Raw genomic sequence first — 115,343 nt, 5'->3', positions numbered from 1 at the left:
GGCTATGCCTGATGCACAGCGTCGGGATTGTGGTGGGACCCCAGGTGACTGTCGGCCGCAACCTCCGGATGTACCACGGCGTGACCCTGGGAGACGGTGCGCGCCCGGGCCAGCCGCAGATCGGGAACGACGTGGTCATCGGCGCGGGTGCCGCGGTCTTGGGCGGCGTGCATATCGGTGATCGGGTCATCATCGGTGCTGGTGCCGTTGTCACGCATGATGTGCCGGCAGACAGCGTCGCCACTGGATCTCCGGCCGTCAGCCGCCCACGATCAGAGCGACACGCTACATACATTCGGCAATCTGATTGAGCCGTGGGAGCGCGGAGCGACCCGCGCGACAGTTGAAAAGCCTGATCCAGGCTCTACCTGAAGCATGATTCGTTTGCTTCAGTCAACGATAGGTATCTCGGCGGGGACACCGCAGGTGCATCAGACGAACTACTGTCAGATGGTCGATGACTCTTCGTAGTCGCCCAAATACTCTGAGTTATAGGAGTCGACGTCCGACTCCACGTCTCAGAGAGAAGTGTCGCCATGGGCGTTCCGCGTATCACAGGCAGTCCCAATCTCGAGACCGATTTCCCACCGCATCGAGCACAAGTTAATCTGAACAACAACGGCCATTCTCGAAACCGTCGACCGAGTTTTCTGGTGTACGTCGGAAAAGTTGCAATACGACGATACTTTGTCTTCCTGATTACTTCGGCACTCCTTGTCGGTCTGTCCATCGTTGCAGAAAGTCCCATCGCTGCAGGAGCGGTCGTGCCTACTTCCGTTGACGACAAGGTGACCTCCGGGACGAATTACTTCTCCTACACGGGGTCGTCGTGGACTAATTGCGGTGGTTGCAACGCAACCGCCTATCAGAACAGCTTCCACTACGGATATACCACCGGAGACAAGGTCGTCTTCACCTTCTACGGATCTCAGGCCAGAATCCACGGCTACAAAGAACGACCCGGCGGAATAGCCGCGTTCTCGATCGACGGTCGAGTCGCAGCCGACGTCGATTATTACGCAAACACTCAGGCCCTCACCAGCGTCTTCGCCACCCCCGTACTACCCGTCGGCCGTCACACCGTCACCATTACCGTCACGGGACGGAAAACAGCCGGATCCTCAACCACGATCAACGTCGACCGTGCTGAGGTTTACACCACTTCCCCTACAGTCACCAGCAATTCCAGCGCGACGAATACCGCATCGCCCACGATCACGACACCGCCAACCACCACCTCGGCCACGCCCAGCATCGTGGTACCAACTGCAGTCGACGACAAGGTGACATCGGGAACCAACTCATTCTCGTACACGGGGTTATCGTGGACCAATTGCGGTGGCTGCAACGCAACCGCTTACCAGAACAGCTTCCACTACGGATACACCACCGGAGACAAAGCCGTTTTCACGTTCTACGGATCTCAGGCCAGAATCCACGGCTACAAAGAACTGGCGGGCGGTATAGCAGCCGTCTCCGTTGACGGTCGCGCGACGACCGACATCGACTATTACGCAGGTACCCAGACGCCCGCCACCATCTTCACGTCCCCTGTACTCCCTGTCGGCCGACACTCCATCTCCATCACCGTGACCGGACGCAAGTCAGCCGGCTTGTCACCAACGATCAACATCGACCGGGCCGAGGTCTACACCGCCCCGGTCGCCGCGACTACCGGCAACCCCACCACCACCCCGCCACCGATCACCACGACGCCATCTACGCCGCAGGGAACCTGGCTTTCGGGAGCAGGTGGGCAAGGGGACCTGATTGCCAACGGGTCTTTCGGGCAGTGGCGAGGTGATCCCCTTGACATAGTTACCACTTGGTCGGAAAACACAGCGGACAACGCAAGGAACATGTGGCAGTTCACTGCATCCAACGGTGAGCTTCGCACTTGGAACGGTGACGTTGACCTGGCAATAGGCGCCATCTGGGCCGGCAACTCCTGGGCGCAAGCCGCCTCAGGCGGTATGGACTCGACCTGGTCCGCCGTCTTGAATACCGGTAAGCGAGTCATGACCGGCAATCGGGCTGACAACACGATGTATATCCGATTCGCCCATGAAATGAACGGAAATTGGTACAGTCATTCGGTCGCGGCCGGTGACGTCGCCAACTTCAGGCTGGCATGGATCAGATTCTACAATTTGAAACAGGCCATCTTTCCGCAGGCGAAGTTGGTATTCGGGACCAATGGTGACACGTCCGGGCAGTCCTACGATTGGCGGACCCTGTGGCCCGGAGACAAGTATGTGGATGTCTACTCCACGGACTGGTACTCGAATCATTGGAAGAGGTCCGGCAACTCGACGGGCATCAAAGCCGATGGGTACGGAGCACCGGTGGGTTTGGAGTCTCACCGAAAGTTCGCTCAGGACCATGGCGTACCGATGGGCATATCGGAATGGGGAATCAACTGGAACGAGACGGGTGACGCGCCGGCCTACATACAGCAGATGCACGACTTCTTTGTCGCGCACGCAGGGTCCGGTCCCGGGAACATTCGATATGAGAACGTTTTCAACAACATCCAAGGCAACCATCAGTTCGATCTATTTCCTGTCAGTGGATCAAAGAGTCCGAAGTCTGCTGAGAAGTACTCCCAGCTGTGGTGAGGAGATCTCCTGATTCGCCAACATCCGCCCGGCTGTCGATGCAACCCGTCGGGTATACCCCGGTTTCAGGCTCATACAGGGGCAAGTGAGAGCGCAATACCGTCGAGGATGTCGTGCTCGGACACGGTGATCTCGGTGAGACCGGTGCGCTCGGCCACCAACCGGACCAGGGTGGACAGGATGAGTGCGCCGCCACCGATCACGTCCACCCGCCCGGGGTGCATGTAGCCGAGCGCCGCCCGGTGCGACCGGTTGGCGCCGAGCAGGAAATCCGCCACCTTGTGCACCTGCTCCGCCGGTATGCGGGAGAGGTGGATGCGAGCTGGATCGTAGGACGGCAGTTTCAGGGCCGCGGCCGCAACGGTGGTTGCGGTTCCCGAGACCGGCACCAGGCAGCGCACCGTGCGGACCGGCAGTTGATCGAGACCATCGGACAACGCTGTCCGCGCCCAACGGGCAGCCTCGGCGCGCTGCTGCGGGGTGGGCGGGTCCGACCCCAGGACGCGCTCGGTGATCCGCACACAGCCGATGTCCAGGCTCACCGACCCGGTGATCCGGCTGCCCGAGGCTGACCGGGTGCCCACGATCATCTCCGTGGAGCCGCCACCGATGTCGACCACCAGGAAGGATCCGCTGCGGGTATCCAGCTCCCCGACCGCGCCGGCGAATGAGAACTCAGCTTCTTCGCCGCCGCTGATCACCTCGGGCGGCTGGCCCAGCGTGGAGGTCACCATGTCGGTGAAGTCGGCCCGGTTCGCCGCGTCACGCGTCGCGGAGGTGGCCACCATCCGGGTCCGGACAACACCCGAGGCACGGATCACCGCCGCGTAGTCGGCCAGCGCCCGCCAGGTCCGGTCGATGGCATGGGTGGACAGCAGGCCCGTGGCGTCGACCCCCTCGCCAAGCCTGACCACCCGCATCTCGCGGTGCACGTCGACCAGTTGCGGGGTGCCGTCCACGTCGCGGACAACGTCGGCGACGAGCAGCCTGATCGAATTGGTGCCGCAGTCGATGGCCGCGACGCGCATGGGCTCGGCTGTCACGAACTGGACCGTACCCCAGCGCCTTCCGCGCAACCGGCACTGCCGGCGTCGGTGCCGGAGTCGCGGCTCAGCCGACCCAGCTCATTCCATAGAAGGTGCGGCTGAACTGCGGGTAATCGGTGTTCGTGTAAGGGGCGTAGAACCGCGTGCTCACGGTGTTCGAGGCGGTGTCGATGTCGAGGATCCGGGTGGGGTTGGTCTTGGTGGTGCTGAAGTTGCCGAGGAGCGCAACGACGGAATTACCTTGTTGCGCGGTGTCCACCCTGGCGGCGGCGTCGCCGACATGGCCGGACAGAACCAGCCTGACATTGGGGTAGGGATGCACCAACTGCTCGTAGATGTACTGCGGTGAATTGGCTCCGTACCCTCCGTTCCGCTGGAAGATCGTAGCGTTCGGTTGCAGGTACGAGTGGGTCGCAATGATGACATTGTCAGTCGGATGCGAGCGAATGACGCTCTTCGCCCATTGCACGGCCGACGCCCTGGGCCACAGTTCGACACTCAATACCAACCAGTCACGACCTCCTGCGGAAAAAGTGAGAAACGAGTTGTCGATCTTTCGTGGCTCGAACTGACCTCGCATCGCCGAGAATCTGGTCGGCGGGAAGAAGCGATTGATCGTTGATGTGTCGCGGACGGCGATCCACGGCTTCTTCCCGGGACAGGCGGAGCCACTGCCGCAGACGACGCCTGTGTCATGATTGCCGACCGCTATGGCGTACGGCATTCTGACGTCGTCCAACATCTTCATACCGGCACTGGCCCGGTGAAATTGCTCGTGGCCCGCTGAGTCCCAGTTGACCAAGTCCCCTGTTTGGATCACGAATCGCGTATCGAGGGTGCGTCTGTTCTTGACCGTCCACCGCGTCCGGTCGAGAAATCGGGGGTCGTCGTGTCTCGTCACCTCTCCTTGCGTGTCGGGGTAGACGACGATGCTGAACCTTGTATCACCGGCCGGCTCGGGCGACGGAGGCGCGGCATAAAAGGCAACTCCTTCCTGGCGCCAACCGGCGGCCGCAGCGGCTGCGCGGCTCACGTCGCCGATCGCAAACCGATGAAAGCCGGCCTTCCGGTATCGGTAGACCGGAGCCAGACAGGTGCGGGGCTTGCTGGAGACGTAGAAATTGACGCCCTGGTCCCGGTAGCCCTGTTTCTTGGCGCGGGCGATCTCGGTGGGGCTGGTCATCCAGACGAAGTTGCCGACCCGCGGAAGGTGCATTCGATGGGCGGCCACCAGGCCGGCAGCCGGCCGGGCAGCGGCCTTGAACGGCAAACCTCGATTGTCGGTGAACCCGCGGCGGGCCACACCTACGCTCTCGTTGCGCGAGCGGGTCAGCAGGGTGGCCGACGTCGAAGGATTGATCCGCTGGAAGACCGGCACTGTCATGGCGGCGCACGGCGAGCTGGCGCGCGCGACCGCGGCCACAGCTGTCTCGGAGGTGCGGAGCACTGTGAGCAGGGTGAGCACCATCACGACGGCCATCGCTGCGCTGATACGGTGCCGGACCTGCTGTCGCCATGGCTGGGTCATTGGACGGCCCTTCTGATCAGCGAACGGAACTGGTTCAGCATGATGAAATGACGGTCCGAACGACATCACGACCATGCGCGCAAGTCGATCAGCCATATGGAGGTCCATAAGGGTGAACTCGAGTCCTTGCGCCTTCGTTTCGCCTCGCGGTCGTGCGGAAGGATGACGGCACGTCGGCCTCGTCGACTGATCCATAGGTCCCGCATGAGCGTCGCCCTCTACGGCGCAGACCAGGTGCCACCTCTGGTCGGAATCGACGTCAGCGCCGCGGACCCGGCCCTCCGGGCTGGCCTGGCGGCGGCGGGCGCACCGCTGACGCCGGAACTCCGTGCCCTCGTGGTGGATGCGGGTTCGGCCGAGCTTGCTGACGCGGAACGGCTCGCGAATGCCTGTGACTTGGGTCCTGCACAGCTACGACCGCGCTGGAAACCGGGTCGACGAGGTCGAATCCCCCGCCTGGCATCTGCTGATGTCCAGGGCTGTGCGGGCAGGGCTCCAAGCGGCTGCCTAGGCACCCGACGCCGCATCGGATGCCCACCTGCTGCGCGCGGCCGGCTTCTACCTGTGGACGCACACCGTGTCCGGCCACCTGTCTGTGCCCGATCTCGCCGTCGAATCGTGGGCAGCGACGCTGACGGCGATGCGGCTCGCGTCGTTGGTCGGCGGAACCCGGCCGGACGACGCCGCACTCCTTCGCCTGGCGCTCCCGATGTCGAAGTTCTGGATCTGCAAGCGGGCGGTGCCGATGATCGCCGAAGCCCTGGAGTGTCTGGGCGGCAACGGCTATGTCGAGACCTACCCGATGGCGCGACTGCTCAGGGAGTCCCCGCTGAACAGTATCCGGGAGGGGTCCGGAACAGTGACCGCGCTGGACTGCGAAACCAGACTGAAAGGCAACGGCGATCGGGGGTTCGGCGAGTTTGCCTCGGGTGCAACAGGTCCCGCGGCACTCAGGGCCGTTGGTCGCGGACGTCACGCCCCATTCGGAGCGGACGGGATGACCGGCGACAGCCGCGCGCAGGGCGGGCCCCCGCGGAAGTAGCCCGGCAAAGCATCGACCGCACGATCACCCAGCGGATTGACTCCGCGGCCCATGGCCAGCGAGTGGGCCACCAGCACATGCAGGCACTTCACCCTGTCGGGCATGCCGCCGGCGGTGACCGGGATGCCCAGGTCGTCCAGTGCGTTCCGCATCTGCAGGTAGTGCTCGTGCGCCGACCAGTAGCGGTCGGCCAGGTCCGGATCCGCCTGCAGGTCGGCCGTCATCTCACGCATGACGCCGACCGATTCCATCCGGCTCACGGCAGCATTGAGCTCGGAACAGCAGAGGTAGAACAACGTCGGGAACGGTGTGCCGTCCGGGAGCCGGGGCGCCGTCTGGACGACCGCCGGTACGCCGTGATCGCAGCGATACGCGACGGCCAGCAGGCCGCGCGGTGGCCGACCGAGCTCTCTTGTCAGCACTTCGCGGTCGGTGCTGCTGACGGCTTCCCACTCGTCCTGCACGTCAGTGCTGCTCCTGCGCGCTTATTGCGAGCTACCTTCGGCCAGCGTCGACCAGAGGCTTCCGTACCAGGGCTCCTCGGCACCGCGTCCCGCAACGGCGGCATCGGAAGCAGCAGCGACTGCCGGTGCGTGCACCACGAAGACCGTGTCGCCGGGCGTGACGTACTGGAGCCTCCGGCGGGCCTCCGCGGCAACGTAATCCGGATCGTTGAGCGCGGTCTTGCGGGATTGCAGCTCGTCGCGCTGCTGCTCGAGGTCCTGTTGTGCTGACACGGCCTGAGCGAGCGCCGTCCGCTGCTCCAGGTAGCTGCGCAGCGGGAAAGCGACTGACAGCGCGATGGCACACAGCACCACACCCAGCACGGCCACCTGGCGGGCCAGCGTCGACTGCGGCAGCAGAGCTCGTCCCGGGAGGGACCCCATCGTGACCGTCCGGCCCGACCGCCGGGCCGCTCCTGTCGCCGATGCGGCCGGCGCGGTGGCCGGCCGGCTCGCGACCGGCCGGGATGACGCCGCCCGCGAACGCCGGCCGGCGCCGGACTGTGCAGTACGTTCCCCGGCGGCGCCGGTCCGGGAGGCGCGTGAGCCTCGCGGACCAGCCCCGGGGCGGCGCTGGGGCGGCGGTTTCATGACAGTGTCAGGACCCCACGGTGTACCGCGGGAACGCGAGCTCGCCGAGGTAGCGGGCCGCGTCACCGAGGTTCTCCTCGATGCGGAGCAGTTGGTTGTACTTCGCCACCCGCTCCGATCGGGCCGGGGCGCCGGTCTTGATCTGGCCACATCCCGTTGCGACGGCGAGATCGGCGATGGTGGTGTCCTCGGTCTCGCCCGATCGGTGGCTCATCATGCAGCGGTAGCCGGCGTTGTGAGCCAGGCTCACCGCGTCCAGCGTCTCGGAAAGGGTGCCGATCTGGTTCACCTTCACCAGCAGGGCGTTGGCGGCGCCGCGGGCGATGCCATCCTCCAGCCGTTCCGGGTTGGTGACGAACAGGTCGTCACCGACGATCTGGATCTTGTTGCCGAGCTGGGTGGTCATCGAGATCCAGCCCTCCCAGTCGTCCTCGGACAGCGGATCCTCGATCGAGACGATCGGGTAGTTGGCGATGAGATCGGTGTAGATGGCGATCATCTCGTCCGAGGTCCGGGGGCTGCCCTCGTAGCTGTAGGCGCCGTTGTTGTGGAACTCGGTGGCGGCGACATCCATCGCGAGGACCACGTCGCTGCCGAATCCGAAGCCTGCCTTGGTGATCGCATCCGAGATCAGATCCAGGGCGGCCTTGCTGGACGACGCGGCGGGTGCGAAGCCACCCTCGTCACCGAGCGCCGTCGAGAAGCCGGCCTTCTTGAGCACCGACTTGAGGGAGTGGTAGACCTCGGCTCCCCAGCGCAGCGCCTCGCGAAAGGTGGGCGCGCCGATCGGGGCGATCATGAATTCCTGGACGTCCACGCCGCTGTCCGCGTGCGCGCCGCCGTTGACGATGTTCATCATCGGGACCGGCAGGATGTGCGCGTTCGGGCCGCCGATGTAGCGGAAGAGCTCGAGTTCGGCGGACTCCGCCGCAGCCTTGGCGACCGCGAGTGAAACACCGAGGATGGCGTTCGCGCCGATACGGCCCTTGTCCGGCGTCCCGTCGAGGTCGATCAGCTTCTGATCGATGACGCGCTGTTCGATCGCGTCATATCCGATCAGTGCCGGCCCGATCTCCTCGAGCACGAACTCGACCGCCTTCAGGACGCCCTTGCCCAGGTAGCGGTCGGCGTCACCATCTCGCAGCTCGACGGCCTCGTGCTCGCCGGTGGAGGCGCCGGAGGGCACTGCGGCGCGAGCAAGTGAACCGTCGTCGAGCGCCACCTCTACCTCGACCGTGGGGTTTCCTCGGGAGTCGAGGATCTCGCGTGCACCGATCAGTTCGATGGCCGCCACAGGGCACATCCCTTCGCTTGCGGGTGGTTGGGGCTGACAGCGTGTTGCCGGCCACCGGCTCAGTCGCACGGACGAGCCGATGACGGACCAAGCCTAGAGGCGAACCCCCTGCGGCTCTCGCCGGACTCGCCAGCGCGTCGGGCCCTTCGGCCGCCGAGCGCTCACGGCAGGGCGAGAGCGCGGATCCTCGGCAGCACCTGCTCGCCGTAGAGCTCCAGGAAACGGGGCTGGTCGGTACCGGGGGCGTGGAAGACGAGATGCCGAAACCCGAGGTCGAGATATCGCTTGATCTTCTCCACGTGCTCGTCCGCGTCGTCGGAGACGATCCATCGGGAGGCGGCCTGCTCGACGGGGAGCTCATCCGCGAGCCGCTGCATCTCGATGGGGTCCTCGACGCCGCTCTTCTGTTCCGGTGTCAGGGCAAGGGCTGCCCAGTTCCTGGTGTCGTCCAGGGCGCGGGCCTTGTCCGGGTCGAAGGACACCTTCATCTCGATCAGCAGGTCGAGGTCGTCGAGTCTGCGGCCGGCCTTGCCGGCGCCCTCGGCCAGCGCGGGCAGCAGCGTCTCGGAGTACAGCGAGTCCGCCTTGCCGGAGGTGGTGATGAAGCCGTCGGCGACCCGGCCGGCAAGCCGCGTTGCCGCAGGCCCCGACGCACCGATGTAGATCGGCACGGGTACCTCTGGTCGGTCGTAGATCGTGGCCTTGTCGGTCCGGTAGTAGGTGCCGTCGAAGGTGACCCGCTCGCCCGACCACAGCTCACGGATCAGCGTGACAGCCTCCTTCAGTCGGGCGAAGCGCTCCTTGCCCTCCGGCCATTCGAGCCCCAGCGGCACCTCGTTGAGCGACTCGCCCGACCCGACGCCCAGGATCACCCGACCCGGATACATCACGCCGAGCGTGGCGAAGGCCTGCGCGATGACGGCCGGGTGGTAGCGGAAGGTGGGGGTGAGCACGGAGGTTCCCAGGAGCACCCGCTCGGTTCTGGCGCCCACCGCTCCCAGCCAGGGCAGCGCCGCGGGGGCATGGCCGCCGTCATGCCGCCAGGGTTGCAGATGGTCGGAGATGAAGACCGAATCGAAACCCGCCTGCTCCGCCTGGACGGCGAAGTCGGAAAGCTGAACAGGGCCGAACTGCTCAGCAGATGCCTTGTAGCCCAGTCGCAACGGCATGAGGTGACTCCTTCTGGTTCGCAGATCGGCGGCGCAGCCGGTGCCGGCCAGCCTAATGACCGACAGGCGGCCCCATCACCCGGTAGTCGGGGCGGTGGCCATTGCGTCCCTGACGACCGCGGCGATCGCTTCGGCCTCGATCAGGAAGCCGTCGTGCCCGTAATCGGAATGCAGGGTGATCAGCGGACGGGCTGTCGGAGCGGTCGCCAGCAGCTCGCCCTGAGCAGGCGGGAACAGGCGGTCTGAATCGACGACGGCGACCGTGAGCTCAGCTGTCATTCGGCGCAGGGCGGCATCCACACCGCCTCTGCCACGACCGATGTCGTGGGAGTTCATCGACTCGGTCAGCACCAGGTAGGAGTTCGGGTCGAACCGCCGACCGAGCTTTCGCCCGTGGTGTTCGAGGTAGGACTGAACCGCGAACCGGCCACCTGTCATCGGATCTTCGTCGCCCTGCGGGCCACGACCGAACCGGGTATCCAACTCGAGGGCCGACCGGTAGGTGGTGTGTGCGATCTGCCGGGCGAGGGCCATCCCGGCGAGAGGTGGCTCACCGTCGTAGTAGTCGCCGCCGCGGAAGTTCACGTCGGCCCGGATCGCACCGAGTTGCGGCACGCTCCAGGCGATCTGATCGCCGGTGAAGTATGGGCAGGTCGCGATGGCGATGCAACGGGCCACCCTGTCCGGATCGTGGATTGCCCATTCGAGCGCGCGCATGCCACCCATCGACCCACCCAGCACGGCGGCGAACCTGGTGATGCCGAGCAGGTCGGCGAGTGCGGCCTCGGCTACCACCTGGTCGCGCACGGTGATCTGCGGGAAACGGGATCCGTACGGCCGACCATCCGGCGCACCGGACGAGGGCCCTGTCGAGCCGCGACAGCCACCCAGCACGTTGGCTGCGATCGCGAAATGGCTGTCGGTGTCGATCGGCGCGCCCGGCCCGATCAGCCCATCCCACCAGCCGGGGGTGGGCTGATCCGGACCTTGCGGGCCGACCACATGCGCATCACCGGTGAGCGCATGCAGAACGAGCACGGCGTTGTCCCGCGCTGGATTGAGCGTCCCCCACGTCTGGAACGCCATGGTCACGTCGTCCAACCGCCGCCCGGACTCGGTGGTCAGCGGTCCGATGGACGCATACTTCCGTGCGCCCAACGGCCCGCCCCGGGCCGACCCCGAACTGTCCGGAGTCGTCGTGACCAGGGACGTGGCGGTTGAAGACGTGGCGGTTGAAGACGTGGTGGTTGGGGGCGTGGTGATCGGGGACGTGGTGACGGTCGATCTGTCTGCTGCGGCGGTCACTCTGCCTTGGCGGCCCTGAAGCCTGCCTCCAGATCGGCCAGGATGTCGTCGATGTGCTCGATCCCGATCGCCAGCCGGATCAGCCCCGGGGTCACCCCGGTGGTGAGTTGCTCCGCCGGCGACAGCTGCGCGTGGGTGGTGGACGCGGGATGGATGACCAGCGAACGGACGTCACCGATGTTGGCCAGGTTGGTGAACAACTCCAGCGCATCGGTGAACGTCTGGCCGGCCTCGACCCCGCCCTTGATCTCGAACGCGACGATCGGGCCGCCTCCGAGCGGGGCGTACTTCAGTTGATTCGCATGCCACGGGCTCGATTCCAGGCCGGGGTAGGACACCGACGCGACCTCGTCCCGTCCACTGAGCCACTGCGCGACCCTGGTCGCGTTGGCGATGTGCCGGTCGATCCGGAGCGACAGCGTCTCCACGCCTTGCGAGATCAGGAACGCGTTGAACGGCGAGATGGCCGGCCCGATGTCGCGGAGGCCCTGCAACCGGGCCTTGAAGATGAACGCCACGTTGGCCTTGAACAGACCTTCCGGGCCGAGATCGACGCCCCAGGTGAGGTTGTTGTAGCTGGGGTCGGGGGTGTTGAAGTTCGGGAACCGCTCCGCGTTGGCGACCCAGTCGAAGTTACCGGAGTCGACGATGACACCGCCGATCGCGGTGCCGTGCCCGCCGAGGTATTTGGTCGCGGAGTGGACGACGATATCGGCGCCGTGCTCGAACGGCCGGATGAGATATGGCGTGGGCACGGTGTTGTCAACGATCAGCGGCACACCTGCCTCGTGTGCGACGGCGGCGACAGCGGCGAAGTCGAGGACGTCGAGCTGCGGATTCGAGATGGACTCGCCGTAGAACGCCTTGGTGTTCGGCTGGACGGCAGCGCGCCAGGATTCGGGGCTGTCGGGATCGTCGACAAAGCTCACCGTGATCCCGAGCTTGGGCAGCGTGTAGTGGAACAGGTTGTAGGTGCCGCCGTACAGCCGCGGAGACGACACGATGTGATCGCCGGCCTCGGCGATGGTCAGGATGGCGAGCGTCTCGGCAGACTGGCCCGACGCCACCAGGAGGGCACCGACACCGCCCTCGAGCGAGTTGATCCGGTCCTCGACCACCGCCTGGGTCGGGTTCATGATCCGGGTGTAGATGTTGCCGAGCTCCTCGAGCGCGAACAGCTTGCGCCCGTGCTCGGAGGAGTCGAATGCGTAAGAGGTCGTCTGGTAGATCGGCAGGGCCCGCGCCTTTGTGGTCGGGTCGGGCGTCTGGCCGGCATGGATCTGGCGGGTCTCGAAGGACCAGTTCGGGCTCATTGATGTGCTCCTCTGAGCCGTGGACGGAGGTCCACGGATACAGGGTCCGGTGTCCGCGGACCCGCGCTTGCGGATCACCGGGTTCGGTGATCCGCCTGGTCATCACCCGGGGCACCCCACCGCGTGTGGAGGGTTGCCGTCCAGCGAGCCGGGGCTTGGTGCTGGAACTCATGACCTCGCGCGAGTGTAGCCATCAACCTCGAGCGGCGCGACGGCTCCGAAAGTCCGGTGGCGAGCCAATGACGGCCGTTGGCCGGCAGGTCAACCGGCAAGAGCCTCGGCGGGCAGGACCTGGGGAATCATCGGGAGCATCACGCCACGGTCGATCGGCGCGACATGGGTTGTGAGATCAGCCGTTTCCGCCCGGTGCAGCAGATCCGTCAAGGTGTAGGGCTCCGCGGCCTCGAGGTCGACCTGGTACCCGAGGTCTGCGAGGCTGCCGACCGTCAGCCGGCTCAAGGGGTTCCCGGCCGATCCGATGAAGCCGCTCATCAACTCCTGCCGGAAGATCGCCTCCCGCCAGTGGGACCCGCGGGTGCCGACTCCCCCGGTGTTCTCGACCGGGACAAGCCTGGGCGCCGGTACCCCCAACAGTTCGGCGTATGCCGCCATCGCGGCCGGGCCGGAGAACAGCGGGTTGTTGGTGGAAGCGCCCTCGAGCATACCCTTCTGCCGCCAGATCGAACCGACCCCCAGGACGTGGCCCATCTCGTGGGCGATCACATCGACCAGCGTTCCGGCGGCTTCCATCTGGGCGAGATCCGCGGTGTCGAACGACATCAGACCTTTGGCCGGTAGCAGCGCCGCGCTTCCCGCGGTCGCCGGTCGCAGTGCGGTCGGCCCGGCCTGGCCGAGGAGGCTGCCGGCGCCGTCGATGTCCTCGCCCTGCGCGAGAATCAGCAGGTCGTCGATGGTCTCACCGTCGACGACCACCGATGGCAGGTCGCCGACGATCATCCGGGTCCACCGATCCGCCGCGGAACTGAATGCTTGTTGCTGCTGCTCGGTCAGGCCCCCGAGGAACCGGACCTCGATCGTGAACGGTGATGCGGTATCGGCCAGTCGGCCTGCCTTGCCTGCGTCGGCGACGGCGTAGTAGCTCGTGAAGTTCGACATGGTGTCCTCCGATGCCCTTATTCCCTTTGCGCAGCAGGGGATCTGCGGGCGGGGCTGTCCGTGACCCCTATCGGGGACACATCACGATGGTGGCAGGCACGACCGACAGCCGGTCGGCGGCCCACCGCCGCAGCGGCCGGGGTCAGAAGTCGATGACCACGCCGACGATGAGCAACGCATTCAGGCTGACAATCGCCGCGGTGATCAACCAGCCGACCGCCCGCACTCCCGGACCGTTCGTCGCATCACCCATCAGGGAGCGATCGGACGTCAGCCGCAGGAGTGGGACCAACACGAAGGGCAGGCCGAAGGACAGCACTACCTGGGAGATAACCAGCACCGTCGTCGGGTCCGCCCCGATCGCCAGCACGATCAGTGCGGGGATCAGCGTGATCACCCGGCGCACCAGGAGGTGGACGCGAATGCGGATGAGTCCCTCCATGATCACGCTGCCCGCGTAACACCCCACGGACGTCGACGCGAGACCCGAGGCGAGCAGGCCGACCGCAAAAAGGGTGCCCACCGCAGGGCCGAGCGAGTCCGTCACCGCAGCATGCGCGCCCTCGATCGTGTCAACGCCCTGCTGACCCCGCAGCGCAGACGCGGCCAGGAGCAGCATGGCGATGTTCACGGTGCCGGCCAGGATCATGGCGAAGAAGACGTCGGTTCGGGTGGCACTGAGCAGGCGACGCCGAGTCGGTCCGGGTGCGACCTTCCCGAACCTGTCACGGCTCAACGCGGAATGCAGATACACCACGTGTGGCATCACGGTGGCGCCCAGCATCGCGGTCGCCAGCAGCACCGAGTCGAGCCCGTCGAATCGGGGGATCAATCCCGCTGCGACCTCCGCCGGCGAGGGCGGCGCGACGAAGAGACCGGCCAGGAAGCCGATCGCGATGATGAGCAGGAACCCGGTGATGACGCGCTCGAACGGTCGCTGACCGCGCCGGTTCTGCACCGACAGCATGGCCAGCGACACGACACCCGCGATGAAGCCGCCCAGCACCAACGGCACGTCGAACAGCAGGGCGAGAGCTATCGCGCCACCGATGACCTCCGCCAGGTCAGTGGCCATCGCGACGCCTTCGGCCTGCAGCCAATAGCTGATCCGCGCCGGCCGTCCGAGACGCTGACCGACCAGCTCGGGGAGGGAGGCGCCGGTCGCCACCCCGAGTTTCGCCGAGAGGAACTGAACGACCCCCGCCGACGCGGTCGCGACCACCAGCACCCACACCAGCAGATAGCCGTACCGCGCGCCGGCCTGCAAATTGGTGGCCACATTGCCCGGATCCACATAGGCGACCGCAGCGACGAACGCCGGGCCCAGCAGGCCCATTCGCACCACGATCCGCCGCCACCGGCTCGGTTCGAAGGCATCCGCCGGCACTGCATCGGGTTGCGCGGCGCCGGCACGGTCGGCAGGCTTCACGCCGTCCATCGTGATCCATCGAGCACCGGGTGCGCCCACCGGACCCCCTGAGATACGCGCCACCCGTCACCGGCCGCCATCCCCCGATGAGCCGGTGTCCGAAACCGGCGTCAACCGACCGGTCACCTTGACTACGCAACGCAGTTCACGGATACGTTCAGTTACAACCATGCAGAGCTGATCAGGGCGGCAAATCGCCCGGACTCCGAGAAACCCAGTCAAAGAGGGACGACGGGGCCGTAATGCAACTCAGTGTGACCACAGTCCCCTAAAGGTGCATACCAATGGGTTCTGGCGTCAATACGTCATATCGACCACAATCGTCGTAGGCCAAACGGTGGAACAACCGATCGAATGTCCTGAGTGACCTACCGGCTCTCCACAGGAGCAGGTACGGCGCAAACCCGCTCCACAGGCTGACTGAACGGCGGAAGGTGGTCAACGTGAGCGGTCCCGTCACCGCGACCTATGTGGGTCAGGTCGAACGAGATTCCACCGGCCTGCTGTGGGCCGTTCTGTATTGCGGCGAGCACGTGGTCAGCCGGGAGCAGGTCCGGTCCCTCCGCAAGGGTAAGAAGCGGGTTGCCGACCTGGTGCTGAGTGCTTCCGATGCGTTCGTCGAACTCCAGCGGTCGTCTCCGGTGCACCTCAACAGGTTCGTCGAGCAGCGGCCGCTGGTCCGGCGAAACCGCGGAGCGATGGGCGCAGCCCGCGAGCACCTGACTGCAGCGAGCGCCGAATCCGGCCGCCGGGAGCGCCTGGTCAGCCCCTGAGCATCGCCGAACGTGGCAGCATGCGTCACGTGAATGGGTTCCCCACCGCCTTACCGCTCTCCCGCACGCCCGACCCGATGGAGGCACCGCCCCTCCGTTGGGGCGTTCTTGCTCCCGGGCGGATTGCCGGCGCGTTCGCGGATGCCATGTTCCGCAACACGCGCCAGCGACTCGTCGCGGTCGGATCCCGCTCGCTGGAGCGGGCTCAACTGTTCGCCGCACGGCACGGTGCCGAACGCGCCTACTCGTCATACGAACAACTGGTCGGTGATCCCGAGGTGGACGCCGTGTACGTGGCCTCGCCGCACAGCGAGCACCGAGCGCAGGCCCTCCTGGCGATCGGGGCGGGGAAACCGGTCCTGGTGGAGAAGGCCTTCACGCGCAATGCGGGCGAAGCGTCGCAGGTCATCGCGGCCGCCCGAGCGGCGAATGTCCTGGTCATGGAGGCCATGTGGACGCGGTTCCTCCCGCAGACCGACGTCGTCAGGCAATTGTTGGCGGACGGTGCGCTCGGCACGGTCACAACGGTGCTGGCCGATCACGGCCAGTACTTCGACGTCGACCCGAAAAGCCGACTCTTCGATCCTGGATTGGCCGGCGGGGCGATGTTGGATCTCGGTGTGTACCCGGTGTCGTTCGCCTCTTTCGTTCTCGGCCGGCCCGACCACATTGACGCGACCGGCTCCCTGACGGAGACCAGTGTTGACGCACAGGTCTCCATGGTCTTGACGTCCGGAGACGCCCAGGCCTGTCTGAACACGACATTGTCCTCGAAAACGCCGACCACCGCATCGATCTCAGGCACCGCCGGCTGTATCGAGATCTCGGGCCCGTTCTACGGGCCCGCCGTTCTGACGCTCACCGCCAACGACGGTCGGCGCCTGGTGCGGCCGGAGGATCCCATCACCGGACACCACGGGCTGTGCTTCGAGGCAGCCCACCTTGCGCAGTTGGTGGCCGACGGCGCGACGGAATCGCCCCTGCTTCCACCGGCCGAGACGATCTCCGTCCTGCAGACGGTGGACGAGGTCCGGCGGCAGGTCGGCGTGCGATTCCCCGGCGAATGAACGCCGAGACTCCCGCCCATCCGAGGGAGCGAGCGTGACCGGCGATTCCTTCGATCTCCAACGGTTCGTCCGAGCCCAGGACTCCGCCGGCACGTACGCAACCGCGCTCGGGGAATTGCGTCGCGGCCGTAAGACCTCGCACTGGATGTGGTTCGTCTTCCCGCAGATTGCCGGCTTGGGGCAGAGTCCGATAGCGCGCCAGTATGCGATCTCCTCCCTGGCGGAGGCGAAGGCCTACCTGGAGCACCCCGTACTCGGCCCGCGACTCCTGGGGTCTGCGGCCGCCGTCGTTCAACACCACGACAGAACGGCGGAACAGATCCTGGGGTCCATCGACGCAATGAAGCTCAGGTCCTCGATGACGTTGTTCCTGCGCGCCGCACCGGATCAACTGGTGTTCCAACTGGTCCTCGACTGGTTCTTCAGCGGCACCGCCGACCCGGCGACCGATCGGTTGCTCGCCCGTTGATCTGACCTTCGATCGCGCTGCATCGAGGCTCCGAATTCCGGCGTTGCCTGAAAGCGGAGAAATCTGTGGCGCGACCACTGAACAAGCGTTTAGTATCTTGAGCATGTGTTCAGCACCTCGACAGATCGCGGATCTGACGACCCGGGCAAAGATTCGGGACGCCGCGATCGCCTACTTCGGGTCCCACGGCTTCCGAAGGACCACGGTGCGGGCGGTCGCAGAGAAAGCAGGTGTCTCGGCGGGCCTCGTCATCCACCACTTCGGATCGAAGGACGGACTGCGGGAGGCATGCGACGCGCATGTCACCGCGCTCATCGATGAGCAAACGGTCCAGGCTGCATCGCAATTGGCTCCGGCGGACATGCTGGCAATGCTCGCCAGACGACCCGAGTTCACCTTCATCGCTCCCTACCTGACCACCGCGCTGATCGAGGGTGGCGAGTTCGCGGACCGGCTGATGGAAAGGCTGGTCGCCGACATGGAGACATACCTCGGCGCCGCGGTCGCTGCCGGCATTGCCAGGCCGACCGGCGATGAGCGGGCGCGCGCCGAGATGGTCACGCTGTTCAAACTCGGCATTTTGACGTTTGCCGGTCACATCGCGCCGCCGGGCACCGCCGCGGACGAGGTCCTGCAGACGGTCGGTGATCGGCTGACCGTTCCGGCCTTGGAGTTGTTCACCTACGGGCTCTATACATCCCCCGACTACCTGGATGCGTACAGGGCCGCCACCACCCCCGCCGGCAATGCGCCGTCATCTGTCTCGGAGCGGAAAGGCCAGTCAGCATGAGTACGTCTGAAAGTGCAGTCACCATCAACGCAATCACCATCAACGGTGTCGTCAAGACTTTCGGTCCGGTCACCGCCCTCGACCACCTGGACCTGACCGTGCGGACCGGCGAGGTGCACGGTTTCCTCGGTCCGAACGGATCCGGGAAGTCGACCGCGATCAGAATCCTGCTCGGCCAACTGCACGCGGACGCCGGTTCGGCTCAGGTTCTCGGTGGCGATCCGTGGCGCGACGCCGTGCAATTGCACCGCCGCCTTGCGTACGTGCCAGGAGATGTCAGTCTCTGGCCGAACCTCTCCGGCGGGGAGGTGATCGATCTGATGGCCCGGTTGCGCGGCGGTATCGACACCCGGCGCCGGGACGAACTGCTCGAACGCTTCGAGTTGGACCCGCGCAAGAAGGGCCGCGCCTACTCAAAGGGCAACCGGCAGAAGGTGGCGCTCGTCGCGGCGCTCGCGTCCGACGTCGAGCTGCTCATCCTGGACGAGCCGACGACGGGCTTGGATCCGTTGATGGAAGCCGTTTTCCAGGACTGCATCAACACCGAGAAGCAGCGCGGCAGAACAGTATTGCTATCCAGTCATATCTTGTCGGAAGTCGAGGCGCTGTGCGACCGGGTCAGCATCATCCGATCCGGAGCGGTCGTCGAGACCGGCACCCTGTCGGAACTGCGGCACCTGACCAGGACCGCCATCAGCGCGGAACTGGACGTCATACCTGCTGCACTGCAGGGCGGCCAGGGTGTGCACGATCTGGTGGTCGAGGGCAACAGGGCACGCTTCGACGTTGATTCCGCCGAGTTGGACCGCGTCCTCCGGACGCTGGTGGACGGCGGGGTGCGCAGTCTCACCGCCACCCCGCCGACCTTGGAGGAGCTCTTCCTGCGGCACTACGGGGACCGGGTCGAAGCGGACCCGAACAGCAACGGATCAACCCGCCAACATGGCGCCCGGCGGCTCCGGCGGCACGAGAAAGCAGTCGTCCGATGACCGCCGTCGCAGAGCGCCAGGCCCCCGCAACCGGCCGCGCGACCCGGAATCGTTTCACCGGCACGACCAGCCTGATCCGATTGAACCTCCGTCGGGAGCGGCTTCCGCTGATCGTCTGGATCCTCGGAATCGGAGCGGTCGCGGCGTCGACCTTCTCGGCGATCGGCGCGCTCTATCCGGAGCAGGCAGAACGCACGGCTCTCGCCCTGTCCATCTCCGGCAACCCGTCCTTTCTCGCCATCACCGGGCCCATCGCCGACACCTCGGTCGGCGGGATCGGTGCATGGCGGATCGGCGCCGTCGGGACGACTCTGGTCGGCCTGATGGCGATCTTCACCGTCATCAGGCGGACCCGCGCCGACGAGGAAGCGGGGCGAACCGAATTGCTGGCCTCCGCCGTCGTGGGCCGGGCAGCCCCGCTGGTGGCCGCGGTGGCGGTCGCCATCGGTGCCAGCCTGGCGATCGGCGTCATCGTCGCGGCGGCCGGCATCGGCAGTGGGGAGTCCACAGCTGGATCGCTGCTGTTCGGGGCTGCGATGGCCGGCTGCGGACTGGTGTTCGCCGGCGTCGCCGCGGTTGCCGCCCAGCTGGCCGAGAGTGCCCGCACCGCATTGGGTATCGCGTGTTCCGTGGTGGCCGTAACGTTCGCGCTCCGGGCGGTGGGTGACGTCGAGAGCCGGCTGAGCTGGCTGACCTGGCTCAGCCCGCAGGGCTGGGCGGGTCACGTCCGCCCGTTCGGCGAGAACAACGTGGCCGTCCTCGGCCTCTTCGTGCTGGCGACAGTGGCAGCACTGGCCGTCGCCGGGTGGCTGCTGGAGCGGCGCGACCTGGGTCTTGGCATGTTTGCGGCCCGACTCGGACCGTCCACGAATTCCCGCCTTGCCGGGCCTTTCGCACTGGCCACGAGGTTGCAGCGCGGCTCGTTGATCGGCTGGACCGCCGGCTTCGTCCTGCTGGGAGCGGTGACCGGTGGGGTCGCATCGACCAGCGGTGACCTGCTGACGGACAACCCGCAGTTGACGCAACTGCTGGAGAAGATCGGCGGCGCCGGTGCGCTCACGGACATCCTGCTGTCCACGATGGGGGCGATCGCGGGTCTGATCGCGGCCGGTTACAGCATCTCGGCGGCGCTGCGGATGAGCACCGAGGAGTCGTCCGATCGGGTGGGGCCGGTCCTGGCGACGTCGGTCGGCCGGCCGCGGTGGATGGTCAGCCATCTGGTCTTCGTGATCCTCGGGCCGGTGGTCCTGCTGGCCGTCGCGGGGGCTGTGGCGGGTGTGGTGAACGGCCTGCAGACCGGCGACATGTCCGGCGGTTTCACCGCCGCGTTGGGCGCGATGGTCGTCCAGATGCCAGCCGTACTGGTCCTCGGCGCGTTCGCCGTCGCCCTCTTCGGTGTGTTTCCGCGCCTGACCGGACTCGCCTGGGCCGCGCTGGTGGCTGCGCTGCTGCTCGGCCAGCTCGGTCCGTTGCTGCAACTGCCGCAGTGGCTGATGAACCTCTCGCCGTTCACCCACATCCCCACCGTGCCGACGCAGGAAGTTCGCTGGGGACCGCTGATCTGGCTTCTAGCGCTCGCTGTCGCACTCGTCGCGGCCGGCGTCGTCGGGTTCCATCGGCGGGACGTCAACTGAGTTCGGCCGCCACCTCGGGTTGCGCGGCGTCGCGCTCAGGGGCTGTCGAGCTCAGGGGGTCGCGCTCAGCGGCCTCAAGCTCAGCGGTGTCGCGCTCAGCAGCTGTCAGCGCGGCGGCGTGGGCCACGGCGACCGCCCGCAGTGCCGATTCGGGGTCCTCGCCCCTGGCGCCGGCGGCGTAGGCAATCCGGAAAATCGCCTCAGCGGGGCTCTCGCCGTGCGGCGGGTCGACCGACAGGCCGAACTTGGCCGCCCGTGACCCGAGCTTGGCGGCCAGCGCCGTCGACGGCTGGCCGAACGCGACGCCGTCCAGCGCTCCCGAGCGGCCGCGTTCCGTCTTCTTCAGTTCGTCCCAACGGCGTTCCTGGTCGGAGGAGGTGTGGACCGGGTCGGAACCGGGATCGAATACATGCGGATGACGCCGGACCAATTTGTCCACGAGGTCACCGGCAACGTCGTCGATGTCGAATCCGTCTGCTGACGGTGGGTCCTCTGCCGCGATTCTGGCGTGGAAGAGGACCTGCAGCAGCACGTCGCCGAGCTCCTCGCGGATGGCCGCCCGGTCGCCCTGCTCGACGGCCTCGACCAACTCGTAGCACTCCTCGATCAGGTAGCGCAGCAACGAGGCGTGGGTCTGTTCCGCATCCCACGGGCAGCCGCCCGGCGACCGCAACGTGTTCATCACCGAGACCGCGTCGACCAACCGGTGACCCGGCTGCTGCGGTTCCGGGGCCGTCACAACCCGCTGCCGCCCGGCACAACCTGCATGCTCAGCGGATCCCACACGCCCAGGCGCGGGTTGACCGTGACGCCCGCCTGCTCGGCGTACGGGGCGAGTAGGAGTGCGCCGAGGTCAAACTTTCCGACGAGCTCCTGGGCGCTGAGGTCAGCAGCCGTCAGCACACCCGGCTCGACCGTCCGCTCCAGCACCCGGATCACGTAGAAGCCGTCCTGGCTCGGGTACACGATCACATCGCCGGATTCCGCATTGAAGACTCCCGTCGGCGCCACCGTCGGGTTCTGGACGAGGTTGACCGTCTGTGGCTGCACCGGCGACGTGGATGCGGCGATGATGCCGTCGATTCCGGCGGGGTCGGCGAGGAACTGGCTCCTGGTCGCCACTGCCTCGTCACGCGTCGGCACCGAGACACCGTCGATCCGCACGGTCACATCGGTGATCGGCGACCCTTCGGGGGCCTGGGTCGAGACCAGGCCCTCAAGGCGGAGCAGATCCCGCACAGTCTCCGACACCATGGATTCGGGCGCACCGAGCTGGCTGGCCGCTGCTGACCCGTTGCCGCCGGCCATCGCGGTGTTGACCTGCTCATCGGTAACCACGACATCGCGGTCCTCGGCGGCGACCGCCAGCAGCTGGCTGCGGATGGCGGCGGTGGCCTGTGCCCTGTTGAAGACGGCGATCGTCGTGGGTTCCAACGTGACCGCCCCGGCTGCCTGCGCCTGGTCGACCACCGCCGTGGTCCGGTCGAAGATGGCGGCCTCGGAAATTGCGGTGTCTCCGACCTGCGCGGCCGACGTGGCCTGGGTGGCGCACGCGGTGGCCGTCATCGCCACCACACCGGCAAAGGCCAACGCGGCCACAACTCGACGAGCAGACAACACCCGTGCCACCTTTCGGGGTTTCGAAGCCGCCGATATCGCGGTTCTCACCCGACACCTTCCCATAGACCGGTCGCGCACCCCGCAACAGCAGGCAGGCTCAGGGTCAGTACGCCCCGGCGGAAGAGACGACGGCCTTCCAGGTCTTCCAGATGATCACCATGTCACCGGTGATGGACCAGTTCTCCACGTAGTAGACGTCCAGCCGCACCGTGTCGTCCCAAGTGAGATCCGACCTGCCGGACACCTGCCACAGCCCGGTCATACCCGGCTTGACGAGCAGTCGCCGACGCGCTTCGTCCTCATAGAGGTCGACCTCTGCCTTGAGCGGCGGCCGCGGACCGACGAGGCTCATTCCACCCGTGAAGACATTGAAGAGCTGCGGCAGTTCGTCGATGCTGAAGCGGCGGATGAATTTGCCGACCCCGGTGATCCGCGGGTCGTTTTTCATCTTGAACAGAATCACATTCCCGGCGTCCTCCGGCCCGCGCTCCTGCTGGAGAAGGTCGAGTCGCGACTCCGCATCGACGACCATCGAACGGAACTTGATCATGCGGAAGATCTCGCCGTTGATCCCGACCCGCTCCTGACGGAAGAACACCGGCCCCTTGCTGGAGACCTTGATCGCAATGGCGGTCCCGATCAGCACCGGCGAGAACAACAGGATCAGCAACAGACTCCCGACGACATCGAAGGACTTCTTCAAGATCTTGTTCGCGCCGCGGTACGTCGGTCGATCGACATGGATCAGCGGTAGGCCCGCCACCGGCTGGGTGTGCACCCGCGGACCGGCGATGTTGGTGAGCGCCGGAGCCAGAATGAGTTCCGCGTCGGTGTCCTCGAGTTCCCAGCTGAGCTTGCGGACCCGGCTCGGACCGAACGACGCGGTCGACGTGACGGCCACGGTGTCGGCACCCGAGGTGCGGACCAGGTCGGCGACGTGGTCGAGCCCCCCGAGCACCGGTACCCCGTCGATCTCGGTCAGCGGCCCGCCGTCGGCGTCCACCGCGGTCGCGCTCTGGCTCAGGCAGACGCCGATCACCTTGTAGCCGGCCTGGGGAGCGCGCCGGAGGTCCCGCATCAGTTCTGTCACCGTGTGGACGTTGCCGACCGCGACAACCCGCGACAGGAATTTGCCTTCGGTGCGCTGGTGATGCAGCCACCGCCGCCAGGTGAATCTGGTGACCAGTATTGCCGCGAGGCCCACCGGCAGCATCACCAACAGGTAGCTGCGCGAAATTTCGAGCTTGAAAACGTACGAAACAATTGCCATGACACCGAAGACGGCGAAAGTGGCGTGCAGAACCCGCTTGTACTCGAGAGCGCCATAGCCGATCGATTTCGCGTCCCGACTACCGGACCAGGTCAGGGCCAGCACCCAGATCAGCAACAGGCAACCGGTCAACGCGAGATAGGTCGGCGAGAATTGGTCGATCGCCGCCTCGGGCGTGACCGAGGGAAGACGGATGATCAGGACGAGAGCTGCGGCTAACAGCAGAGCCAGGAAATCGGTCACGAGCAGTCGGGCCGCGTAGCGGCGCCCCCAGCTGCGGTACTGCGAACGAGGCGCGACCCGAACGACGGTGTTGTCGGTGCCGGCGCCATCGGAGCTGGGAAGCGTGACTGTGGCGCCTTGCCACACCTTCAAGCGGCGCAGACTCCGTCTCCGGGTAACGACCGGTTCGGTCGTGAGCGCCATGCTGATCCCCCATGCTGCTGAAAACGCGCGAATGAAACACGATGCGAGGTCGCCGGGTCATGCCGTCGAACGACGGGCGAGTGCGTACGCCGCATCGACGATCATCCCGGGTTGCCTTGCGTCATTTGGGGGCCCCCGCACCCTCTTGATCACTTGCTATTTAACTCTATGCAACCCTGGGACGGAAGAGCTCCCGACAGAACCGCCCATTCGGGTGACGACTTGATGCTTCACGGCACTGTGCGCTACCAGCCGGCGATCAGCTTAGCCCGTCGCTTCCGTGGCCTCTCGGCGACCCTCGATCGTGGCGAGCACGCCACGCAGCATGCTGCTGGACGTGTGCATTGTGTAAGGAAAATAAACAATTTCCACGCCGACGGCAGCGAAGTCGCGCTCCAACTTCAGCCCCTTGGGGGTGCCGCGCCAGTCGTCCCCCTTGAACAGGACGTCGAAGCGGACGGTTCTCCAGGTCTCGAGTTTCTCGGGCACGGTCTCAGCGAAGACCTCGTCCACGTAGGAGATGTGCGAGACAATCTCGAGCCGTTCTGCCAGCGGGATCACGGGCCGGTGACCTTTCGCCTCCAAGCACATCTCGTCCGAGACCACGCCGGCGATCAAGTGATCGCAGTTGCTTTTGGCATGACGGAGGATGTTGAGGTGCCCGACATGGAAGAGGTCGTAAGCCCCCGGGGCGTATCCGATACGCACGTGTACCTCTTTCAACTGTGTGAAGCCCGGATTGGTCGACACCGTCGGCGATCCAGAAGTGGCGGGGCCCCCGCCCCACAGCCAGAGTCAACGGTAACCGAAATGGGCGCAATCGGCGTAACATTTACGCCGTACGGGTGACAGCAGCCCACGAACGATACTACGACTGGTAATTGAATGGGCCATCCCGATGAAGTTTCACCCCATCAAGGTGTAACACTCGCCCAACCAACCCCGGGTCAGCCGATCTCGAACCTGTCCACCGGAGTCCCTAGACCCGCGGAAATATATGCCGGCCAAGCCCGCGGGCTCACTGGTCAGTTGCTGGTGGGCGGCCGCATTCCCGTGCGATCGCGGCTTGCCCGGCCGGCGAGTCTGGAGGTCGTCACAGCCGCGGAAACGGCCGGGTTCGCCGTTTCCGGTGCCTGCCCGTTCGGCAAATCGACCATCGGAGCTGACCCGTTCGGGGACGGCGCTGCGTCAACCACGAGCAGCGGCTTCTTCAAGTCAGGATCGTCTTCGTAGTAGCCGTAACCGTCGTAACGCAGACCGGCGTCCGACCCCTTCTTCGGTGCCATGTTCAGCACCACCCCGAGAACCCGCGCATCGACGGCGGTCAAAGACTGGGTGGCCGAGGCAAGTTGGTTCTTCGTCGTCTTGCCGTAACGCACGACCAGCACCACACCGTCGGCCTGGACGCCCGCAACAGCGGCGTCGGTCACAGGTAGCAGCGGAGGCGCATCGATGAGGATGAGGTCGTAGGAGCGCCGCAGGGCCTTGAGCAGCGCCGCCATATTGGGACTCCCCAACAGTTCGGACGGATTGGGGGGAAGAGACCCACTGGCCAGCACGCTGAGGCCATCCCGACCCCAGTGCTGAATCACATCCTGAACGGATGCCTGGCCGACCAGGACGTTGCTCAACCCGACAGAACCTTCCAGGCCCATGTAGTCGGAGACCCTCGGCCGCCGGAGGTCGGCATCGATGAGCAAGACGCGCTTGCCGGCCTCCGCGAAGACGATCGCGAGATTCGTTGCAGTGCTGGATTTCCCCTCGCCGGCAACAGAGGACGTCACCACCATGACCTTGGCAGGCTGGGCGACATCGACGAACTGGAGGTTGGTCCGCAGGCTGCGGAACACCTCGGTACGGCCCGATCGCCCACCGCGCTCGGTGATCAGTGGGTCCTTGCGTGCCGCCTTGTCGAACGGCACCGTCGCCAGCCGTGAGACACCTGCGGGAAAATCCTTCGGTCCTCGAACCCTGGTGTCCAAGCGGTCGCGGGCCAGGGCCAGAAGCAGCCCGGCGAACAGGCCGCCCAACAATCCGGCCGCCATGTTGCGCCTCGTATTGGGGCTCGTCGGCGTAAAGGGCGCTGTCGCCTGCGCCACGATGGAGACATCCACGGACGGCTGGCCGTTCGCACTCTTCGGGGACAGATCCCGCACGACCACGGCCAACTGGTCGGCGACGGCGTTGGCGACCGCAGCCGCCTCGTCCGGTGAGGAATCGGATGCCCGGATCTCGATCAGCACCGTGTCGTTCGAGGCGACCGCATCGACGCTGCCGGCGAGACCCGCCGCCGTGACCGGGAGATTGAGCTTCTCGACGACGGGCTCCAGCACGACGGGGAGGGTGGCCAGCGTTGCATACGAGGACAACTGCTTCTGCGTGTAGTTGCTGCCCTGGAAGAGGTCGCTCGCGGACTCCCCGTAGGGAAGGGAGAAATAGACGCTGGCCGTGGCCTGGTAGATCGGTGTGGCCGCGTAGGAAACGGCTGCGGCGGCGCCGAACCCGAGCAGGGTAGGCAGGAGCACGTACAGCCAGCGCTTCTTCAGCACCAGCATGAACTCCATCGCGTGCATTCCCGGGACCTCCCCGCAGCATGTCGGACGCGACAAGACCCGCGACATCCGCCGCGGAACGTGTCCGACCCCAGTACTTCGTCACCGAACGATGACAACCCCCCGTTCAGCCTAGTTCACGGGCGGCAAGATCACTCCCACCGAGAACAGTCCTTCGCTTCGGGAGTCGTCTTGGTGGGACCTGCTTCGTCACACATCAGTGTGACGTGAGCCGGCAACTTCTGGGATGGGGCCTTCCGAGTGCCGTTCCGGAACCTTGGGAACTCCGTTCACTTGGCTGAAAACGGCCAGCCCGGCCATGAACCAGAACCACATCGAGTACTGCGTGATCAGCGCAACGGTAGCCAGTGCGGGGATCTGCGCCACCACCCCAACGGTCGCCGGAGTGGCGCGACCACGCAGGACCACGAGCAGCCCTCCAGCCAGCAGGGCCACGCCTGCCGCCAGCGCAAACCAGCCGTAGGTCAGCCCCGTGAACAGCACCTGGCTGTCGATCGACTGAAACCTGCCGAAGAACAGTTCACCTGTCGGCGACCGATAGGCCGCCGACGAGATACCGAGCAGGTCGATGTCCGGGACCAGCTGCAGCAGATCGCCGCGGTAGTTGGCGCTGTTCGTCGCTTCTTCACCAGCGGTCTGGAAGATGGCGATGAAAGATGGCGCCAGCACGGCGGCGGCGACGGCCAGCAGCGCCAGAATGCTCGCCTTGAGTTGGCGGGGCACACCAGCCACAAAGGCGATGGTCAGCAGGGCGGCCAGCACCGCACAGATCATCGAGATCCGGCTGATCGTGACCGCCACCCCGCCGAGCATGACAACCACCATCAGCACTCTCGTCCGAACGCCGAACGATGCGGCCATCACCATCGGAAGGGCGAGGGCGAGACTGCAGCCGAGCGCGATCGAGTGCCCGAAGGCTCCCTCGGCGCGCAGCAGAGTCCCCCGTCCCTGCAGATTGCCCCATCTGATGTGAAGATCGTTGGCCGGACCCAGCGTCACGAAAGGGTTCCATGCGAGGAAGAACTCCAGCACAGCCAAGCCGGCCACCACGGTGAAGATGACAACAGCGCACGTGTAGATCCACTGCGCGTCGACCTTGCCGGGTAGCAGGCGGCCGAGCAGGAACGCCACCAGCCATTGGGAGAGCGCCCCGAACACCGTGCTCTGTGTCCCCCCACCCACCAGCACCGGGGCAAGACAGGCGACGAAGAAGAACCCGACGATGAGGTCGACAGCCCCGAGTCGGGGCAAACCAGGACGCATTGCTACAAGCAGCAAGATGCCCAGCAGCGACGTCGGCACGAAATAGACGACGAACGATGCGCCCATCCAGAACGGCACGAACGCGACCGTCAACAGCCACAGCAGCACACCGGCTTTGGGTCGGAAGTGCACAAGTACGGCAAGGCCGACCACCAGTGCCAGGCTGAGCGGGATGAGGGCGAGTTCCCCCGCCGACAGACCGAACATCTTCGACCGCCCGCCTGATCACCGAGAACGGGCTCGACCGCACCCGCCATGCATCCTAACCAACGTCTGGTGGCACCGACGCGTCCGAAGAACATTCGATGACATCGCCGATCGTGCCGCTCCGCCTACTGACGCGTCGCAGGCAGGAATTTCTTGGAGAAAGGATCCGGTGCCTGGAACAGGTACTTCACCGGACCGCGGGCGGCGAGATAGGAGAACGACAGGCCGCCCAGCAGGGCGACTGCGAAGTCCAACGGCACGAGCGCCCACAGCGGTCCGCCGAACAGGACCGTCGATACATAGATCACGGCAATGATGATGGGGAAATGCGTGGTGTAAAAAATGATGGAATTCCGGCCGATGTATTGAACCGGAGCCGTCCACGACCGGTGCTGCAACACCAGCGACAACCTTGCCAGTCCCAGAATCCCGCACACGCTGAAAATGGCGAAGGTGCCCTGATACCGGAATGGTCCGTACACCGCACTGATGACAGCGAATCCGACGGCGAAGGGAATCAGGGCCAGAGTCCACCGACTCAGCACGAGACGCTCGAATTTGTCTCCCTGCAACTTGCAGAAGTGCCCTAGGAAGAAGAACCCCGCGAGGAAGAAGAATCTCTTGTTGACGGGTGTGTCCAGCGGCACTGAGATGATCCACGCGGCAAGGACAATGACCAGCGGTGGCACTTTTCGGAGTAGCGGTGCGATCAGGTAGAAGCACCCGATGTAGAACAGGAACCACAGGTATCCTGTCGCGATCCACGCCTTTGGATTGTACAACGGCCACGGAAACCCGAATGTGTAAGAATGAATAACGGTCCAGATGATGTAGGGGTATGCTACGTACTTTGCTTTCCCCCAATAGTATTGGACCAGCGGCTTACGCAACGAACTGGACAGCAACATTCCCGACAGGAACATGAGCGTCGGCATGCGGAATGGAAGAAAGAATTCGTTGAAGATGACGAGCGACCTCGGCAGGTCACGTCCGTAGAGGCTGGCGATAGCCGAGGCGTGGTACAGGATCAACATGAACATCGCAGCCCCGCGCAGGAGATCCATCCACGCAAATCGGGCGCCTTTGGTCCGCACTTCCATCAGCCGCGTCGCCATCATGCTCGGGTCCAATTCGCGTAGGACGCGAAGTCGACCGGAATCATGTCGCCACCTTCTGCCGTCGCCGACGGGTCCGGGAGAACGTTCCTCTTGCCGCTCTCACCGAATCACCGGGCGAAGAGACGGCCAGCCTCAGCAATCGAAATCCGCTATATCGTGGTACGGCTCGACCGGCAAGCCGCCGTCCGGCAAGGCGCCCCAGCAACGTTCGACGCCGCTTGACCTGAAGCGGCTGGACGGCGGCCACGGCGTCGAGGTCGACGGGCTCGAGACCGAGCACGCCGGCGTCCCGGGCGCTCATCAGGAGGCGATGCCCTCGTGCGGTCCTCGCGATCGCGACCGAGAGCCCGTCCGCGTCGTCGAACAACGGGAAACCGGAGGCATCGGCATGCCAGTAGTCACCGACGGCGATGTCGGCGTGTCCCCCGGTACCGTCCGGGCAGATCTTGCATCGCTCCTGCAGTCGCCGACCGAGGTGGTTACCCCAAGAGTCCTCGTAGGACGTCGACCGGGTGGCACCGCCCGCGTCCCTGACGACAAACGAGCCGGGCCAGCCATTGCCCCGATACCGCACCGACGCGACGTTTCCCCGGTCAGCCGCAATCGCTGCAACGAGGTCATCGGTCGCGAACTGCGAGGGAACCCCGGCGCAGAAAAAGGACAGCAGCACCGGCGAGGCGCCTGAGGTCTCCTCGCACAGCTTCCGCGCCGCGTACACCTCGCAGGGTTTGCCGACGAAGGCCCGATCAGCTCGCGCGGGGTCGAACAGCGACGCGTTGGCGACCGGCGCATACCTCGAACCGGAGGCTGACAGCACGTCCGCCTTGGTCCGCAGCTCCAGGGGAACAGTCCTTCGGGGCGAGTCGGCCGACATAGCCGCGCCGACGACTGATGTCGCTTCGCCGGTCCTCATCAAGAAGGACGATAGGGCCGACAGCACGCCGGCACTACTCCCGGCGAACCGGTACTCCGGGTCGACGGCCCAGGCGGTCCATGCGGAGACGGCAGGGCCGAGCGTTTCGTGGTCGGGGATCGCCGCGGTCGCCGGGGACGTGACGGCGACGCCTGGACAGATCTGGGCGAACGTTCGGGACGCCGTCGGGTCGTCGGGACGGTCGTCGAGCGGGAAGATCGGTCGGATGAACCCTTCGGCATCCAGTTCCATTGAGATCGATGTGGACAGTCTCGCGCACGCGCCGCATCCGGAGCAGTTGTCCGAGCGGACGACCCGCTCGACGCTGCCGCGGAGATCAGCGCCTGGAGCCACGGTCGCGCCCGCCCCGGCCTTCGTCGTCACCGTTTGATCGCTTTCCGGCCGATCAGCAGCACTTCGCGCAGATCGGACCTGATAAATGGCAGGACAGCGGCTGCCAGCAGGTACACCGCGGCGACAGTGAGTGCGCCAGCAGCGATCTCCAGCAGCAGCGGCAGCGACGCGAGAGACGTGACGACAAGCAGGCAGGCCAGCCCGGCCACCACGGCGCAGCCGGTGATGCGGATCGCGCCGTAGGTCAGCGCCCGAACTGGAATCGGCGTCAGCCGGGAAAGCCACCACAGCGAGATCGGCCATGCAATGGCCGGCGCGATGGCATATCCGGCCGCCACGCCGACGATGCCCCAATTGCTGCCGACGACGACGCAAACGACCTTGATCGACAGGCTGACAAGCGAGTACCAGAACAGCTGACCGGTCAGGGCCCTGGCCAGATACACCCAATTCCCCACGTAAGACAGCGTCTGGAACGCGCCGGCGATCGCCAGCAGGGCGAACACGGGTGCAACCGCGCTCCAGTCGCTGCCGAGGAAGAGGTTCACCAGTGGTACGGCAGCACCGGCAGCGAACGCCAGCATCCCCACCAGTGGGTATCCCAGGGCCAGTTGGCCGCTCACGATGTACCGACTTGCCCGTGGCAAATCGTTGTTCAGCCTGGAGAGCACCGGCAGCGCGACCGTCGTGCTGGGCGCGCGCAGCTGGTTGAGCGGGCGCATGAGGAGCTGGAACCCACGGTTATAGATGCCCAACTGATCGGGACCAAGGGTGAGCGCGATGGTGTAGGTATCCACGCTGTTGTTCAGGTATCCCACCAGTTGGGATGCCATCATGCCGTGCCCGAAGTGGACGATCGACTTCACGTCCACCCCGCGCCGCGGCCGCCTGGGCAGCCAACGCGCGTAGAGCATCAGGATGACCAGGGTCGAGATGGCTACCCCCAGTTGCTGTGCAACGAGCGCCCAGTACGCCGTCCCCGCCAGCGCGAGCACGATCGCGATGACCACCCCGATCACTTGTGATGCGACATCGGTGACCACCAGGGACTTGAACCGCATACGCCGATTGAGATCCGCCCGGTACTGCGCGGTGACTCCGCTGATCAGGAAGGTGATCGACAGCACCTGGGTGATGCCGGTGAGCTGCGGTTGACCGAAGATCGCCGCGACCACCGGCGCCAGCAGGACCCCGCAGAGCGCCAGGCCCGCTCCGATGGCGGTGTTCAGCCAGACGAGTTTGTCCCGCTGGTGCCGGTCGAGGTGGGCCGCCTGAATGGCGCCCGCGGACAGACCAAAATCCCGAAGGATTTCGCCGACACCGACAACGGCCAGCACGATGGCGATGAGTCCGTAGTCAACGGGGTCGAGCAACCGGGCCAGAACTGCGACCGACCCGATCTGGATGACAATCCTGGCGATCTGCCCGACCATCACGACCGATGCGCCGCGCGCAGCCCGATGACCGGAGACCGCGGGGTCGTTGGACGTCGCCGACACCGTGGTGTCGCCGACGCTGACCGGTTCCTCGGGCACTGTCCGTTGTCCTATCGCACTGCCGCGGACAAGCACGATCGGGCGCCGTCGAGGAGGTGCTCGGCCCTGCTCTGCACTTCACTGACCCGCGAGCGAAGGTCCGGATCGTCGATAGCTTTCAGGATGTTGGTGACGTGATCGCCGGCCGCACGCAGATCGACGGTGTTCTCCCAGCCGATGTTGCGCAGTAGCGGATCGAATTTGCGCGAGTAGGCAAGTGGGATCGCAGGTCGGCCGACCGACAGAGCGTTGAGGCAGGCGTGCATCCGGGATCCGATCACCACTTCGGCGGAGGACAGGAAAGACCTGGCCTGCTTCAGATCTCCGGGTATCAGTACCTCGACCTCATCGCCGAATTCCGCGGCGAGCAGCTCGACCACCGGCACGTCGTTGTCCGAGAGGGGTGAATCCAGGACGTGGGCGAGCAGGCTCAGTTTGCGGCCCTGCTCGAGAAGAGAGCGGCACAGTTCGCGGAGCAGAAGTCGGTAGGCCGCAGCATCCACGTGCGGATTGCCGTCGTTCCAGAGCAAACCGGAGGGATTGATGAGGACGTCGCGCCTACCCGAGGCAGGAGCCGCCTCCAGCGCGAAAACGACGTCGGTCGTCAGAACATCGACAGGCCTGCCGATCCGCGATGCCTGTTCGGCACTCTGCGGGTCCCTGGCCATGGCGACTCGTACGGACCGTAGCGATCGCCTGGCCAAGAAGCGGCCTCGGCGGGTGCCGAAAGGGCCGATGGTTTGCGGCCCCAGGACCAGGGGGACCCCCGCGCGGGCGACGATCTCACTCATCAGCGACATCACCACCAGTCGGCGGACACCGTAGATGTCAGCGAAACTGTCGCCGGCCCTCGTATCGACGACGATGTCAAAGGTGCGAACCCAATCGACCAACTCGCTGTGCCGAGCTGCCAGCCTGCGCAGCTGAGGGGAAGGCTGTCCGATCCGGACGGGCGCGTCGCCCTGACCGAAGCCTTGGAAGGCCACCTCGACGTCACCGAACGTCGTCTCGAGAAGGCGCTGAGTGCCTTCGGCAAGCGCGCGGACCCCCAGATTCGACGATGCCGGCTCTGCCCAGAGGATCAACCCCTTCAACGCGCGTCCCCCTGTCCGTGCAGCGGATCAAGACATGATGTTCTCACTGCGATGGCCACCTGGTGGTCGGCTGCCCGACGGAAGACCGAAAGGAACATGCCTCGATGTCGAAGCGACATCGTCGTCCTCGCACGGCACCCCTGGGTGTGGTTTCCCCGCCCCGAACACACCCGAATACCGTACTGATCTTATCACCGCAGTCGTCTCTCCGGGGTCCCAGCCGCCTCACGGGCGTCCCGTCAAGAGTGAAACGGAGGACGTCAACGGTGCAGTTCCTGACGCCGGAATCGTCGGCGGCGTCGGGCCCGCAACTGTTGTGCTGCTCGATAGACCTCGATATGGCGCCGGCCTGCATCGCGCCAGCTTCGCCGGGTCAGATCCGGCGCGACGGCCGCGGATCGCCGACGCCGGTCGGTGATCGCGGCGAGGATGTCCGCCGCTGTCAGATCGCCCGCGAACCGATACACCCACCCGGGTCCCACCTCTTGCGCCAGGGAGCGGGTGGCCGCGTTGTCCGGGGTGAGGACGGGCCGGCGCATGGACAGCGCCATCAACGCCGCACCGGAATTGTGCATTTCGGCATAGGGCAGCACCATCAGTTCGCACCGGCCCACGATGTCGGCGAGTTCTTCGTCGCTGACGTACTCGAAGGTGAACGACACCCGGTCGTCGTCTTTCGCTGCCAACTCCAGCGAGTGAGCGAGTTCCGCGGTGGATGGGCTCCCCGCAATCCGCAACCGGAAGGTGGGATCGTCGATCCCCGCGAATGCCGCGATCAACGTCGGGATGTTCTTGTAGTCGCGGATCAGACCCGCGAAGAGCACCCGTCCCGGTTGCGCCGGCGGCTGTCGATACTTTGCAAACCAGTCGATGTAGTCACCGTGCAGGATCGTGAAAGTTCGTGCGACGTCAGGTGTCTCAGTCAGGGGGTTCAGCCTGACCCATGCCGTCGTCAGCCGATCCAAACGGCGGAGCAACACTTTCTCCACCCTGCGGCCACCGTGATGCGGTCGCACGTTGTGCAGGGTTCGGACAACCGGAGTACGCGTGGCCCACAGCCGGACGAGGACCAGGGAGAACAGCAGCTGACGTGCCGCGACCTTGATACCGGGCGGTCCGGCCACGAACAACTCGGGCCAATGCGCATGGAACACGTCATAGTGGCCGACCAGCGCGTATTTCCAGCTGAAGAACCGCAGGTGGAGATCCGGTTGAGCAGCCAGTTCGCGAGCGAGCGTGACGATGTACGGATTGGTCGTTGCCCGCAGCGCCGGAAAGGAGGCGAGGACCGTGAGGGATGCCGCGGCGTCGGGGTTTTTCACCGTGACCTCCTGAACTGACCCGTGACGGCCCGACGATACCCAGAAGGGCGTCACCCGGCGGCCTCGCCGGGTGACGCCCTTCCATCAGTGTGTGACTCGATCCAACGGTGCGGTGTCCGCCGTGAACACATCAGATCACGGTGCTGTGACCTTCAGGTTGTCGATCGAGACGGTGACCGGTGCGCTGGTCGAGGTGCTTGTCAGGTAAGAGACCACGCCGATCGATCCCGCGGTCTGCAGGGTCGGCTCGGAGTCTGTCGCCGACACCAGCCAAGCGCTCGGCTCTGCGTCGGATCCCTTCCACACCTTGGCCTTCAATGCTGTCGATCCGGCACCAACCGCCTGGAAGCGCAGTTTCAGGACCTGGTTCGGCGTGTACGTGAGTCCTGAGATTGTCGCCGACGAAAGCAGAGTCTCGGTTGTTCCCACCAGCTTGGCCGCGGACACCGTGACCGACCCGGTGGCTGCGTACCGGAGTTTCAGGTGGTAATCACCACCGGTGGTGCGCCGGACCAGATAGCTGAACTGGGTGCCGCTTCCGTCCGCAACCTTGTCGAGAGCAACGTCCAGGGTTGCGTCCACGTCTCTGGCCGATACTCCGGACAGCACGTTCGTTCGCGTTTGACCCTTTGCTGTCAACGCCAACTTGCCCGAATTACCGGTGACGCTGAAGCCCGCCGAGGTGCCCCAGTTCCCGCCGGTTTCCGCGGTACCCCACCCGGTTGCCACGGTCCTGGCGAAGGCGTCGGCTGCGATGTCGCCGCCGGGTGCGAGCACCGTGACCGACTTGGTGGTCGATGCTGTCCCCCCGGCGGTGTCTGTCACCGTCAGCTTGACGCTGTAGGTGCCGGCGTCCGCATACGAATGGCTCGCCGTGGCGCCGGAACCGTTGGCCGTGCCGTCACCCCACGTCCAGGCGTATCCCGAGATCGTCTCGCCCTGGGGTGCTGTCGACGCGCTCCCGTTCACCGCCACGTCGAGCAATGTGGCATTGGCGGTGAAGGAGGCGACCGGGTTGGCCTTGGAGACAGTCACCGCCTGGGTGGCAGCCGCACTGGTTGCTCCCTGGCTGTCAGTCACCGTGAGCGTGACGTTGTACGTTCCGGCCGCCGTAAACGTGTGCGACGGATTGGGCAGGGTTGAGGTCCCGCCGTCACCGAAGGTCCAGCTCTGAGACGCGATGGTCGCCCCGTCCGACGCCGTGGAACCGGACGAATCGAACTGAACTGCCAGCGCGTTGGGCGCGGCACCGATCACCGCAACGGGCTTGGCGTGTGCCGCCTTGACTGTCACCGACTTCGTGACCGAGTCGGTGATCCCCTGGCTGTCTGTCACCTGGAGCGTGACGGTGTACGTCCCGGCGGCGTCATAGGTGTGTGAGGCCGTCTTGGTGGTCCCGCGAGCCGAGCCGTCCCCGAAGTTCCAATCCCACCCGGAAATCGACTGACCGGAACTGGCCGTCGACGTTCCGGCGTCAAAGGCGACCGTCAGGTCGTTCGGTGTCGCCGTGAACGCCGCGGTCGGCGCGGCGCTGGCGCCGCCCGAGGCCAGCGACTTGAAGTTGGCGACCTGCGCTCCGGACAGCTGGACCGGGAACACGGACACGTCATCGATGCTGCCGGCGAAGTAGTCGCTGGTGGGCCGGGACGGCCACGAGCCCAGGTTGTCGCCACCGATGCGCCAGTAGCCGTTGTAAACCTGAGCCGTCTTGGTCGCGCTGTCGACGGCCACCTGCTGCCCATCGACGTACAGCACCAGACCGTTGTCGCCCATGGTTCCGACGACCTGGTGCCAGCTGTTGTCCTTGTAGCTCGCGGTGCTGACGACCGTCCTGGCTGCGCCGTTGTACACGCCGAACCTGATCTTGCCGTCGCTCTGCATGTAGATCTGCCGGTCATACGAACCAGAGGAGCCGGAGGCGCTCGAGCCGAACCCGATGATCTTCCCGCCTGCACTGGTCGTGGGTGCCTTGAACCAAGCCTGCAACGAGAAGACGTTGGGGCCGGGCACGGCGGTGGTGGTCGCCACGATTCCGGTGGTTGACCCGCTGAAAGTCGACGCCTTGTCGGCATCGCCCGAGACGGCACCGGTGGCACCACGCGTCACGGTGCTGCCGACCATGCCGTCATTGGCGTTGGCCCAGTCGAACGCTGCGGTTCCGGACGCCTCACCGAGCCGCCAGAACAACGACGGGGCGGCGTTGATGACGGACTGCGCGTAAGGGCTCATCGACTGTGATGTGACCGTCACGCTGGTCACGGCGCCCTTCGCCTCATTGCCGTCGGGATCGGTTGCGACGAGCTGGTATGTGTGCGTGCTGCCGGGTTGGAGATTGGTGTCGGTGAAGACCGACCCGGGAAGGTTCCAGAAGGTCGACGACTGCGTCTTGGTGAAGGCTGGCGTCGTCGCGTTGCCGTCGCGGAGGATCTTGTAACTGAGCGACAAATCGTCGCGATCCCAGTTTGCGGGCATCGAGATCCGCACGCTTCCAGGCGCAATCGAGGTGAGGCTCGGAACCCAGTTGGCACCGGCGAGTCGCGGGCCCTGCTTCTTCGGGGCGACGTTCGGCCGCGCAAACCGGACCAGGCCTTGCTGACGTGTGCCGTTGACATAAGGGAACTCGCCGCCGAAGACGACATAGTCCCCGCTTCCGGTGATCGTCCAGGCCGCCTGGCCCTGCCCTGAAGCGGTGCCGGTCACCCAGTCCGGGAACCAGTTGATCATCGCGGGCGCGGGCTGGCCGCTCCAGTCCTTGTAGATGGAGCCGGTAGAAGGACTCCGCGACAGGGTTCCCCTTGCGGCCGCAGTGAAGGCGATGGCATGGCGCATGTTGCCCGGGGCGGGATTCGCCTGCGGGAATCCACCGCTGGTAACACAATCGTGCGGGTGACCCACCGCATAGACGTTCGTCTTGTCGGAGTAGGCGCTGTACGCGTCGCCGTGGCAATCCTCCAGCCACTGAATGTTGCCGGATTCGGGCTCCGCCGAGAACGCGCCCTCGAGGTTCCCGGTGGTCACGTTCGCATACACCCAGCCGGTGCCGAAGATCGATGTGCCGTCGGTGCTCAGTGCGTAGATGCCGGCCTTGCCTGCTGTCGTCCCGGTCCCCATCCCGTTCTGAATGGTCTGCGGAGCCGCCCATGCAGTGAGGGCACCTGAGGTGGGGTCGAGCGCGGCCATGCCGCGTTGAGACACGTTGTTGACGGTGGAGAACCGACCTCCGATGATCACCTTCGAGTTGGAGGGGGTCATGACCATCGTGTCGACCTGCAGGTCCGTCACCGGAGCCCAGTCCTTCAGCTTCCCGGTCGCGGCGTCGAAAGCCATCAGGTTCTTCCGCGCCACCCCGGCGCCCGCCGCCAGCAGGCCACCGACATAGACGGTCGTGTTCGTGGCCGCGATCGCGTTCACGTACGAACCGCCGGCGGCGGGCTTGAAGGTGGTGATCAGCGCCCCGGTCGTGGTGTCGTAGGCCGCGATGTTGAAGCGGGTCTGACCGTTCGCCTGATTGAAGGATCCTCCGACGTAGAGCCGGCTGCCGTCCGGCGACGCGGCCACCACCTTGACCTGGCCGTTCAGCGACGGAGCAAAGGTGGTGTCCAGATTGCCGGTTGTCAGGTTGTAGGCGAGAAGATTTCCCCTCGGCGTGAGGCTGGTGCCGGGTGCGGCCCCGGCAGCACGGGCGTTCGAGAAACTACCACCGGCGTAGACCTTCCCCTTGATGATCACCTGCGACCACACGATGCCACTGTCGATCTGGACGGTGGGGAGGACGTCCGCGGTGACCGTCGATGCCGAGCGCTGCTCGACGGGGGCCGGTGTGGGAAGAACAGCGGCGGAGGCGACGGTTGCCGGCAGGACCACGAGGCCCAGGGTGGCGACCGCGACTGCTGTCGCCATGCTCGTCAGACGCTTGGAAAGAGGACTGGTGTGCATGAGGTTTCTCCTGGTCATCGAGCATCTCCCACAAAGCTGACGACCTTGGCGGCCATCGTGTTGCTGACGAGAATGGTGACGGGCTTGCGGGCGGATTCCGGCACACCGAAGACATAGACACCCTGCGCTGTTGCGCCCGGGGCAAGTTCACCGGTGAGCGGTGCTGCGGGACTGCTGGTGGACGGCTGACCGGGAGCGCCGGTCGAGTCGTTCAGGTTCACGAAGACCGAATCGAGAGAGACGGCCTCCGCCGAGTCGTTGGTGATCTTCACAGTCACAGCAACCGCGGGACCGGTGATCTGGCCCGGTCCAACACCGGTGGCCGTCACCGCGGAAACAGTCGTGATGGCAGCGGAGACGTCCCCGAAGTCGGCCGTCGATGCCATCGGGATCGGCTTTTCGGTGCTCAGCGTGACCTCAGGGACAACGCTGCCGACACCGCTGCCGCCGGGCGGTGCGACCGGCGTGGTGATCACGGCCGGCGGCTGGGCCGTCTCCGCGGCCGTCGGATCGACGGACTCTGATGCGGTAGAAGGATCCTGCGCTGGTTCGGCTGAGCTCGAAACACTCGGTGTCCCAGCGGATTGCTCGCCCGCTGCAGCAGATGCGCCAGCCGACGCGTCCGCCGGCCGCTGCGATGTCGTTGAGGCCTGCTCCGTCGACGCGGTGCAGGCAGCGAGAAGCAACACCAGGGCAACTGACGTTGCAAGGACTCCCGACCGGCGCTTCCGCGCAGGGCTCACTGCGAATGCTGACAAGACACGGCTCCGATCACGAAACCGAGGTAACGGTTCATCACTTGCTTCCCCCCACGAACTCTGCTGACAGATCCACGTTCGATCACCCCCGGCCGACGTCACCGTGACGCGCTGCAAGATCCAAACCCCCGAATGGATCGCGGCATTCACGGCGACCATTAGCCGTCCGAGCAAGACTAACATTCCGTAGTGCTGTAGCACAGCGGCTACGCCCGTTAGGTGTCTACTCACTCGGTAGGGTGATCCTGCGTCGCTTTCACGCCGAGCAGCGAAGGAAGTCCTGTCCGTGCTGCGCACTTATGGGCTAGAGTTGGCACGGTTGCCGGGATCCTCGATGCCCGGACAACGGGATAGCCGACAATTGAGGGTTCTACACCGGAGCAACCTGCCGTAGCGCCGGCCGTCCACGTCTTGGATGCAAGGAGCTGGCAACTATGCCGGGTAGCCAGTCCAGAACTCCGAGTAACACGTCACAACGGCTGATAACCTCGGTATTCCGCTCGACGGCTGCGCGGTACGACAACCTCGGACTACGTCGCCGGATCACCGTTGACCCATTGATGAGCCGATGGACCGACGAGGCGTCATTGAGCGAAGGTGAGTGTAGTGAATGAACCTTTGACCATCGCGCTGGTCGGTACCCGCGGTGTTCCGGCTCGCTACGGCGGGTTTGAAACGTGTATCGAGGAGGTTGGCGCCAGACTGGCCGACAGGGGCCACGACATCGTTGTCTATTGTCGAACGCGCGGCAGGGATGCCGAGCTCGAGCGATACAAGGGAATGCGACTGGTGCACTTCGGTGCTCTGCGCAAGCGAAGCCTGGAAACGCTGAGCCACACCGGTTTGTCGGTCGCGCACCTCATGCGGCATCGAACAGACGCCGCGATCGTGTTCAACGCGGCCAATGCGCCCTGGATGCCGTTACTGCGGGCCGCTCGTATCCCGTTCGCCACCCACGTCGACGGTCTTGAGTGGAAGCGGAAGAAGTGGGGCGCCACCGGTCGTCGCTACTACCAGATGGCGGAGCGGCTGTCCGTCAGGTGGTCCGACGCACTGATTGCCGATGCCGTCGGAATCGCCGACTACTATCGGGATCGATACGACGCATCGACGGACCTGATTGCGTACGGGGCTCCGACCATCAAGAGCGACGGCGGTCGACGGGTTGCCGAGCTGAGCCTGCGGCCCGGTGGCTACCACCTCGCGGTTGCCCGGTTCGAGCCGGAGAACCATGTCGAGATGATTGTCCGGGGCTTCAGCGCGAGCGCCGCCACGAAGCCGCTGATCGTTGTCGGCTCCGCGCCCTATGCGGACGAATACACCCGAATGGTGCACGCCGCGGCGGACGATCGGGTGCGATTCGTCGGAGCCGTCTGGGATCAAGAATTGCTCGACCAGCTCTACGCGAACGCGCACACCTACGTTCACGGTCATTCCGTCGGTGGCACCAATCCTTCACTGCTGCGCGCGATGGGCGCCGGGACTGCCGTGACGGCCTTCGATGTGGTCTTCAACCGTGAGGTGCTCGGCAAAGCCGGGCACTATTTCCGGTCGGCGGAGGAGGCTGCCCGGCGCATCGAGGAGTCCGAGGCAGATGCGGCCATGACCGGGTTGGTGGGCGCGCTGGCCGCTCAGCGAGCAGCACGCTACGACTGGGACGACGTCGCTGACCGCTATGAGATTCTCTGTCGGCGACTGGCAACGGGCGATGCCACACTGACCCTCCCCGACCAGTTCGCCGAGGCACCGCAGGCCACACCGTCGGCACGGCTCACCGAACCCATCGCCGACCCGCTACCTGCGAGGCAATATGACCGACGTCGATCAGCGTGACAGCACGGGCTCCTACCGCGAAGCCCTCGAACGGTTGCGCTCCGCGCAAAAGAACACCAAAGGTGCGCCGGCGTATTCGCGTTTCGTGAACCGCAGGGCCGGGAGGTATCTCGCTGCAGGTGCCCATCTTCTCGGAATGACCCCGAACGCCGTCACAGCGATCAGCGCGGCCTTCTCGTTCGCCGCGATCGCGGTTCTGGCGGTCTTCGGCCCGTCCCTCCTCGTCGGGATGGCCGTCACGCTGGGACTGGTCATCGGCTATGCCCTGGATTCGGCGGATGGGCAGTTGGCCCGGCTGCGTGGCGGCGGCTCGACTTCGGGCGAATGGCTCGACCACATGGTTGACGCGACGAAGATCTCGAGCCTCCATCTGGCGGTCCTCATCTCCACCTACCGGTTCTTCGACCTCCCGTCCGATGCCTGGCTGCTGGTCCCGGTCGGATTCACCGTCGTCGGTGCGGTGTCATTCTTCGGAATGACACTCAACGATCAATTGCGCCGGAACAAGTCGTCCGAAAAGGTCATCACACGGGCCGACACCTCGTCGCCGTTGCGGGCCCTTCTGGTGCTGCCGACGGACTACGGGTTGCTGTGCTTTGTCTTCCTGCTGCTGGGCTGGCCCTCGGTGTTCTTCGTGGTTTACGGCACCCTGTTCTTCTGCTGCGCGCTGTTCCTCGTCCTCGCCGCGGTCAAGTGGTACCGCGACATGCGGGCGATCGATCTGGCTCCCTCGGTCCAGGCACGGTGACCGGCAGTCCATGACAGCGGCACAACCGTCGGTCGTCATTGCACATCCGAGTTCCGATCTCTACGGTTCCGACCGAGTCATGCTGGAAACCGTTGCGGCCATGGTCGATTCGGATTGGTCGGTGCACGTCGTACTGCCCGGGCCGGGTCCCTTGGTCGAGGAGGTTCGAGCTCGCGGCGGAGAGGTCACCTTCGCGCCGTCGCCGGTGTTACGCAAAGCAGCCTTGCGCCCCCGTGGATTTGCACACCTCGTGGCCGCCGGCGCGACCGGCGTTGTGCCCGGTCTTCGCCTCCTTCGCAGCACCGATGCGCGGGTGGTCTATGTGTCGACCCTGACGATCCCGCTGTGGATCTACTTGGCCCGACTGCTCGGCCGCCCGGTGATTTGCCATGTTCACGAATCGGAGCGCTCCGTGCCGATCGGGGTTCGAAGAGTGCTCGCGTTTCCGCTGCTCTCTGTGGACGCGCTCATCGTCAACAGCGCATTCTCGCGAAATGTGCTGATCGATTCCTTTAGTGCACTCGGCCCGAAGTCGGAAGTGATTTACAACGCCGTCCCCGGCCCACCGTCCGTGTCGCCGCCGAGGGACAGGTTGGACGGCTCCGTCCGGTTGCTGTTCGTCGGCCGACTGGCGCCGCGAAAGGGTCCGCAGGTCGCCATCAGACTTGCAGCTCAACTACGCGCGAACGGTCTCGCTGTCACCCTTGATCTGGTCGGCTCGGCCTTCGAGGGCTACGAGTGGTTCGAGCTCGACCTACGGAACCTGGTCGCCGATCTCGGCATGTCGGACGCCGTCAGCTTCCACGGCTTCCATGACGACGTATGGCCGTTCCTGAGCGATTGCGATCTCGTGCTGGTGCCCTCGCAGGGAGATGAGCCATTCGGGAACACGGCTGTCGAGGCGGTGCTCGCGGCCCGGCCGGTGATCGTCAGCGCCAGTAGCGGCCTCGACGAGGCCGTCCTCGGCTACGAATGCGCGCAGAAAGTTCCAGCCAACGCACTGGAAGACTGGTCCGCAGCAGCGCTCGCAGTCCACGCCAATTGGGCCGGGTTCCGGGAACGCGCCATCCGCGATGCACGGGTTGCCGCCGATCGGCACCGTCCGGCTCGCTACCGCCAAGCTGTTTCCGAACGCCTTTCCGGATTGGCCGGCCGGGGAAACGCGGTAGCCGGGCGAACGAGCAGTGCCGGCCCTGTCACGGTCGCCATGCTCACGTTTCGTCGGCCCGATGATCTGCTTGAAGCCATCCCCGCTGTGTTGCAACAGCTCTCGGAAACCCACGACGCCACCGCCGGATTGCTGATCATCGACAACGACCCGGCCGGCAGCGCCGCGGACATCGTCAACGCGATCCACGACCAGCGGGTGCGCTACGTCCACGAACCGCGACCCGGCATCGCCGCCGCCCGGAACCGCGCCCTGATCGAGGTGCCCGACGACGGCCTGCTGATCTTCATCGATGACGATGAGCGCCCCGCCGAGGGTTGGCTCCGATCGCTGCTGGACACGCACCGGCGATTCGCCTGCGCGGCTGTGGTGGGCGCCGTGGTCTCCGAGTTCGACGAGGATCCGGACGCGTGGGTTCGAGCCGGACGGTTCTTCGATCGTCGCAGACTCCCCACCGGGACAAAGGTGTCCGTCGCAGCCACGAACAACCTCTTGCTGGACATGTCCAGAGTGAGACCGCTCGGTCTGTTCTTCGACGACAGGTTCGGCCAGAGCGGTGGCTCGGACACGCTGTTCAGCCGGCAGCTGGCCGCCTCCGGCGAGGACCTCATCTGGTGCGATGAGGCCGTCGTTGTCGACCGGGTGCCGGCGGCGAGAGTGACCCGCCGGTGGGTGCTGCAGCGGGCGTTTCGTTCCGGCAACTCCTGGACCAGGACCTCGCTCGCGCTCACCGGTGCACCGCGTGACCGGCTCGCGGTACGCCTGAAGTCCGTGGAGATCGGCACCGTCCGGCTGATCGGCGGGCTGGCGCGAGTGGTTGCGGGCAGCGTTTCGAACTCGATGGCGATGCGGGCCCGAGGCGTTCGGACGATGGCACGTGGGGCCGGGATGGTCGCCGGAGTGACCGGTTACGTCTTCAGCGAGTACGGGCCGCGGCGGACGCCCCCTGCAGCTGCCCCTGCTCACCAGGTTCCATGACCGGGCCGGCGCACCAGGAAGCAGACGGCTCGATCGGTGTGGTGGTGGTCAACTACGGTGCTCACCGGCTGCTGGCGGCCAACCTGACCGCACTCGAGGGCGACCCGTGTATTCGGATCGTCGTGGTCGACAACTTCCACTCCCCGGCGGAGCGTGAATCCGTGACGGACCTCTCCGCCGAACGGGGCTGGGAGTTGGTGGCTCCCGCTGACAATCTCGGTTTCGGTGACGGCAACAACCTCGGTGCGGACAGGGCGATCGCACTCGGGTGTGACGTCGTGGTCCTGCTCAATCCGGACGCCTGGATAGACGCCTCCGCCTGCCGGGAATTGGCCGGCATCGTGCGGACCGACCCACGCAGCCTGGTCAATCCGGTGATCACCAGGCCCGACGGGTCGGTGTGGTCGGCGGGATCACAGATCAACCAGAGGTCGGGACGGGTGGGTAAGGTCAACGGGCCGTTCGTCTCGGCTCCCGACAAGTGGCTGACCGGCGCGGTGCTGGTCACGAGTCGCGAGATGTGGGAGGAACTCGACGGCTTTGCGCCCGACTATTTCCTGTACTGGGAGGACGTCGACATCTCGCGCCGCTGCGTCGAGCTCGGTGGGCGGTTGATCGTCGCGCAAGACGTAAAGGCAGTGCACGACCCGGGTGGAACCCAGTTGGACCAGCTCCGTGGTTCCGGCAAGTCGCCCACCTACTACTACTACAACTGTCGCAACCGCCTGCTGTTCGCAAGCCGGCACCTCTCGACGCGCTCCATCCTCAGCTGGGTGTGGCACACACCGGCCGAGAGCGCGACGATCCTGTCCAGGGGTGGCCGACGCGAGGTCGTGAAGTCCCCGCGCGCGATCGCCTCAGCCGTCGGGGGGTCTCTGGTCGGCTACGGCATCGTCATGAGGGAGTTGTTCCGCCGCCTGACGTCGAGGTCGGCGGCGACGCCCCGTGCTCCCGGAGATGCGGCCGGGTCGGATCGCTGACCTGACCCGCCGCAGCCAGGCTGTACTCCCCGGTCGGCGCCGCCATCGATGTCTCCAGCGGAATGGCCTCTCCGGCGAGGTAACGCGCGAGCTCCACGAAGCTGGAGTAATGCGGACCCAGGAGATAGCTCGAGCTCGCCAGAAGGTAGAGGTCGGCGACGGCGGACCGGACGCCCTGTACAGAGTTGTACGCACCTTTGTCCGACAGAGAATGGCAGCCGCCGATCTCCCGGCCGACCCGGTTCTGCACCTCGGCGACGTCGCTGGAGACGAAGAACTGGACGTCCGGGTCGCCGGCGCGGATCTCCCGCATCCGGTCCAGGTACCACTCCACCGGTGAGTGCTCGATCGTCTTGGTGTGCGAGGCGGCGTGTGCACGGATCATCACCCCGACGTACGGCCGCTGGGCCAGACCGCCGTCATACGAGTCCTTGATCCGGTCGACCACCTGGCCGACCGGTCTCATCGACCGGAGTTCCTCGTGCCACGACCTGGTACCGGCCGGGAGATGAAGGGCGTGGCTCGTGCGGATCTGCCATATCCGGTCCGCGCGCCGCCGATCGTCCAACCAATCCAGGGTGTGGTCGAGATACGGGTACTTGAACGAAAGCGCCTTGGACACCGCGCGGGGCAAGGTGCGGTCCGTGATTTCCCACAGTTGGGAGAACCTGGGACCGAAGGTGCGCCCCGTCGGCCAGACGTAGTAGAAGGCGCGGCTCTCCGCCTGGGCCAGCATCTTGCTGCCCAGCACGACCCGTATCCGGTTGCCCAGGCCCGAGAAACGCCCGTTGTACGAGACCAGGGAGTTGTCACGCAGTAGATCCAGCATGCCGTCAGATCTCCCCCTGTCCGTGCTTCCCTCGGCGAGCCTCCCACCGCTGGAGCAACTGCGAGCGGGAACGGTCGAGCTTCTTCGCCACCCGCACCGGTGATTCGCGGACCTTCCTGATCAGCTCGGCACGCCTGAAAGCCGTCGTGAAGTCTGCGACGAAGCGACTGCCGGCATCGACCGAGTCGAAGAGCCCGCGCTCCGTCCAGAAGTCGACGAGCAAACGGACGCTCTGCGCGTCCAGCCGGCCGAGTGCCTTGCGATGGATGCTGAACAGCGGAAGCTCCCGGTCGGCAGCCTTTGCAATCGCGCCGCGCACGACGTCAGGGCCGACGTTCTTGACCCAGATATTCGGACAGAGCACCTGATGGAAGTCGAAGACCTGATCGAGAGACCGACCACTGCGCAGCAGCCATCCCGAGTAGAGAAAGAATTCGAGGAGGTTGTTGTCGACGAACTCTGTCGCGAAGTCATTGCCGCTGCGTTCCTCGATGTCCTGCATCATCGCCCTCACCAGAGCGGTGTCCAAGACGAACGGCGTCACGGTCGCAGGAAACTTCTCGATTGCCGGTGCGGGATCAAGACCCAGGTAGCCGAGCACATTCTCCAGGGCCGGCCGGAGGGGGTGGGTGCGGAAGCTGTACTCGTTGACCCTGGCCCGTCCGTCGGGCGACTGGAAGAAATGCGGCCGCGCCTCGGCGACGAAGTGGTTCTTGGCGTCGAGAACCACGTACCGTTCGCCGGAGATTCGCTCGGCAATGACAAGTTTGTAGACTTGCTGACTCCGCCAGCCGGTGGTGGCCGGGACCGTACAGATGTCCTTCGGCCGGACGAAACTCACCCGAGCCTTGAGGTCACCGTAGGACGTCGTCAGGCGGTGCTTGAATTCCTTTGACATACCACGTCGAGAATTGTCGATGACAATGATCTCGCCCACCATCGACGCAGGTAGATACACGGACATCGACCGCGCCTGTAGGTCAAGGAGCAGGTACTCCGATTCGAACACCACGGTGACGAAAGAGAGCGTGGCGGGCATCGCGCGGCTCCTTCCGTCGGCGTGGGCGTGCATGGACTCTTCGGTCCGGCAGAGGTCCGGTGCGGTTGACCGTCGGCGGTCACCCTCGGCGAGGTGAGGGTTCAAACTACACCGCGGGGCGTCCGCACTCCGGAGATCTCGCTGGCCGGCCGCCAACTGCCGCGCCTCGAGCCCCGACGGTGCGGTGCGGCGCCGATGAGACAACGTTGACAGGAGAACGATGTCGCCCGTTTGATGTGGACGTGCGTCCGGATAAGAAGGCAGGACGAGGGAGTTGTACTCCACCATCGGGTGTACCGGATGCCTCGATCAGGCTACGACCGGGGCCTGCGAAGCACTACATGCAGTCAAAGGGAGCCGTCTGCTTCTAAATGGGTGAGATTGCTGTCACCCATCGGATTTGTTCGGCACGCAACTATTCGCTCCGTAGTCTCGAGCGCGGATACGTGGGGCTCGGACCCCGATTGCTCCACAGGCCCCTCGAATTTGTCCGTTTTTCATCACGTTGCGATAACGGCATACGTAAGGCCACTAAACTCAACATACTCAAGATGTTTAAGTCTGCTGTAACCTCTCTTTACATGTCTGAATCGAATCTTCCTGCATCAATGGTTATCGGAGACGGCGCCGCCTTCGAATCTTCTACCCCTAGGAATGTCAATTGAGGCGCGCTCGATCCGCCACGTTCGTGGCCATCTTGGCAATGGGACTCACCGTATGGCCTACCACATGGGCAAATGCGGACGTAACGCAATTCACTGTTTACATGGCGGGTGAACGCACGGCCACCGGGACACCCGTGCCCGCCTCCGGAGCCGAGGTCGTCCTCCCCAAAACCGGTTCGTCGGCCACCACAGCTGTCAGCGGCTCGGGCCGCATCGTGATCGGTGCGACCGGGAACAACTGCGACGGTTGGCCGGTGCTCGCAGTGACGGCCGACGGCAAGTCGCAGGGCACCGTCCAGGTCGGCAGCGCCACGAACTACGGCGCCTACCTGACGTCGGCTGCGCTGGCAGGCGGCAGCCACCAGGTCAAAGTGACCTTCACCAACGATCTCTACGCTGCGGGTCGTTGCGATCGCAACGCCTACCTGGCCAGCGTGCGGATGGAATCTCCCTCAACGACCCTCACGGCGGCGGCCGTCACCACCGGCAAGCCCACTTCGACCAACACCGGCGTACCCGACGGAACCGCCCTCAAGGCGCATACCGGCGATCTCAACGTCACCCAGGACGGGGCCGTCATCGACAGCCTTGACGTCAAGGGCGCCATCTACATCAAGGCGAACAACGTCACGATCAAACGAACACTGGTCCGCGGCGGACCCGCGAGCTCGAAGAACATGGCGCTGATCGCATCATGGTGGGGCTACACCAATACCAAGATCGAAGATTCCACCCTCCGAGCGGATTACCCGAGCTACTGGGTTGACGGCATCTCCGGCAAGAACATCTCCGCCAACCGGCTCGACATCTCACGGGTAGTCGATTCGGTGAAGGTGATCGGCGGCAATGTGTCCGTCACGAATTCTTGGCTGCACGCGAACGCCCACTTCGAGCCGGACCCGAATCAGAGCGACGGCAAGACACACGACGACGGCATCCAGGTGACCGGTGGCAAGAACGTCACGGTCACGGGCAACAACATCGAGGATGGCCACAACTCGGCGATCATGATCGGCCAGGGGACAACCACCGGCAACATCAAGGTCGCCGGCAACTGGCTCAGTGACGGTGGTTGTGCCATCAACGTCACGCAGGCCGGCACCGGTACGCCGATTCTCGGCATGAGCATCACGAGCAACCGGTTCGGCCCGGGGCGCTATTCGACATCCTGCCCGATGCGGTTGCCGTCGGCCTCACCGATCACCCTGTCCGGCAACGTGTGGGACGCGACCGGGAAGACCGCAGTTCCACAGCGCTTCTGACAGGAACAGCGCTTCTGACACCGAACAACACAGCTCAAACGGCAGGGCCCCGCGGATGTCTCCACGGGGCCCTGCCGGCTCTGTTCACTTCATTTTTCGCTTCCTGCCACTCCCATCAAGCAGGAGATCAGAACCAGTTCGGCACCGCCGCGGTGTTGGTGGCGGCCCAGGTGTTTCCGCTGACCGTGATAGGCGATGTCTTCGGCAGCCGCATCGGGCAAGTCGTCCCATAGACGCCTGGGCCGAACTTGTTGTCCTGCACGGACGTTCCCAGGATCGGTCCGCCGGTGCCATTCTGGGTGACGTTGACGGCGCAACCGCCGTCGCTCAACCAGTTGCCGGTGATCTTCAGATCCGCCACGACCGTTCCCTGGCCGACCATGACGGATGCGTTGTGGGCTCCCTGGATGGTGTTGCCGCTGATGACGATGTTCTTTCCACCGGTGACCTGGATGCCGTCGTCGTGGGTCTTGTTGTCACTGTGGTTCGGGTCGGGCGAGAAGTGGGCGTTCTCGTGCAACCAGGAGTTGGTGATCGAGGCGTTTCCGCCGATGACCTTGACGGTGTCGACAACCCTCGAGACGTCCAGGCGGGTGGCGGTGAAGTTGCCACCGGACAGACCGTCGATCCAGTAGCTGGGGAAGTCGGCCCGCAGCGTCGAGTCCTGAACGATCAGGTTGGTGTTGCCCCACCAGGAGGCGATGAGCGCCTTGTTCGACGAGCTGACCGGACCACCGCGGATGAGCGAGCGCTTGATCGTCACGTTGTTGGCCTTGACGTAGATGGACCCGTGAACGTCGAGCCTGTCGATGACGGTCCCGGCCTGGGTGACGGTGATGTTGCCCTGATGCACGGTGAGCGCTGTCCCGTCCGGCACGCCGGTGGTCGTTGCGTCTGCCCGCTGCCGGACGGTGGTCGGAGCGAACTCCATCCGCACCGTGGCCAGGCTGATGTTGCGATCACAGGTCCCCGCGACGTAGCGGTCGTTGATGAAGACCACCTTCACGGCATGACTGCCGGCGGCGAGCGCCTTCGGGGTGAGGTAGGCACCGTAGTTGGTCTTGCTGCTGAAGGTCAGATTGCCCTGGGCGACCCCATCGACGTAGACGGCAGCGCTGGGCCATCCCTCGCAGTCCTTACCGGTCGCGCCGACGACGACCCGGCCGGAACCGCTGACGGTGGTCGAGCCGGACGAACCGGTGTTGGTGAGCGAGACTTCCATCCCGGACGGCGGGACCGGGACACCGGTGGCGGGACGTTCGACTCCGCGGTTCACGACGAACTGGGTGACGCCGGCACTGGCCGTGCCGGCGGCGACGACCGTCAGGCAAAGGGATGCGGCAAGGGCCATCACAAGGCACAGAACCCTCTTCACGAAGGACCCGGTCGTATTCGTCACGACGCTGGAATCAATGCCTGGGCGTACTCTACGGAAATTGATCATGTCGTTCGTCGTCCTTTGTTGATGAAGGAACAGAGCGGATCAGAAACCGATTCGGGAAGGGCCCCCAAACACCGGAACGGCTTGTTACTGAAAGCAACGTTACCGTTACAGAGCGTTTTTAGAAGCGCATACCAGACCGTGTAGTTCAGCTCCGCAACGCACTGCGTCACTTCGAGATCTCCTCGAGACAGGGCGTGCTTCACCCCTTTTGGCCGGACCCACCGGGGACGCCGGTTGTTCGTGACAGCGCGCTGTCCACGGCGGCACTGTGTTGTTCTGAAGGGTTGGATCGCGCACAGAAGGGGTGCATTTCAAAAACTGCTGAGGAACTGTCGGTCACCAACCATCAATGGCTCAGACTCGGCAGTGTCATGTGGTTGTGTTGCATTAGGTGCCCAGGTGCATTACCCAGGCGGCATAGTGCAGATGACCTATGACCATTGATTCATGTGCAGCAATTGGCGCGCCTAATGCGCGGCCCGGACGTTCGTCGGGTAATCCGCAGGACAACGCGGGCTCTCCTGCACCGACAGCCGTCGTCACCGGGAAGGCATGTCACATTGCCGTCACGGTGATGCGCCACTATCGACACATGACGAACACGGGGAACCTGAAGGCTGCGATGCCCGGCGGACCATTGACGGAGCGGGCGGAAGGGCACATGCGCACCGATGCGCCCGCGAACCACGCGCCGGCCAACGACCGCGACGCCGAGCTGCGCGCCGACGTCAGGAGGGTCGGAGCGCTGCTGGGGAGGACCTTGGTCCGGCAGCACGGCGAGGACCTGCTCGATCTGGTCGAGCAGGTCAGGAAGCTGACCAAGCAGTCCAGGGAAGCCGCGGAGAAGCAGGAGCGGGATCGAGCCACCGCCGAGGTCAGGGCCATCCTGGCGGGATTACCGATCTCGGCCGCGACCGACCTGGTGCGCGCCTTCGCCACCTACTTCCAGCTCGCCAACGGCGCCGAGCAGGTACACCGGGTGCGCGCCCTCCGCAGCCGCCCCGCGACCGAAGGGCACCTGGCAGCAGTTGTCGCCGAGATCGCCGAGAGGCTGGGCCGCGAAGAGCTCGAGGCGGCTATCCGGACGCTGGCCGTCCAGCCGGTCTTCACCGCGCATCCCACCGAAGCCAGCCGCCGCTCCGTGCTCCTCAAGCTGCGGGCCGTGGCCGACATCCTGGCCGAACGCACCGAGCCCGACAGCAGGGCCCGGGAACGCCAGGACCGCAAGCTCGCCGAGATCGTGGATCTGCTGTGGCAGACCGACGAGCTCCGCCAGTCGCGGCCGACACCGATCGATGAGGCGCGCAACGCGCTGTTCTACCTCGAGGCGATCGTGGCGGACACCATCCCCGAGCTGACGGACGATCTGGCTGCGGCAGTGGCCGAACACGGGGTCGAACTGTCACCCGAAGCCACACCGCTGCTGCTGGGCAGTTGGATCGGCGGCGACCGTGACGGCAACCCGAACGTCACTGCGGACATCACCCACGATGTGCTGCAACTCCAGCACCTGAGCGCCTACAAGATCGCGATCGGCAAGGTCGACGACTTGATCATGGCGCTGTCCAGCTCGACCGTGGTCACCGGTATCTCCGACGAGCTCGCGCTGTCCATCGAGCGGGATCTCGAGAAACTGCCCAAGCTCGATCCCAGGGTCAAGGAACTGAACAGCGCGGAACCGATGCGATTGAAGCTGACGTGCATCAAGGCCAAGCTCATCAACACCCGGTCGAGAGTCATCGCCGCCAGTGCCCACGAACCGGGTCGTGACTACGCCAACAAGAGGGAGTTGCTCGACGACCTGGCCATCGTGAGCCGGTCGCTGGTCGAGAACGGCGGCTCTCTGGCCGCGCAGGGTGTCCTGGCGACGGTTCAGCGGACGCTGGCCGTCAGCGGTCTGACCACCGCGTACATGGACATTCGCGAGCACTCGGAGGCGCACCATCAGGTCCTGGGTCAGCTGATCGACCGGGTCGGCGAGCACGACCGGCCCTACCGGACCCTCAGCAGGAGCGAGCGCCGAGACCTGCTGGCCGAGGAATTGACCTCGCACCGCCCACTGACCTCCCTGCCGGCGCCGCTCGACGCAGCCGGCGCCAAGACCTTCTCGGTCTTCACCGAGATCAAGAGCGCGCAGAGCACATTCGGACCCGAGGTCATCGTCACCTACATCACCTCGATGACCATGGGGTCGGACGACATCCTCGCCGCCGCGGTCCTCGCGAGGGAGGCCGGTCTGCTCGATGTCTACGGCACCCCTGGCGACCCGGAGCGCGGGCCGTACGCACACATCGGCTTCGCCCCGCTGCTGGAGACGGTCGACGAGCTCCGCAAATCCGCCGAGGTGATCGACGAACTGCTGAGCGACCCCACGTACCGGCAGATCGTCCGGCTCCGCGGCGACGTCCAGGAGGTCATGCTCGGCTACTCGGATTCGAACAAGCAATCCGGGATCACCACCAGTCAGTGGGAGATCCACAAGACCCAGCGCGTGCTGCGCGATGTGGCTGCGAAGCACGCGGTCGCGCTCACGCTCTTCCACGGCCGGGGGGGCACCGTCGGCCGTGGCGGCGGGCCGACCTACGACTCGATCCTCGCCCAGCCGCACGGTGTACTGGCCGGCGCGATCAAGTTCACCGAACAGGGCGAGGTGATCAGCGACAAGTACGGGTTGCCGGACCTGGCCAAGGAAAACCTCGAGCTGACCGTCGCTGCCACGTTGCGGGCGAGCGCGCTGCATCAACAGGCGAGGCAGACACCGGTTCAGCTCCGCCAGTGGGATGCATTGATGGACACGGTGAGCGACGCGGCCTTCGCCGCGTACTGCGGACTGATCGACGACCCGGACCTGCCTGCGTACTTTCTCGCCTCCACCCCCGTCGAACAGCTGGCGTCGCTCAACATCGGGTCCCGACCCTCGCGCCGACCCGATTCCGGCGGCGGCATCGGCGGTCTGCGCGCCATCCCTTGGGTCTTCGGCTGGACCCAGTCCCGGCAGATCGTGCCGGGTTGGTTCGGAGTGGGATCCGGCCTGCGAGCCGCCCGGGAGGCCGGGGCCGCCGACGGCCTGCGGGAGATGTACCTCGAGTGGCACTTCTTCCGCACCTTCATCTCGAATGTCGAGATGACGCTGGCGAAGACGGACATGGAGATCGCGGCGCTGTATGTCAGGTCCCTGGTCCCCGACCGGCTCCAGCACATGTTCGACCGGATCAGGGCTGAACATCACCGAACCGTTGAAGAGGTGCTCCGCATCGCAGGCGGCGACGACCTGCTCGACGAGCAGCCGGATCTCAAGCGCACCCTGGCGGTGCGCGAGCCGTACCTCGCTCCTATCTCTTACCTGCAGGTGGACCTGCTGGACAGGATCAGGGCGGTCGAGGGGTCGGGAGCCGTCGACAAGGACCTGCAGCGGGCGATGTCGCTGACGATCAACGGTGTGGCGGCCGGAATGCGCAACACGGGATAACGGACAGTGCGGGACATGGCACGATCAGCCCCATGATGTCGGTGGTCGCGCAGACCGGAGTGTCGGGGGTAGCAACTCAATGACGAAGATGACCGTGATCGGGTGCGGCTACCTCGGCGCCGTCCACGCGGCCTGTATGGCGCAGCTCGGCCATGACGTCGTGGGCATCGATGTCGACGACGCCAAGGTCGAACTGCTCTCCTCTGGGCAGACACCGTTCTTCGAGCCAGGCTTCGCCGAGGTGCTGCAGGACGCCATGTCGACCGGGCGGCTGTCCTTCACCTCCGACATCTCCGCCGCGCACGGCAGGTCGGTGCATTTCGTCTGCGTCGGCACACCGCAGAAGCGCAACGAGTACGCGGCCGACATGGCCTACGTGGACGCTGCCGTGACGGCACTGGTCCCGCACCTGTCGGCAGGCGACCTGGTGGTCGGTAAGTCGACCGTGCCGGTCGGGACCGCCCGGCGGCTCGCCGACCTCGTCGCCGCGTCGGAGCCCGGTGCGCTGCTGGCCTGGAACCCGGAATTTCTCCGTGAGGGCTTCGCGGTCGAGGACACCCTGCATCCGGACCGCCTGGTGTACGGACTGCCGGCCGGGGCTGACGGAGTGACGGCCAAGTCGATGCTGGACGAGGTGTACGCCACCCCGCTGGCATCCGGTGTGCCATTGGTGGTCACCGACTACTCGACGGCCGAGCTCGTCAAGGCCGCAGCCAACTCCTTCCTGGCCACCAAGATCTCGTTCATCAACGCCATGGCCGAGGTCTGCGAGGCCAGCGGCGCCGATGTCGTACAACTCGCGGACGCGATCGGTTATGACGCCCGCATCGGGCGTCGCTTCCTCAATGCCGGCCTGGGATTCGGGGGCGGTTGCCTGCCGAAGGACATCCGCGCGTTCATGGCGCGGGCCGGCGAGCTCGGTGCCGATCAGGCTCTGGCGTTCCTGCGGGAGATCGACTCCATCAACATGCGGCGCCGGGTACGGATGGTCGACCTCGCCCGTGAAGTCTGCGGTGGATCGATCGCCGGGCGCCGGATCGCGGTGCTCGGTCTGGCGTTCAAGCCGAACAGTGACGACATCAGGGACTCCCCCGCGCTCAACGTCGCCGCCCAGGTCCAGCTCCAGGGTGCGTCGGTGGTGGTCACCGACCCGGAAGCGGTCGAGAACGCGCGCCGCAAGTGGCCGGACCTGCACTACGCGGCGACGGCAGAAGAAGCCGCCAAGGGTGCCGACCTGGTCCTGCTGCTGACCGAGTGGGACCAGTACAAGCACCTCGACCCGGTCGCCTTCGGCGAGGTGGTGGGGCAACGACGGATCCTCGACGGGCGCAATGCGCTCGATCCCGCTGCCTGGCGTGCCGCCGGCTGGACCTACCGGGCGCTCGGGCGACCTTGATCCTTCGTTTGCCGGCGAGCTCGCGGGCATTCGGGTGCTGAGGCGGTCGTCTCCGGGCGGCCGGCCGTTGCCGGTGGCTCACCTGAGGTGGTGTAGAGCCATCCCGATCGGGTGATTTCCCCACGATCGCCGAGAAAAGCAGCAGTGAGTAGCGGCTATTGGGTTAGAGTCACGCCATCAGAGTGATCGTCACTGCATCGGTGGTCGATCTCATCACTCTACGAGAATGGGTCGCCCACATGTTCCGTCGAATCGCCACCACGCTCACGCTCGTTGTCATGGGACTGCTGACCGTACCGGCGCTCGCCTCGGCCGGGACGCCGCCGTACCAGGCGCCCCCGGTCGATCCGACCTCCACCGTGTGGGCCCCGGTGTCCGACACGACCGCTTCCACCACCAGCCTCGCGAGCACCGGCGCCGGCTTCAGTGTCGGAACCGCCGTCGCCATCGGTGTCGCGGTATTGCTGGTCGGGCTCGTGCTGGCTTTCGCCGGAAATCGGCTGCGCAAGTCGAACGTCTGAAATTAGCGAACTAAAGGAGCCGCACGCCGAATATGTTCGGTGTGTGGCTCCTTTGTACTTGGTCATCATGATCTTGGATGTGGCCGCCCGCGTAGCCCCATCTGAGCCCGATTCGTCGTTTAATACACGCAACACACCGGAACCAGTCGGTTGTGGTGTTCGCCAACGATCTCAGAGATTCGTGTCGTGACCCGTGAACTGACGCAAGCTTGGTTTCCGCCCAAAGACCATGGCTCTGGGGCTGTTTCAGTCGTTCCACTAATCGATGGGCCGCGCCCATTTGCCGTCCTCAATGGTCACGATCCCCCTAGATCGCAGTCGTTGCGAGGACGGCCCTACGCGGAGGCACCCTGATCGGTCCTTCTTTATGGTAGGCCGGACCCCGTGGCGATATAGTTTCCGAAGTCTCGTAGTGTTAGGCCTTGCTCTCCGCAGGAACTGCGGAGCCGGACAACGCCATTAGCCACGGGCACATTGGGGTGGGAACCGTGCAAACACATGCCGCAAAAGCTCAAAGCGACATTTCGTCTCTGTCAAAGTTGATGGAAGGCCATACTCGGTTGAGAGACCCGCTGGCGGTCATCTGCCTGCTCACAACTAGGACACTCTGTTCAGGGTTCACGACCGTCGGGGTCAGGCGGGCCGAGTCTGATTATGGCCTCTCGTTCGCAGGTGTGCTGCAACCGCATGTCTCGAGCGAGCGGTTACCCATCAGAGCCGATCACAGTCCGTCGTGGGCGCCCGTCTGGGTCGCAATGACAGCTCCAGCAAGACTGTCATCAGCAGTGAGAGTGGCGATCGGTCATCGGCCACCGCCGCGACGAGAGGCGGCACCTGCGCCCAGCTGCCACGCCGGCTCATTTGCCATCAGGCGCCATCTATGGACAGTCGGACGAACCTGAACGGCATGTGCTGGGACCAACTTCCTGGCAAGTCTCACCGAGGCATCGAAAGGAAATCAGATGGTTCCAACTGAGAAGCCCCCCGGTATTGCCGTCTTCGGACTCGGCTATGTCGGGTGCGTCTCGGCAGCCTGTTTCGCGGAGCGCGGGCACGAAGTCGTGGGCGTTGACGTGAGCGCTGACAAAGTCGCCATGGTCTCGGCCGGACGAACGCCTATCGTTGAAGAGCGAATAGGAGAACTTATTTCTGAAGTCGTGGCGTCAGGGCGCCTCCGGGCCACGATCAGTGCGGCCGAGGCAGTCGCTTCAACCGACATTGCACTCGTCTGTGTAGGCACTCCGTCCGACTCGAATGGCGGGATATCCACGATATTTGTTGAGAGGGTGGCCGAGGAGATCGGCGCAGCAATGGCGTCACTAGAGGGACGTCGCTACACCGTGATCATCCGCTCCACGATGCTTCCGGGCACTTGTGAGGAGCGAGTGATTCCCATCCTGGAGAAGGCGTCAGGGCTACAGGCCGGCTGGGATTTCGGTATTGCCGTCAACCCTGAATTCCTGCGGGAGGGATCTTCCGTACTCGACTTTCATAACCCACCCAAAACGGTCGTTGGTGCGCTGGATGATGTCAGCGGCGATACCGTCGCGTCGATCTACGAAGGAATGCCGGGGCCAGTATATCGTGTACCGATTCGCGTGGCCGAGATGACCAAGTATGTGGACAATGGATTCCATGCACTGAAAGTGGGCTTCGCGAACGAGATTGGGGCAGTCTGTCGCGCACTCGGTATCGACAGTCACTCGGTGATGGACATCTTTCGTGCAGACACTAAGCTGAACATTTCGCCCGCGTACCTACAGCCCGGGTATGCTTTTGGCGGATCCTGCCTGCCCAAGGATCTCCGAGCGCTTTTGCATGCCGCGCGGCACAACGACGTTGACGTACCAATTCTGTCCAACGTGCTGCCGTCCAACGAGCGAACGGTGGATCGTGCTTTTCGCCTCATTGAGGCCGCAAGCAATCGCCGAGTCGGACTCTTCGGCCTATCTTTTAAGCCAGGTACGGATGACTTGAGGGAGAGTCCGTTGGTCGAGCTTGCTGAACGCCTAGTCGGCAGAGGTTACGAGGTGCTGATCTACGACGCTCATGTTGCACTATCACGGCTTCAAGGAGCGAACCGCGCCTTCATAGCAGAGCGTATCCCGCACCTCGAGCATTTATTGGCGTCCTCTGCGGACGCCGTGGTGGCCCACGGCGATACGGTCGTCGTCGGTAACGCAAACCCTGAGGTGCTTGCGGCGCTCGATCGCGCACAGCCCCGCACGATCATTGACCTGGTGCGTTTCGCGGGATCGGACCGCTTCGAGTCACTTGAGTCCTACTTCGGCATTGCGTGGTGATCGAACTTAATGGTGCCTGTACTGATCATTGTTGAGAACCTTTCCGTTCCGTTCGACAGAAGGGTATGGCAAGAAAGTCGTGCCCTTTCGGAAGCGGGTTATGAAGTCACGGTCATCTGCCCGCAAGGCACCACCCGGGACACAGATTCGCATTCGGTGATCGAGGGTATACACATCTACCGCTATCCGCTCCGGGCAGCGACCGGGGGGCCCGCCGGTTACCTGAGGGAATATGGCAGTGCATTGTGGCATTCATTCAGCCTGGCATGGAAGCTGTCTCGACAGGGCCGATTCGACATTATTCAAGCCTGCAATCCTCCGGATTTGCTCTTCCTTGTAGCGCTCCCTTTCAAGTTACAGGGCACCATGTTCATCTTTGACCATCACGACTTGGTACCGGAATTATTTGAATCACGTTTTGGCCGGCGTGGTCTGCTTCGAACCCTCGTGGTCCTTCTCGAACGCATCACGTTCGCACTGGCTGACACCGTCATCTCCACGAACGAGAGCTATCGCGGGGTAGCGATGCGGCGTGGAAAGGTACGGCCGGAACGCGTACACGTGGTACGCAGCGCGCCAGATCTGGCCCGTTTCACCCGGGTGCCGGCCGATACCAGCCTGCGGCGAGGCAAGCGATTCCTCACCTGCTATCTCGGAGTCATGGGGCCGCAAGACGGCGTCGATTATGCTTTGCGCGCAGTCGCTCACCTTCGTCACACTCTGAACCGTACTGACTTTCATGCTGTTTTTATTGGTTCCGGCGACTCCTTCGATGATCTGGTTGCTCTCTCGTATGAGCTTGGCATTCAGGATATTGTTGAGTTCACGGGTCGCGTTCCGGACGCCGTCGTGCATTTGTATCTTTCGACGGCCGACGTCTGCCTTGCACCAGACCCGAAGAATCCACTCAACGACGTCTCCACCATGAATAAGATCGTCGAGTACATGGCAATGGGGCGCCCCGTGGTCTCGTTCGATCTCACCGAAGCCCGGGTTTCAGCAGGTGACGCGGCAGTGTATGCCACTCCAAATGACGAGCGGGAATTTGCCTGCTTGGTGGGCGAATTGCTGGATGACCCTGATAGGCGCCGTGCGATGGGCCGCATCGGACGAAAACGAGTTGAAGACACACTCTCGTGGGAAATCTCCCGGAACAAGCTCTTGGCCGCCTATCAGCAAACAATGCAACGATCAACGCAGATGTCACGTATGGCGCGTTTCAGGGGCGACGAAGCATGCTGAGTCGAGGACTTCCCAAAAGCAGTTCGCTTCAGAGGCCCGCGCCGTGTTTCTGGTGTCGATCCCGGTGAGTTCTGACCCCAAGTGTTCCACTCCTGGCCGCGCGTCATATGCAGTGACGACCGACGCAAAACGCCCTCGAAATCGCCGAGCCGTGCGGGGCTCATTCACCACGGCCGGGCGCTCGTTCAATTACCCGGGACGGCATAGTCAACCACGGTCAACCCATCCTTCACCGGGGCCGCCCGCAACTGAACGCCGCGACTGAAGCGTACGTTTCGGCGTCCAAATCCCATTGAAGATTGCGGTCGCCGGCGAAGTTGATGCCCTGATGGATGACCTGGTGGCAGCCATGCAATTCGGGTCGCTCCCGTTGCTCGGTGCCCAGTCAGCCAGCGATTTGTTCCGGCGCCACTGCACCTTGAGTTTTGTCTTGCACCAGTTGCTTGAGCGGCTCGTCACGGGCGAACACACCGATTCTGGTTTGCCACGCCTGCTCCCGAGATCAGGCGTGCGCCACACCCGCGTGGTCAACACCGCGGCGAGCGGGAGCATGGTCCGTCGCAACTCACGGGTGATCGTTGAGGGCCACCGATCCAGCCGCCGAAGGATCCCCCGCACGCCCCCGTGCTCCCGCCGCAGCACTGCGATCCGTCTGTCGACCATGTTCCAGAACGAGGCTCTATCGCCGTTTGATAGCGAGGCCACCACGACCCACTGGATGGGATCTCGGCGGGGACGACTGGGCGTTGATGAGCGGCCTGTCGCGGATGGGGTGCCGCGTCGGCAGATCGCGCGGCAGTCGGGATCGGTCGGCGACGGGCGATCGGGCGTCGGCGTCGGATCGGCCACCGAGGTATGGGTCGAGCGTCACGGGGTTGCTGCCCGTTCCTGTCTGCGTCGCACAAGGATGGAGCGCACGCCCGATACAATCGGTCCGGCGGGGTAGGCAGCGGGCGCCGCGGAACCGCCGGACAGTTCACCCGCCGGGGGCCCGGTCGCTGGTTGCCCCGCCACCGGGAAGTGCGCCGAGAATTACCCAACCGACAGTGGAACCGACCGGCAAGGACGTAGCCGAGTCCGAGGACTCACATCCGCCCGACCCCACTTGCGTTCGCTAGCCTGCAGGGAACGCATGGGCCGAGTCTGCTGACGTACATCGCGGTCCGGTTTGCCGCAACTCTGTTACCGTGCGTATCAATCGGACATGTATTACAAATTAGGTGGAACGTCGTGGCTCCTCCAGGTATCCCACCGAGTATCGGCTACCGGATACGGCGTTCAAATCCCCTGGCGGCCGCGATGCGGGCGGATCTCGCCCGGATGAATCACGCGAACACCGATCGCCTCCGCGCATACCAGGACCGGCGGTTGCGGGCTCTCGTGCGCTTCGCCGCGGTCCGGTCGCCGTTCTACAGGCGCTGGTTCCGCGAGTCCGGAATCGACCCGGCGTCGATCCGGACGGTGGACGACCTGCCGCAGTTGCCACTGCTCGACCGTGCGCAGCTGGCCGGCGACCCGGGATCGTTCCTGACGTATCCGCGTAAGGCAGTCTGGCCGGCGCGGTCCACCGGGACGTCTGGCACGGTCGTCACGGTGTACCGCAGCCTCGGCTCGTCGATCTACGAGATGTGCGCGCTGGAACGCCAGTGGGGCTGGTTCGGGCTGAGCCGCGACCCACGCCGGATCACGTTGCGCGGTAGCGACACCGCCGACCGGGGTGGCGCACTCGCGGTTGCGCGGCCGGGCACGGGCCAGTTGCTCGTCTCAAGCTTCCACCTCGAGGCGGACCGGCTCCCGGATATCCTCGCGGCGATGCGGGCGCACCGACCGGTCGCAGTGGAGGGCTGGCCGTCGAGCCTGGTCCGACTGGCGTCGTTGATGGTGGAGGCCGGAGAGCACTTCCCGGTCCGGGGGGTTATCACCTCGTCAGAGATGGTGGGAGCGCACGAGCGGGCATTGTTCGCCGACGTGTTCGGCGGCCCGCTGATCGACCACTACGGACAAACAGAGCGGGTCGCGATGGCGGGCACCTGCGAGCACGGCTCGACGCACTGGTTCGATGACTACGGCATCGTCGAGCTAATTCCGGTGCCAGGGGCAGGAGGGCGCCACGAGATTGTCGGCACAGCGTTGCACAACTGGGCGTTCCCGCTACTGCGCTACCGCACAGGTGACGAAGTGACAGCCGCGCCGCCGTCGGTGTGCCCGTGTGGACGGCCGTTCCGGCGCCTCGGGACGCTGGACGGTCGGGTCGAGGACGCGTTCACCGCAGCCGACGGCCGCTTCGTGCCCTTGCCGCACAGCCTGGTCAAGGACCTCGTCGGCCTGCGGGAGGTCCAGGTGGCGCAGCGGGTGCCCGGTGAGTTCGAGTTCCGAATGGTGCCAGGGCCCGACGTAGACCGCGCCGCCGTTCGGGCACGGGCCGTGGCCAACGTGGAGCGGTTCGTCGGACCGGGGCAGGTCGTGACGTTCCGCGAGATGGACCGGGTCCCCCGCTCCGCGACCGGGAAGGTCAGGCCGGCAGTACGAGAGCCCATGACCGGTGAGGACGTCACGGTCGATTGAGTCCGGCCGAGTAGCGACCGTGGCCAGTGTGTGCCCGCGCCGCCTTCTCGGAGGTCACCGCGCCGGAACTCGGCCGCAGGCCTGGGTCCTTGAGCGCGCCCATCAGCTCCGATCAAAGCTGTCTTTTTCGAGGCAGTCTGCTTACTTGGTCGAAGTACTTACTTGCGGCAAGTCGCTGATGGCCGGTGTCGCCCGCCAGCGTGATGGGACCAGCTGAGCCGGTTTTCTGCCACGGTTATGGGACCCGCTGTTGCCAGCCATGGGACCACCGGCGTGTCGTGACGCCGGGTTGGTCGGGGCGCTTGTTCGATCTGCACGTTCTGTTGCCAGACGTGGAGGTCCAGTTGCGTTCCGGGAGGTCGACGTGGTGGAGGTACGTGAGGTCCTACGAGGGTGGCTGGACGGGGGTGGGTTACGCACGATCGCCGAACGCGCCGGCGTGGATCGCAAGACCGCGCGCCGCTACGTCCAGGCGGCGCAGGCCGCCGGGCTGGTCCGGGACGCCGGCCAGTCGGCGTTGCGCGACGAGCTGATCGGCGCGGTCGTCGAGCGGGTCCGGCCGGCCCGACCGAACGGGCACGGCGCGGCGTGGGAGGCGTTGACGGCCCGCCGTGCGGAGGTCACCGGGTGGGTCAAGGGTGGTAAGACGCTGGTGAAGATCGAGGAGTTGTTGGCCCGGTCCGGCACGGTGACGCCGTACCGCACGCTGCACCGGTTCGCGACGGCGGAGTGCGGCTTCCGGCCTACCCGCACCACGGTCCGGGTCCTGGACGGCGAGCCCGGTGTGGAATGCCAGATCGATTTCGCACAAATGGGTTTCATCACCGACGCGGAGACCGGGCGGCGGCGGAAGGTGCACGCGCTGATCCTGACCGCGGTGTTCTCCCGGCACATGTTCGTGCACCTGACCTTCGGGCAGACCCTGGCCGATGTGATCGCCGGTTGCGAGGCGGCCTGGTCCTACTTCGGCGGGGTCTACCGGGTCCTCATCCCGGACAATCTGAAGCCGGTGGTGCTCGACGCCGACCCGGTCAATCCGCGGTTCTCGGTAGGGTGGCTGGACTACTCCCAACACGCCGGGTTCGTCACCGACCCGGCCAGAGTCCGCTCCCCACAGGACAAGCCGCGGGTCGAGCGGACCGTGCAGTACGTCCGCGGGAACTTCTTCGACGGGGAAGACTTCGCCTCGCTGCAGGACGCTCAGCAGGCGGCCCGGCGGTGGTGCACCGACACGGCCGGGATGCGGATGCACGGCACGACCGCGGCCCGCCCGCTCGAGGTCTTCACCGAGCGCGAAGCGGCAGCGTTGCTGCCGTCCCACCGGTCTACGACGTGCCGTTGTTCCGGTCGGTCAAGGTCCACCGGGACCACCACTGCGAAATCGGCAAGGCGCTCTACAGCGTGCCGTCGGCCTACATCGGGGCACCTTCGCGCCGTTGCGGGCCTTGGAGATCAACTCTTGCTGGTAAGCCGAAAGTGAATTCCGCAACAGAATCCCAGCGTCGCCGACGCGTACACCCCGCCGAACACCTGGCTCATCCCACCAGCCCGGATCACCTCAAGATCATCGATGCTGTCCGCCGGCCAGCATGCCGACGATGATCGACGACGGCTCGGGGTCGGATTCGCCGCACCGGGCCTGAGCCGCTTATCGGCAACAGCACATGCTCATCCAGCAGTTCGGATAGCCCCGCTCGCTCGGCCAACTCCAACACCGGCAGCGGGCCCCGCGCATGACACCAGATTCTCGTCATCGAACGCGGCGGTGCTGCGCCGCCAACCATGCAACAATTTCACCGAAAGTGTCCTTTCGATTCACACCAATAAGGTCTTCAACAACTTATTGTCGCATGTCAAAGGGCACATTTCTCAAATTCGCGCCGGTCAACAACCCTCCGGTCCACGGATCGAGGCTTAGCGGATGCGGCCCACGACCCGGAGAACTCTAGTGGTCTGTGATTGAAGTTGTTTTTCGGTTGGCTTTGGTCAGGTTCTGCTCCGCGGTTTTGGTCCAGACGAACGGGTGGGATCGGTCGTTCCAGCCGTTGATGAAGCGGCGGATCTTGCCGATGAGTTCGCTGACGGAGGTGAAGGTGCCGCGGTGGATGGCCTGTCGTTCGATGATGCCGAACCACACCTCGACGAGGTTCATCCAGGACGCCGAGGTCGGGGTGAAGTGAACCTGGATCCTCGGGTTCTCCGCCAGCCAGGTCTTGATCTCGACGCGTTTGTGGGCGGCGTAGTTGTCCATCACCAGGTGCAGCTCCTGGTTCGGGTAGGTCTTCGCGACCTGCTTGAGGAACCGCAGGAACTCCTGGTGCCGGTGCCGCGGCTGACACAGGCCGGTGACCTGACCGGTCGCGATGTCCAGCGCCGCGAACAGGGTGGTGGTGCCGTGCCGGACGTAGTCGTGGGTCCGTTTTTCCGGCACGAACGGTTGCATCGGCAGCATCGGCGCGGTCCGGTCCAATGCCTGGATTTGCGACTTCTCGTCCACGCACAGCACTATCGCGTTCTCCGGGGGTGCCAGGTACAGGCCGACGATGTCGGTGACCTTTGCGATCAACTCGGGGTCGGTGGAGTACTTGAACGTCTCCGACCGCCACGGCTGGACACCTGCTTCCCGCCATGCCTTCGCCACGGTGCTGTTGCTCGTGTTCAGATGGTCGGCCAGCAACCTCGACGACCAGTGGGTGATCCCGAGCCTCTTCGGTGGCGGTGCCAGTATGACCGCGATGATCTTCGACCGGTTCACCTCCCGTGGCCGGCCCGATCGTGGTTCGTCGATCAACCCGTCGATCCCGTTGGCGTCATACCGTGCCCGCCACGCCGTCACCGTCGGCCGCGACACCCCGACCAGATCGGCGATCGCGGTATTGCTGACTCCGTCGGCGGCCAACAAGATGATCCTCGCCCGCTGCGCCAGACCAGCCCGGATCGACGACGACCGCGTCCACTCCGTCAACCGCTGCCGATCCCCGGACCGCAACGCCAAGGCCGCTACTCGCATGCGCAATTGTCCCAAAAAACACCGTCAAACTACTTACGACACGCCGCACTAGCTTCCGCCCGTTCCCGGAACTGTCAGCGGTGATGGTAGCGCTATACTTAGCTTAGGGAAACCGTACTCGGCATCAGCGCCATCTATCTGACGACCTTTGACGGCAACCCAGTCGCATGGAAATTACCCCACGGGGTCACACTGCCACCGTAACTCGACTGCGCCGACAGGAACGAGAACACACCAGCATTGTTGTACGAGTTGCGCGTGGTGGCGTCGTTGGCTTGCACGTACATGAACGGCTTCCCCTGGCTGACGGAACCAGCGGCCGTGCCCCACTGTCCCTTGGCGTAGGCGGACCAATACGACAACTCGGACGCGGCGTGATGCTCGATGTAACCGCCGTCTGCGAGGGACAACCCGTGGGCGCTGGCGTTCGGATACCCGCCGCCGGTAGATGCGAGCGACCCTGCCGTCCATGTTCCGTTGACCATCACCACGAGACCGTGCATGGCTGCCACGTTGTGGAAGGTTTGCGCCACCGCGATTGCACCGGCCCGGTACGCCTGCTGGTTGGTTGCCCCCCACGTATTCCAGTTGAAGCCACCGAACCAGGAGCGGGAGCCGAGGTCGTCAGCAAAGAACCCACCCATATGGGGGTTCTCAGCCACCATCAACTCGAGCACACACTTGAGCTTGGACTGCACCACGCTGCCGACGCGGAAGTCCTGGAGGTAGCCCCACGAGTTCGCCTGGGGCGACCCGGGCCAGCGCGCCGTTGCCGGACCGCAGAGTGACGAGTTGACGAGCAACCCGTGGTACCGCCCGTACGGGTTGTTGATGATCGCGTCGAGGTAGATGAGCACGGTGGCGCCAGCGGCGGATGCGTCCTTCATCTGCTGCGCGTTGTAGTTGTCGCGGCCTGCGATGATGAGCGCACCGCGCTTCGCGTACGGGGTGACCACAGCGGCCGACCCGTATGCGGTGATTGCTGGCTGCCCCGGCAGGTTCACTATCGGGGCAGTGGGCGGCGTGCTGGTCGTCGGGGTCGGAGTTGTCAACGGGCTCAAAGCGATTATGTCAAACTTTTCCCATTTCCCAACCAGCGTCCGATTGGCGATCAGCGGAGCGCCACCCGCGTTTTCGGCCGTGACAAGTTTATTGTTCGCCCGCGCCCGCAGGCTCGCCGTGCCGTCACTGTTCTTGATGAGTTGGAACGTCTCCCAAAGTCCGGCAACATCGCGGTTGCTAATAAGAGCAGAAGCGCCGGCGGCCTCGGCGCAAACGAACCTTCCGTTGGCGTGGGCTCGTAGATACACGTCGGTGGAATTGACATGGATCAGATCGAACGTCTCCCAGGGCCCGATAACGGTCCGGTTGGCGATGAGCGGGGCTTTCCCGACGTTATCGGCCGCCACATAACGATCGTTCGCCTTGGCGCGCAACGCAACAACCTCCGTGGCGGCAGCGGCGACGCCGATCGAGTCCGCCATCTGCGCATCGTGGCCCCGTGGAGCGGCGGACAAGGCGAGGATTAACGTTGCCGCCAGCAGGGCGACCAGCGCCGCATGAACCGGGGTTCTTGGGTCCCATCGAAGGCGAATCTTCGTCACAACCACATCGCCGGCAGCCAGCATTACTACCTCCAGAAGGGTTCCCTCGATCGGGAGTCGTGCTGACACAGGGACGTCAACTACGTGCTGTGATTGAGAGATTACTCATCGTAGTCAAAACGGAGGATGGTCGGCAACCGGCGATCAGGGCGATCCCGCACAACGAGGTTGCGTCATGGAACCCCGGTCACAGCAGTAAACAATTGGCATCACCTCGCTGATGAAGGGTGACCCAGGTCGGATGGTGGCCGGACGATATAGGGGCCGCATATCAACGGTACGTGTGCAAAATTGGCCGTTTGACCCCGATCGCTTGTACATTCGGGGGCGTGCATGAGCAGGCGAAGGACAAACACATTTTTCCGTGGCGATGGGGACTCGCCATTCGTTCTAATTTCGCTGTGATGATGAGCACTGGGCTTCGTTCGAGGCCCGCGGATTCGGGGCGGTGACGATCGAAGACGACGCCGGGGTTTTCGAGCGGGTCCGGGATTTGCTGGGTCGTCCGGCCTGGGACCTCACAGCAGGACGTGGACCGGGTGGTCGGCGGGCTCGCTGCAGATGGGCTGGCAACGTCCACCAGAAGGGTATGTGCAGGCGTTTAGGAGTTTCATCGGTTCTTGCAGTCCCGCAGGGCGGTCGAGATCGACACCGTGTTCGGGGTCAGGCTGGTCTGCCCGGTGGAGATATTCGACGCGTCCTCGCATGTCGGCGACGAATCGCCCGCGGTGTTGGCGCGGCCGGCCCCTGGAGCGGGTAACCGATCTTTAGAGCTTCTGACAGGGCGGATTGCGACCGCCCGTAAGTACGGCCGACGGCTCGGGATTACGCGTTCCGGCGCTGTATCACGCTGGCCTGCGCGCCGAGGAGTCATCGCTGCTGGAACCTGCTGATGGTCAATTCACCCGTGGCCGGTTCGGCAAGTTACATGTGCCCTTCGGCAAGGAACCGCAGACATCTGGGGCGCGACCACGGTAGTGCTGACGCTCGATGGATTGGATCTGGTGCTCCGATGGTTCGAGCAGGATGTTCGTGCCGGTTCCCGGACTCACCGCTGACGACTCCTTGGTCCACGCAACGACACCACCGGTGAGCGGCTCGTCATGAAGGGTGGGCGTCGTTGTCGCCCGCCAGCGTGATGGGACCAGCTGAGCCGGTCTTCTGCCACGGTTATGGGCCTCATCGCAATCGACGGTGTAGTTCGGGCCTGAAGCCGCCGGTTCCAGGAGTGATCTGGCGATGTAGTTGGCCAGGTTTCGGAACCCGAGTGCTGAGCCTCGTAGGTGCTCCAGGCGGCCGTTGATGGCTTCGGTGGGTCCGTTGCTGGTGCCGGGCCGGTCGAAGTAGGCCAGGATGTCGCCGGCTCGTTTGTTCAGTGTTCGGCCCAGCGTGCGGACCTCGGTCAGGGCGGCGGGGACACCGCTGCGCAGGGTGGTGATCAAATGCTGCATCTTGGCCTTGCCGTTGCCGCGGTCAGGGGAGCGGTAGGCCGCGATCATGGCCTGGTAAACGCCCCAGGTCGCTTCGACTTCACTATGGGCGTCATCGGCGAACAGAGCGGTGATGCGTTGCCGTTGCTTGTCGGTGAGCAGGTCAGCGCCGGTGCTCAGGGTGCGGCGGGCGGAGTAGAGCGGGTCTCCGGCCCGGCCCCGATGACCCACAGTGTCGAGCTGGACCCGTCGCCGGCACTGTTCCAGGCTCTGCCCGCAGAGCCGGACGGTGTGAAACGGATCCATCACCACGGCGACGTCGTCCTTCAGTTCCTCTACCGCCGCGGTCTTGAATCCGGTGAACCCGTCCATCGCCACGACATCGCCATGTTGCGCCACGTTTCGTCCCGTCCGGCCAGCCATGACTTGAAGACCTGCATCGCCCCGGGTTTAGTGGAGACTCCCGGTTGTGGCGAGCTCGACTGAGCTGCCAGGATGCCGTCGCGGAAGCATTCAACTCGCTGTTCAAGTCAGAACTGATCCGCAACAAGGGCCCGTGGATCGGCATCACAGACGTCGAGATCGCCACGGCCGAATACCTCGACTGGTTCAACCACAGGCGGCTGCACGGCGAGATCGGGCACATCCCACCCGCCGAACTCGAGCACAATCACTACGCTGGAAACCGTCGTAGCTGTCGCCCTTGGATCCGACAGAGGCGACCACGCCAGCATCGGCGAGTCGATCGGTGTACCGAATGGCGCGGTATTGCACGCCCCTGTCGCTGTGGTGAATCAATGCGGACAGGTCAGCGCCCTCGCGGCGTCGGGCCCACAACGCCATGTCAAGCGCGTCGAGCGCCAACCCGTGTGCAGTGAGGTGGAGACCTGCCAGCCGACGACCCGCCGGGAGAACGTGTCCAACACGAACGCGGCATACACCCACCCGGAATGCGTTTTAATGTAGACATCCCACGCGAGTCAGGTGTCAAGCAGCGATCGGGGCGGCCTCGGTTTTGGGCTTGGGCCAGGCGGCTGCGTCGTCCCAGGGCTCTTGGTGTTGAAGGCACCACCAGAGTCGGCCGAGGAGCTTGTTGGCCAGGTTGCGCAGGGCGGCGTTGTGGCTGTCGCCGGCGGCTCTTCTTTTGTCGTAGTGCGCTCGGGCGCCGACGGACCTGGTGAGCATCGCGAACGCCCACCAGTGACAGGCATCGCCGAGGCGTCGGTTGCGGACCTTGCGTGCTTTGACGAAGTGGGAGCGGCCGGAGGCGCGGGTGACCGGTGCGGTGCCGGCGAAGGCGCGCAGCCCGTTCGCGGTGGCGAATCGGGCTGGATCGTCGCCGATCTCGGCCAGCACCCGGGCGGCCAAGAGCGGCCCGAGACCGGGAGCGGACCTCAGCACCGGGGCGAGCGGGTGGTTGTCGAACTCAGCCGACAGCGCCTGTTCCAGGTCGTCGACGCCGTCGAGCATCACGGTGATGATGCGTATCAGCGACGCGACGGTTCGGCCGAGCGCGGCCTCGACCTGCGGGGGCTGCCGTAACGCCGGCGTCTTCAGACCGGAGATGATCGCCTCGACCAGGGCGGGATCGTTGCGTCGCCCGCAGCGATGCAGCAGGACAACGACCCGACGGGGCGTGAGTTTCAGTCCTTGGGCCGGAGTGGGGGCAGCGGTCAGAACGGCCATCGCCGCGCGGTGCTTCAGGTTTGGAAACACCTGCAGCGCTTGAGGGTAGAACTCCAACAGCACCGATCGGAGGCGGTTGATGGTCTGATGCAGCGCCCAGATCCCCTCCTGGTGCTGACGGGCCAACGCCTTCACCGCCAGAGCGTTGTCGGTGATCGCTGGCATCGGCCGATGCTGATGCCGATCGGTGCGCAGGACGTCGGCCAGGATCGCCGCGTCACCCGGATCGGACTTCTTCCCCGACTGTCCATACCGTTCCCGATACCGCGCCACCGCCCGCGGGTTGATCGGATAGACGACGAAGCCGGCGGCCCGCAGCGCGGAAACGATCAGGTTCTTGTCTGTTTCGATGGCCACCGGGACGGCCGGCGGGTTGTCGGTGTGCTCGGCGAGCAACGTCATCAGCTCACCGAAGCCGGCCACGCCGGTGGTGATCCTTCGTCTGCCGATTACCCGGCCCGATTCGTCGACAACAGCGACGTCGTGGTGCTTCTCCGCCCAATCGATCCCGCAGGTGATTCCCAATTCGCTCTCCCGTTCGCTCGTCGATCCCTTCGCGGTTGAGCCCGAGGGTGCGTGCGGCGACCTAATGGAAGCGCTCGACGGCGCGGCATCTCACCAGCCGATCACGTACCCGGCGACTGGCGGGGCCACCGTCTACGTTCAGACCTCGACGGCCGGTTCAGACAAGGGAGTGGACACCCTCCAGCGGCTCACCACCACCATGCCCCCCGGCCTGGGCCGGTGATATCTCAGGGGCCCCCGCCAGTTCACCACGGGCACCAGGTCAGGGGACCCGGCCCTCCCATTAGGTGATGTCGGCCAGCCAAAGCCGGTTCGGCGCGGCCGCGGTGAAGGACCGGTTGACCTTGTCCTGCGGCAACCCGTCGCGGGTGGGGACCGTGGTCCGTGGTGTCTTGACCTTGCAGATGCCGCGCAACCCGTTGACCCGCATCAGCCGTTCCACGGTGCACCGGGCGACGTCGACGTGACCGTCACGGATGAGTTGATGCCAGACCTTCCGCGCCCCGTACACCCCGTAGTTGTCGCGGTGGATCTTGGCGATCAACGGGATCAGTCGGGCGTCAGACAAGGCCCGCCGGGACGCCGGCCGTTGCTTTGCCGCGTAGTAGGTGGACGGCGCGATCCCCACCGGCGTTCCCGCCAGCGTGTTCAGGATCGGCTCGACGCCGTGCTCACCTTTGTGGGCGTCGACGAAATCGACACTCACTTGAACGGGCGGTCGAGCTCCGCCTGGGCGAAATACGCGCTCGCCTGCCGCAGGATCGTGTTCGCCCGGCGCAGCTCCCGGTTTTCCCGCTCCAGCTCGTTGATGCGCTCCGCGTCGGTGCTGGTCGTGCCGCCCCGTTGCCCCTGGTCGATCTCGGCCTGCCGCGCCCAGTTCCGCAGCGCCTCCGGGTGCACACCCAACGGGACTGGCCCCGGTTCGGTTGACTCCTTGCCTGTGAGGATTCGTCCTCGCTGGAAGGATGCTCCTCATGCCCAAAGCGTTCCCACCAGAGTTCCGTCGTGATGTCGTCGCGGTCGCCCGGAAGGGCGAGGCGCCGGTCGCGCAGGTCGCGAAGGATTTCGGGATCTCCGAGTCGTGTCTGCACCGCTGGCTCGGCCTGGCCGACATCGAGGACGGTGTCCGGCCGGGCGTCACGTCGTCGGAGTCCGCGGAGCTGCGGGAGGCGAAGAGACGGATCCGGCTGCTGGAGCAGGAGGCCGAAGTCATGCGCCGCGCGGTCGCGTATTTGTCTCGGGACGTCAACCCAAAATGATGTACCCGCTGGTCCTTGATCTGGCCGCTGACAAGATCCCTGTCACGGTGACCTGCCGGGTGCTCGGTTTCTCCACACAGGCGTTCTACGCGTGGCGCAAAGCGCCTGTCACACAACGCGACTGGGACGACGCGCATCTCATCGATGCCGCCGTGAACATCCATCACGACGACCAGCGTTCGGGTATCGGTTCATCGCCGACGAGCTCCCCGCCCGTGGCATCACCGCGGGCGAGAACCGGGTCACCCGGCTCTGCTCGGTGCAGGGGATCTTCTCGGCCTTGGCCAGGAAACCCGGGCTGAGCAAGCGGGCCGGCCCACCGGTCCACGACGACCTGGTCAAACGGGTATTCACGGCGACCGCGCCGAACACCACCTGGCTCACCGACATCACCGAACACCGCACCGACGAGGGAAAGCTTTACCTCTGCGCGGTGAAGGACCTGCACTCGAACCGGATCGTCGGGTACTCCATCGACTCGCGGATGGAGGCCTCATTGGCCGTCTCAGCGCTGCGGAACGCCGTCTCGCTACGCGGCCGGCCGACCGGGACCGTGGTCCATTCGGACCGAGGCAGTCAATTTCGCCCCAAAGCCTTCATCGGCTGCCTACGCAAGAACAACCTGGTCGGATCGTTGGGCAGGGTCGGCGCGGCGGGTGACAACGCCGCCATGGAATCGTTTTTCGCGCTGCTGCAACGCAACGTGCTGGACCGGCAACGGTGGTCTACCAGGCACGAGCTGCGGCTGGCGATCATCACCTGGATCGAACGCACCTACCACCGCCGCCGCCGACAACGCCGCCTTGGCAAGCTCACCCCGGTCGAATTTGAGACGCTCTACCAGTCACTCGCAACCGCGGCGTGACAGTCCAAACCCACGAGTCAACTGAATTGGGGGCAGACCCCAGCTGTTCGGCTTGCGCTGGTGTGAAGTCGTCGATCGGTTCGTGGGTGCGTTCGGTGTTGAAACAGTGGACCCAGTCCATCACGGCGGCCTCGAGGTGGTCACGGTCGCGCCATGGGCCGTGTGGGTAGATCAATTCTGATTTGAAGATGCCGATCTGCGATTCCGCGAGTGCGTTATCGTAGGCGTCGCCTACCGAGCCAACTTAAGGATCGATACCGGTTTCGACGAGTCGGTCGGTGAAGGCAATAGAAGTATATTGGGCGGATTCAACTGGTCGTCGCAACACCTCGAGTCGGAGGTGGGTATGGGCAGGCCAGCGGGTTGGATGACGGCGTTGACGGGTCGTTCGCCGATGAAGTCGCCGGGGCGCCGGCGCATCGGCGGGAGGTGCAGCGGCAGTTTTGGATGGAGATCGCCAAGGGTTTGTGGGCGGAGGACGCCGCGGAGGTGGTCGGCGTGTCGCGGGCGGTCGGTGCGCGGTGGTTCCGACACGCTGGCGGCATGTCACCGTTTGAACGCCCTGGATTGTCCGGTCGGTATTTGTCGTTTCGGGAACGGGAAGAGATCGCGTTACTGAGAGCTCAGAGCGCCGGGGTGCGGGAAATCGCAAAACGGGTAGGCCGTGATCCTTCGACGATTTCCCGTGAATTGCGCCGGAATGCCGCCACCCGGGGCGGGAAGCTGGAATATCGGGCGTCTGTTGCGCAGTGGAAATCCGACTTGGTCGCGCAGCGGCCGAAGACAGCGAAACTGGTGCTGAATGATCGATTGCGTGAGTATGTGCAGCAGCGCCTGTCGGGCCAAGTCTGTCAGCCGGACGGATCCGTCGTCGCTGGGCCGGTGACGGAGCCGTGGAACGGTCGGGGCAAGCCGCACCGCGGGGACCGGCGGTGGGTGACGGGCTGGAGCCCGGAACAGATCGCGAACCGACTCAAGCTGGACTTTCCCGATGATGAGTCCATGCGCATCAGTCACGAGGCGATCTACCAGGCTCTTTACATCCAAAGCAGGGGTGCTTTGAAGCGAGAGCTGGTCGCGTGTCTCCGGACTGGACGAGCGCTGCGCGCTCCACGGGCCCGGGCGTCCCGTAAGGCCTGGGCCCATGTCACCCCGGAAGTGATGATCAGCGAGCGGCCCGCTGAAGTCGAGGACCGGGCCGTACCCGGCCATTGGGAATCTCAATGCTGTTTGTCAAGCCGCTGCGGGTAGTGCGGGGGCTGGCTCTTGGTAGGTGGTGCGGTCACGGATCATGGCCCAGATCGTGTTGAGCCGGCGTCGGGCGAGCGCGATGATCGCCTGCTTGTGGGACTTGCCCTCGGCGCGTTTGCGGTCGTAGTAGGCCTTCGAGGCGGGGCTGGCCTTCAGGCTGGATAACGCGGCCAGGTAGCAGGTTCGCAGTAGTCGTCGGTTGAATCGGTGCGGTCGGTGATGATTGCCGCTGATCCGGCCGGAATCTCGCGGCGACGGGGCCAGGCCGGCGACGCTGGCCAGTCGGTCGACGGTGTCGAAGGTGGTCACGTTGCCGGCGGTGTTGGCCAGGAACGTCGCGGCCAGGACGACCCCGAAGCCGGGCATGCTGAGCAGGATCTTCGCGTCACGGTGCCGGTCGAGCGTCTCTGCGATCTGCTCGTCGAGGGCGGCGATGTCGCTGTCCAACGCCATGATCTGCCCGGCCAGCTGGGTGACGATCTGCGCGGCCACCGCCTGGCTGGCCAACACCGTGCGTTGACCGGCGGCGGCCTCAACAGCCTTGGCGGCGACGGTGTCGGCGCCGCGGGCGCCGCGGCTCCTGAGCCAGGCGGCGAGCCGGGCAACGCCCATGCGGCGGATCCCGTCCGGTGTCTGATAACCGGCGACCAGGATCAGCGGTGCCTTCTTCGAGAAGTCGAAAGCTGCTTCTAGAGCGGGGAAGTACTCCAACATCGTGGCCCGCAGCCGGTTGATATGACGGACCCGGTCGAAGATCATGTCGGTCCGACGCGAGGTCAACAGCCGCAGATCAACGCTGACCTGGCCGGCGGCCCGGACCGGTTGCAGATCGCTCCGCATCCGCGCCTGATCGGCGATGATCCGCGCATCTTTGGCGTCAGTCTTGCCGTCACCGCGGTAGGTCGCCGCGGCGTGGTGAACGATCCGACCGGGTAGGTAGAGCACCCGCTGCGACCGGTCGGCCAACAACGCCAGAAGCAGCGCTGCACCACCGGCGTTGAGATCGGTGGCCCACACAGCCTCATCACCGTCGGCCAAAGACAGCACGGCACTGATCAGGCCGGTCAGCGCGGCCTCATCGTTGGCCACCCGCCGGGACAGCAGCACCCGGCCGCCGGCGTCGATGACCACGCAGTGGTGCGCCCACTTCCCCGAATCCATTCCTACCCAGACCGCCGTCATCAGCCATCCTCACGTCGCCGTCACCAAAGGGGGTTCTCCTCGAGTGGCAGCCACGCCGGCACGTCCTTACCCAACGATCGTCGCGCGAGTCTCAATGAGCGGTCGAGCTACCACCAGGACAGGCGGGCGGCCATTCCCAGTGAGCCGTCACCAACCAACGATCAGCCCGGCAGGGAGATCTGCAGCCATACCCACCTGTCCCAAGGAGAGCGATCAAGACCTTACGACCAGGGCCTGATCCACCCCTCCACGAACGTAAGGAAGGGGATTTAGTGCGCCACGAGGCGCTGCATTACCGGGCGGGGGTGAGACACCTTCGCCGTCGTGTTGTCGCAGCAGCATGACGAAGCTGGGGGCAGCCTGATCCGGGAGACGCCGGTGAGGGCGGAAAGCAGCCCCGACAACGCCGGGACGGACCAGCACTACCGGATGGTCCGGGCCCGGCAAGCAAGGCAGGACGGCGTTGATGGCGCTCGTTGGATCTCCCCAGGGTTGCTCGCCTGAATTCCCCACCTGGTGGCGTGGTCAGGGTAGCCCGGTGCGGTTGGCTTTGCGGATGTTGTCGGTGCGGGCGTGATGGTCGCGGAGCCGGTAGGAGTCCCCGCTGATGTCCATGACGACGGATCTGTGGAGTAGGCGGTCGAGAAGTGCGGCGGCGACCATGCTGTCGCCCAGGACCTCGCCCCAGGAGGTCACGCCACGGTTCGTGGTCATGATGATCGAGGTCTTCAGGTAACGCTGGGCGACGACCTGGAACAGCGCGGAAGCGGCCTCGGCGGGCAGCGGGAGGTAGCCGAGTTCATCGATCACGAGCAGTGTCGGGCCGGCGTAGAACCGCATGGTGGTGGCCCACCGGCCCTCGATGGTGGCGCGGTGGCAGCGGGCGGTGAGGTCGGCGGCGGTGGTGAAGTAGGTGCGGTAGCCGGCTTCGGCGGCTTTGCGGGCCAGGCCGACGGCGAGCATCGTTTTGCCGACACCGGGTGGTCCGATCATCAGCACGTTGGTCGCGTTCTGCAGGTAGCGGCAGGAGGCGAGGTCGTTGATGAGCTGCGGGTCGACGCCGGGTTGGGCGTCGTAGTCGAAATCCTCGAGGGTGGCCGGTGTCGGTAGGCAGGCGAAGCGGAGCCGGCCGGCCAACCGGCGGGCCTCGGTTGTGGTGACCTCGATCCGCAGCAGCCGTTCCAGAGCGGCTGTGACGGTGAGGTTCTCGGCCCTGGCTGCGTCCAGGACGGCGGGCAGTGCCTCCGCGGCGTCGGTCAGTTTCAGGGTGCTCAGGTGGCATCGGAGTTGCTGGTAGCGGCTGGCCTCGGCCGCCGTCATCGGTTCGCCCGGCGGTCATGTCAGGGTGCTCCTTCGCGCCGCCGCGGCGGCATAAATCGACAGGTCCACGACGACCGCACCGGCCTCAGGGGCGGTGCCGCGGAGGTGGTCGGCGGCGGCCAGTGCTGCCGGTCCGGGTGGGATCCGCTGTTTGCGGCGGTGCGGCCGGTCGGTGCGCAGCGCACCGAGCACCGCGGCGGTGAGTGCGGTGACATGGGTGTCGGTGCGCAGTGTCGCGCCGGTGCCGTCGGCGACCCGGTGGTGCACCGCGACCACAACGCCGCTGCTGGTCATGATCGAGAGCACCGGGGAGCCCAGGCGGTGCTGAACGGTGACGACCGTGCGGGCCAGTTGCGGTGGCACCGAGTACCGGTTTCCGCGGAAGGACACCAGGGCCTGCGCGGTCACCGGCCGCGGGACCGCCACCACCGTCGGGAACGCCGCTGCCGGCACTGGCCGTATGGGTTCGGTTTCGGCAAGCAGCAACACTGCAACGGGTCCCGGCATCATCGACGACCCGCAACCTGGTGTCGGTCTTCGCCGCGCAGAACACGTCCAACGCCGCCTGGGCCTGCCCGGCGGTCACGTCGTCGGGCAGGGTCCGCCACCAGCGTTGCGCGGCGGTGTGGTTCGCCTTCTCCACCACGCCTTTGCGGTTCCCACGCCGCGGTGGGCAGGGTTTGACCTGCACCCCGTAGTACTTGCCGACGGCCGCGTAGGACGAGGTGACCCAGCCCGTGCCGGGGTGGACCACGGTGAACATCCGGTCGAACCGCCACACCCTGCTGACCCCGCCCAACCCGGTGGCGACCCGGTGCTGGGCGTCGACCAGGTGCGGTTGGTCGGTGCTCTCGGCGAGCACACCGCGCCATTTCCCGGAATGCGACAACGCCCCGACCAGCAGATACGCGGTGCGCCCGTACCCGTCCCACCCCGCCGGCGGGTTCGGCAGATCCACCCACTCCCATTGCGTTTCCTCACCGGCCGGGTGGTCGATCACCGCCACCGGCCGGCCCGCCGTCGGGTGGCACGGCTCGCACGCCGGACGCAACCCACGGACCCGCAAGTTGTGCGTGAACCGCGGATAGGACCGGTCATAACCCAATGCCGTGACCTCGTCGAACAACGCCGTCGCCCACAGATGCGGGTCCTCTGTCAGTCGTTCGCGGCACCGGGCGAAGGGCTCGAAGACGTCCTCACCGGCCGGCGCCCGAACACCGGCGGTCCGTTCCCCGGACAGGTACGCCCGGATCGTCTTGCGGTCCCTGCCCAGGTGCCGGGCGATCGCCGAGATCGACCAACCCCTCCTCCTCAGTGCGTGTGCGTCGATGTCGTCCTCCTGATGCTCCTATAAACGTCAAGCAGCAACAGGAAGCCGGGTGGGCTCAACGCGAAGTGGTCGCAGAAGCGCCCAGACCTCGCGAGCCAGGAGTCGCTTCAGGCAGCGGATGATCTCGGTCTTGGTCTTGCCTTCTGCGGTGCGCCGAGCGACGTAGGCCTTGGTCGGCTCGTGATATTGCATGCGGACGACGACGACCCGGTAGAGCGCGGCATTGGCCTGCCGGTGGCCGCCGCGGTGCAGTCGGTGCCGGGTGGTCTTCCCGGATGACGCCGGGATGGGCGCGACACCGCAGAGTCTGGCCCAGGCCGCTTCTGAGCGGATCCGTTCGGGATTGTCGCCAGCCGCGATCAGCAGATCCGACGCGGTGTCCGGTCCCAAACCGACCGCGGCGACGAGGTGCGGAGCGATCCGGGCGGTCAGCTCGGCGAGGATCATTGCGTGGTCTTTGATCTCCGCGTCCAACGCCAACCAGCGACGGGAGATCGCCCGCAGGGCGTGCTTGCTTGCCGCGGCGACCGATGTGACGTCACCCGGACGCAGCGCGGCGCAACGATGAATCAACGCCATCTTCGTCAACGGTTGCAGAGCCTCCCGCAGCTCGGCCGGGGCGTTGATCAGGACGCTCTTCAAGGTCACCATCGCCGCGGTTCGTGCTTTCACCGCAACATCTTTCGCGACTTTGATCTGCCGGATCATTTCCACCGTGCCGTCGGCTGCCTTCGGCACCGACGTCGCCCTGCCGGCCAGCACGGCGCGGGCCGCGTTCTCTGCGTCCAGGGTGTCGGACTTCCCGCGCAGGCGTCGATCCCGACGATCGGTCCGTGACACCTCCACGACCTCCAGACCGTGCCTTCGGATCGCGACGCTCACGCCGGCCCCGTAGGAACCGGTGCCCTCCACCGCGAACACCACCTCCTGGCCCAGCTTGGCGGCCCAGCCGATCAACTCCTCGTACCCGGCGGAATCCGCGGTCACCGATCGCGACTCGAGGACTGCGCCATCGGCATCCAACGCGACCGCGACGTGGATGAACTTGTGGGTGTCCAGGCCGACGATCACTCGACGTCGACGGTGCTGCTGCGCCATGCTCGTCACTGCTACCTCCTGGCTCGACCGGGTACGGATAGCGACGCTGGCTGGTCGGGTGGACAGGACTGTGACGGGACCTGAGCTGCGATCAGGCTCCTATGAGGTCACTGCCCGGCCGGCCAGCACCACCGAGGTGGTGCACCGCCCGGACAGGCGACGGATCAAGAGAAAGACACCCAAACCACGAGGTCAGTGTGAGCAGGAGTCAGCCCGCCGGGCGGCTCAGGCAAGTCTCACAGTGTGAGCATGAGGCGGGGCTCCCTCGAGCAGCTGGTGTGTGGTCAGAGACCGCCAGCATCGAGGGAGCCCCGCCATCGTTGGCGGAGCCACACAGGTGGGGTGCCTCGGTGTTTGTCAAGCCCCCCTCGACCGCGAGTTTGGTTTCCTCCCCCCTCAGCGCCGCAATTGTCTTCCGCCGCTCGTCGACGTCAATGTCGTTCGTCCCCCCGGCTGGCCGCGGGTTTGAAACCCGCTCCGGGCGCTCCACATTGACCTCTCCTCGTCTGCGGAAAGTACCGGCAGCTACGGAGGGGGGAAGGAAGTAATTTCCACGTTAGTTGTGTGCCCCAGGTCTGCGATGACCGAGCTCCTGAAGCGGCCGGGAGGGGGTAAGAATTAGGCGGCGTCGGAAGCGGAAGCCGGACCGGAAACCTCTGCCCGCTGGCGCTTTTCGTCGCTGATCATGGTCCGCCAGACATGGTCCGCCAGGCGCCGTTTCAGACACCGCCTGGCCTCCCTCGGGGTCTTACCCTCCGCGATCTTGGTCCGGTAGTAGATGTTGCCCAGGCTGCCGGCCGTCCGAATCTGGGTTACCGCGACGATGTGCAACGCGGAATTGAGCTGACGATCCCCGGACCGGGACAGCCGATGACGGGCATGCTCCGCACTGGCCACCTCGACCGGCGCGACACCCGAATACGCTGCGAACGCGGCCGAGCTTGGGAACCGGCTCGCCCGGCCGGACCGGCCAATCAACCGCGCGGCCGTGACCGGTCCGATGCCCACGGTCCCGGTTAGGGTGCTGCCCGAGGCCTTCACCAGCCCCGCCATCACCTCGGCGTTGGCCTTCAACCGGGAATCCAGGGAATGGATCTCGGCAACCAGATCACCGGCGATGTGTTTGCGGACCCGTTCGGCGTCACCCGCCGGCCGCACCGTGCGCAACAACGCCGCAGCGGCCAGGGCGGACAAACCCCTGGGTGCGCCGCCGGCCAGCAACGCCCGGAGCAGGGCATGCAGCTGGTTCACCGCCCGGACCCGGGCCTGCGACAGGTTCGCCCGCCGCTCGTCCAGCAGTCCCAACACATCCGCGGTGTCCTCGGCCTCCAACGGACGCGCATCACCCTGCAATGCCGCCACGCACGCTGCCGCGGCGGCGTCGATCCGGTCGTTCTTCCGACCTCCACCACGGGAGAGCTGCCGCACCCGGGCGGTCGCGGTCGTGGGCACGTCGACGACCTCTTCCCCGCGGGCGAGCAGCCAGGACGCCAGATGCCGGCCCAGGCCCTCGGCGTCCTCGATCGCCCAACGGCGCTCCGGCCACCGACCAGCCCAGGTAAGCAGGCGGCGGTATTCCCGCAAGGTGGCGTCGATACGGATCGAGGCCACCTCACGATTCGATTCGGGTTCCACGGCCGTCGCCGTGGACGTGGACTTGTGCGGATCAACGCCGATCAGCATCATCGTCATTGGGTCCCTTCACTTCCCGTGGACTGGATGGGGGGATCCGCGGTCGACACTCCGACTTCGAGAGCACTTGCCGGTGCCTTCGTGGTCACGCCTCTGTTGAGTCAGACCGCGAACGGCCACCGGGCGGGTTCGACACACCCCACCAGAGCCAACCCTCGCAGGCGGCAGGAATTCTACGAGTCAGCCCGCCCGGTGTCCTACGGCAACGCTACGGGCGATCAACCCAGGTCGCGATACCGCTGAACCCCATACAAGTCGGAACTTCAACGAGCAGGTCCGGGGAGATTCACCCGAGCGCCATCAGCGTACGAGAGGAACCAGTGTCAACGCTTCTTAAGTCTCCCGCCAGCTCTAACCCGGTAAATTCGGGCTGGTACGCGATGCGCACCAACACCTTCCGGTGTTGGGAACTTCGGTGCGGGTTAAGATCGCTCGCCCCGGAGGCCACGGTGAAGGTCTGCGGCGTAACCGTGGCGATATCGCAGGGGCATAGCTGGGCGCCTTCCCTGCCGACCGGTGTGCAGTGAACGTGGGAACCACCGTGAGGTTCCCGACCACCCGTGCCTCCCTGGTGCGGTGGGTCGGGTTGGTGCGTCGTCGACCGATGACCACACGGTGGGGCGGAGGGGCCGTAGTAGTCCGAGCGGGGGAAAGCCTCGCACATGGCGAAGGGCCCTAGCGGATTGACGCAGCAGCAAGTCGTGATCGGAGTCGCTAATGAATGTCGGTGAGCCGTCGTGGCCGGACCCTCTCGGGGCGGCCAGGCGGGTACGACACATGCAATGCAAGCTGCACCTCTGGGCGGTCAGTGACTCTGGTCGCCGGTTTGATGATGTGTTCAACCTCGTTCATCACCCGGACTTTCTTACGGTTGCGTGGAACCGGGTGCGGGGTAACAAGGGCGGCAGAACCGCCGGGGTGGACCGGGTCAGCCCGGTCTCCATCGCCTGAGGTTCCCCCGGAATGGTCGACGGGGGTTACGCGGCCTGGTTGACCACGGTTGACGCTACCTCGTAGTGGACCGGGCTGATCTGGCCGATCGCTGAGTGTCTACGGGTCGTGTTGTAGCGGTGGACCCCAGGCATCAACGGCTGCGATCAGCTCCGTCTTGGTGGTGAAGGTGTGCCGGTAGTAGTACTCGTGTTTGAAGCTTGACCAGAGTGATTCGGCGCCGGCGTTGTCCCAGCAGATCCCGGTCGCGCCCATCGACCGTTGTAGCCCGTGACCTGCGGCGATGTCCTTGACGTGGCCGCTGGTGTATTGAGATCCCTTGTCGGAGTGCAGGATCGTACCGGCACAGTGTCCACCACGTGTCGCGACGGCGGTGGTGATGCAATCACCGACGAGTTCGGCGCGCATGTGGTCGGCGACCTTCCACCCGAGAATTCGTTTCGAGTGCTCGTCCTTGATCGCGCAGAAATACAGGTCGCCTTCACCGCAAGTGAGGTAGGTGATGTCCGATGTCCATACGGCGTCGATCCGGCCCTGGTCGAAATCACGCTCAACCCGGTCGGCACCGGATGAACCGAGACCAGGTTCCGGGCGCCGAGGTACCCATACAGACCGGACAGCGTCGCCAGCCGCCGCCGGATGGTCCGCGCGGACAGGCCCTTCTCCCCGTCGACGAGCCGGACCACGTTGCCGCCGCGGGTCGGTGACCGTTTGGTCATTGATGAAGTCCAGGACGTCGGTCATCGTGACCTCGACCGGCTCCTTGCGCACAGCGGTGAAGAAGACCTTCAGGTCGTACCCGGCGGCCAACACCGAGTTGGGCCGGCACCGTGCCGCGACGAAACGAAGGTAGTCATCGAGCAGTTCGTGACCGAGCCTGACCTCGACTCCGGATTCGCCCATTGGTCGTTTGGACAGCTGCGGAGTGAACTGCGACATGAAGGGGTTCCTCTCGGATCCCCGGTCCGCCTCCCGCCGAGGGCAGGTTCATCGGGACCAACGAGATCACCTGCATATCCTTGCGTATTTCGCGGCGAATCAATCAAAGTGACCTGCTTTGAATTGATGGACGCGGAATACGCGAACACCCCGGTGGCTGTCATGGCCCGGAACCTGCCCGTCTCCAAATCCGGGTACCACGCCTGGCGGACGCGGCGCCGTGGCGTGAAAACACCCAGCGCTGCCGCGCAGCTGCGCAGTGACCGGCAGGTGAAGGTGCTTTCACTGCACAAGGACTCCCTGGGCACCTACGGTTCCCCGAGGATCACCGCTGACCTGCAGGAACTGGGTGAGAGGGTCTCGAAGAACACCGTCGCGGTGATCATGGCCGGGCTCGGTATCGCCGGTATCAGCCCGCGCACCTTCAAGGTCCGCACCACCATCATCGATCCGTCCGCGTCGTTTCCGCCCGATCTCGTTGACCGCCACGGAGTCCAGGATTCGGGGCAGCGTTCGGGGAGTGCGGATCAGCGGTGTCGACCGCACCCGATGACGGTGATCCGACGGTTTCCTCCCCGGCTGCGGGAAGCAGGCATGTCACTGGAAGCGGTGCAGGCTCAGGCCGGGCACCGCAACATCGAATCGACCCGGATTTACCTGCATCTGTCCGACACCTGGCTGTCCGGGCAGTATCACCTCGCGATCACCGCCCTGGACAACGCTCTGGCCGCCGCCGCGGACCGGTCATGAACACCGCCGCGGCCGACACGGTCACCGGACCGGTGACCGCGCCGCGTTCGGTGACCGAGGCGATAGCGATCGAGCGGTTCAACGACGCCACTGAATCCGCCGCCGGGCGGCAAGCACGACGATCAACCGTTGCCCGCTACCGTCTGGTGTTCGCTGATCTGACAGGTTGGGGCACAGCGTCTCTGTGTCGGCGGCTCGGCGTGCACGTGGACATCCGGACCCTCGTCGCGTTCCTGCTCACCGCCCTCGGTATCCCGGTCGATGCACGGTATGTCCGGGCCAGCGGCAGCTGGTGGGGGCACCACGCGGCCGATGCAAACCCGCAGTTCGCCGTCACCTTTCACAGCGCCGCGACCACTATCGGGTTCAGCGACGTCCAAGCCGGATGCCAGTGGCGCACGTTGGCGAAGATCTCCGTCACCACCGGCATTGAGCCACAGTTATTGCCCGGCAGGCAGTTCCAGCTGGCGGTCGATGCCTTGACCGCCGCCCACACCGGCCCGACCGGCAAGATCCTCACATCCTGGTCAACTCCATTGCACGGCCTGAAGGCGACCCTGAGCAGCCTCGGGGCACTGGATCACCCCGGATCGACCCGGCTGTCGCCGTCGACCCGCATCGGCCATTGGCAGGCTCTTGCCGTCATTGCGCCGTTGCTGGTCGAAACCCTGCGCCGATACCTGGCCCAAATCACCGTCAGCATGCGCCCGGGCAGCGTCGAACTGATCGACACCACGCTCCGGCACTTCGCCGTGTATCTCACCGAGCACCACCCGGACGTCCTCGGCATCGCCGATGTCCGGCGCACCCACATCGAAGGCTTCAAAACGTTTCTCACCAGCAAAGCCGGCTACCGCGGCAAACGTGAACCCGCGAAAACGACAACCGGGATGCGCCTGGGCCACCTGCGCGGCATGTTCGACCGCATCATCGAATGTGACTACCCCGACGCTCCACCGCGGAACCCCATCTTCGCCGGTGACATGCCGATCCGGGACCGACCGCTGCCCCGATTCCTCGACGACGCCAAAGCAGCAGCTCTACTCACCGCCGCGCGGAACCTGCCCACCCTGTTCGAACGGGTCGCCGTGGAAGTTCTTGCTCGCACCGGGCTCCGCAAAGGTGAATTCATCGGACTCACCCGCGACGCGATGACCCAGATCGGCGACGGCCGCTGGCTGCGGACCCCCGTCGGGAAACTCCACACCGACCGCTACATCCCACTGCACCCCAGAGTCGAAGAACTTTTACAGCAATGGCTCTCGGCAAACCCACAGTTGCCGAACAGCACCCTGATGTTCACCGATCACGGACGACCCATCCCCGGTCGGCGGGTCGACAACGCGGTCTACGCCGCCGCCGGGGCAGCAGGCATCGGCCACGTCACCCCGCACCAACTTCGTCACACCATGGCCACCCAGGCCATCAACAATGGCATGAGCCTCGAAGCGATCGCAGCCCTCCTGGGCCACGCCTCGATGTCGATGACGATGACCTACGCCCGGATCTCCGATCGCACCGTCGCAGCCGAGTACTTCGCCGTCACCGGCCAGGTCGAGGCCCTCTACAGCCAATCAGAGGCGACCCCCGCCGACAATGTCGAAGGCCCGAACATGCGCAGACTGCGCGCGGAAACCACCCGACTGCTCGGCAACGGGCACTGCACCCGGCCCGCCGTCCTGGACTGCCGATACGAAACGATCTGCGAATCCTGCACCCACTTCGCCACGAGCGAAGACCACCGCCAGACCCTGACCAACCAACTCGGCAACGCCACCGACCGCGGCGAACCCCATCGTCAGAAGGTCTACCTCGAGCTCATCACCAGACTCGGCAGCTCTCCCGCTTGACAACTATCACCCGCATAAGCCGATGCTTTTTTTAGGAACGCGATGTCCTTCTCCTGCTCGGTGACCTGCCGACGAAGACGCTGCAACTCGGCCCGTTCGGTACCAGTCAGAGGTGCGGTGCCGTTGACGGTGGCGGTCTCGGTGCGGACCCGTTCGTCGCGGACCCACCGACCGAGCAGTTGCTCGCCCATCCCGAGCTCACGGGCGACCTCGGCGACGGTGCGACCGGTGTCGATGACCCGATGCGCAGCCTCGACCTTGTACTCGGTCGTGAAAGACCGACGTGATTTGGACACAGGAACATCCTCCCAGCAGGCCAAACAGGCCCGCTAGATCGATGTCCACCACGCCGGGGGAACCTCAGCCGAAGATGACGAGGTCGTGAAGTTTCTGGGGCAGGTTCGGGAGCAGTTGAAGTCCCGCACCTTCACCCCGCTGCCGGTGCGGGAACGGTTGATCCCCAAACCGAACAGCAGCAAACTCCGCCGGCTCGGCATCCCCACCGCGATGGACCGGGTGGTTCAGGCGTCCTTGCTGTTGGTGTTCGACCGGCTCCGCGACATCGAGGACGCCACCAGCGCCTGCCTGCACTGGTACAACAAACGACCGGCTCATGCACCGGCTCGGCCGCCGGCCACCGATCGAACTGAAGCGGACTACGCTCATATTCGTGAGGACCGGTCGGTCGCTCACACGTACGAAGGGTGCATTAGATCCAGGGCAATTGAGCACGTCGTCCTTGCGTTCACCCTTGACGAAGTCCACCCACGGGATGCCCTCGGACTCGGCGAACCGGTGCACCGCTCGGGTGAACGGATCACTGATCTTGGCCGACGGCGCGGTCGACGCGGTCAGTAACTCGAGCCGACCGTGAAAGAAGCCGACCAGTCCCGCGGCGTACTGGAGTTTGGCTGGTACACGTTCAAGTACATCCGGTCGATGCACGGCAGCGTGAAGGTGAGGTGATCGGTCAGCATATCAGCCACGGATCGGGCTACCGTCATATCGGGCTACCGTCATATCCGGCTCCGGGTCCGGAATCAGGCGGCCGCCAGGGCAACCACTGCCGCAAGGGCAGTCATATACCCGCGCCGGACCACACCGGTACCAGATGATCATGCCTGACCGGAGCCCACCCAACGACAAAGTGACCATCGCACGCCTTTCTGGGCCGGGGCGAAGCCCCGTTAGGACTTCACGGCGTTGCGGGTCGTCTCGGTTCTGATTTGTCCTCTTTCCGCGTCCGCCGTAATCGCCAACCGCGGCGCACCAACGCCAGGCTCATGCGGAGCAGCTCACGTACCGTCGAGGGCATCACCAGAGCCAGACAAGCGAGGTAGACGAGACAGAACACCACCACATCTATAGTAAGGAACAGAATTGCGAGGCCGATCGCCTGTGCGTCCGAGTGCAGCACCAGGTGTTCCAGCGCGGCGCACGCCGCGGTGGCGACGGCTGCACATGGCAACTGCGGGAGCACCGCGGCGCTGACCTCGCGAATCGAGAAGCGGACAACCGGACGTGCAAGACCGACACAGGTAACTCCAACGACGATTGATGTGATTGAAACCGATAATCCGGCGCCAAGCAGACCCAACGGTCCGATTAGGACAAGCAACAAGCCCACCCCTAGAATCACTTCCGTGGCGGAGTACCAATTCAGTAGGGCTGTCCGACCGCCTCCCTTGATCGCCTCCTCGCTCACCGAGATGAGCGCCTTGCCGATGCCTAGGCCAGCCATCGCCATCACGACGACCCCGGCCCCACGCCATGGCTCACCCAGCACGACAACCGCGGCAGGAACGCCGAGCGCGACCATCAGACCGCTAAGTGCTGCTGCACCGATAGTTGCCCAGTGGATCGCGCGTAGGTAAGCGGGCTTCAGTCGGACCAGATCTTTGGATATCCGAGAGAACGCCGGGAACAGCGCAACCGCACCGATCTCAATGATGGCTTTTTGCGGGATCATCGCGATGCGCTGACCGTAACGGTAGTTCCCGAGAGCGGCCTCACTCAGTCCACGGCCGACCACGACCGACTCGAGCAGGGCGTATACACGAGCAGCTAGCATCCCGATGACGAGGGGGAGGCCATAACGTGCCAACTCTCGCCACAATCGCAGCGAAGCGCGTCCTCTACCTGGCCGCCAGTCAGCTATCAACCACAATGTCGCGACCCACACGATTTGCGATACGTACAGCCCGACCACCATGCTCCACACGCCCCAGCCCAGAGCGGCCAGCGAGACTGAAACGGTGGCATAGGCTACCGCGACCGACGGGCCGACGATCAGCCGACGACGGACACTGAACTTGCGCTGCAACAACGCCTCGGGAACGTTGGTCAAGGCGTAGACGAGCAACACTCCCGACGAGGCCGCGGCAACATAACCCACCTCGCTGTTGTTGAAGACCAAACCAATCACCGGAGCTGCGGCGAGTGCCGCGACGGTCATTAGCAAACCAGAGACGATTGTCACCCAGAAGACCGTCTCAGCCGCGTCGGGAAGTTTGTCGTTTCGGTGGACGAGTCCTGAGCGTAGCCCGCCTTCAACAAAGTTGCCCAGGAACGACGTCAAGACGGTTCCTGCCACAAAGACACCGACCTCAGCCGGGCTGAGCAGCCGAGCGAGAGCGACTGTCTGCCCTAACGTGACCACCTCACCGAACACTAGCGCCACCGCTGATGCAGCCGCTACATAGCCGATGTTGCGGCGCAACGAATGACTGGTGCCTGCCGGCTCGGTGTTGGCCGATGTGCTCTCTGGTTCACCGGTCATCTGGCAAAGACCCTCTCCTCCAGCTCGATCGGGTGTCGTTACTGCGTCGCTACCGTCAACCTAGCTAACGCGCAGTTGACTAACCCTTTTCGACCAGCCGGAACACCCGATCGAATCCTTCCTTGCTCGCCACGATCTGGTCGCGAGCGCTCGCGCGCAGCGGCTCCCGCACTCCCGGCGCCTCCCGCCATGCTGACCGAATTGCGCCGGCGAGCGAATCCTCGAGGTCGGCGGCTCGCAAATCAATCATTTGCAAGCCGGTGCCGAACATGTCCGCTAGGCCCAGAAACTTGTCGTCATAGTATGCAGACGAAGTTAAAGCAACCACCGGCGTCCCTTGTGAAAGCGCGAAGACAGCCAAATGGTACGCCCCAGTTACTATGACCCGGCATTGCGCGACCCGGACCGCCACCTCGCGAGGCGACGTGTAGCGGCCCGGTGGTCGACGGAGTTTCGGGTAGCCTCGCACGAGGGGTAAGGTCGATCGGCGGTCCTGCGCTTTGTACTCAGCGATGATGAGCGGGGCGAGTGGCGCATCCAACTGCGTGGCTATATCCCGCACCACACTACCGATTGAATATCGAGCTTGGTCGGAAACCGGTGAATACTCCGCGACGCGCAGACAGAAACCAATGTCGGTGCCCATCTGCGCGGGCCGATGCCTGTACGCGAGTTCGATAGCATCGTCGCCAGTCACTAGCACCCTCTCGGGTGCGACGCCTATCTCGTCGAGCAGCGCCGGCCCTCGCCGCCGCTCGCGGACAGCAATGAATTGGGCATGCGGTAGCACCTCCACCGCACGGGCGCGCAGATCGGGATTGTCAATCGGCCCGACCCCCTGACCCACCATCGCGACCGGGATGCCGTGCCGGTACGCCTGTTCACACAAGTTGAAAACTCGGGTGGTCTGCGCGGGATCTGCGTCGGTGAGATACCCGCCGCCGAGTGAAAGCAGGAGAGAGGCGCCTTCGACCGCGGCGAACGATCCACGCGTGACGGGAGCAGGGTCAGGAGTGGGCAGAGCCGGGATCGGGTCGCCGGCGAGCGCACGCCATGCGCCGCGCAGCCGCCGTTTTGCCCCCCGAGTTTTCTGGGGCAACGAAACGCTCAGGCGCAGCCATGTCAATGCGACGGGGCCGACGACCCGCGGCCCGACTCGTGCCGCCAGGCGCTCCTTCCACCTTGGCTTCGCCCACGGATCGGAGTCGAAAACTGTGATCGCCTCGCACTTAGGAAAATAGGCGCGCAGTAGACTCGGCGAGTCCGTCAAAACGGCGATCCGTGCGTGCGGCCAGCGTTCACGCACCCTTTCGATGGTCACGTCCAGCATCGCGAGATCGCCGTTGTTGCGCAGCCAATATTCGCTGTTCTCAATCAGCACCCGCACCCTGGGTTCGATGTCCAGCAACCGTCTCTCCAGAGGGGCAAGCAGCCGTCGGATCCTACTCACCTACCGTAGCCGAGAACGGTGTCAGCGGCCAGTTCGTCGCGATAAGCCGGACGGCGGCGCGATCTCGGACACGTCAATGCGGTGGCGACCGTTCCGAGCACCACCCTGACTGCGACCGGTGGACCGGCGGCGACTTCGGAGGTGACCGCGCGTAGGTCTTCGACTGATGCGACGCCAGAGACAGCGGTGACTCGTCGCGCAACGGCAACACCGGTGTGCAGGAAAGCAGTAATCGTAAGCAGTGCGTGCATACAATCGTTTGGACGGGAAGCCGCACCGTTACCAGGCTGAGGACGATGGCGCCATCGCCGGCTGACGGCGCGGGTAATTCGGAGGTGTTGCTACGCTGGGGTTGCCGCGGGTCGTGTGAAAAGCCATGGTGAGGACGTCCTGAGGTGAAGCGACGGTCTTGGCGGACGCGGAATGGCTGTCTGTGAGTAGGAGAGTGCTGCCGCCACATCCGGAACAGTTCGCTCTGCGGTTCTTGACCGTGTGTTGGGGCTTGGCGTCGCCGACTCGGCGAACGATCAACGAGCAGTGACCTTGTCGGTTTGCGGCGGTAAAGGCGGTGTAAGCGAACTCGGCGAACTCGGCGTCGGACACCAGCCGCTGGAGTTCGTCGTTGAATACCGCTGTCGGGTGGGCGATCGCGGTCCAGGTGTCGTCAAGAATGGAGGTAATAGCGGCGGTGAAGGCGCGGTCCTTGCGGGCGGTGATCGAGAACCTCCAGCCGCTCCGGCGGGCTGCGGCCATCACGTCCCGGCCGCAGAACGGCTATCCGCGAGGAGCGCCACCAGCCCGGTCCCCGCAGGACCAAGTGGTGACGCGTCGGCGACCAGCCGGGCGGCGCCTCACGGGGGCGTTTCGGCCCGTGCCCGCGACCAGAGCAGATACCTTCGAGCCACCTGCGTGACCCGGGTCGCCGGGCACCGTGAAGTGCCGGTTCGCCGAGTCGATCAGGCCTGCTCGGGCCGCCAACCCCATCTCCGGGACCAGCCCGGGAGGTCACACTAAATTCGGCTCGTCGAACACCTCCGACCGCACCGGAACAGAATCACACAATCGCATCCACATGATATTTTCTTAACAATGCCGAGCAGACCCGTAGCGACGTTCTATGTTCCTGGCCGACAGGCGACTCCCACGCGACGACCCGCCGATCACCCCATCACTACTGGTGATTCCAGATTACAGCACAACCAACCACCGTATGTAACGGATCATATGTGCGTACCTCAGTCAGCTGCGCTCACCGAAAAATCGACAAGGCGACGGGGTGCCGCAAACTCGCGCAGGGCAGGGGCGACCGCTCGACCGCGCAAGAAGCCGTCTGTTGTTCGTTGTTGCAGCGCCTGCCCGTATTTGTTCAGGGCCGCCGTCACTGCGGCGACGGTTGTCGCTATATCTTCGTCGGTGTGAGCAGCGGATATGACGAATGACTGTCCTAAGACTCCCCGATCGAGGAGCTCCTGGAGGAACAGGGTCCGGAACGGCTGGGAAGGTTCTCGTAGGTGGTCCTTTGTCGTGAAGATCAGGCAAGACGGGCGCCCGATCACCGAGACGTGGTCGATGAGCCCGGCCGCCGTCGACACTGCGTTGATTGCGTCGGCCAGTGCGGTGCCCTGCCGTTCCATGATCCCGATGATGTCGCGCTCGCGGTAAGCCTGTGCGACAGCAAGGTAGGCGGCCAAGGCGGTGGTCTCGGGACCGTGAGTCGTCGATAGCAAGAACGGTCGAGAGGCATCGGTCGCCAAACCGCCGATTTCCATGAGGTCGCGCCTGCCCGCCAAAGCGGACAGCGGAAAGCCGTTGCCGAGTGCCTTACCCCAGCACGAAAGGTCAGGGGTCACGCCGTAGACCGCTTGGGCGCCACCTACGGCCCAGCGCATTCCGGTGATCATCTCGTCGAAGATGAGCACCGCGCCATGCCGTTCGGTCAATAGCCGTAGGCCTTCTAGAAAGCCAGGTGCGGGTTCGGCCAGTGCCGTTGCGGCCTCGAGAATCAGGCAGGAAATCTGTCCGGCATGGCGCTCGAACAGCGCAGTCACTGAATCAAGATCATTGTAGGCGAAGCTCACCGTCAGCTGGCGGTGCTCGTGTGGTATGCCTGCATTCATCCCGGTTGTGCCGATAAACCAGTCGTCGGTGGAGAAGAAGGGCTGGCTGCCGCAGATTGCGACCAGCGGTCGTCCGGTCGCAGCCCGGGCGACCTTGACGGCGGCAGTTGTTGCGTCCGAGCCATTCTTGGCGAACTTGACCATGTCGGCGCCAGGCACCTGCTCCAGAAACTGCTCGGCGGCACGCAGTTCCCAAATTGTTGGACGGGAGAAGTTCACACCGTCCCGTGCCGCCGCCGCGACGGCTTCGACCACCGGTTCGTAGGCATGTCCGAGGGTGACCGATCGAAGACCCATCCCGTACTCGACGAACCAATTGCCGTCCAGATCCTCTACCCGGGCGCCGCAGCCGCGTACAAGAACCGGCGCCATATCCTCGGGATACTGGTCCGACCCGCGGGCGTAGGTATGGGCCCCACCCGGGACGAGCCGGTGCAACGTGCGTTGGGCGTCGATAGATCTTGTGAACGACCGCCGAACTGGCGATAAATTGGCCAATTCCGTCACTGAGCACCTCCTGCAAGATTCAGCACTGCCTTTCCGACCGTGAACGCCTCGGCGTATCGGTGGCGGCATTCCACCCCGCGCATGCGCATCAAGCCAAGAAACAGCTCGCGGTCCCACCAGTCGCGACCGCGTTGAGAGCCGAAATGCTGGTCCAGCAGTTCAATCTTGCGTTCAGCATGATCAGCATCCACCGGCAGGTAGTGATTGGGCCGCGCCGAGTCCGCATCCCATTTCGGAATCTCGTAGTGCAGGACCAGGGCGTCACGCCAAACCGTCGTCACGAGTTGACCGATCAGCCGGTGGTCCTGATGCGCGTCATCAGGACGCGGCGCGAAGACGATGTCCGGTGCCCGGTCGCCGGCCGTCGACTCAAGGGAGTCCTTGACGGCGTCCCACTGCGACGGTAGGCGACCATCACGGAAACCCAGAACGTCGACCTGGCAGCCGGGAAAGAACTCATCCATGGCCTCCCGGGTCTCGTCGGCGCGCCGCTCCTCCCCGGTCATTATCATCGCCGTCACGGTCGTCTGCGGTCGCGTCGAAAGCGTCAGCAAGGCTGCGCCGCAGCCGATTTCGATGTCATCGGGATGAGCGCCAAGACAGAGGACCCGAAGCTCCCTACTGGCAGGTAGGAGCGATATCATGACCCTGACACGTCAGGCAGTTCCAGCGCCGGTACCGACCCTTTCGACGCAGGCAACCTTTTGTCCCACAATGCCCATGGACTGACCCGACGCCGATGCAGGTCCTCTAACTGCGCTCGTTCCTTGAGCGTGTCCATCGGTGCCCAGAAACCGTCATAGCGCACCGCTCGCATCTTCCCTTCGGCCGCCGCGCGCACGCAGGCGTTCATCACAAGGTCTTCACCCTCTTCGAGATAGTCGAAGATGCCCTGGCGCAAGACGAAGTAACCACCGTTGATCCGCATGTCCATGTCCGCGACCGGTTGAAACTCGGTGATCATGTGCTCGCCATTGATGCGCACGACATGAAAGGAATCCTGCGGGCTGACGGCCAACAGGCTTCCGACCGCGTCCGAAGCCGCGAATTCTTGGATGATCCTATCCATCGGAGCATCGGTGAGCACGTCCCCATAATTTGCCAGGAAAACGTCGTCCCCTTCCAAGTATGGCCGCACTCTGCGGAGCCGTTCGCCAATCGCCGTGTCGATTCCAGTATCGACGAAGGTGATACTCCAGTCACTGATATCGCTGGACAGCAATTCAATCCGATCGCCACCCTTGTGCATGACGAAATCATTCGAGTGCGTCTCACGATAATCCAGGAAATAGTCCTTGACCGCATTGGCGCCGTACCCCAGACACAAGATGAAATCTGTGTGGCCGAAGTAAGCGTAATAACGCATCACATGCCACAGGACGGGACGGTTACCGATAGGCATCATGGGTTTGGGTACCGATTCCGGTCCCGAACGCATCCGCATACCGAGGCCACCGCAGAACAGCACAACCTTCATGACTGACTCCTCGAGGAAGCTGAGGCATTGACAGGCTCGATCTCCACCGGCTGAGGATCCAGGACGGTCCATCGCCCCCCGCTCGCCTCCACACCGGGAAGCGCTCGGCGGACCTCGCTCAGCAAGTCCGGAACGAACAGCAGGACTCGGTCCGGTCGCAAATCGACCAGTTCCTGGGGAGCGATCACAGGGATCCGCACGGTGGGAAGGTAGCGCCCCTGCTTGGTAGGCGATGCGTCGGCAATCCCGACCAGATCAGCCGGGCTGACACTTGCCATGGCCAGAAGAGCCACCGATCGCGAGGCCGCGCCGTAGCCGGCTACCGTCAATCCGGCCGCCGACGCGGTGTCGAGGTAACCGCGAATTGCCGACACAGTGGTCAACACCGATTCCTGCAATCGAGCCACCATCGCCGGTTCCAGGACGCCCTCGGCCGTTTCGCGTTCGATCAGCCGGTTGACATTCACGCTGCGCACGCCTCCGCGGGTGAATGCGATCATGACGGTTCCACCGTAGAGGTCGAATTCCCAGGCGCCGACGGCCTGAAGACCGGCATCCTCGGCCATGGCGACCACGACCGGGACTGAATAGTAAGCAAAATGCCCGTGGCGAAGCGCGTTCCACATGCCCTGTCGCAGGATCGCGGCCAGCGTATGAAACTGCAGCAACAAAACTCCACCGGGGGTGAGCTCAGCCGCCCGCAAGCGCAGCGCATCCTGCTGGTCGGCGTCATGCATCATCCCGAACGCATCGATAACCACGTCCGCCGGCCCAGTTTCCACCTGACGCAGGCCGCGGGCCGTCACGCCCGGCAACCAGGATCCACCATGCGGGCTCGGGTGTTCCAGGACCGTGCCCATGTCGGGCAGCCAGCCGGCTGACGCCACGTCGGCGATGGCCTCTCGAGCTTGAATCACTAACGCGAGTGGCTCGACACCACGCGGCTCGTCAGGGCCGGTTGGATCAGATTCCAGCTGAACCAGCCTGCAGCGCGTGCACTGGATCATCGCCAGAGGATGAATCGGATCTGGGCGCGGGTCGCCATCACGTGGAAAAAAGTCCGCTGCCGACTGGCTCCCGAGATCGAGTACCACCGCGCCCTCGACAGACCGGCACCAACGACAAGCCCACGCCGTATCGGGCGCCCTGATTGGCAGCGTGGTCTGCGACATGATGACGAGTCCTAGAAGATTTCAAGGTGAGGAAGCGGCACCACCAGCTTCGCACCCCAGCCACGGGTGTACTCCAGCTGAGCGGAGATCTCCTTCTTCAAGTTCCAGGGAAGGATGACAATAAAGTCCGGCTTGGCCTCAGCCAGATGTTCGACCGGATGCACGGGGATATGGGTCCCGGGAAGAAATCGCCCGTGTTTGTACGGGTTGCGATCGACCGTGAAAGACAATAGGTCGGACCTGATACCGCAGTGATTGAGCAAAGTGTTTCCCTTGCCCGGCGCGCCGTAGCCAGCGACCGTGGCTCCCTCGCGGGAGCGATCGACCAGGAACTGAACGAGGTCGTTGCGCACGGTGGCAACCTGGACGGCGAAACCGTCATGTCCCTGTTGGGTGTGCAGTCCGGCCGCTTCTTCCAAGCCCAGGACTCGGCCGACCTGCGCCGTAGGCTCGGGCGCGAACGCAGTCGGGGCCGACCATGTGCGCAGCGATCCGCCGTGGCTCGGCAGCTCGTCGACATCGACCACCGTCAGTCCGGCCTCGGCCAGTACCCGCCGGGTCGTGAGCAGGGAAAGGTAGGAAAAATGCTCGTGATAGATCGTGTCGTACTCGTTGCCTTCAATTAAGCGCAGCAAATGAGGAATCTCGATGCTGACCCGACCGTGGTCGCCCACCAAAGCACGTAGTCCGTGGGCGAAATCGACGATGTCCGGCACGTGAGCAAAGACATTGTTCGCCACGACGAGATCCGCTGGACCATGCCGACCCGCGATATCAAGCCCGGTCACCTGGCCGAGAAACGTGACTTCGGTCGGAATGCCCTTGTCGATCGCGGCCTGGGCAACATTGCCAGCGGGTTCAACGCCGAGCGCGCGGATGCCGCGCGCCATCACGTGCTGAAGGAGGTAGCCGTCATTACTGGCAACCTCGACGACGAAGCTCTTTCGGCCAAGGGCAAGTCGGTCTGATGCCAAATCGACGAATTGCTTTGCATGAGCCACCCAGGAGTCGGAGAACGACGAGAAGTAGGCGTAGTCGACGAAGATGTCCTCAGGCGGGATGTAAGCAGGCAGCTGAACCAGCAGGCACTGGTCGCAGATCCGCACATGCAACGGATAAAAGGTTTCTCCGCCATCGAGGTCGTCGGCGGTCAAAATCCGCTCACACGGGGGCGACATGCCGAGGTCGACAAAGGTGTGGGTCAGCGAGGCCCCGCACAGTCGACATTGTGGGACGCTCATCGGGCCGCGGCCAGGCGAAGCTCCCTGGGTTCCAGGTAGCCGGAGTCAAGTAGTTCACGGATCTTGGCCAACCGGACGTACCGTGCACCCTCGAAGTCTGCAGTATCAAGGCCGATTCGGCCCATGTCGTCGGCCAGTTCATCGATACCGCGGGCGATCGTCCACTCGGGGACAAAGGTCGGCAGGACGGTGCTGATCTTGCTGAAATCCACCCGGTAGTCTCGTTTGTCCGGCGCCGCTCCGGCTGCATAAGTCACCGGGGCACCCAGCCGTACCGACACCTGTTCGGCGATGTCGCGGATTTGAACCACATCCTCGTCACGGCCGACGTTGAACGCCTGGTCGTGAATGATCTCGCGCGGCGACTGCAGCACAGCGATGAAAGCGGCGCCAATGTCGCGCGCATGCACGAGCGGACGCCACGGGCTTCCATCGCTCTGCAGACGCACCTCACCACGCGTGAATGCGGTACCCGTCAGGTTGTTGACCACGATGTCCGCTCGCAGCCGCGGCGACGAGCCATAAGCGGTGGCATTGCGCAGGTAAGTCGGGCTGAAACTGTCGTCCGCGAGCTCACTGATCCCGCGCTCCGCAATGACCTTCGATTCGCCGTAAGGCGTCACCGGGTTGAAGTCGCTGGTCTCAGTGACCGGAGCATCGCCCGCGGCGCCGTACAGCGAGCACGATGACGAGAAGAGGAACCGCGCAACACCTGCCATCTTGGCCATGTGCGCGACGTGAACGGCACCGTCCGCATTGACCGAATACGTCGCGGCCGGGCTCAGGTGACCGACCGGGTCGTTGGAGATTGCCGCCAGGTGCACGATTGCGTCGAACCCCTCGAGGTCATCGGGCGTCACGCTGCGGATGTCGCCGGTGCGCTGTTCATAACCTCCAGGTTGCTCGCCAAAGTCGCATCCGTCGTACCAACCCGCGTCCAATCCCACGACTACGTGGCCGGCCTGGATCAGCATCGGGACCATCACAGCGCCGAGGTAACCTCGATCGCCATCGACCAGAACACGCATGAAGCTCCCCACCCAGACGTTCGCCACTGGACCAGCGCACTGCCGACAGGCCCAACGAGGCACTAGGCCGATCGTGTAGTTCCCCATCGAGATAGTACTGCAGCGTTGCCGAAGATCCGACATCGGACGCCGAGCACAGACGAATCGTCGGGTGAATTCGAGTTAGGCTCGCCATCCGGCTACCAACGGTCACCTGCAGTGACCGGCCAGACCGATTCAACAAGTTCTGGGACACCAGCGTGGCTGGGCATTGTTCACCTGCCCGCAATGAAGCCTGCCGCGGCCAGAGTCGGCGCGTGGCGATCCTTTTCCGACCGGGCACCGGCGGGTAGCGGCCACGGAACATCGAGCATCGGATCGTCAAAGGCGAGGTTGAGATCTTCTGTTGGGTTGTGTCGACGATCGATCCGGTACGCAGTATCGGCAGGATCTGTCAGTGCCTGGAAACCGTGGGCACATCCGGCCGGAATGTAGACCGACCATTGATTCTCGCCGGTCAGGTCGAACGACTCCCAGGTGAGGAATGTCGGCGAACCACGGCGGAGATCGACGACGACATCAAAAATTTTGCCGGACGAGCATCGGACGAGCTTCGACTCACCCTGGCCGGTCCGTAGGTGAAACGCCCGCACCACTCCCTTGACGGAGCGAGACATGCTGTCCTGCACAAAGCCGTTCGGGTCGATGCCTGCAGCACTGACCGCGTCGGCGTCGAACGTTCTTGAGAACATTCCGCGGTGGTCTTTGAAGGGCGACGGCTTGAAAATAAGCACACCCGGTATGGACGTCGTCGCAACTTTCATTCACGCTCCCTAACAATTGCCGCCTGTCGGTGCTCTCCAGGCGGACCCATCGGGCCCGCACATAGTAACTGCGAGCACTCATATTGCGACCAAGGTATTCTTTCGCCGGTTCTTCGCCGCCAAGCTGGATCTTAGATCGGGGTTACGGGCGACACGCCGGGACGGAGTGGGCCTGGGATGGCCCCGGTCGCCGCGCAGCTTGGCATCGGCCTCCCTACAGGTCCCTAAAGGGCTGCCGCTGTCAAGACCATCACCACCGCACGCTCCTGCCCGTCCGTAGGATCGCATGCCTTGGACGCACTCTCACCGCCCGGCGGACCGGGTTCCTCGCTCCGTTCGACCACCCCGGCGTGTCCAACGGCCGAGTCGGCCCGTCTTCCTTTCGGCGAGCTCGGTGAGCAGCCGCTCGTACCCGCGTGCCGTGCCGGTGATTTGGAAGTCACGCTCAACGCGGGCGCGTCCGCACTGGCCGAGCCGTGCGGCTAGCTCGGGGTCGTCGACCAACGTCGCGAGCCGCTGTGCCAGCGTGCGGGAATCGCCGACCGGAACCAGGTAGCCGTGTTCACCATCTGTGACGATGTCGCGCAGGGAGCCGCAATCAGTCGCCACTACGGGTAGTCCAGCCGCCATCGACTCGATGACGATTATGGGCACGCCTTCATGCACCGATGACAGACACGACACGTCAAGCCCAGGAAGCAGCTGCGGAACGTCACGCCGTACGCCCATGAACGTCGCGGCATCGTGGAGGCCAAGTTCGTCGGCGAGTCTACGCAGTTCGTCCTCGCGGTCGCCGCCGCCGATCACCAACAGGCGGGATCGCGGATGGCTGTGTACGAGCTCGGCTACCGCCGCGAACAACACCTCATGCGCCTTCTGCGCGGACAATCGGGCAATGATGCCGATCGCAAAATGTTCCGGGTGTAGCCCGAGTTCGGCACGGGCGCGGGCTCGGTCGGCAGGTCCAGACGGTGGTGAGAGGACAATGCCGTTTGGGATGATGACTTCGCGGACCGTGGTTGCCGGCCCGCGGGCTACACCCTCTTCGCGGTGTAGGTACGCAGCCTGGGCACGCGTGAGCAGCACCAGCGCGTCAGATAGCCGAAGCGTGGACACGGCCCAACGAGGCAGCACTCGTTTCCCGACGGAGGTCAGATCCATGTCATGCGCGGCGACCGCGCTCGGGATCGAAGCTGCTCGTGCTGCTAGACGGCCGAACAACAGCGCCGCACGATGGTGGTGCGGCACCAACACCACGTCGGTACCGCTGGTGCGTAGGTCGGAGACGAGGGCGTCGAGCCGGTTCAGTCCGAAACGACCCGAGCGCTTCAGCACGGCGACGTCGAACCCGGCGGCGCGGAAGTCGTCGGCGAGCGGTCCAGCCTCGCGCAGGCACACGATCCGGGGACGCACTACGTCCGAGTCGAAGTGCCGGAATAACTGGAGCATGAGAATTTCCACGCCACCGACAAAAGTCAGATCGAGAACTACGGTGAGCACGATCGGCCGGCTGTGTGCCAGAGTCGGAACCCCGACCAACCGGTCGAGTGCCGCCTCAGTGGCCGTCACGCTCGCTCGAAGGCTGAATTCCGTCTCGACCCGGCGCCGTGCTGCCTCGCCCATCCGCCGGCGCAGCGGTACATCACGGAGAAGGGTGAGAATCGAATCAGCAAGATTTCGAGCATCGCGCGGGGGAACCAAGAAACCGGTTTCGCCATCGATGATCATCTCCGGCACCCCACCGATCGCCGTACACACCGCCGGCCGACCCGCCGCCATCGCCTCGAGCAGGGCCATCGGGAAGCACTCGACGCTATAGGAGCTGAGCACGAACACGTCGAGTCCGCGCAACAGCTCGGGAATGTCGGAACGAACACCGGTGAACACAACGCGGTCGGCGACGCCCAATTCGCGCGAGTGTCGTTCCAGCTCTGTTCGCAGCGGACCGTCTCCGACCATCAGGAACTTGGCCGTCGGTAGCTCGCCGAGTATCAGCGCCGCAGCCTCGAGGAGCAGAGCGTGATCCTTCTCCGGACGCATTGCGGCGAGAATACCGACCACCTGGTCGCCGTCAGCGACACCCAGGTGTGTTACCACACTTCGATCGTCTGTCGGATTGAATAGCTCAGTGTCGACGCCGTTGTACACGATACTGATCTTTTCGGCCGGATAGCCTAGTTCGTCGACCATGTAGTCCAGTTGAGCGCGGGCGACGCCGAAGTAGCCATCGGTGAGCCGGTCGAGCGCTCGGTCAGCGCGGATTCGCAACGCGCCGCGAGGCTCAGTGTCGCCGTAGTTGTGCACCCACACGATCGACGTCGGAACCCTGGCGATCCGAGCTGCAATCCGACCGAGCCCTTCGGCGCTATAGCCGCGCATGATCACGACATCAGGGGAAATGCGTCGCAGTTCGCGCACCAGATCTCGAATCGCGGCGATGGCTTGGCGCTTTGTGCGATGCAACGCAACCGCGGGTACCCCAGCTGGCTCCAGCGCGCCGAACAATGCACCTTCCTTGCCTATGCAGATCACGTACGGCTCGTAACGCTTGGGGTCGAGGGCGGGCATCAGCGTCGTGACGTGTCGTTCGGCTCCACCTACGCCGAGGTCAGGGACCAGATAAAGGACGCGCATCTGACGCTGTCCGGCGCTAATTTCCGCCATGACAGGTCCTACTTACGGGAACAATCGCTAACCTGGTCGCGCCGCGCTCAACCGATGGACGATCGGAGGGATCGTTTGGAGCCGCCCAAGCGCTCTGGACGAGTGGGGTTGACGACGCTTGTGTCACCGGAGCACCGAACGGTAGAGCTCGTCGTAGCGACGTGCGACCACGCTCACATCGAAATCGTTACGGATTCGTTGCAACGCATTGTTGCTGTACATGATCCGTTCGTCGGTGTGCATCACAACGCGGGCGAGAGCGGCAGCCAGCGCAAAGGTGTCGCCAACAGGTACTAACAGTCCGCATTGATTGTCTACGAGGTCTGGAATTCCGCCGGTGTCAGTCGCGACCACACACAGTCCGTGCCCCATCGCCTCCAGGATCGCCATCGGTTGGCCCTCGTTGTGGGAGGGCAGAACCAGCACGTGCGAGCTTTGCAATAAGTTGTGCACGTCCTGCGCCGGCACCCAACCTAGAATGTCGACCGATTCGCCCAGACTGAGTTCGGCGACCTGCGCGCGTGCACGATCCACCTCGCCGTCGCCTGCGATCGTCAACTGCGCGATCATGCCGGCACCCAACGCCACAGCCCACGCATCAAGCAGTTCGAACGTCCCCTTGTGCTCACCCACGCGGCCCATGAATAACACCCGGACCGGCTCTCCAGGTGCTGGTTGCGCGATGCTTGACCCGGGACGAACGGCATTCGGTATCACCACCACCTCCGCCTTGGGCGCTAACGCCTGCAGCCGTAGCTGCCAGTTGGCGCCGAGTGCGACCACAGCGGCAGCGGATTCGATGGTGACCCGGATGTACCTACGCAAGAGTGAGGGCGCATCCGCTTGGAACTGATGAAAACCGCCACCATGCACGTGTATCACAACTGGCAGGCGCAGCAGTCTACTGACCCATACCACGATGCTCTTACGAAAAAAGCTGCCGTTCGACGACATGTGGACGTGCACGATCGCGGGACGTCTCAGCACGAGTTCACGCACCAACACTGCCAGGGCAACCAGGAAAGTGCGGATGCGCTTCGGAATCGATCCATCGCGATGAGTAGCGACGTGTCGGACATGCCATTGATCCCAAAAGTCCGTATCCCGCATCATCCGCACGAAGCTGGCGACACCCCCTCGGGTGTCGAGGCTAGTCGATACCCACAGCGCGCTGGGCTGTCGGTGCGATCGAGTGCGCATCAGCAAATGATTCTCAAACATGCTTCTCGATCCGGCCGAACTTCCGGCCGTCGGCGGCCGGGCAAAGCCGGTTCGCTAAACCAACAGTGATGCCGACGACGAGGAACACCATCGCGGTCGGAAAATCGAAAAAGCGGAGGTCGACGGTGAAACCGGCGACGAGAAGCACGCCCAGCAGCATCACGGCCATTAAGCCCAGGTTGCGCCCGCAAAGCCCGTCCGGAGGCAGAGTCCTGATCGCGAACACCATTCTTTTGATCAAAAATACCAGAACCAAAAGCCACAGGGTTAGGCCGATAACGCCGAGTTCAACCAGGATCCCGAGCTCATTGAAATGCGACGCAATGCCGAGTCCGCGCTTCCAAAGCACGTCCTGCGACCATTGCTGGTGGTGCAGCGTGTTCACGGCCGTGAACCGGCCGATTCCCCATCCAACGATCGGCTCCCGCTCGAACGCCCAGATCGAGGTCGCTATGCCGTTCAGTCTGTCTTCCAACTCGTTCGCAGACGCAACGCCGCCCGCGGACCGATCGTCACTGGTGAACTCCGACCAGTTGACTGCAATCGCGACGACCATCGCCGTCAAAGTGATGGCGAAGCCGGCCCTGATGCCTTTTCCGAACACCAAGCCGACTGTCACCACAACCAGGAACGAGAGCCATACTGCCCTGGTGTGCGTCAGGTAGACGCCGTAGGCCATCGCGATTGCGCTAGCGGCGGCGAGAATCTTCGACCAGCGCGGGCTCCGCGAGCACTCCCCGATGATAACGATCGCAGCGATAAAGCCAGCCGTCAGTACTATACCGTTCACTACCGGCTGGTTGAAGACTCCGTTCGCCCGTCCCTCCCATAGTGGCGCTTCCACGATGTAACGCGGCCAAACAAGTGCGGGGGCATAGAACTGGAAAATGCTGACCAATGCCGAGTATGCACCGAATGCCACAATCGCCCACAACACCATTTGCACCGACGCCACTGTGCGATAGATGGTGCGACCGACGAAATAGACCACGAACGGAATTACTGTTCCGGTCAAAATGAACCGGTACACCGGTATCGTTTCGCCGGTCAAAGGGTACGTCGCGCCGTAGAGATGTGGAGCGAACATTGAGTAAATGTTCCACAAGACGTAGAGCACCATGAACCCCTCCAGCGAACCAAGCCGGGGGCGTCCGGCGGATCGAGCCGACAACCACAACCCGAAGGACGCGACAAGTCCGCCGAAGGCAAAGATGAAAGGGTTGGCGACGACCGACGGCAGCGCTAGTCGGAGGAACATTGCGACGAGCAGAAAGAGCATGGCCAACTGCGGGCTGCACAGTCCCAGCACAACCAATGTAATTGCAACGACTCCGAGCACAATGAATACAACAGCGTCCGTAAATGGCAGAGCCACCATGGCGGCGATCACGATCCCGGCAGCGGCGACCGCAACAATTAGTGGCCAGCTCACACCTGTCAGCAATGGCAACAGCTCTCCAGCCAAATTTCGCAGACGATGATGCCGACCGATTTTGCCTTCGGTTCGGGTGGCTGCGGTATCGCTGTAGTGCCTTTCACTCAACATCTCGGTTGCGGCGTCATCAGCGGCCGACCCCACTGCGGCATTCACCGGCGGCCTTCGAGTGAACGTCCGCTTGGCGGCTGCAGGGAGGCGTTCAGATCAGCACCAGGCGCGGTGACGGCCTCCCAGCGATCTAAGTCCACACTGCTAAGGTTTTGCTTGGGGCCGGCGCCGGCCTGAACTTCCGGCACAGCCGCTTCCGCAGCCGGCAACGCGCGCTGGGCGTGCCGAAGCCGTGACGGCTTCCGAAGCCCGACGCCTCTGGCTTGGTGTCTGCCTGCCTGAGCGCGGACGTCCGCTTCTGAGCCGAGGCGCAACTTGGTCGCCGTGCCCAGGTCCCCTGCTTGCAAATCTCCGTCATTGCCGTCGGCCAGCGCCGACACCTCGGCGGTTTCGGCTCCCTTTTCGAGAAGAACCGCGCCGACGACTCGGCCACGTATCTCTTCGATCAAGCCTTTCGCTTCTTGCACCTCCGAGATCCTGGTCACCGACTGTTCAACCACTAGAAGGGCGGCGTCTGACGCAGCGCACAGAGCCTGGCATTCGGCCGTCTCAACGATCGGCGGTGCGATGACGACAACGAGGTCTGCATACTCCTGAAGCTTAAGGAACATGCGTTCGAACTGCTCGATGCCCGTTGCTCGCGTAACGGCCGCTTCACCGCCGGGATTGAACTCGAGCAGTCCGGCGTGCCGATCAGAGGGTCGAATGACACCGTTGAGATCGATCGCCTCCGGTGGGCGCAAGTTTGCCGTCAGCCCGGAATCAGGGCCCGACATAAGCGGGCCTGCGTCCAGCATTAGCGTGCGGACACCCTGGTCTGCCCTATGCTGACCGACCGCCCAAGCGACTTGACTGGCCGTGACGGACTTGCCTACCGGGGTCACTGCCAGCACCGATGGAGTAGGCAGGTCCGCTCGTGCCACGGCGTTCGCAAGCTGCCCGTAGCGCTGCACGCGGAGGGCAGGATCGCCGTGCGGGATGACAACAGTAACGGGAAGCCCCGTCTTGTCCGCAAGATCGAACTCGGAGCCGACGCGGCGGTTCAACGCGGCCATCGCTATCGCGATGGCACAGCCAACGACCACGCCGCCGAACACGGCCAAGCCGAGAGTAGTCACAGCGCTCGCCGACGACGCCGCCGTTGACGTCACGCTGGATTCCAGTTGAATGACCTCCAACTGATTTGTGCTGTTGGCACTGATGGCGCTGATTCGATCTTCCAACTGGACCAAGGCTTGGTCGGGGATCTCGCCGTTGGCAGCTTTAATGTCATCGAACGGCTGGCGGATTCCGGCGATGATGCGGTCCTGAGCAGCGCGTATGGCTTTGTTGACGGTTTCGTAAAATGCCGTCGCCATCTTCGATGCGGCAAGTCGCACGTCGTCCTCGTTCGACGACGACGCGACGACGTATATCAGAGGGCTGGACGCGACTGTCTCCGCCTTGAAGGTGACACCGTCCGGGACATCGGCGATCTTACGCAACGTGGCCTGATATGACGGATCGTTGAAGAAATTCACATAGCCTTGCGCGAGGATTGCGTCTTGTTCTGGCGCGCGGTTCTGCGACGTTGCCAGGAGTGCGGCCTTGGTCGTGTAAGTGGTGCGCTGGGTTAATGCCGAAACTAGACCGCCCACCAAGAAGAGCAGGACAAAAGCAGCCACTACCCATTTGCGGCGGCGGATCCGATCGAACTGCACGGACAACGTGCTAATCTCCAACTGAAATCCGCTCCCCCATACTAACCCCGACGCTGTACGTCACACTTGTCGCGTCCTTGGTGTCCGATTCAGACAACTTCAAGTCGATCTGCGCCCCGGCCGGTGTAGTCCAAGCACCCGATTACTAACGGTATGCTACATCAGGCAACTGAAGGACTGCTCCGATTGGCTGACCGCGGCTCGACTGGCAAAGTCCGCTGGGTACTGTTTCCCCTCGTACTAACCGATACTCACGGCGGCCCGTCAAAGGCGTACGAACACGCGAGGGAACGCCGCAGTGCCGGATGCGAAGAAGTTGGGCGGACGGTGGCGGTTGGTGAGAGCAGGGCTGGAGCGGCGACGCCCACCGCGCAATCCCAGCGGCAGGCAGCCTCGCCCCGGCACATTGTGTTCCTCCATCGGGCGATTATGACCACCGTGTATCAGATCAGGTGCTAGACCGATAACGGTTCTCCCAGAGTAAGGACTTCAAGGCCGCCCTGCTGGGCTGGTGCGCGCAAAACGCCGCACCCGTACCAGCCGCAGGCCAACGACCGCTACGAACCTCTGCGTACAACATCGAGACCGGGAGCAATGCAGCCCTGACCGAACCACAGCGACGCATCAAGCGGTCACGTGCGCTCTTCCCTCGGCGATTGCCGCAGCCGTCCGAGCGCATGCTCGACTGTATCGGTCACTTTCCGCTTCGCTGGGTGCAACTGCCTGAGGAGACCTGGACAGACGGCAAGTGCGGTGACGAGGGCGGCCGAACGTGCAGTGCGTCGCTGGGTGAACGCAGCCTTGGCGGACGTCCTCGCCGCCTTGGTATCGCCGTCCAGCAGCGCGCGACGCGCCCGTCGGATCGACTGATCATAGCGCAGCTTGCGCAAAGTCGATTCCAGCGCGGCGTGATGCGCCGGGTCCGTCGCCTGTCGTGCACCCTCGATGAATGATCGCATCAACTGACGCTCGAACGCTTCCACCTTTGCCGGTTCGCGCGACAGCGAGTCAGGCCTCAGCCGGTAGCGGGCAAGCTGGTCCGGCAACAACCGGACATCGAATCGGTCGACCAACCGGCACCAGATGATCACCGACTCGTCCACGTCGTCGATTCCGGGTGCGTAGCCGCCCACGGCATCCCAGGCCTCGCGTCGGATCGCGGCGGTGTAGTACGGAACACGCCCACCGAGGACCTCGGCGAGCGTCAGCCGCCGAGAGGGATGGGCAACCTCCTTCACGCCGATCGAACGCATGTACGACGTAGGCAAGTTCACGTCCTCAGGCTCGTTGAATCGGTAGGCGTCGATCCCGACCGCGTCGACGCTGCGATCGCTGCCGACCACCGCGTTGATCCGGGCGCAGAACTCGGGAAGCAGTTGATCATCGCTGTCCAGCACGCAGACGAATCTGCCCCGCGCGGCAGCGGCAGCGGCCATGACCCCGCCCTGGTACCCCTTGTTCTCCTGTCGCACCAGCCGGATTCGCGCGTCGAGGGCGGCGTAGGACTGGACGATCGCGGCCATCTCGTCGGAGTTCCCGTTGTCGACTACAACCATCTCCCAGTCGCGATAGGTCTGCGCCCTCACCGACTCGATGGTTTTCGGTAGGTAACGCTCAGTGCGGTACGCCGTGGTGAGGAAGCTGAACTGCACGGGAGCCGTCATCATTCCATCCTCCGATATCGCGGACGTTGCTGCGGACTCTTTGAGTCGTGCAGGTGGACGAGATTGAGCAGCAGCAGGTCGAGATCGAGCCCGTCGATGACCGCCGCAACCTCGGGGTCCCTAAACGAACGACGGGAGAGCAAGCTGTGGTCGACGACGTCGGCGAGCTCGTCGCCAAGCAGCTCGCTGATGTGCGGCAGCCGCACCTCGATGGAGGCCCAGTACGCGTCGATCAGCCGAGACAGCGCGACGTTCGCGACTGTCGAATTCCGATCAAGGCGTCGTGCCAGCCGTCCTTACCGGACAGCGCCGCAACGATCTGCTCGGTCGTACGTTCGAGAAACTCGGTAGACCGCGAGCCATTCGGCGCCGCGAGCGTGCCGACATACACGATCGTCGGGTGGCTGTCTTGAACAGCTCGGGTGGGCTCCGACCAGACGGCGAGGCGGCCAGAGGCCACCTGCTCGGCGGTCAACTCATCATCCGCTTTCTCCACGACCGGCACCTTGCCGTACGCCAGGAACTCGGTCCTTTGCGAAATCGCATCGAGACAAATGGCGGTGTGTCCACGCACCGCGAAATACCCCGCCCGAAACCAGCCGGCGTGATCTGGGGCGAAGATGCTGAGGGTCAAGGAACTCACCGAAGGCGTCGGCATCTGAACTCACAGTAATCCCTACCTCCAGATCGAGACCACTGCCTACCCTCACCAATCGCCGATGCTCGATGTGACGGCAGCGTCGCCCCCGGGGTCAATGCCGACCGCATAAACAGTGCGACCCGTAAACCACCGTACCTCGATCCAGTCGCGGGACATCCCCACCCTCAGGTCCTCGACCGGTTCACCGTCGCCGTCCGGCCGCAACAAGGTTGCGAAGACCAGCGGCAGCGGCCCGGACCCATGCACGCCAAGTAAGGACGCAGGGACGGGACGTTCCAGTCGCTCGGACCACCACCCCAGCAGGCTGTCCTTCTCTCCGCGTACCTGAGACCCACGAGTCTCGACCGTGGCGGCGTAGCACACCTGGAGCCCCGGCCCGTTGGTCTGCTCGACCCGGAAGCCACGAGCGGACTGGCTCGGACGCAGCTTGGGGGCCAGCGGCCATGACACCGTCGCGTCGTGCTCGCCCGCTCCGGTGAGCAGGTCGACAACCAGCACCGTCGCCTGCTCCGGCGGGGCGATTAGCCATCGGCGATGCCGCACCGGTGGATCCAGGCGGCCGTACCCGTCGTGCTCGGCATCGACGATCCCCGCCCCGAGATCGACGGCACGGACCTGCACCCGCGCGTGCCGCGTCCAAAGGAACGGACCTCCAATTACTGACTGGTCAGTGCCGTCCACCGTGACTGTCGCATGCACGCGGGTGCCTCGGTGCACCCGACGGCGCTCGGGGTCGCCGTAGTAGCTGCCGGAGCCCGGGTCGCCAACGAACTCGACGCCGTCACTGCTCAACGTCACAGCTAGCGCATCGGCGTGACCGTGGGCGGCGGTCGAAAGGTACCCGAGGGGCCCGACGTCCATCGTGACCCGTCGTGTGCCCGCGCGCAGCACAACCAGGCCGCCGTCACGGGCGTAAAGATCGTCCGGCGGGACCGACCCGATGACCGCCCTCGGTCGGGTCAGCCACCGGGCAGTCAGCGAGTTCGTTCCACGCGCACTAAAGGCCGCATTTCCCGAAGCTGCCCCAACGATCGCCAAGTGCTCGCGCACCGTTCGCACTGGCTCGGGGCCCAACCGCAGCGCGAAACCCTCATCGTCATCCCCGTAGCGCGGCGCCGGGTCCCGCTCGCCAATCACAGCGGACAGGTAGCCGGCGCTGCGATCCACCGCGTTGGTGAGCGCCACTGGCGCCAGGCCGTCGCGTAGCCACAACAGGTGCGCGACGACGAGCATCAACTCGGCTGCGAACACCTGGTAGCCCACCGCCTGCTCGGCACCGGCACCGTCGGGCAGGATCTGGCGGTCCGCCTGCGTCACCAACGCCGACACGGCACGGCGCTCCCACCGGCGCGCCCCCGCGAGCTCAGGGAACAGAATTGCCACCGTGGCCAGACCTGCCAGCTCGCCGACGAGATGATTATTCGCAGAGCTGTACAGCGAGCGCTCGGCCCAGCAGCGACGGCAGGTCTCGGCGAGCATGCACACCACCTCTCGGTAAAGTTCGAGCGTCAGCGCGTCCGAGTCCCGCAAACCCTGCACAGCCAAGGACACTGAGATCGCTCGGATCCCGGCCTCAAACGCACCACGCCACGCGATCCCGTTTCCGGGCGGATTCTGCGCGAGCCAGGAGTCCAGCTGTTCGCAGGCCGCCTCACTGAAGGCCTTTTCCCCCGTGATCAGCCACGCCTGCGTCAGCAAGGGCAGGTGCTGCAGCCGATTGAGCTCCCAAATCCACTTCACGTCCCCAGCGGCAGTGCGGTGGTCGATCTGGCGTGCGGGCAGGTCGGGCCACCGAACGTGAGACACCGGATCGTAGTTCCAGTCCGTCGGCCGCGGTATCTCCACCTCGGGGTAGCCGAAGTATGCGACGCGTAGCTCGGCGGCCTTACGGGCTGCGGCGATCATGTCCTTCGTCAAGGCCGGCTCGGCTGCGGCGATCGCTCGGGCCCGATCGCGGGCGAGCACCACCGGTCGGTCCGCGGCACGCCGGAATCGGTCGAACTCGGCCGGCCAGTTCGTCTCGGGCCCGAGCACGTGCGAGTCGCGGATCAGGGGGCCCTCTGCCAGCCGACCCCGCGCGAGGCGACCGGTACGCCAGCCGACCTCGGCAAGCGACATCGACCGGAGCCGACCCACGTACCAAGACGCCTTCGACACCACGGGACCTTTCTGGTCGAGACGTAGACGTGACCGTAGCGACGCTGCGATAACCTGAGCGCGGCGCACGACGGGGATGCGACCAGCATCGCGAGTAACGTTTTAAAGGGGGACGTCGGTGGCACCTGGTGGCGGTCGGCAAAGCCTAAAGCACCGAATCCGACGGGTGCACCCCCTGCGCCACGTGATGATGCGCACGCTCGCAACCCTGGAACGCGCCGACGCGGATCAGATCCGGCGGTACCAAGAACGCAAGTTGCGGGCGTTGGTTCAGGTCGCTGCGCGGCGCTCGCCGTTCTATCGCGACTGGTTCCGCACCGCCGACGTGCGCCCGAGGGACATCCAGTCCCTCGACGATCTCACTCGGTTGCCGCTGCTGAGCCGTCGCGACCTTGCGGATCGCGTCGACGACTTCCTGGTGTACCCGCGCAGGCTGATGTGGCCGGCGCGATCCAGTGGCACCAGCGGCTCCGTGGTCACCGCCTACCGCACGCCCGGCTCTTCGGTGTATGAGCTGGCATTCCTGGAGCGGCAGTGGAGGTGGTTCGGGCTGCCGAGCGACGCCCGCCGGGTCATCCTGCGTGGTTCGTCGTTCGCCTCCGACCAGCACGGCAAGCCGACCAAGCCGCTGCCGGGTGCCAACCAACTGTTCGTGTCCAGCTACCAGCTCACCCCCGACAACATCCGGCCTATCGCCGAGGAAATCCGGGCCTTCGAGCCGCACGCGGTAGAGGGCTGGCCGTCGAGCATCACGCTGCTCGCTACGTTGCTCCGCGAATGCGACTTGCGGATGCCGGTGCGAGCGATCATCACCTCGTCGGAGGTGATGAGTCCCGGGCAACTGCGGCTCATGCGGGAGGTGTTCGGCGGGCCGATCGTCGACCATTACGGCCAGACCGAGCGGGTCGCGATGGCCGGCGGCTGTGAGCAGGGCGGTTACCACGTGTTCCCCGACTACGGCATCGTCGAGCTGCTGCCGGTGCCCGGCGTCCGAGACCGCTGGGAGATCGTTGGTACGCCGCTGCATAACTGGGGATTCCCCCTGTTCCGCTACCGCACTGGAGACGAGATCGGCCCTGCGGGAGCTGGACCGTGCCCGTGCGGGCGCGCATTCGAGAGGATTGGCGCCATTGACGGCCGAGTAGAGGACTCGTTCGTCGCCGCCGACGGCCGGCCGCTGCCGCTGCCCTCCACTATCCTGGACGATCTGACCGGGTTACGCATGGCCCAGATTGCACAGCTGTCCAAGGGGCGGTTCGAGGTGCGCGTCGTCCCCGGTGTCCGCTATGACGCTGATCGGACCACCCAGCAGGTCCTTCGCAACGTCGACCGATACTTCGGCAAGGGTCAAGAGGTGAGCGTCCGCACCCTGTCAACGCTACCCGACCCGGCCAGCGGCAAGTTTCGCTGCGTGGTCGTCGAAGGTCGTTGATTGAGCATTACATCCCATGGCCTTGGGTTGACACGGATCTGCTGGCTTCCAGTGACTATTGCCTTACCCGTCGAACTTTCGTGAGTTTGCAGATGGACGAAAGTCGAGAAGACAGGAACGTCCGGTGCGTGATCGGGTGACTGCGGATCCCGACCCGCGCCGTCGGTTGAGGTCTAAGGGATCGGTAATCCGATGGCATGTCCAGAGGCCAGTGTCAACCGCACGATTGAGATCAGGTGGCGGGTACTGGCGAACTATTGATGCCCGAGACGGACGGCAGCCGATCATTCACACGCGTCAAGGTCCCGCGAGCGGAGGTGCGAGTGGCTGGAGCGGAGTGCCGCCCCCACCCACTCTGGTCGCCGAGTTGTTGTCGACGACGGCAAGCAGTGCGACGATTTTTTGGAGGTCAGTTGACCACGGAGTGTTGTCCCGCACCCGCTGTTCCAGCGGGTACCCGTAATCAAACTGGAACTGCGTACGAACAGAACCGTCAGGCCCTGACTCTGCTTCGATGGCGAAGCCCGGGCCGCCGGTGGAGTCGACGATGTACGCCCCGTAGTTCTGCAACGTCCACGCCAACTGCCGGCCCGGCTCAGATTTAAGGTCTAGGCCATTGACGTCAACCGACGCAGGAATGGCGAGCAGCGCCCCCATCTTCATCGCCTTGTTCTGGTTGTTGTTTACGGTTCCGTACTCCGGTGTCGCATAGGTGTCGGCGGTGGCCGCCGGCCACCGGTAGCAGTCGGTGAACGTCGAGCAGTTGTAGAGGTCGTGCGCCGAGTGGACGTTCACCTTCAGTGCATGGCGTGGTCCTTGTTGCCCGGGGCGTAATTCGCCGAGTCGGATGGTTCCGCCGAGCGCCGACATTCCTGACCCGCCGTGTGAGCCGCTGATGCCGTCACCGTAGATGTCGACGTTCGGGAACGTCAGCAGGCTCGTCGCCGCACCGCCTGCTGTGCATCTGGTGAACGGTTGCATCTGCGCGATGGTGCGCCCGTCCTGCAGGAGGATCGCGGCGGAGTTGTTGTCGCGTGAGTTGCCGACCAGGAACCCGGACGGAATCGGGACAGTCGCGAGAATCTGACTACCGCCGGTGCACCGGTTCGAACCTGACCACTCCGCGCTGCTGTGCCTGACACTCGTCAAAGGCGCCGCCGGCTTGAGGACAATGATGTCATCGTCGATCTGGGGCATAGGCGACCACACATCTCCACCAGGCACCGACGGCAGATTGGCAGGTACGTACACGGCACCGGTACCGATGGGCATGTTCCAGATGCTTGTACTGGAAAACGGTTGCTTCAAGGGGTCGCGGACTGTGGTAGGTGTTAGATCGGTTAAGTTCAAGGCAATGACGTCGAATTTCTCCCATTCCCCCACCTCGGTCCGATTGGCGATCAACGGAGCGTCACCCGCGTTTTCGGCCGTGACAAGTTTATTGTTCGCCCGCGCCCGCAGGCTCGTCGTGCCGTCACTGTTCTTGATGAGTTGGAACGTCTCCCAAAGCCCCGGAACATCGCGGCTGCTAATAAGAGCAGAAGCGCCGGCGGCCTCGGCGCAAACGAATTTTCCGTTGGCGTGGGCTCGTAGATACACGTCGGTGGAATTGACATGGATCAGATCGAACGTCTCCCAGGGCCCGATAACGGTCCGGTTGGCGATGAGCGGGGCTTTCCCGACGTTATCGGCCGCCACATAACGATCGTTCGCCTTGGCGCGCAACGCAACAACCTCGGTGGCGGCAGCGGCGACGCCGATCGAGTCCGCCATCTGCGCCTCGTGGCCCCGCGGAGCGGTGGACGAAGCGACGACCACCGTAGCTGCCAGCACGGCGACCAGCACCCCTAGAACCGGGGTGGTTGACCTCCGTCGAAGGCGAGTCCTCGTTGCGATCATGTCGCCGACCAGCCGCACTACTACCTCCAGTAAATTCACTCAATCGAGACCCCGCTGACATAGCCTAGCTGCGACGTTCCGACATATGTCAAGTCAGACGAGGCAGGGTGAAGTCTGATTTATTGGTTCGGGTTGGGCCTGTTTGATTGAGCTATGATACGTAACCTTCGGGTTGGGGCCGGTGGACGCAGCGAACTCCTCCCCCTTAGCCTCGATCTTTCACGGGGCGGGCATGCTTGGCTGAGCGGCCGGGTTCAAGATCGTTTTCGTGTCCTTTCTGCCCAGGGTGTGGGTTTGCTTGCCATGTCGCCGGGCGGGGCGCCGGTTCCACTGGCCGGTGTTTTCTGAAACGAAGAGCCTGGCGGTCTGGTCGTGGGTTAGTCTGGGTCGAGTGCGGCCAGGTGCTGGTAGGCGGTGACGGCGAGGTGCGCGTAGGGCGCGGCGGCGGCGAGTCGTAGGTGGGTTCGTCGGTTGCGGCGGGTGAATCGCCCGGCGATCCAGAGCAGTCGGTAGCACAGCCGTTTGGGTTCCCAGCGGCGGGCATCACTGGTGGTCAGGGCGAGCATTTGCAGCCATGCTGTGAGCTCGCAGGCGAGCATCACGATCGCGACCCAGATCTGGTTCTGGTCGAAGCCGTGGAGTGGGAGGTTGCCCAGCCCAGTGGTTTTCGCTGCCCGGATGCGGTCCTCGCAGCGGGCCCGGCGGCGGTGCCGCAGTTCCAGGGCGGCCAGTTGGCCACCGCGGGTGTTGGTGGCGAACGCGGTGAGCCGGTGCCCGTCTGAATCGGTGAATCGCAGCTGGGCGCCGGGGTGGGGTCGTTCGGCGCGGACGATCAACCGCATGCCTTCGGGCCAGGACCGGAGATTGACTATGGCGGTGAGTTCGGCGACCCAGGCGCCGTCGCGGACTTCTCCGTCGGCGTTGTATGCCGGTGTCCACGCCGCCGCGGGGAGGTCGTCGACGATCCGGGCGATCGTTTCGGTCAGGCCGAACCCGACCGAGTACTGCACCCGGCGCCGGGTCAACCAGTCCACGAAGTCGTGGGTGCCGCCGGCCCCGTCGGCCCTGACAAGGACCCGCCGGCCGGGTCGAGAATCATTGCCCTGCAGTGGGAGTTGAGCCAACGCGTCGGTGACGACGGTGATGTGGTCGGCGGCGTTGTTCGCGCCGGCGTTGCCCGGCCGCAGCAACATCGCCAACGGTTCCCCGGTTCCTTCCGGGCCGTGATCGACCCAGGTCCCGATCGGGTGGAACCCGAACCCGCGTTTGAAGGTCGGCGCCGCGGATTCCTTCTCCGAATGCGCGGTCAGCAGGGTGGCGTCGACGTCGATCACGATCGGACGGCCGGCGTCGATGCCGTGGTCCGGGGCGTTCCCGCCCGCGAGTTGCCAGACCCGTGCACGCGTGGACCGCCGCGCGGATGCCAACGCCGACAACGCTTTCGGTGCGTCCGCGGCCAGCACGTCGAGCAGCCGGGACACCGTGGGGTCGGAGGCGACCGGGCCGTATACGTCCGGCGCCGCCCGGAGCTGGGAGATATCGGCCAGGCAGTCGCCACCCAACGCCAACGCGACCGCCACATCCAACACGACCTTGCCCGGATCGTGCCGGGCCATCGGCCTGCGCCACGGCGCCAAGGCCGCGGTCAGTGCCCGATCAAGACCCGCGGTGCGGGCGGTCCTGACTATCAGCACACCACCGGCCGAGGACACGATCCTTCGCCCGCCGGCATCAACCGTGGGCAGCCGCCACCGGGTAGACTTCCGCATCAGAAAGGTGCTCCGCTCTCGCGACGATCTGGACCTCGAAGACCCTCATCATCGCAGGTCAGAGCACCTTTCCCATGACCACACCCGGCGCATTCCCGAATTACCGTGAAAGCGCGAGGTTAGTTTAGCGTCGAAATTCACAATCGGCCCACGTCCGGGCGTGACCGGTCTGGCGGACCGCTCGCACCGGCCCCGGTCGTGTCCGCATCAGGCCAGCGACGACGTGGCGGTGCGGGTGGCCGAGACGCGGCGGACCCACCCCCGATGGGGCGCCAAGCGGATCCGCATGGAACTGCTGAAGAAGCCCGGCGCACTGACCGTCCCGTCGACGGCGACGATCAACCGGATCCTGATCCGACATGGCCTGGTCACGCCGAGGAAGCGGAAACGGCCACGGAACTCCTACCAACGGTGGGAACGGCCTGGGCCGATGCAACTGTGGCAGCTGGACATCGTCGGCGGCGTATGGCTGGTCGACATCGCCACCGGAGCGCTCCGCGAGGTGAAGGTGGTGACCGGGGTGGACGACCACTCCCGGTTCTGCGTGACGGCGTCGGTGGTGGAGCGGGCCACCGGCCGGGCGGTGTGTCTGGCGCTGGCCGGGGCGCTGGCCCGGTTCGGTGTGCCGGACGAGATCTTGACCGACAACGGCAAGCAGTTCACCGGCCGGTTCAGCAGGGGCGGCGAGGTGCTGTTCGACAAGATCTGCCGGCACAACGGGATCATCCACCGATTGACCCAGCCGGCGTCGCCGACCACGACCGGCAAGATCGAACGCTTCCACCTCACGCTGCGGCGGGAACTGCTCGATGATCACGACCCGTTTGAGTCGCTGGGCGCGGCGCAGGCCGCCGTCGACAAGTTCGTCCGGGAATACAACGCCGACCGACCCCACCAAGCGCTGGATGATCAGCGGCCGGTCAGCCCGGCGGACCGCTTCACTCCGACCGGCGATGCGGAGCGAGAGTTGTTGCCGCTCTGGCTGCCCCCGACGCTCGTTGCGTCGCAGGGTACTTCGGACGAACCAGCCAGCAACGCCGACGAAAAGGCCGAGCTGGGAACGGGTTCGGGCACCACGGCCGGCTACCCGGGTGGAGCGGTGGAATTCGACCGGGTCGTCCCGCCGGCCGGGAACCTGCAACTCGCCGGCCGGCAGCTCTGGCTCGGACCCACTCGGTCCGGTCAGGTCGTCCGGTTCTGGGCCGACACCGACCTGATCCATCTGTTCATCGGCGGGACCCGGATCAAAACGGTGCGCTCGCACCTGACCGTGACCGACCTGGCCCGGCTGGTCGCCGCGGGTGCCGTGGCCGCCGGCCCGTCCCCGCTGCCACCGATCGAACCCGGCGATGCCGTCGAGGTCGAGCGGGTCGTCTCCCGTGCCGGCACCGTCGTCCTCGGTGGCCACGTCATCCTCGCCGCGGAGATCCTCAGCGGACGCCGCCTCGGGATCCGCATCGAACGCGACACCCTGATGTTCTTCGACCTGGACAGTCGCGAGCTGCTGCGGGTGCGGCCGAACCCGCTCAGCCACGACAAGATCATCCGACTCCGCGGGAACCGGCCGGCCGGCCCACCACCCCGACCCTCCACCGAACCGGTTCGGGTCCAGCGCCGCGTCTCGAGCACCGGCGTGATCATGGTGTGCAGCCAGAAGGTTTCGCTCGGCCGGACTCATCAGCACGAAACCGTGACGGTCCACGTCTCCGACACCACCCTGGCGATAGAACTCGATGACGGCGAAACCCGCGTGATCCGCCGGACTACGACACTGCCCGTCCGTAACATCAAGGCCGACCGACCACGA

At 64.8% G+C, this 115,343-nt stretch carries 85 protein-coding genes, 9 pseudogenes, 1 riboswitch and 1 other annotated feature (1 of these 96 cut by a window edge); of the genes and pseudogenes, 31 read left to right on the top strand and 63 right to left on the bottom strand.

All coding sequences use genetic code 11. From position 1 onward, the window contains the following. Together ACVBEQ_RS06850 and ACVBEQ_RS06845 are read left to right on the top strand one after the other, a co-directional pair. On the top strand, positions 1-311 hold the 3' portion of the coding sequence (locus tag ACVBEQ_RS06850) for a serine O-acetyltransferase (protein ID WP_447153526.1). The gene continues 274 nt to the left of window position 1, outside the view; the window shows 311 of its 585 coding nt (coding positions 275-585); its start codon lies off the left edge, out of view; its stop codon occupies positions 309-311. Between the two features lie 225 nt (positions 312-536). Then, a complete protein-coding gene (locus tag ACVBEQ_RS06845) occupies positions 537-2,618 on the top strand; it encodes a glycoside hydrolase family 26 protein (RefSeq protein WP_447153525.1) in 2,082 nt (693 codons plus the stop codon). A 71-nt stretch (positions 2,619-2,689) separates the two neighbouring features. On the opposite strand, the gene ACVBEQ_RS06840 is transcribed toward ACVBEQ_RS06845, so the two are convergent. Together ACVBEQ_RS06840 and ACVBEQ_RS06835 are read right to left on the bottom strand one after the other, a co-directional pair. After that, a complete protein-coding gene (locus ACVBEQ_RS06840) occupies positions 2,690-3,646 on the bottom strand; it encodes a Ppx/GppA phosphatase family protein (protein WP_447153608.1) in 957 nt (318 codons plus the stop codon). Positions 3,647-3,728: 82 nt separating this feature from the next. After that, positions 3,729-4,997, bottom strand: coding sequence for a metallophosphoesterase (locus ACVBEQ_RS06835; protein WP_473163164.1), 1,269 nt, complete (start codon positions 4,995-4,997; stop codon positions 3,729-3,731). Between ACVBEQ_RS06835 and ACVBEQ_RS06830 the strand changes: the two genes are divergently transcribed. The 3 genes and pseudogenes from ACVBEQ_RS06830 to ACVBEQ_RS06820 all read left to right on the top strand — a co-directional run. Further along, positions 4,884-5,243, top strand: coding sequence for a hypothetical protein (locus ACVBEQ_RS06830; RefSeq protein ID WP_473163166.1), 360 nt, complete (start codon positions 4,884-4,886; stop codon positions 5,241-5,243). The genes ACVBEQ_RS06835 and ACVBEQ_RS06830 overlap by 114 nt on opposite strands. Before the next feature lie 292 nt (positions 5,244-5,535). Then, positions 5,536-5,703 (top strand): hypothetical protein, encoded by a 168-nt coding sequence (locus ACVBEQ_RS06825; protein WP_447153523.1) that lies wholly within the window; start codon positions 5,536-5,538, stop codon positions 5,701-5,703. 90 nt (positions 5,704-5,793) lie between these two features. Next, positions 5,794-6,066: pseudogene (locus tag ACVBEQ_RS06820) on the top strand (acyl-CoA dehydrogenase family protein); the annotation flags it as partial. 98 nt (positions 6,067-6,164) lie between these two features. On the opposite strand, the gene ACVBEQ_RS06815 reads toward ACVBEQ_RS06820, so the two are convergent. The 8 genes from ACVBEQ_RS06815 to ACVBEQ_RS06780 form a co-directional block, all read right to left on the bottom strand. Then, entirely contained in the window at positions 6,165-6,698 is a 534-nt protein-coding gene (locus ACVBEQ_RS06815; RefSeq protein ID WP_447153522.1) for a DUF501 domain-containing protein, read from the bottom strand. 21 nt (positions 6,699-6,719) lie between these two features. After that, entirely contained in the window at positions 6,720-7,121 is a 402-nt protein-coding gene (locus ACVBEQ_RS06810; protein WP_447153521.1) for an FtsB family cell division protein, read from the bottom strand. 214 nt (positions 7,122-7,335) lie between these two features. Continuing rightward, positions 7,336-8,622, bottom strand: a complete 1,287-nt coding sequence (eno, locus tag ACVBEQ_RS06805; RefSeq protein WP_447153520.1) for a phosphopyruvate hydratase — start codon at positions 8,620-8,622, stop codon at positions 7,336-7,338. A 161-nt stretch (positions 8,623-8,783) separates the two neighbouring features. Continuing rightward, positions 8,784-9,791: a glucose-6-phosphate dehydrogenase (coenzyme-F420) gene (gene fgd / locus ACVBEQ_RS06800; RefSeq protein WP_447153519.1), complete on the bottom strand. Its 1,008-nt coding sequence runs from the start codon at positions 9,789-9,791 to the stop codon at positions 8,784-8,786. Positions 9,792-9,866: 75 nt separating this feature from the next. Next, positions 9,867-10,949, bottom strand: a complete 1,083-nt coding sequence (metX, locus tag ACVBEQ_RS06795) for a homoserine O-acetyltransferase MetX (protein ID WP_447153518.1) — start codon at positions 10,947-10,949, stop codon at positions 9,867-9,869. Between the two features lie 143 nt (positions 10,950-11,092). Then, positions 11,093-12,409, bottom strand: a complete 1,317-nt coding sequence (locus ACVBEQ_RS06790; RefSeq protein ID WP_447153517.1) for a bifunctional o-acetylhomoserine/o-acetylserine sulfhydrylase — start codon at positions 12,407-12,409, stop codon at positions 11,093-11,095. A 58-nt stretch (positions 12,410-12,467) separates the two neighbouring features. Continuing rightward, positions 12,468-12,585, bottom strand: a riboswitch (SAM riboswitch). Positions 12,586-12,670: 85 nt separating this feature from the next. Next, positions 12,671-13,525: a leishmanolysin-related zinc metalloendopeptidase gene (locus ACVBEQ_RS06785; RefSeq protein WP_447153516.1), complete on the bottom strand. Its 855-nt coding sequence runs from the start codon at positions 13,523-13,525 to the stop codon at positions 12,671-12,673. A 142-nt stretch (positions 13,526-13,667) separates the two neighbouring features. After that, entirely contained in the window at positions 13,668-14,912 is a 1,245-nt protein-coding gene (locus ACVBEQ_RS06780) for an Nramp family divalent metal transporter (RefSeq protein WP_447153607.1), read from the bottom strand. Between the two features lie 485 nt (positions 14,913-15,397). Between ACVBEQ_RS06780 and ACVBEQ_RS06775 the strand changes: the two genes are divergently transcribed. The 6 genes from ACVBEQ_RS06775 (at position 15,398) to ACVBEQ_RS06750 (ending at position 20,676) form a co-directional block, all read left to right on the top strand. Beyond that, the gene (locus ACVBEQ_RS06775) at positions 15,398-15,727 is read left to right on the top strand and encodes a hypothetical protein (protein WP_447153515.1); all 330 of its coding nucleotides are present in this window, start codon (positions 15,398-15,400) and stop codon (positions 15,725-15,727) included. A gap of 77 nt (positions 15,728-15,804) precedes the next feature. Further along, a complete protein-coding gene (locus tag ACVBEQ_RS06770; protein WP_447153606.1) occupies positions 15,805-16,794 on the top strand; it encodes a Gfo/Idh/MocA family protein in 990 nt (329 codons plus the stop codon). A gap of 34 nt (positions 16,795-16,828) precedes the next feature. After that, on the top strand, positions 16,829-17,263 hold the full coding sequence (locus tag ACVBEQ_RS06765) for a DUF1810 domain-containing protein (RefSeq protein WP_447153514.1): 435 nt from the start codon (positions 16,829-16,831) through the stop codon (positions 17,261-17,263). Positions 17,264-17,366: 103 nt separating this feature from the next. Then, entirely contained in the window at positions 17,367-18,053 is a 687-nt protein-coding gene (locus ACVBEQ_RS06760; protein WP_447153513.1) for a TetR/AcrR family transcriptional regulator, read from the top strand. Beyond that, positions 18,050-19,042: an ABC transporter ATP-binding protein gene (locus tag ACVBEQ_RS06755; protein WP_447153512.1), complete on the top strand. Its 993-nt coding sequence runs from the start codon at positions 18,050-18,052 to the stop codon at positions 19,040-19,042. The genes ACVBEQ_RS06760 and ACVBEQ_RS06755 overlap by 4 nt, the downstream gene beginning before the upstream one ends. Beyond that, a complete protein-coding gene (locus ACVBEQ_RS06750) occupies positions 19,039-20,676 on the top strand; it encodes an ABC transporter permease (protein ID WP_447153511.1) in 1,638 nt (545 codons plus the stop codon). The genes ACVBEQ_RS06755 and ACVBEQ_RS06750 overlap by 4 nt, the downstream gene beginning before the upstream one ends. Here ACVBEQ_RS06750 and ACVBEQ_RS06745 read toward each other — a convergent pair. The 13 genes from ACVBEQ_RS06745 to ACVBEQ_RS06685 form a co-directional block, all read right to left on the bottom strand. After that, positions 20,669-21,415 carry a nucleoside triphosphate pyrophosphohydrolase gene (locus ACVBEQ_RS06745; protein ID WP_447153510.1) on the bottom strand — a complete coding sequence of 249 codons (747 nt, stop codon included), beginning with the start codon at positions 21,413-21,415 and terminating at the stop codon, positions 20,669-20,671. The two genes, ACVBEQ_RS06750 and ACVBEQ_RS06745, sit on opposite strands and share 8 nt — an antisense overlap. Then, a complete protein-coding gene (locus ACVBEQ_RS06740; protein ID WP_447153509.1) occupies positions 21,412-22,296 on the bottom strand; it encodes a hypothetical protein in 885 nt (294 codons plus the stop codon). The genes ACVBEQ_RS06745 and ACVBEQ_RS06740 overlap by 4 nt, the downstream gene beginning before the upstream one ends. A 103-nt stretch (positions 22,297-22,399) precedes the next feature. After that, complete coding sequence (locus ACVBEQ_RS06735) at positions 22,400-23,935, bottom strand: sugar transferase (RefSeq protein ID WP_447153605.1); 1,536 nt, start codon at positions 23,933-23,935, stop codon at positions 22,400-22,402. A 321-nt stretch (positions 23,936-24,256) separates the two neighbouring features. Next, positions 24,257-24,742 (bottom strand): FAD synthase family protein, encoded by a 486-nt coding sequence (locus tag ACVBEQ_RS06730; protein WP_447153508.1) that lies wholly within the window; start codon positions 24,740-24,742, stop codon positions 24,257-24,259. A 275-nt stretch (positions 24,743-25,017) separates the two neighbouring features. Further along, complete coding sequence (locus ACVBEQ_RS06725) at positions 25,018-26,565, bottom strand: tyrosine-protein kinase domain-containing protein (RefSeq protein ID WP_447153507.1); 1,548 nt, start codon at positions 26,563-26,565, stop codon at positions 25,018-25,020. A gap of 189 nt (positions 26,566-26,754) precedes the next feature. Next, positions 26,755-28,035, bottom strand: a complete 1,281-nt coding sequence (locus ACVBEQ_RS06720; RefSeq protein WP_447153506.1) for a hypothetical protein — start codon at positions 28,033-28,035, stop codon at positions 26,755-26,757. Between the two features lie 125 nt (positions 28,036-28,160). After that, positions 28,161-29,153, bottom strand: a complete 993-nt coding sequence (locus tag ACVBEQ_RS06715) for an acyltransferase family protein (RefSeq protein ID WP_447153505.1) — start codon at positions 29,151-29,153, stop codon at positions 28,161-28,163. A gap of 40 nt (positions 29,154-29,193) precedes the next feature. Beyond that, positions 29,194-30,450 (bottom strand): Coenzyme F420 hydrogenase/dehydrogenase, beta subunit C-terminal domain, encoded by a 1,257-nt coding sequence (locus tag ACVBEQ_RS06710; protein ID WP_447153504.1) that lies wholly within the window; start codon positions 30,448-30,450, stop codon positions 29,194-29,196. After that, a complete protein-coding gene (locus tag ACVBEQ_RS06705) occupies positions 30,447-31,955 on the bottom strand; it encodes a lipopolysaccharide biosynthesis protein (RefSeq protein ID WP_447153503.1) in 1,509 nt (502 codons plus the stop codon). Before ACVBEQ_RS06705 ends, ACVBEQ_RS06710 begins: the two co-directional genes overlap by 4 nt. Positions 31,956-31,966: 11 nt before the next feature. After that, positions 31,967-33,049 carry a polysaccharide pyruvyl transferase family protein gene (locus ACVBEQ_RS06700; protein WP_447153502.1) on the bottom strand — a complete coding sequence of 361 codons (1,083 nt, stop codon included), beginning with the start codon at positions 33,047-33,049 and terminating at the stop codon, positions 31,967-31,969. Between the two features lie 260 nt (positions 33,050-33,309). Then, positions 33,310-34,371 (bottom strand): glycosyltransferase, encoded by a 1,062-nt coding sequence (locus ACVBEQ_RS06695; RefSeq protein WP_447153501.1) that lies wholly within the window; start codon positions 34,369-34,371, stop codon positions 33,310-33,312. 135 nt (positions 34,372-34,506) lie between these two features. Then, positions 34,507-38,271: a PKD domain-containing protein gene (locus ACVBEQ_RS06690; protein WP_447153500.1), complete on the bottom strand. Its 3,765-nt coding sequence runs from the start codon at positions 38,269-38,271 to the stop codon at positions 34,507-34,509. Between the two features lie 50 nt (positions 38,272-38,321). Next, a complete protein-coding gene (locus tag ACVBEQ_RS06685) occupies positions 38,322-38,783 on the bottom strand; it encodes a DUF4352 domain-containing protein (protein ID WP_447153499.1) in 462 nt (153 codons plus the stop codon). 879 nt (positions 38,784-39,662) lie between these two features. On the opposite strand from ACVBEQ_RS06685, the gene ACVBEQ_RS06680 reads away from it, so the two are divergent. The 4 genes from ACVBEQ_RS06680 to ACVBEQ_RS06665 are packed head-to-tail and all read left to right on the top strand — an operon-like array spanning position 39,663 to position 44,772. Then, positions 39,663-40,898 (top strand): DUF1972 domain-containing protein, encoded by a 1,236-nt coding sequence (locus ACVBEQ_RS06680; protein WP_447153498.1) that lies wholly within the window; start codon positions 39,663-39,665, stop codon positions 40,896-40,898. Beyond that, entirely contained in the window at positions 40,876-41,646 is a 771-nt protein-coding gene (locus tag ACVBEQ_RS06675) for a CDP-alcohol phosphatidyltransferase family protein (protein ID WP_447153497.1), read from the top strand. The genes ACVBEQ_RS06680 and ACVBEQ_RS06675 overlap by 23 nt, the downstream gene beginning before the upstream one ends. 10 nt (positions 41,647-41,656) lie before the next feature. Beyond that, positions 41,657-43,792 (top strand): glycosyltransferase, encoded by a 2,136-nt coding sequence (locus ACVBEQ_RS06670; RefSeq protein ID WP_447153496.1) that lies wholly within the window; start codon positions 41,657-41,659, stop codon positions 43,790-43,792. After that, positions 43,789-44,772, top strand: coding sequence for a glycosyltransferase family 2 protein (locus ACVBEQ_RS06665; RefSeq protein WP_447153495.1), 984 nt, complete (start codon positions 43,789-43,791; stop codon positions 44,770-44,772). Before ACVBEQ_RS06670 ends, ACVBEQ_RS06665 begins: the two co-directional genes overlap by 4 nt. On the opposite strand, the gene ACVBEQ_RS06660 is transcribed toward ACVBEQ_RS06665, so the two are convergent. Then, positions 44,687-45,601 (bottom strand): O-fucosyltransferase family protein, encoded by a 915-nt coding sequence (locus tag ACVBEQ_RS06660; protein ID WP_447153494.1) that lies wholly within the window; start codon positions 45,599-45,601, stop codon positions 44,687-44,689. The genes ACVBEQ_RS06665 and ACVBEQ_RS06660 overlap by 86 nt on opposite strands. A 4-nt stretch (positions 45,602-45,605) precedes the next feature. Beyond that, positions 45,606-46,640 carry a DUF6492 family protein gene (locus ACVBEQ_RS06655; protein ID WP_447153493.1) on the bottom strand — a complete coding sequence of 345 codons (1,035 nt, stop codon included), beginning with the start codon at positions 46,638-46,640 and terminating at the stop codon, positions 45,606-45,608. Between the two features lie 766 nt (positions 46,641-47,406). On the opposite strand from ACVBEQ_RS06655, the gene ACVBEQ_RS06650 reads away from it, so the two are divergent. Next, entirely contained in the window at positions 47,407-48,567 is a 1,161-nt protein-coding gene (locus ACVBEQ_RS06650) for a carbohydrate-binding domain-containing protein (RefSeq protein ID WP_447153492.1), read from the top strand. Positions 48,568-48,694: 127 nt separating this feature from the next. Here the strand turns inward: ACVBEQ_RS06650 and ACVBEQ_RS06645 are convergent, their stop codons facing one another. Further along, positions 48,695-49,966: a carbohydrate-binding domain-containing protein gene (locus tag ACVBEQ_RS06645; protein WP_447153491.1), complete on the bottom strand. Its 1,272-nt coding sequence runs from the start codon at positions 49,964-49,966 to the stop codon at positions 48,695-48,697. 706 nt (positions 49,967-50,672) lie between these two features. On the opposite strand from ACVBEQ_RS06645, the gene ppc reads away from it, so the two are divergent. From ppc to istA, 7 genes are all read left to right on the top strand, one after another. Further along, complete coding sequence (ppc, locus tag ACVBEQ_RS06640; protein ID WP_447153604.1) at positions 50,673-53,480, top strand: phosphoenolpyruvate carboxylase; 2,808 nt, start codon at positions 50,673-50,675, stop codon at positions 53,478-53,480. Between the two features lie 79 nt (positions 53,481-53,559). After that, complete coding sequence (locus tag ACVBEQ_RS06635) at positions 53,560-54,876, top strand: UDP-glucose dehydrogenase family protein (RefSeq protein ID WP_447153490.1); 1,317 nt, start codon at positions 53,560-53,562, stop codon at positions 54,874-54,876. Between the two features lie 182 nt (positions 54,877-55,058). Next, positions 55,059-55,397 (top strand): hypothetical protein, encoded by a 339-nt coding sequence (locus ACVBEQ_RS06630; protein WP_447153489.1) that lies wholly within the window; start codon positions 55,059-55,061, stop codon positions 55,395-55,397. A 962-nt stretch (positions 55,398-56,359) separates the two neighbouring features. Further along, complete coding sequence (locus ACVBEQ_RS06625) at positions 56,360-57,700, top strand: nucleotide sugar dehydrogenase (protein ID WP_447153488.1); 1,341 nt, start codon at positions 56,360-56,362, stop codon at positions 57,698-57,700. A 12-nt stretch (positions 57,701-57,712) separates the two neighbouring features. Next, positions 57,713-58,942: a glycosyltransferase family 4 protein gene (locus tag ACVBEQ_RS06620; RefSeq protein WP_447153487.1), complete on the top strand. Its 1,230-nt coding sequence runs from the start codon at positions 57,713-57,715 to the stop codon at positions 58,940-58,942. A 1,320-nt stretch (positions 58,943-60,262) separates the two neighbouring features. After that, positions 60,263-61,507 (top strand): phenylacetate--CoA ligase family protein, encoded by a 1,245-nt coding sequence (locus ACVBEQ_RS06615; protein WP_447153486.1) that lies wholly within the window; start codon positions 60,263-60,265, stop codon positions 61,505-61,507. Between the two features lie 364 nt (positions 61,508-61,871). Then, positions 61,872-62,987, top strand: coding sequence for an IS21 family transposase (gene istA, locus ACVBEQ_RS06610; RefSeq protein ID WP_447153485.1), 1,116 nt, complete (start codon positions 61,872-61,874; stop codon positions 62,985-62,987). Between the two features lie 465 nt (positions 62,988-63,452). On the opposite strand, the gene ACVBEQ_RS06605 is transcribed toward istA, so the two are convergent. From ACVBEQ_RS06605 to ACVBEQ_RS06595, 3 genes and pseudogenes are all read right to left on the bottom strand, one after another. Continuing rightward, on the bottom strand, positions 63,453-64,517 hold the full coding sequence (locus ACVBEQ_RS06605; RefSeq protein WP_447153484.1) for an IS630 family transposase: 1,065 nt from the start codon (positions 64,515-64,517) through the stop codon (positions 63,453-63,455). Positions 64,518-64,651: 134 nt separating this feature from the next. Then, positions 64,652-66,145 carry a fascin domain-containing protein gene (locus tag ACVBEQ_RS06600; protein ID WP_447153483.1) on the bottom strand — a complete coding sequence of 498 codons (1,494 nt, stop codon included), beginning with the start codon at positions 66,143-66,145 and terminating at the stop codon, positions 64,652-64,654. Between the two features lie 1,155 nt (positions 66,146-67,300). Continuing rightward, positions 67,301-67,985: pseudogene (locus ACVBEQ_RS06595) on the bottom strand (transposase); the annotation flags it as partial. A 33-nt stretch (positions 67,986-68,018) separates the two neighbouring features. Between ACVBEQ_RS06595 and ACVBEQ_RS06590 the strand changes: the two are divergent. Further along, positions 68,019-68,144, top strand: a pseudogene (locus tag ACVBEQ_RS06590) (hypothetical protein); the annotation flags it as partial. Here the strand turns inward: ACVBEQ_RS06590 and ACVBEQ_RS06585 are convergent. The 3 genes and pseudogenes from ACVBEQ_RS06585 to ACVBEQ_RS06575 form a co-directional block, all read right to left on the bottom strand. Then, positions 68,082-68,219, bottom strand: coding sequence for a hypothetical protein (locus tag ACVBEQ_RS06585; protein WP_473163165.1), 138 nt, complete (start codon positions 68,217-68,219; stop codon positions 68,082-68,084). The pseudogene ACVBEQ_RS06590 and the gene ACVBEQ_RS06585 sit on opposite strands and share 63 nt — an antisense overlap. A gap of 19 nt (positions 68,220-68,238) precedes the next feature. After that, positions 68,239-68,516 (bottom strand): annotated as a pseudogene (locus ACVBEQ_RS06580) (DDE-type integrase/transposase/recombinase); the annotation flags it as partial. A 22-nt stretch (positions 68,517-68,538) separates the two neighbouring features. After that, on the bottom strand, positions 68,539-69,762 hold the full coding sequence (locus tag ACVBEQ_RS06575; RefSeq protein ID WP_447152262.1) for an IS110 family RNA-guided transposase: 1,224 nt from the start codon (positions 69,760-69,762) through the stop codon (positions 68,539-68,541). Here ACVBEQ_RS06575 and ACVBEQ_RS06570 point away from each other — a divergent pair. Further along, positions 69,752-69,985 (top strand): hypothetical protein, encoded by a 234-nt coding sequence (locus tag ACVBEQ_RS06570; protein ID WP_447152261.1) that lies wholly within the window; start codon positions 69,752-69,754, stop codon positions 69,983-69,985. The genes ACVBEQ_RS06575 and ACVBEQ_RS06570 overlap by 11 nt on opposite strands. Positions 69,986-70,045: 60 nt before the next feature. Here ACVBEQ_RS06570 and ACVBEQ_RS06565 read toward each other — a convergent pair whose 3' ends face one another. Continuing rightward, positions 70,046-70,468, bottom strand: a complete 423-nt coding sequence (locus tag ACVBEQ_RS06565) for an IS3 family transposase (RefSeq protein WP_447153482.1) — start codon at positions 70,466-70,468, stop codon at positions 70,046-70,048. Continuing rightward, positions 70,376-70,507 (bottom strand) — a sequence feature (AL1L pseudoknot). Its footprint overlaps the gene before it by 93 nt. Beyond that, a complete protein-coding gene (locus ACVBEQ_RS06560) occupies positions 70,465-70,662 on the bottom strand; it encodes a transposase (protein ID WP_447153603.1) in 198 nt (65 codons plus the stop codon). Its footprint overlaps the feature before it by 43 nt. The genes ACVBEQ_RS06565 and ACVBEQ_RS06560 overlap by 4 nt, the downstream gene beginning before the upstream one ends. 74 nt (positions 70,663-70,736) lie before the next feature. Here ACVBEQ_RS06560 and ACVBEQ_RS06555 point away from each other — a divergent pair. Further along, positions 70,737-71,886, top strand: a pseudogene (locus ACVBEQ_RS06555) (IS3 family transposase). Here ACVBEQ_RS06555 and ACVBEQ_RS06550 read toward each other — a convergent pair. Beyond that, positions 71,834-72,190, bottom strand: a pseudogene (locus ACVBEQ_RS06550) (integrase core domain-containing protein); the annotation flags it as partial. The pseudogenes ACVBEQ_RS06555 and ACVBEQ_RS06550 sit on opposite strands and share 53 nt — an antisense overlap. A 63-nt stretch (positions 72,191-72,253) precedes the next feature. Between ACVBEQ_RS06550 and ACVBEQ_RS06545 the strand changes: the two are divergent. Continuing rightward, positions 72,254-73,104: pseudogene (locus ACVBEQ_RS06545) on the top strand (transposase); the annotation flags it as partial. A 15-nt stretch (positions 73,105-73,119) separates the two neighbouring features. Here ACVBEQ_RS06545 and ACVBEQ_RS06540 read toward each other — a convergent pair. From ACVBEQ_RS06540 to ACVBEQ_RS06515, 6 genes and pseudogenes are all read right to left on the bottom strand, one after another. Further along, positions 73,120-74,319, bottom strand: coding sequence for an IS110 family RNA-guided transposase (locus tag ACVBEQ_RS06540; RefSeq protein WP_447153481.1), 1,200 nt, complete (start codon positions 74,317-74,319; stop codon positions 73,120-73,122). Between the two features lie 525 nt (positions 74,320-74,844). Continuing rightward, entirely contained in the window at positions 74,845-75,639 is a 795-nt protein-coding gene (gene istB / locus ACVBEQ_RS06535) for an IS21-like element helper ATPase IstB (protein WP_447153480.1), read from the bottom strand. A gap of 15 nt (positions 75,640-75,654) precedes the next feature. After that, positions 75,655-76,969: pseudogene (locus ACVBEQ_RS06530) on the bottom strand (Mu transposase domain-containing protein). A 27-nt stretch (positions 76,970-76,996) separates the two neighbouring features. Then, positions 76,997-78,067 (bottom strand): IS110 family RNA-guided transposase, encoded by a 1,071-nt coding sequence (locus ACVBEQ_RS06525; protein ID WP_447153602.1) that lies wholly within the window; start codon positions 78,065-78,067, stop codon positions 76,997-76,999. A 618-nt stretch (positions 78,068-78,685) separates the two neighbouring features. After that, positions 78,686-79,753: an IS110 family RNA-guided transposase gene (locus ACVBEQ_RS06520; protein WP_447152184.1), complete on the bottom strand. Its 1,068-nt coding sequence runs from the start codon at positions 79,751-79,753 to the stop codon at positions 78,686-78,688. A gap of 1,056 nt (positions 79,754-80,809) precedes the next feature. Continuing rightward, positions 80,810-81,649 carry a DDE-type integrase/transposase/recombinase gene (locus ACVBEQ_RS06515; protein ID WP_447153479.1) on the bottom strand — a complete coding sequence of 280 codons (840 nt, stop codon included), beginning with the start codon at positions 81,647-81,649 and terminating at the stop codon, positions 80,810-80,812. Between the two features lie 108 nt (positions 81,650-81,757). Here ACVBEQ_RS06515 and ACVBEQ_RS06510 point away from each other — a divergent pair, with 108 nt between their 5' ends. Both ACVBEQ_RS06510 and ACVBEQ_RS06505 read left to right on the top strand, forming a co-directional pair. Then, positions 81,758-82,399, top strand: coding sequence for an IS3 family transposase (locus ACVBEQ_RS06510; protein ID WP_447153478.1), 642 nt, complete (start codon positions 81,758-81,760; stop codon positions 82,397-82,399). Next, positions 82,396-84,249, top strand: coding sequence for a tyrosine-type recombinase/integrase (locus ACVBEQ_RS06505; RefSeq protein WP_447153477.1), 1,854 nt, complete (start codon positions 82,396-82,398; stop codon positions 84,247-84,249). Before ACVBEQ_RS06510 ends, ACVBEQ_RS06505 begins: the two co-directional genes overlap by 4 nt. Here ACVBEQ_RS06505 and ACVBEQ_RS06500 read toward each other — a convergent pair. From ACVBEQ_RS06500 to ACVBEQ_RS06405, 20 genes are all read right to left on the bottom strand, one after another. Next, complete coding sequence (locus tag ACVBEQ_RS06500; protein ID WP_447153476.1) at positions 84,207-84,545, bottom strand: transposase; 339 nt, start codon at positions 84,543-84,545, stop codon at positions 84,207-84,209. The two genes, ACVBEQ_RS06505 and ACVBEQ_RS06500, sit on opposite strands and share 43 nt — an antisense overlap. A gap of 64 nt (positions 84,546-84,609) precedes the next feature. Then, positions 84,610-85,194 carry a hypothetical protein gene (locus ACVBEQ_RS06495; RefSeq protein ID WP_447153475.1) on the bottom strand — a complete coding sequence of 195 codons (585 nt, stop codon included), beginning with the start codon at positions 85,192-85,194 and terminating at the stop codon, positions 84,610-84,612. 250 nt (positions 85,195-85,444) lie between these two features. Then, positions 85,445-87,028 carry an oligosaccharide flippase family protein gene (locus ACVBEQ_RS06490; protein WP_447153474.1) on the bottom strand — a complete coding sequence of 528 codons (1,584 nt, stop codon included), beginning with the start codon at positions 87,026-87,028 and terminating at the stop codon, positions 85,445-85,447. A gap of 79 nt (positions 87,029-87,107) precedes the next feature. Continuing rightward, the gene (locus tag ACVBEQ_RS06485; RefSeq protein WP_447153473.1) at positions 87,108-88,436 is read right to left on the bottom strand and encodes a polysaccharide pyruvyl transferase family protein; all 1,329 of its coding nucleotides are present in this window, start codon (positions 88,434-88,436) and stop codon (positions 87,108-87,110) included. 321 nt (positions 88,437-88,757) lie between these two features. Beyond that, complete coding sequence (locus ACVBEQ_RS06480; protein WP_447153472.1) at positions 88,758-89,234, bottom strand: hypothetical protein; 477 nt, start codon at positions 89,232-89,234, stop codon at positions 88,758-88,760. A 479-nt stretch (positions 89,235-89,713) separates the two neighbouring features. Further along, positions 89,714-91,093 carry a glutamate-1-semialdehyde 2,1-aminomutase gene (locus tag ACVBEQ_RS06475; protein ID WP_447153601.1) on the bottom strand — a complete coding sequence of 460 codons (1,380 nt, stop codon included), beginning with the start codon at positions 91,091-91,093 and terminating at the stop codon, positions 89,714-89,716. 5 nt (positions 91,094-91,098) lie between these two features. After that, the gene (locus tag ACVBEQ_RS06470; protein ID WP_447153471.1) at positions 91,099-91,746 is read right to left on the bottom strand and encodes a PIG-L deacetylase family protein; all 648 of its coding nucleotides are present in this window, start codon (positions 91,744-91,746) and stop codon (positions 91,099-91,101) included. Further along, positions 91,743-92,579, bottom strand: a complete 837-nt coding sequence (locus ACVBEQ_RS06465) for a sugar phosphate nucleotidyltransferase (protein ID WP_447153470.1) — start codon at positions 92,577-92,579, stop codon at positions 91,743-91,745. Before ACVBEQ_RS06465 ends, ACVBEQ_RS06470 begins: the two co-directional genes overlap by 4 nt. Continuing rightward, entirely contained in the window at positions 92,576-93,751 is a 1,176-nt protein-coding gene (locus ACVBEQ_RS06460; protein ID WP_447153469.1) for a transferase, read from the bottom strand. Before ACVBEQ_RS06460 ends, ACVBEQ_RS06465 begins: the two co-directional genes overlap by 4 nt. Before the next feature lie 11 nt (positions 93,752-93,762). Further along, complete coding sequence (locus ACVBEQ_RS06455; RefSeq protein ID WP_447153468.1) at positions 93,763-94,992, bottom strand: methyltransferase domain-containing protein; 1,230 nt, start codon at positions 94,990-94,992, stop codon at positions 93,763-93,765. After that, the gene (locus tag ACVBEQ_RS06450; RefSeq protein WP_447153467.1) at positions 94,989-96,047 is read right to left on the bottom strand and encodes an NAD-dependent epimerase/dehydratase family protein; all 1,059 of its coding nucleotides are present in this window, start codon (positions 96,045-96,047) and stop codon (positions 94,989-94,991) included. The genes ACVBEQ_RS06455 and ACVBEQ_RS06450 overlap by 4 nt, the downstream gene beginning before the upstream one ends. 227 nt (positions 96,048-96,274) lie before the next feature. Continuing rightward, positions 96,275-96,823, bottom strand: a complete 549-nt coding sequence (rfbC, locus tag ACVBEQ_RS06445) for a dTDP-4-dehydrorhamnose 3,5-epimerase (protein WP_447153466.1) — start codon at positions 96,821-96,823, stop codon at positions 96,275-96,277. A gap of 303 nt (positions 96,824-97,126) precedes the next feature. Continuing rightward, positions 97,127-99,487, bottom strand: a complete 2,361-nt coding sequence (locus ACVBEQ_RS06440; protein WP_447153465.1) for a glycosyltransferase — start codon at positions 99,485-99,487, stop codon at positions 97,127-97,129. Between the two features lie 123 nt (positions 99,488-99,610). Next, positions 99,611-100,708, bottom strand: a complete 1,098-nt coding sequence (locus tag ACVBEQ_RS06435) for a glycosyltransferase family 4 protein (RefSeq protein WP_447153464.1) — start codon at positions 100,706-100,708, stop codon at positions 99,611-99,613. Continuing rightward, complete coding sequence (locus tag ACVBEQ_RS06430) at positions 100,701-102,299, bottom strand: O-antigen ligase family protein (protein ID WP_447153463.1); 1,599 nt, start codon at positions 102,297-102,299, stop codon at positions 100,701-100,703. Before ACVBEQ_RS06430 ends, ACVBEQ_RS06435 begins: the two co-directional genes overlap by 8 nt. Continuing rightward, complete coding sequence (locus ACVBEQ_RS06425; protein WP_447153462.1) at positions 102,296-103,954, bottom strand: hypothetical protein; 1,659 nt, start codon at positions 103,952-103,954, stop codon at positions 102,296-102,298. Before ACVBEQ_RS06425 ends, ACVBEQ_RS06430 begins: the two co-directional genes overlap by 4 nt. Before the next feature lie 632 nt (positions 103,955-104,586). After that, on the bottom strand, positions 104,587-105,618 hold the full coding sequence (locus tag ACVBEQ_RS06420) for a glycosyltransferase family 2 protein (RefSeq protein WP_447153461.1): 1,032 nt from the start codon (positions 105,616-105,618) through the stop codon (positions 104,587-104,589). Then, positions 105,618-105,824, bottom strand: coding sequence for a hypothetical protein (locus ACVBEQ_RS06415; protein WP_447153460.1), 207 nt, complete (start codon positions 105,822-105,824; stop codon positions 105,618-105,620). Before ACVBEQ_RS06415 ends, ACVBEQ_RS06420 begins: the two co-directional genes overlap by 1 nt. A gap of 26 nt (positions 105,825-105,850) precedes the next feature. Beyond that, positions 105,851-106,252, bottom strand: coding sequence for a Rossmann-fold NAD(P)-binding domain-containing protein (locus ACVBEQ_RS06410; RefSeq protein WP_447153459.1), 402 nt, complete (start codon positions 106,250-106,252; stop codon positions 105,851-105,853). Positions 106,253-106,324: 72 nt separating this feature from the next. Then, positions 106,325-108,436, bottom strand: a complete 2,112-nt coding sequence (locus ACVBEQ_RS06405; RefSeq protein WP_447153458.1) for a heparinase II/III family protein — start codon at positions 108,434-108,436, stop codon at positions 106,325-106,327. Positions 108,437-108,602: 166 nt separating this feature from the next. On the opposite strand from ACVBEQ_RS06405, the gene ACVBEQ_RS06400 reads away from it, so the two are divergent. Next, on the top strand, positions 108,603-109,868 hold the full coding sequence (locus tag ACVBEQ_RS06400) for a phenylacetate--CoA ligase family protein (protein WP_473163163.1): 1,266 nt from the start codon (positions 108,603-108,605) through the stop codon (positions 109,866-109,868). 297 nt (positions 109,869-110,165) lie between these two features. Here the strand turns inward: ACVBEQ_RS06400 and ACVBEQ_RS06395 are convergent, their stop codons facing one another. Beyond that, entirely contained in the window at positions 110,166-111,713 is a 1,548-nt protein-coding gene (locus ACVBEQ_RS06395; RefSeq protein WP_447153457.1) for a fascin domain-containing protein, read from the bottom strand. Positions 111,714-112,144: 431 nt separating this feature from the next. After that, complete coding sequence (locus ACVBEQ_RS06390) at positions 112,145-113,536, bottom strand: IS1380 family transposase (protein ID WP_447153456.1); 1,392 nt, start codon at positions 113,534-113,536, stop codon at positions 112,145-112,147. Between the two features lie 157 nt (positions 113,537-113,693). On the opposite strand from ACVBEQ_RS06390, the pseudogene ACVBEQ_RS06385 reads away from it, so the two are divergent. Beyond that, a pseudogene (locus ACVBEQ_RS06385) lies at positions 113,694-115,343 on the top strand (IS481 family transposase); the annotation flags it as partial.

Source organism: Nakamurella sp. GG22 (assembly GCF_052976845.2).
This window is presented reverse-complemented; position numbering and strand designations above follow the sequence as displayed.

What these genes read in the sequence shown, in the direction of transcription:
- ACVBEQ_RS06845 (WP_447153525.1), top strand. Translation starts at nt 537, where the DNA reads ATGGGCGTTCCGCGTATCACAGGCAGTCCCAATCTCGAGACCGATTTC.
- ACVBEQ_RS06840 (WP_447153608.1), bottom strand. Translation starts at nt 3,646, where the DNA reads ATGCGCGTCGCGGCCATCGACTGCGGCACCAATTCGATCAGGCTGCTC.
- ACVBEQ_RS06830 (WP_473163166.1), top strand. Translation starts at nt 4,884, where the DNA reads ATGGGCGGCCACCAGGCCGGCAGCCGGCCGGGCAGCGGCCTTGAACGG.
- ACVBEQ_RS06825 (WP_447153523.1), top strand. Translation starts at nt 5,536, where the DNA reads ATGCGGGTTCGGCCGAGCTTGCTGACGCGGAACGGCTCGCGAATGCCT.
- ACVBEQ_RS06810 (WP_447153521.1), bottom strand. Translation starts at nt 7,121, where the DNA reads ATGGGGTCCCTCCCGGGACGAGCTCTGCTGCCGCAGTCGACGCTGGCC.
- fgd (WP_447153519.1), bottom strand. Translation starts at nt 9,791, where the DNA reads ATGCCGTTGCGACTGGGCTACAAGGCATCTGCTGAGCAGTTCGGCCCT.
- ACVBEQ_RS06790 (WP_447153517.1), bottom strand. Translation starts at nt 12,409, where the DNA reads ATGAGCCCGAACTGGTCCTTCGAGACCCGCCAGATCCATGCCGGCCAG.
- ACVBEQ_RS06785 (WP_447153516.1), bottom strand. Translation starts at nt 13,525, where the DNA reads ATGTCGAACTTCACGAGCTACTACGCCGTCGCCGACGCAGGCAAGGCA.
- ACVBEQ_RS06770 (WP_447153606.1), top strand. Translation starts at nt 15,805, where the DNA reads ATGGAGGCACCGCCCCTCCGTTGGGGCGTTCTTGCTCCCGGGCGGATT.
- ACVBEQ_RS06760 (WP_447153513.1), top strand. Translation starts at nt 17,367, where the DNA reads ATGTGTTCAGCACCTCGACAGATCGCGGATCTGACGACCCGGGCAAAG.
- ACVBEQ_RS06755 (WP_447153512.1), top strand. Translation starts at nt 18,050, where the DNA reads ATGAGTACGTCTGAAAGTGCAGTCACCATCAACGCAATCACCATCAAC.
- ACVBEQ_RS06750 (WP_447153511.1), top strand. Translation starts at nt 19,039, where the DNA reads ATGACCGCCGTCGCAGAGCGCCAGGCCCCCGCAACCGGCCGCGCGACC.
- ACVBEQ_RS06725 (WP_447153507.1), bottom strand. Translation starts at nt 26,565, where the DNA reads ATGCACGCGATGGAGTTCATGCTGGTGCTGAAGAAGCGCTGGCTGTAC.
- ACVBEQ_RS06720 (WP_447153506.1), bottom strand. Translation starts at nt 28,035, where the DNA reads ATGTTCGGTCTGTCGGCGGGGGAACTCGCCCTCATCCCGCTCAGCCTG.
- ACVBEQ_RS06715 (WP_447153505.1), bottom strand. Translation starts at nt 29,153, where the DNA reads ATGATGGCGACGCGGCTGATGGAAGTGCGGACCAAAGGCGCCCGATTT.
- ACVBEQ_RS06690 (WP_447153500.1), bottom strand. Translation starts at nt 38,271, where the DNA reads ATGGCGACAGCAGTCGCGGTCGCCACCCTGGGCCTCGTGGTCCTGCCG.
- ACVBEQ_RS06675 (WP_447153497.1), top strand. Translation starts at nt 40,876, where the DNA reads ATGACCGACGTCGATCAGCGTGACAGCACGGGCTCCTACCGCGAAGCC.
- ACVBEQ_RS06670 (WP_447153496.1), top strand. Translation starts at nt 41,657, where the DNA reads ATGACAGCGGCACAACCGTCGGTCGTCATTGCACATCCGAGTTCCGAT.
- ACVBEQ_RS06665 (WP_447153495.1), top strand. Translation starts at nt 43,789, where the DNA reads ATGACCGGGCCGGCGCACCAGGAAGCAGACGGCTCGATCGGTGTGGTG.
- ACVBEQ_RS06660 (WP_447153494.1), bottom strand. Translation starts at nt 45,601, where the DNA reads ATGCTGGATCTACTGCGTGACAACTCCCTGGTCTCGTACAACGGGCGT.
- ACVBEQ_RS06655 (WP_447153493.1), bottom strand. Translation starts at nt 46,640, where the DNA reads ATGCCCGCCACGCTCTCTTTCGTCACCGTGGTGTTCGAATCGGAGTAC.
- ACVBEQ_RS06650 (WP_447153492.1), top strand. Translation starts at nt 47,407, where the DNA reads ATGGCGGGTGAACGCACGGCCACCGGGACACCCGTGCCCGCCTCCGGA.
- ppc (WP_447153604.1), top strand. Translation starts at nt 50,673, where the DNA reads ATGCGCACCGATGCGCCCGCGAACCACGCGCCGGCCAACGACCGCGAC.
- ACVBEQ_RS06635 (WP_447153490.1), top strand. Translation starts at nt 53,560, where the DNA reads ATGACGAAGATGACCGTGATCGGGTGCGGCTACCTCGGCGCCGTCCAC.
- ACVBEQ_RS06625 (WP_447153488.1), top strand. Translation starts at nt 56,360, where the DNA reads ATGGTTCCAACTGAGAAGCCCCCCGGTATTGCCGTCTTCGGACTCGGC.
- ACVBEQ_RS06615 (WP_447153486.1), top strand. Translation starts at nt 60,263, where the DNA reads ATGAATCACGCGAACACCGATCGCCTCCGCGCATACCAGGACCGGCGG.
- ACVBEQ_RS06605 (WP_447153484.1), bottom strand. Translation starts at nt 64,517, where the DNA reads ATGCGAGTAGCGGCCTTGGCGTTGCGGTCCGGGGATCGGCAGCGGTTG.
- ACVBEQ_RS06600 (WP_447153483.1), bottom strand. Translation starts at nt 66,145, where the DNA reads ATGCTGGCTGCCGGCGATGTGGTTGTGACGAAGATTCGCCTTCGATGG.
- ACVBEQ_RS06540 (WP_447153481.1), bottom strand. Translation starts at nt 74,319, where the DNA reads ATGACGGCGGTCTGGGTAGGAATGGATTCGGGGAAGTGGGCGCACCAC.
- istB (WP_447153480.1), bottom strand. Translation starts at nt 75,639, where the DNA reads ATGACGGCGGCCGAGGCCAGCCGCTACCAGCAACTCCGATGCCACCTG.
- ACVBEQ_RS06525 (WP_447153602.1), bottom strand. Translation starts at nt 78,067, where the DNA reads ATGGCGCAGCAGCACCGTCGACGTCGAGTGATCGTCGGCCTGGACACC.
- ACVBEQ_RS06520 (WP_447152184.1), bottom strand. Translation starts at nt 79,753, where the DNA reads ATGATGCTGATCGGCGTTGATCCGCACAAGTCCACGTCCACGGCGACG.
- ACVBEQ_RS06515 (WP_447153479.1), bottom strand. Translation starts at nt 81,649, where the DNA reads ATGTCGCAGTTCACTCCGCAGCTGTCCAAACGACCAATGGGCGAATCC.
- ACVBEQ_RS06505 (WP_447153477.1), top strand. Translation starts at nt 82,396, where the DNA reads ATGAACACCGCCGCGGCCGACACGGTCACCGGACCGGTGACCGCGCCG.
- ACVBEQ_RS06490 (WP_447153474.1), bottom strand. Translation starts at nt 87,028, where the DNA reads ATGACCGGTGAACCAGAGAGCACATCGGCCAACACCGAGCCGGCAGGC.
- ACVBEQ_RS06470 (WP_447153471.1), bottom strand. Translation starts at nt 91,746, where the DNA reads ATGATATCGCTCCTACCTGCCAGTAGGGAGCTTCGGGTCCTCTGTCTT.
- ACVBEQ_RS06465 (WP_447153470.1), bottom strand. Translation starts at nt 92,579, where the DNA reads ATGAAGGTTGTGCTGTTCTGCGGTGGCCTCGGTATGCGGATGCGTTCG.
- ACVBEQ_RS06460 (WP_447153469.1), bottom strand. Translation starts at nt 93,751, where the DNA reads ATGTCGCAGACCACGCTGCCAATCAGGGCGCCCGATACGGCGTGGGCT.
- ACVBEQ_RS06455 (WP_447153468.1), bottom strand. Translation starts at nt 94,992, where the DNA reads ATGAGCGTCCCACAATGTCGACTGTGCGGGGCCTCGCTGACCCACACC.
- rfbC (WP_447153466.1), bottom strand. Translation starts at nt 96,823, where the DNA reads ATGAAAGTTGCGACGACGTCCATACCGGGTGTGCTTATTTTCAAGCCG.
- ACVBEQ_RS06440 (WP_447153465.1), bottom strand. Translation starts at nt 99,487, where the DNA reads ATGGCGGAAATTAGCGCCGGACAGCGTCAGATGCGCGTCCTTTATCTG.
- ACVBEQ_RS06435 (WP_447153464.1), bottom strand. Translation starts at nt 100,708, where the DNA reads ATGTTTGAGAATCATTTGCTGATGCGCACTCGATCGCACCGACAGCCC.
- ACVBEQ_RS06420 (WP_447153461.1), bottom strand. Translation starts at nt 105,618, where the DNA reads ATGACGGCTCCCGTGCAGTTCAGCTTCCTCACCACGGCGTACCGCACT.
- ACVBEQ_RS06390 (WP_447153456.1), bottom strand. Translation starts at nt 113,536, where the DNA reads ATGCGGAAGTCTACCCGGTGGCGGCTGCCCACGGTTGATGCCGGCGGG.